Source organism: Streptococcus oralis (genome assembly GCF_016127915.1).
Lineage (GTDB): Bacteria > Bacillota > Bacilli > Lactobacillales > Streptococcaceae > Streptococcus > Streptococcus oralis_BO.
Genome location: NZ_CP066059.1, coordinates 692,058 through 807,400 on the forward strand (window position 1 = coordinate 692,058; position 115,343 = coordinate 807,400).

98 protein-coding genes, 1 other RNA gene, 1 pseudogene and 1 riboswitch (2 of these 101 cut by a window edge) are annotated in these 115,343 nt (G+C 42.3%); of the genes and pseudogenes, 18 read left to right on the forward strand and 82 right to left on the reverse strand.

What is annotated here, in order from left to right; translation table 11 throughout:
- The 11 genes from I6H78_RS03320 to I6H78_RS03370 form a co-directional block, all read right to left on the reverse strand.
- Window positions 1-541, reverse strand: the start of a protein-coding gene (locus tag I6H78_RS03320) for a nucleotidyltransferase (RefSeq protein ID WP_198460031.1). Its footprint begins 557 nt before the window's first position; 541 of the gene's 1,098 nt are visible here — the first part of the coding sequence; the start codon lies at window positions 539-541; its stop codon lies off the left edge, out of view.
- Between the two features lie 9 nt (window positions 542-550).
- The gene (locus tag I6H78_RS03325; RefSeq protein ID WP_185757902.1) at window positions 551-1,291 is read right to left on the reverse strand and encodes a class I SAM-dependent DNA methyltransferase; all 741 of its coding nucleotides are present in this window, start codon (window positions 1,289-1,291) and stop codon (window positions 551-553) included.
- 205 nt (window positions 1,292-1,496) lie between these two features.
- A complete protein-coding gene (gene rsfS / locus I6H78_RS03330) occupies window positions 1,497-1,850 on the reverse strand; it encodes a ribosome silencing factor (protein WP_198460038.1) in 354 nt (117 codons plus the stop codon).
- A gap of 12 nt (window positions 1,851-1,862) precedes the next feature.
- The gene (locus I6H78_RS03335) at window positions 1,863-2,363 is read right to left on the reverse strand and encodes a cysteine hydrolase family protein (protein ID WP_198460040.1); all 501 of its coding nucleotides are present in this window, start codon (window positions 2,361-2,363) and stop codon (window positions 1,863-1,865) included.
- Window positions 2,364-2,957, reverse strand: a complete 594-nt coding sequence (gene yqeK, locus I6H78_RS03340) for a bis(5'-nucleosyl)-tetraphosphatase (symmetrical) YqeK (RefSeq protein ID WP_198460042.1) — start codon at window positions 2,955-2,957, stop codon at window positions 2,364-2,366. It lies immediately after the preceding gene.
- Window positions 2,957-3,586, reverse strand: a complete 630-nt coding sequence (locus tag I6H78_RS03345) for a nicotinate-nucleotide adenylyltransferase (RefSeq protein ID WP_198460044.1) — start codon at window positions 3,584-3,586, stop codon at window positions 2,957-2,959. Before I6H78_RS03345 ends, yqeK begins: the two co-directional genes overlap by 1 nt.
- Window positions 3,587-3,637: 51 nt before the next feature.
- Window positions 3,638-3,949, reverse strand: coding sequence for a ribosome assembly RNA-binding protein YhbY (gene yhbY, locus I6H78_RS03350; RefSeq protein WP_198460046.1), 312 nt, complete (start codon window positions 3,947-3,949; stop codon window positions 3,638-3,640).
- Window positions 3,950-4,162: 213 nt separating this feature from the next.
- Window positions 4,163-5,269 (reverse strand): ribosome biogenesis GTPase YqeH, encoded by a 1,107-nt coding sequence (gene yqeH, locus I6H78_RS03355; RefSeq protein WP_198460048.1) that lies wholly within the window; start codon window positions 5,267-5,269, stop codon window positions 4,163-4,165.
- Window positions 5,270-5,271: 2 nt separating this feature from the next.
- Window positions 5,272-5,799 carry a YqeG family HAD IIIA-type phosphatase gene (locus tag I6H78_RS03360; protein WP_198460050.1) on the reverse strand — a complete coding sequence of 176 codons (528 nt, stop codon included), beginning with the start codon at window positions 5,797-5,799 and terminating at the stop codon, window positions 5,272-5,274.
- 17 nt (window positions 5,800-5,816) lie between these two features.
- Entirely contained in the window at window positions 5,817-6,725 is a 909-nt protein-coding gene (locus I6H78_RS03365) for a magnesium transporter CorA family protein (RefSeq protein WP_198460052.1), read from the reverse strand.
- A 57-nt stretch (window positions 6,726-6,782) separates the two neighbouring features.
- Entirely contained in the window at window positions 6,783-7,343 is a 561-nt protein-coding gene (locus tag I6H78_RS03370; protein WP_001150569.1) for a mechanosensitive ion channel family protein, read from the reverse strand.
- A gap of 149 nt (window positions 7,344-7,492) precedes the next feature.
- On the opposite strand from I6H78_RS03370, the gene sstT reads away from it, so the two are divergent.
- Together sstT and I6H78_RS03380 are read left to right on the forward strand one after the other, a co-directional pair.
- The gene (sstT, locus tag I6H78_RS03375) at window positions 7,493-8,704 is read left to right on the forward strand and encodes a serine/threonine transporter SstT (protein WP_198460053.1); all 1,212 of its coding nucleotides are present in this window, start codon (window positions 7,493-7,495) and stop codon (window positions 8,702-8,704) included.
- A 49-nt stretch (window positions 8,705-8,753) separates the two neighbouring features.
- Entirely contained in the window at window positions 8,754-9,707 is a 954-nt protein-coding gene (locus tag I6H78_RS03380) for an aromatic acid exporter family protein (protein WP_198460055.1), read from the forward strand.
- A gap of 101 nt (window positions 9,708-9,808) precedes the next feature.
- Here the strand turns inward: I6H78_RS03380 and I6H78_RS03385 are convergent, their stop codons facing one another.
- The 17 genes and pseudogenes from I6H78_RS03385 to I6H78_RS03465 form a co-directional block, all read right to left on the reverse strand.
- Window positions 9,809-10,351: a T6SS immunity protein Tdi1 domain-containing protein gene (locus tag I6H78_RS03385; protein ID WP_198460056.1), complete on the reverse strand. Its 543-nt coding sequence runs from the start codon at window positions 10,349-10,351 to the stop codon at window positions 9,809-9,811.
- 3 nt (window positions 10,352-10,354) lie between these two features.
- A complete protein-coding gene (locus I6H78_RS03390; protein WP_198460058.1) occupies window positions 10,355-10,831 on the reverse strand; it encodes a hypothetical protein in 477 nt (158 codons plus the stop codon).
- A 181-nt stretch (window positions 10,832-11,012) separates the two neighbouring features.
- Window positions 11,013-11,498 carry an immunity protein YezG family protein gene (locus I6H78_RS03395; RefSeq protein ID WP_198460060.1) on the reverse strand — a complete coding sequence of 162 codons (486 nt, stop codon included), beginning with the start codon at window positions 11,496-11,498 and terminating at the stop codon, window positions 11,013-11,015.
- Between the two features lie 68 nt (window positions 11,499-11,566).
- A complete protein-coding gene (gene asp5, locus I6H78_RS03400) occupies window positions 11,567-11,788 on the reverse strand; it encodes an accessory Sec system protein Asp5 (protein ID WP_198460062.1) in 222 nt (73 codons plus the stop codon).
- 5 nt (window positions 11,789-11,793) lie between these two features.
- The gene (asp4, locus tag I6H78_RS03405) at window positions 11,794-11,973 is read right to left on the reverse strand and encodes an accessory Sec system protein Asp4 (RefSeq protein WP_198460064.1); all 180 of its coding nucleotides are present in this window, start codon (window positions 11,971-11,973) and stop codon (window positions 11,794-11,796) included.
- Window positions 11,966-13,312 (reverse strand): accessory Sec system glycosylation chaperone GtfB, encoded by a 1,347-nt coding sequence (gene gtfB, locus I6H78_RS03410; protein ID WP_198460066.1) that lies wholly within the window; start codon window positions 13,310-13,312, stop codon window positions 11,966-11,968. Before gtfB ends, asp4 begins: the two co-directional genes overlap by 8 nt.
- Window positions 13,296-14,816 carry an accessory Sec system glycosyltransferase GtfA gene (gene gtfA, locus I6H78_RS03415; RefSeq protein WP_198460068.1) on the reverse strand — a complete coding sequence of 507 codons (1,521 nt, stop codon included), beginning with the start codon at window positions 14,814-14,816 and terminating at the stop codon, window positions 13,296-13,298. Before gtfA ends, gtfB begins: the two co-directional genes overlap by 17 nt.
- Before the next feature lie 12 nt (window positions 14,817-14,828).
- Window positions 14,829-17,201 (reverse strand): accessory Sec system translocase SecA2, encoded by a 2,373-nt coding sequence (gene secA2 / locus I6H78_RS03420; RefSeq protein WP_198460069.1) that lies wholly within the window; start codon window positions 17,199-17,201, stop codon window positions 14,829-14,831.
- Entirely contained in the window at window positions 17,194-17,634 is a 441-nt protein-coding gene (asp3, locus tag I6H78_RS03425) for an accessory Sec system protein Asp3 (protein ID WP_198460071.1), read from the reverse strand. The genes secA2 and asp3 overlap by 8 nt, the downstream gene beginning before the upstream one ends.
- Window positions 17,631-19,160: an accessory Sec system protein Asp2 gene (gene asp2 / locus I6H78_RS03430; RefSeq protein WP_198460073.1), complete on the reverse strand. Its 1,530-nt coding sequence runs from the start codon at window positions 19,158-19,160 to the stop codon at window positions 17,631-17,633. The genes asp3 and asp2 overlap by 4 nt, the downstream gene beginning before the upstream one ends.
- A complete protein-coding gene (gene asp1, locus I6H78_RS03435; protein ID WP_198460075.1) occupies window positions 19,144-20,724 on the reverse strand; it encodes an accessory Sec system protein Asp1 in 1,581 nt (526 codons plus the stop codon). Before asp1 ends, asp2 begins: the two co-directional genes overlap by 17 nt.
- A gap of 9 nt (window positions 20,725-20,733) precedes the next feature.
- Window positions 20,734-21,949: pseudogene (secY2, locus tag I6H78_RS03440) on the reverse strand (accessory Sec system protein translocase subunit SecY2).
- A gap of 85 nt (window positions 21,950-22,034) precedes the next feature.
- The gene (locus I6H78_RS03445) at window positions 22,035-23,264 is read right to left on the reverse strand and encodes a glycosyltransferase (protein WP_198460076.1); all 1,230 of its coding nucleotides are present in this window, start codon (window positions 23,262-23,264) and stop codon (window positions 22,035-22,037) included.
- A 15-nt stretch (window positions 23,265-23,279) separates the two neighbouring features.
- Window positions 23,280-24,506 (reverse strand): glycosyltransferase, encoded by a 1,227-nt coding sequence (locus tag I6H78_RS03450; protein ID WP_198460077.1) that lies wholly within the window; start codon window positions 24,504-24,506, stop codon window positions 23,280-23,282.
- Window positions 24,507-24,725: 219 nt separating this feature from the next.
- Window positions 24,726-29,774, reverse strand: a complete 5,049-nt coding sequence (locus I6H78_RS09435) for an accessory Sec-dependent serine-rich glycoprotein adhesin (protein ID WP_198460078.1) — start codon at window positions 29,772-29,774, stop codon at window positions 24,726-24,728.
- A gap of 748 nt (window positions 29,775-30,522) precedes the next feature.
- Entirely contained in the window at window positions 30,523-32,067 is a 1,545-nt protein-coding gene (locus I6H78_RS03460; RefSeq protein WP_198460079.1) for a peptide chain release factor 3, read from the reverse strand.
- A 145-nt stretch (window positions 32,068-32,212) separates the two neighbouring features.
- Window positions 32,213-32,905 (reverse strand): YwaF family protein, encoded by a 693-nt coding sequence (locus I6H78_RS03465; RefSeq protein WP_198460080.1) that lies wholly within the window; start codon window positions 32,903-32,905, stop codon window positions 32,213-32,215.
- 164 nt (window positions 32,906-33,069) lie between these two features.
- Between I6H78_RS03465 and gatC the strand changes: the two genes are divergently transcribed.
- From gatC to nusB, 8 genes are all read left to right on the forward strand, one after another.
- Entirely contained in the window at window positions 33,070-33,372 is a 303-nt protein-coding gene (gene gatC, locus I6H78_RS03470; RefSeq protein ID WP_198460081.1) for an Asp-tRNA(Asn)/Glu-tRNA(Gln) amidotransferase subunit GatC, read from the forward strand.
- On the forward strand, window positions 33,372-34,838 hold the full coding sequence (gatA, locus tag I6H78_RS03475) for an Asp-tRNA(Asn)/Glu-tRNA(Gln) amidotransferase subunit GatA (protein ID WP_198460082.1): 1,467 nt from the start codon (window positions 33,372-33,374) through the stop codon (window positions 34,836-34,838). The genes gatC and gatA overlap by 1 nt, the downstream gene beginning before the upstream one ends.
- The gene (gene gatB / locus I6H78_RS03480) at window positions 34,838-36,283 is read left to right on the forward strand and encodes an Asp-tRNA(Asn)/Glu-tRNA(Gln) amidotransferase subunit GatB (protein WP_139658908.1); all 1,446 of its coding nucleotides are present in this window, start codon (window positions 34,838-34,840) and stop codon (window positions 36,281-36,283) included. Before gatA ends, gatB begins: the two co-directional genes overlap by 1 nt.
- A 62-nt stretch (window positions 36,284-36,345) precedes the next feature.
- Window positions 36,346-37,302 (forward strand): zinc-ribbon domain-containing transport protein, encoded by a 957-nt coding sequence (locus I6H78_RS03485; RefSeq protein ID WP_198460083.1) that lies wholly within the window; start codon window positions 36,346-36,348, stop codon window positions 37,300-37,302.
- A gap of 8 nt (window positions 37,303-37,310) precedes the next feature.
- The gene (locus I6H78_RS03490) at window positions 37,311-38,438 is read left to right on the forward strand and encodes an SPFH domain-containing protein (RefSeq protein ID WP_198460084.1); all 1,128 of its coding nucleotides are present in this window, start codon (window positions 37,311-37,313) and stop codon (window positions 38,436-38,438) included.
- An 80-nt stretch (window positions 38,439-38,518) separates the two neighbouring features.
- The gene (gene efp / locus I6H78_RS03495; RefSeq protein ID WP_198460085.1) at window positions 38,519-39,079 is read left to right on the forward strand and encodes an elongation factor P; all 561 of its coding nucleotides are present in this window, start codon (window positions 38,519-38,521) and stop codon (window positions 39,077-39,079) included.
- A 21-nt stretch (window positions 39,080-39,100) separates the two neighbouring features.
- Entirely contained in the window at window positions 39,101-39,490 is a 390-nt protein-coding gene (locus tag I6H78_RS03500) for an Asp23/Gls24 family envelope stress response protein (protein ID WP_198460086.1), read from the forward strand.
- Window positions 39,483-39,905, forward strand: a complete 423-nt coding sequence (gene nusB / locus I6H78_RS03505; RefSeq protein WP_000203659.1) for a transcription antitermination factor NusB — start codon at window positions 39,483-39,485, stop codon at window positions 39,903-39,905. Before I6H78_RS03500 ends, nusB begins: the two co-directional genes overlap by 8 nt.
- A gap of 48 nt (window positions 39,906-39,953) precedes the next feature.
- Here nusB and I6H78_RS03510 read toward each other — a convergent pair whose 3' ends face one another.
- The 15 genes from I6H78_RS03510 to I6H78_RS03580 all read right to left on the reverse strand — a co-directional run bounded on the left by I6H78_RS03510 (window position 39,954) and on the right by I6H78_RS03580 (window position 51,614).
- Window positions 39,954-40,679, reverse strand: a complete 726-nt coding sequence (locus I6H78_RS03510) for a CPBP family intramembrane glutamic endopeptidase (protein ID WP_198460087.1) — start codon at window positions 40,677-40,679, stop codon at window positions 39,954-39,956.
- Window positions 40,680-40,705: 26 nt separating this feature from the next.
- On the reverse strand, window positions 40,706-40,888 hold the full coding sequence (locus I6H78_RS03515; RefSeq protein WP_198460088.1) for a hypothetical protein: 183 nt from the start codon (window positions 40,886-40,888) through the stop codon (window positions 40,706-40,708).
- A 157-nt stretch (window positions 40,889-41,045) separates the two neighbouring features.
- The gene (locus I6H78_RS03520; protein WP_125440836.1) at window positions 41,046-41,813 is read right to left on the reverse strand and encodes an acetyl-CoA carboxylase carboxyl transferase subunit alpha; all 768 of its coding nucleotides are present in this window, start codon (window positions 41,811-41,813) and stop codon (window positions 41,046-41,048) included.
- A complete protein-coding gene (accD, locus tag I6H78_RS03525; protein WP_198460089.1) occupies window positions 41,810-42,676 on the reverse strand; it encodes an acetyl-CoA carboxylase, carboxyltransferase subunit beta in 867 nt (288 codons plus the stop codon). Before accD ends, I6H78_RS03520 begins: the two co-directional genes overlap by 4 nt.
- A gap of 35 nt (window positions 42,677-42,711) precedes the next feature.
- Window positions 42,712-44,079, reverse strand: coding sequence for an acetyl-CoA carboxylase biotin carboxylase subunit (accC, locus tag I6H78_RS03530; RefSeq protein ID WP_198460090.1), 1,368 nt, complete (start codon window positions 44,077-44,079; stop codon window positions 42,712-42,714).
- 11 nt (window positions 44,080-44,090) lie between these two features.
- A complete protein-coding gene (fabZ, locus tag I6H78_RS03535) occupies window positions 44,091-44,513 on the reverse strand; it encodes a 3-hydroxyacyl-ACP dehydratase FabZ (RefSeq protein WP_000565515.1) in 423 nt (140 codons plus the stop codon).
- Window positions 44,510-44,998, reverse strand: a complete 489-nt coding sequence (accB, locus tag I6H78_RS03540; protein ID WP_198460091.1) for an acetyl-CoA carboxylase biotin carboxyl carrier protein — start codon at window positions 44,996-44,998, stop codon at window positions 44,510-44,512. Before accB ends, fabZ begins: the two co-directional genes overlap by 4 nt.
- 2 nt (window positions 44,999-45,000) lie before the next feature.
- Window positions 45,001-46,236, reverse strand: coding sequence for a beta-ketoacyl-ACP synthase II (fabF, locus tag I6H78_RS03545; protein WP_000774051.1), 1,236 nt, complete (start codon window positions 46,234-46,236; stop codon window positions 45,001-45,003).
- Window positions 46,237-46,264: 28 nt separating this feature from the next.
- On the reverse strand, window positions 46,265-46,996 hold the full coding sequence (fabG, locus tag I6H78_RS03550) for a 3-oxoacyl-[acyl-carrier-protein] reductase (protein WP_198460092.1): 732 nt from the start codon (window positions 46,994-46,996) through the stop codon (window positions 46,265-46,267).
- A 45-nt stretch (window positions 46,997-47,041) separates the two neighbouring features.
- Complete coding sequence (fabD, locus tag I6H78_RS03555) at window positions 47,042-47,962, reverse strand: ACP S-malonyltransferase (protein ID WP_198460093.1); 921 nt, start codon at window positions 47,960-47,962, stop codon at window positions 47,042-47,044.
- Entirely contained in the window at window positions 47,955-48,929 is a 975-nt protein-coding gene (fabK, locus tag I6H78_RS03560) for an enoyl-[acyl-carrier-protein] reductase FabK (RefSeq protein ID WP_198460094.1), read from the reverse strand. Before fabK ends, fabD begins: the two co-directional genes overlap by 8 nt.
- 117 nt (window positions 48,930-49,046) lie before the next feature.
- Window positions 49,047-49,271, reverse strand: a complete 225-nt coding sequence (locus tag I6H78_RS03565; RefSeq protein WP_000257840.1) for an acyl carrier protein — start codon at window positions 49,269-49,271, stop codon at window positions 49,047-49,049.
- Window positions 49,272-49,328: 57 nt separating this feature from the next.
- Window positions 49,329-50,303, reverse strand: coding sequence for a beta-ketoacyl-ACP synthase III (locus I6H78_RS03570; RefSeq protein WP_198460095.1), 975 nt, complete (start codon window positions 50,301-50,303; stop codon window positions 49,329-49,331).
- Entirely contained in the window at window positions 50,303-50,737 is a 435-nt protein-coding gene (gene fabT / locus I6H78_RS03575) for a fatty acid biosynthesis transcriptional regulator FabT (protein WP_000386338.1), read from the reverse strand. Before fabT ends, I6H78_RS03570 begins: the two co-directional genes overlap by 1 nt.
- 91 nt (window positions 50,738-50,828) lie before the next feature.
- Window positions 50,829-51,614: an enoyl-CoA hydratase gene (locus I6H78_RS03580; protein ID WP_084944338.1), complete on the reverse strand. Its 786-nt coding sequence runs from the start codon at window positions 51,612-51,614 to the stop codon at window positions 50,829-50,831.
- Window positions 51,615-51,896: 282 nt separating this feature from the next.
- Between I6H78_RS03580 and I6H78_RS03585 the strand changes: the two genes are divergently transcribed.
- The 3 genes from I6H78_RS03585 (at window position 51,897) to serS (ending at window position 55,123) form a co-directional block, all read left to right on the forward strand.
- Window positions 51,897-53,261, forward strand: coding sequence for an aspartate kinase (locus tag I6H78_RS03585; protein ID WP_000869633.1), 1,365 nt, complete (start codon window positions 51,897-51,899; stop codon window positions 53,259-53,261).
- 2 nt (window positions 53,262-53,263) lie between these two features.
- Window positions 53,264-53,635, forward strand: coding sequence for a DUF956 family protein (locus I6H78_RS03590; RefSeq protein ID WP_000079382.1), 372 nt, complete (start codon window positions 53,264-53,266; stop codon window positions 53,633-53,635).
- Window positions 53,636-53,848: 213 nt separating this feature from the next.
- Window positions 53,849-55,123: a serine--tRNA ligase gene (gene serS / locus I6H78_RS03595; protein WP_198460096.1), complete on the forward strand. Its 1,275-nt coding sequence runs from the start codon at window positions 53,849-53,851 to the stop codon at window positions 55,121-55,123.
- Between the two features lie 23 nt (window positions 55,124-55,146).
- On the opposite strand, the gene I6H78_RS03600 is transcribed toward serS, so the two are convergent.
- The 7 genes from I6H78_RS03600 to zapA all read right to left on the reverse strand — a co-directional run bounded on the left by I6H78_RS03600 (window position 55,147) and on the right by zapA (window position 62,866).
- The gene (locus I6H78_RS03600) at window positions 55,147-56,046 is read right to left on the reverse strand and encodes a TDT family transporter (protein WP_198460097.1); all 900 of its coding nucleotides are present in this window, start codon (window positions 56,044-56,046) and stop codon (window positions 55,147-55,149) included.
- 107 nt (window positions 56,047-56,153) lie between these two features.
- On the reverse strand, window positions 56,154-57,218 hold the full coding sequence (locus I6H78_RS03605) for an acyl-CoA dehydrogenase family protein (protein WP_198460098.1): 1,065 nt from the start codon (window positions 57,216-57,218) through the stop codon (window positions 56,154-56,156).
- A 14-nt stretch (window positions 57,219-57,232) separates the two neighbouring features.
- Entirely contained in the window at window positions 57,233-57,781 is a 549-nt protein-coding gene (locus I6H78_RS03610) for a carboxymuconolactone decarboxylase family protein (protein ID WP_198460099.1), read from the reverse strand.
- 131 nt (window positions 57,782-57,912) lie between these two features.
- The gene (locus tag I6H78_RS03615; RefSeq protein ID WP_198460100.1) at window positions 57,913-59,235 is read right to left on the reverse strand and encodes an alanine/glycine:cation symporter family protein; all 1,323 of its coding nucleotides are present in this window, start codon (window positions 59,233-59,235) and stop codon (window positions 57,913-57,915) included.
- Window positions 59,236-59,324: 89 nt separating this feature from the next.
- Window positions 59,325-59,413, reverse strand: a riboswitch (glycine riboswitch).
- Window positions 59,414-59,581: 168 nt separating this feature from the next.
- Window positions 59,582-61,918, reverse strand: coding sequence for an endonuclease MutS2 (locus tag I6H78_RS03620; RefSeq protein ID WP_198460101.1), 2,337 nt, complete (start codon window positions 61,916-61,918; stop codon window positions 59,582-59,584).
- A gap of 100 nt (window positions 61,919-62,018) precedes the next feature.
- Window positions 62,019-62,567, reverse strand: coding sequence for a CvpA family protein (locus I6H78_RS03625; RefSeq protein WP_049484262.1), 549 nt, complete (start codon window positions 62,565-62,567; stop codon window positions 62,019-62,021).
- The gene (zapA, locus tag I6H78_RS03630) at window positions 62,564-62,866 is read right to left on the reverse strand and encodes a cell division protein ZapA (RefSeq protein WP_000002028.1); all 303 of its coding nucleotides are present in this window, start codon (window positions 62,864-62,866) and stop codon (window positions 62,564-62,566) included. The genes I6H78_RS03625 and zapA overlap by 4 nt, the downstream gene beginning before the upstream one ends.
- Before the next feature lie 86 nt (window positions 62,867-62,952).
- Between zapA and rnhC the strand changes: the two genes are divergently transcribed.
- The 3 genes from rnhC (at window position 62,953) to recD2 (ending at window position 66,951) form a co-directional block, all read left to right on the forward strand.
- Window positions 62,953-63,834 carry a ribonuclease HIII gene (gene rnhC / locus I6H78_RS03635; protein ID WP_198460102.1) on the forward strand — a complete coding sequence of 294 codons (882 nt, stop codon included), beginning with the start codon at window positions 62,953-62,955 and terminating at the stop codon, window positions 63,832-63,834.
- A 3-nt stretch (window positions 63,835-63,837) separates the two neighbouring features.
- Window positions 63,838-64,452 carry a signal peptidase I gene (lepB, locus tag I6H78_RS03640; RefSeq protein WP_001083992.1) on the forward strand — a complete coding sequence of 205 codons (615 nt, stop codon included), beginning with the start codon at window positions 63,838-63,840 and terminating at the stop codon, window positions 64,450-64,452.
- A 129-nt stretch (window positions 64,453-64,581) separates the two neighbouring features.
- Window positions 64,582-66,951, forward strand: a complete 2,370-nt coding sequence (gene recD2 / locus I6H78_RS03645) for an SF1B family DNA helicase RecD2 (RefSeq protein ID WP_198460103.1) — start codon at window positions 64,582-64,584, stop codon at window positions 66,949-66,951.
- A gap of 47 nt (window positions 66,952-66,998) precedes the next feature.
- Here the strand turns inward: recD2 and tig are convergent, their stop codons facing one another.
- The 17 genes from tig to I6H78_RS03730 form a co-directional block, all read right to left on the reverse strand.
- Window positions 66,999-68,282 (reverse strand): trigger factor, encoded by a 1,284-nt coding sequence (gene tig / locus I6H78_RS03650; RefSeq protein ID WP_000116504.1) that lies wholly within the window; start codon window positions 68,280-68,282, stop codon window positions 66,999-67,001.
- Window positions 68,283-68,372: 90 nt separating this feature from the next.
- On the reverse strand, window positions 68,373-69,029 hold the full coding sequence (locus tag I6H78_RS03655) for a DNA alkylation repair protein (protein WP_198460104.1): 657 nt from the start codon (window positions 69,027-69,029) through the stop codon (window positions 68,373-68,375).
- Window positions 69,030-69,662 carry a response regulator transcription factor gene (locus tag I6H78_RS03660; protein WP_198460105.1) on the reverse strand — a complete coding sequence of 211 codons (633 nt, stop codon included), beginning with the start codon at window positions 69,660-69,662 and terminating at the stop codon, window positions 69,030-69,032.
- 10 nt (window positions 69,663-69,672) lie between these two features.
- The gene (locus tag I6H78_RS03665; protein WP_198460106.1) at window positions 69,673-70,671 is read right to left on the reverse strand and encodes an envelope stress sensor histidine kinase LiaS; all 999 of its coding nucleotides are present in this window, start codon (window positions 70,669-70,671) and stop codon (window positions 69,673-69,675) included.
- The gene (gene liaF / locus I6H78_RS03670; RefSeq protein ID WP_198460107.1) at window positions 70,668-71,366 is read right to left on the reverse strand and encodes a cell wall-active antibiotics response protein LiaF; all 699 of its coding nucleotides are present in this window, start codon (window positions 71,364-71,366) and stop codon (window positions 70,668-70,670) included. Before liaF ends, I6H78_RS03665 begins: the two co-directional genes overlap by 4 nt.
- 166 nt (window positions 71,367-71,532) lie before the next feature.
- Entirely contained in the window at window positions 71,533-72,534 is a 1,002-nt protein-coding gene (fni, locus tag I6H78_RS03675; protein ID WP_198460108.1) for a type 2 isopentenyl-diphosphate Delta-isomerase, read from the reverse strand.
- Window positions 72,518-73,525 (reverse strand): phosphomevalonate kinase, encoded by a 1,008-nt coding sequence (locus tag I6H78_RS03680; RefSeq protein WP_198460109.1) that lies wholly within the window; start codon window positions 73,523-73,525, stop codon window positions 72,518-72,520. Before I6H78_RS03680 ends, fni begins: the two co-directional genes overlap by 17 nt.
- Entirely contained in the window at window positions 73,512-74,465 is a 954-nt protein-coding gene (mvaD, locus tag I6H78_RS03685) for a diphosphomevalonate decarboxylase (RefSeq protein ID WP_198460110.1), read from the reverse strand. The genes I6H78_RS03680 and mvaD overlap by 14 nt, the downstream gene beginning before the upstream one ends.
- Entirely contained in the window at window positions 74,447-75,325 is an 879-nt protein-coding gene (gene mvk, locus I6H78_RS03690; protein WP_198460111.1) for a mevalonate kinase, read from the reverse strand. Before mvk ends, mvaD begins: the two co-directional genes overlap by 19 nt.
- 118 nt (window positions 75,326-75,443) lie before the next feature.
- A complete protein-coding gene (gene cbpF, locus I6H78_RS03695) occupies window positions 75,444-76,436 on the reverse strand; it encodes a choline-binding protein CbpF (RefSeq protein ID WP_198460112.1) in 993 nt (330 codons plus the stop codon).
- A 99-nt stretch (window positions 76,437-76,535) separates the two neighbouring features.
- On the reverse strand, window positions 76,536-77,225 hold the full coding sequence (locus I6H78_RS03700; RefSeq protein WP_198460113.1) for a response regulator transcription factor: 690 nt from the start codon (window positions 77,223-77,225) through the stop codon (window positions 76,536-76,538).
- Window positions 77,226-77,236: 11 nt separating this feature from the next.
- Complete coding sequence (gene gndA / locus I6H78_RS03705; protein WP_198460114.1) at window positions 77,237-78,661, reverse strand: NADP-dependent phosphogluconate dehydrogenase; 1,425 nt, start codon at window positions 78,659-78,661, stop codon at window positions 77,237-77,239.
- A gap of 75 nt (window positions 78,662-78,736) precedes the next feature.
- Complete coding sequence (gene mapZ, locus I6H78_RS03710) at window positions 78,737-80,179, reverse strand: cell division site-positioning protein MapZ (RefSeq protein WP_198460115.1); 1,443 nt, start codon at window positions 80,177-80,179, stop codon at window positions 78,737-78,739.
- 12 nt (window positions 80,180-80,191) lie between these two features.
- Window positions 80,192-81,349: a THUMP domain-containing class I SAM-dependent RNA methyltransferase gene (locus tag I6H78_RS03715; RefSeq protein ID WP_198460116.1), complete on the reverse strand. Its 1,158-nt coding sequence runs from the start codon at window positions 81,347-81,349 to the stop codon at window positions 80,192-80,194.
- An 83-nt stretch (window positions 81,350-81,432) separates the two neighbouring features.
- An RNA gene (gene rnpB / locus I6H78_RS03720) (RNase P RNA component class B) lies at window positions 81,433-81,814 on the reverse strand.
- A gap of 20 nt (window positions 81,815-81,834) precedes the next feature.
- Window positions 81,835-82,164 carry a cell division regulator GpsB gene (gene gpsB, locus I6H78_RS03725; protein WP_007518509.1) on the reverse strand — a complete coding sequence of 110 codons (330 nt, stop codon included), beginning with the start codon at window positions 82,162-82,164 and terminating at the stop codon, window positions 81,835-81,837.
- Window positions 82,165-82,233: 69 nt separating this feature from the next.
- Window positions 82,234-82,761 carry an SLOG family protein gene (locus I6H78_RS03730; RefSeq protein ID WP_000199581.1) on the reverse strand — a complete coding sequence of 176 codons (528 nt, stop codon included), beginning with the start codon at window positions 82,759-82,761 and terminating at the stop codon, window positions 82,234-82,236.
- A 66-nt stretch (window positions 82,762-82,827) separates the two neighbouring features.
- Here I6H78_RS03730 and recU point away from each other — a divergent pair, with 66 nt between their 5' ends.
- On the forward strand, window positions 82,828-83,424 hold the full coding sequence (recU, locus tag I6H78_RS03735) for a Holliday junction resolvase RecU (protein ID WP_198460117.1): 597 nt from the start codon (window positions 82,828-82,830) through the stop codon (window positions 83,422-83,424).
- Window positions 83,421-85,589 (forward strand): penicillin-binding protein PBP1A, encoded by a 2,169-nt coding sequence (pbp1a, locus tag I6H78_RS03740; protein WP_198460118.1) that lies wholly within the window; start codon window positions 83,421-83,423, stop codon window positions 85,587-85,589. The genes recU and pbp1a overlap by 4 nt, the downstream gene beginning before the upstream one ends.
- 167 nt (window positions 85,590-85,756) lie before the next feature.
- On the opposite strand, the gene I6H78_RS03745 is transcribed toward pbp1a, so the two are convergent.
- The 15 genes from I6H78_RS03745 to I6H78_RS03815 form a co-directional block, all read right to left on the reverse strand.
- The gene (locus I6H78_RS03745) at window positions 85,757-93,901 is read right to left on the reverse strand and encodes an SIALI-17 repeat-containing surface protein (protein ID WP_198460119.1); all 8,145 of its coding nucleotides are present in this window, start codon (window positions 93,899-93,901) and stop codon (window positions 85,757-85,759) included.
- A 140-nt stretch (window positions 93,902-94,041) separates the two neighbouring features.
- Window positions 94,042-100,407, reverse strand: coding sequence for a SpGH101 family endo-alpha-N-acetylgalactosaminidase (locus I6H78_RS03750; protein WP_198460120.1), 6,366 nt, complete (start codon window positions 100,405-100,407; stop codon window positions 94,042-94,044).
- Between the two features lie 278 nt (window positions 100,408-100,685).
- The gene (locus tag I6H78_RS03755; protein WP_198460121.1) at window positions 100,686-102,668 is read right to left on the reverse strand and encodes a peptide ABC transporter substrate-binding protein; all 1,983 of its coding nucleotides are present in this window, start codon (window positions 102,666-102,668) and stop codon (window positions 100,686-100,688) included.
- A 206-nt stretch (window positions 102,669-102,874) separates the two neighbouring features.
- Window positions 102,875-103,903 carry an acyltransferase family protein gene (locus tag I6H78_RS03760; protein WP_232619946.1) on the reverse strand — a complete coding sequence of 343 codons (1,029 nt, stop codon included), beginning with the start codon at window positions 103,901-103,903 and terminating at the stop codon, window positions 102,875-102,877.
- A 25-nt stretch (window positions 103,904-103,928) separates the two neighbouring features.
- The gene (locus I6H78_RS03765; RefSeq protein WP_198460123.1) at window positions 103,929-104,933 is read right to left on the reverse strand and encodes a glycosyltransferase family 2 protein; all 1,005 of its coding nucleotides are present in this window, start codon (window positions 104,931-104,933) and stop codon (window positions 103,929-103,931) included.
- Between the two features lies 1 nt (window position 104,934).
- Entirely contained in the window at window positions 104,935-105,972 is a 1,038-nt protein-coding gene (locus tag I6H78_RS03770) for a galactofuranosyltransferase (RefSeq protein ID WP_232619947.1), read from the reverse strand.
- 15 nt (window positions 105,973-105,987) lie between these two features.
- Entirely contained in the window at window positions 105,988-106,779 is a 792-nt protein-coding gene (locus I6H78_RS03775; protein ID WP_000789629.1) for a DUF4422 domain-containing protein, read from the reverse strand.
- A 15-nt stretch (window positions 106,780-106,794) separates the two neighbouring features.
- Window positions 106,795-107,940, reverse strand: a complete 1,146-nt coding sequence (locus tag I6H78_RS03780; RefSeq protein ID WP_198460125.1) for an FAD synthase family protein — start codon at window positions 107,938-107,940, stop codon at window positions 106,795-106,797.
- A gap of 14 nt (window positions 107,941-107,954) precedes the next feature.
- Window positions 107,955-109,004, reverse strand: coding sequence for a galactofuranosyltransferase (locus tag I6H78_RS03785; protein ID WP_198460126.1), 1,050 nt, complete (start codon window positions 109,002-109,004; stop codon window positions 107,955-107,957).
- A gap of 4 nt (window positions 109,005-109,008) precedes the next feature.
- Window positions 109,009-109,938 carry a LicD family protein gene (locus I6H78_RS03790; RefSeq protein WP_198460127.1) on the reverse strand — a complete coding sequence of 310 codons (930 nt, stop codon included), beginning with the start codon at window positions 109,936-109,938 and terminating at the stop codon, window positions 109,009-109,011.
- Window positions 109,939-109,951: 13 nt separating this feature from the next.
- Window positions 109,952-111,370 (reverse strand): oligosaccharide flippase family protein, encoded by a 1,419-nt coding sequence (locus I6H78_RS03795; RefSeq protein WP_232619948.1) that lies wholly within the window; start codon window positions 111,368-111,370, stop codon window positions 109,952-109,954.
- Window positions 111,371-111,374: 4 nt separating this feature from the next.
- Entirely contained in the window at window positions 111,375-112,229 is an 855-nt protein-coding gene (locus tag I6H78_RS03800) for a hypothetical protein (protein ID WP_198460129.1), read from the reverse strand.
- Between the two features lie 331 nt (window positions 112,230-112,560).
- Window positions 112,561-113,670, reverse strand: a complete 1,110-nt coding sequence (gene glf / locus I6H78_RS03805; RefSeq protein WP_198460130.1) for a UDP-galactopyranose mutase — start codon at window positions 113,668-113,670, stop codon at window positions 112,561-112,563.
- 81 nt (window positions 113,671-113,751) lie between these two features.
- The gene (locus I6H78_RS03810) at window positions 113,752-115,119 is read right to left on the reverse strand and encodes a sugar transferase (RefSeq protein ID WP_198460131.1); all 1,368 of its coding nucleotides are present in this window, start codon (window positions 115,117-115,119) and stop codon (window positions 113,752-113,754) included.
- A gap of 22 nt (window positions 115,120-115,141) precedes the next feature.
- Window positions 115,142-115,343: the 3' portion of a tyrosine-protein kinase gene (locus I6H78_RS03815; RefSeq protein WP_049489809.1), read on the reverse strand. It continues 482 nt past the right edge of the window; only the last 202 of its 684 coding nucleotides appear in the window; its start codon lies off the right edge, out of view; its stop codon occupies window positions 115,142-115,144.

The window sequence follows — 115,343 nt, forward strand, 5'->3', positions numbered from 1 at the left end:
GGTAACCAGCTCCCTGACGCTGAATCGGATGCAACTTGATGTTTCGTCCCGCAACTGCCTTTGCATAGGCCAAAGCTAGAACATGATTGGGGGTATTGCCTGAAAAATCAAGACCTCCAAATTCCTTCCACATGGCTTGGGTTTTCTGAGGATAGGAGAGCGAATCAGGCAGATTTTCCACAAAATTCTCCATCTCAGTGCCTTGCTCTGTGTATAAGTCAGCAACTTTCTGATAATCCAGAACTTCCTCTGTCCCGAAAGCGAGGGTATCAATGCCCAAGCGAGCCAAGATATCCACAGCTCCTTGACCGAAGAAATCTGCTGCCTGAACACTGACTAAAAAGGGCAATTCCACTACCAGATCCGCTCCATTTTCCAGCGCCATCTGAGCCCGAGTCCACTTGTCCACGATAGCAGGCTCTCCACGCTGCATGAAATTCCCAGACATGGCAACGATTTTCAGTCCCTCCGCCTGCTCCAGCAGATATTTATGCCCATTATGAAAAGGATTGAACTCCGCGATAATACCTGTAATGGTCATGATGTTCTCCTACTTCTGCGCGACAAAAAACCAACGGGTGCTAGTTTCTGTTGGTTCCTTGTCCTCAAAGTCCGCATAGAGTTTGAAGGACTTGAAACCAGCCTGTTCCAGCAAAATATCATAGGTCAAGACCTCATAAGTCCGCTCCTCATGCACTTCATCGTGGCGACTAAAGGAACCGTCAGTCTCCTTGATAAAAAAAGTCAACTCATGCACGATGGAGTGAGGAGCTTCGTCCTCATAGGTGTCCCAAAGCATGGCAAAATCTTCCGCATTTTCATGGTAAGAATAGCCTGGAAAAACTTCATCTGTCTGGTAGGTCGAATGCACGTCAAAGATGAATACTCCGTCTTCGTTGAGGACATTATACACTTCCTTAAAAACGTCTCCTACCTCGACCTCATCCTGCATGTAGCAGATAGAGTCAGAGTAACACGTGACAAAATCATATTGACCTGCCTTGGACAAATCCAGCATATTACCTTCAATAAAATCAATCTTTTGCTTGGCTGAAGTAGCTCTCTTCTCAGCAATCTTCAGCATATCCGCGCTCAAGTCAAGTCCTGTCACATCAAAACCAGCCTGAGAAAAGCGCACAGACTGGATGCCTGTCCCACAAGCAAGTTCCAAAAGCTTCTTTCTCTCCTTGGTCTTAGGCAAATGACGTAGTGAAAAATCCGTCCATTTATCGTATAAACTATCATCCATGACTGCATCGTAAACAGCCGCAAAGGTTTCATAAGTTGCCATAATTAAGATACAAAGAGCGTTAAAAGCAAGGAGAAAATAGAAAACTTTCTGCTGTATCGTCAGATACAAAGGAAGTTTATCTTTTTCTCGCAGCTTTTAGCTCGTGTTCAGTTTCGAGATGAACTAAACACGACGCCCTCACCTTCCTATCCATTTTTCTAAACTAAGCAAATAAAACCCAGTTGACTACAACTGAGTTCATTTCCTATGCTAAGGCTTCTGAAATGTCTACTGACTCTGCCTCATGCCATAGTTTTTCTAGGTTATAGTGGGCACGCATTTCTTCTGAGAAGATATGCACAACGACGCCACCAAGGTCCAGCAAGACCCAGCCTCCAGCTGCATCTCCTTCGACATGGCTACCTTTAAAGCCAGCTTCAGCTACTTTTTCACGGATATTGTCAGCGATAGCGTCCAACTGACGGCTATTCATTGAGCTAGTGATGACAAAGTAGTCCGTCACGCTGGTCAATTCTTGTACGTCAAGTGCGAGGATATCCTCCGCACGTTTCTCATCAGCCGCTTTCACGACTAGTTCTAATAATTCTTTTTCGTTCATTTAGTCCTCTTTCTAGAAAATATGTTTGTAATCTAGGACATCTGCAAAGCGCCCCTCCCAAATGCCCTCATAAAATTCATTTATCGTTTCTGCTGGAATGTCTTTCCCATCAAATGTTGTGCAAGTTCCTTCTGGAATAATAAGCTGATAGCCATATTCAAAGGCGACCTTGACAGAGGTATCCACACAATATTCTGTCTGCATACCACATAAAACTAATTTTTCAATCCCCTGTTTATCCAAGTATTCTTTTAAACCAGTTTCTTTGAAAATACTGTTATACTTCTTCTGAAAGACCTTTTCATTAGGTTTTCGATTTAAAAACTCAGATAACTGCCAATCTTCTGATGTTTGAGCTTCAGAGTCCTCAATATGTTGAACATAGATAATTTCGATATTCTTGCTTCTAGCCTGGTTTTGTAAATAAGAAATTTTTTCCAATAGACTATTTGTCTGAAAACCGGTTTCCACTAAAATATTCTGAACATCAATGATTATAAAAGCCGTCCTCATTTAGTCCTCTTTCAAATAGCGCACAAAGGCGTTATAGGTTTCCAGGGTTTGGGGATAGATGGGGAATCCCTGATGAGCTAAATGCTCCACAGTTCGTGCCGTTTCGTAGGCCACTGCCTTATTAAGTGACAAACTTGCAATTTCACGTGCCATATCCACACCTGGAAAGGCGCGGTTATGCTCGATATAATCTGCAACGTAGATTACCTTATCAAGATTGGTCATCTGATCAGCTCCGACTGTATGGATTTCAATAGCTCGCAGGATTTCAGAATCATGCAAATCCAAATCTTCCTGAATCTTGTAGATGCCAACCATTCCATGCCAGACATTATTGCCCCAGTTTTTGAGGTCAGGGTCTAGCTGGTAACGGTCAATCAAGTCTAGAAATTCCTGATCTGACAGCTTTTTAGCATAGTCATGAAGAAGTCCTGCAAGACCGGCTTTCTCGGCATCAACTCCGAATCGCTTCGCTAGCTCTATGGCTGCGCGCTCCACACCCAAACAATGGGTTAAACGTTTTTCAGGTAGAAGCTCTGCCATTTTTTCCAATAAAGCCTCGCGAGAGCAATTGATATAGTTTTGATAGGCCATCAGTAGAGCCCCTCCTTCTCAATGTAGTCTAGCACTGGCTGAGGTAGGAGAAAGTTGGGTTTCCGACCTTGGGCAAGGAAGTCACGCACCATGCTGGACGAGATATCCATGAGGGGCACATCCACCCAGATAACGGGATAGGAAGTCCCTGCCTTGTAGCGTGGGCGCTGAACTCCAACAAACTGAACCATGTCGACCAGCTCATCAATTCGGTACCACTTAGGCAGATAATCCACCATATCAGCCCCGATAATGAAGTAATAATCCGTATCTGGATGTTGCTCTGTCAAAATCTTCATGGTGTCGTAGGTGTAGGAAATGCCCTTGCGCTCTAACTCAATGGTTTCAATGGCTAGTCCTTCAATCCCCTCAATCGCCAACTCAAGCATCTTGAGACGATGGTGCTCGGGGATGGTTTCCTTTTTATCTACATGAGGAGGTTGGTATTCGGGCATGAGCAGGACCTGGTCCAGTCCCAACTGTTGTCGTACTTGGTCTGCCACAACAAGATGGGCATGGTGAACAGGGTTAAAATTCCCCCCTAAAATCCCGACTTGTTTGCGTTCTTTCTCCTTGATTTCTGGCTCCAACTCTACCTTGGTAAAGGGAGTCAATAATTCGATTGCCATAGGCTCGTCTTCCTTTAATTCTCTGTAAAAACAGTTGTTTGGAGTAGGGTTTTAGATTTCTTTGACTTTTTTAGAAATCTTGCGATTTTCTTTTTTGCTGGATTGTTTAAACAAGATCAAGATGCGTCCGATTTTTTGGACAGTATCCACACCGATTTCTTCTTCCAAGATTTCAGCTACTTCATGGATGTTTTCATCTGTGTTTTGTAAGAGCGTTACCTTGATCAATTCGCGGGTGTCAAGAGCCTGACGAACGCTGGTCTTGATTTGGTCGTTGAGACCATTTTTCCCGATTTGGATGATGGGTTTGAGGGTGTGTGCCTGGCTGTTGAGGAAGGCACGTTGTTTTGATGTTAATGACATAATTTCTTAAAAAGAGTTTCTTTTTATACTTTTCTGAAGTGGTGGCGGGCGTCAGCAAAGTCCTTCGGACTTTCATGACTAAAATCTGAGCCTAAGGTCTCAGATTTTCCGTTGTTGGTACAATTCCTTGTACCAACTGACACCACGGCGAAAAGTATTCGTTATGGGCTCGCAGAGCTCGCCTTTATAAAGATAACTCTTTCCTTTCTGTGTTTAAATAATGGCTTTGCGTGTGACGACGGCGACGCCTTCTGGTGCCCAGACGGCGACTTTGGCGTTGCCTGTTACGCGGATCCAGCCTAGGCCTGAGATGACCAGGTCTGTCTTGTCCTTAATGGTAAATACATGCTGGACTAGTTTTGGGAAATCTTCTTTTTCCTTGCTATTTGGTGGTGTGAGAAGAGTTCCCAGATGCTTGTCATAAAAGGCACTAGCGCCTTCAAGCTTAGTACGATGGAGTTTGAGTTCATTGTCAAAGAAAGCTGTAAATCCTTGCTTCTCACCTGCTATAAAGTCAAAGCGTCCAAGACCACCTAAAAACAGGGTTTGTTCAGAATTAAGCTGATAGGTTTTGGGCTTGATTTCCTTTTTAGGGCTGACATACTTGAGGTTTTTAGCCGTCAAGTAATGGGCCATCTGGTGACGGTGGATAATCCCTGGTGTATCGTAGATATAAGACCCGTCATCAAGCGGAATCTCAATCTTGTCCAAGGTTGTTCCTGGGAAACGCGAAGTCGTGATGACATTCTGGTCACCTGTGATTTCTTGGATAATGGCGTTGATAAGGGTTGACTTTCCAACATTGGTCACCCCAACTACGTAGACATCACGGCCTTTACGGTAGTGTTCGATTTTATCAATGACTTCCTTAATGGCATGCTTATTCTGTGCCGAAGTCAGGATGACATCAACAGGACGAAGTCCTTCTTCATGGGCACGCTCCATGAGCCACTGGCTAATCTTGCCCGGTTTAACTGACTTGGGCAGGATATCTTTCTTATTTCCGACCAAGAGAACATCATTGCCCGATACAAAGCGTGGCAAGCCTGGGATGACAGAGCCATTAAAGTCAAAGATATCAATGACATTAACCACCAAGGCATCACTGTCTCCCACCTCGTGCAAGAGCTTGAGGAAATCATCGTCCGTCAACTGGACATCTGTGATTTCATTGTAGTGGCGGAGACGGAAACAACGTCGGCAATAGACTTCGCCAGTCTCCAAGCCTTTTTCAAGTGCTGATTGGGGAGTAAATCCTAGACCAGCCTTGTCTGTCGTCTGAATGGTTGCTCCACAACCAATACAGAGAATTTCTTCCATAGTTAAATTCCTTTTTTATATGTAATCGGTCCGTACTTTTCAGTGATTTGCTTCATGACACGGCGCTCGCGAGCTCGGTTGATCTGCGTCTTGATCGAGTCGTGTTGGACCAAGGGTTTGACTAAGATCGAGCGAATGCCTGCACGGTGGGCTGCTCGTATATCCGTCATGAGTTGGTCGCCGACCATGACCACTTCATTTTTCTCATAGTGGAATTCCTTCATGGCACGGTCAATCCCAAATGTGAAGGGCTTCAAGGCCCAATAAACGTAGTCAATCCCAAATTTCTCAACTGCACGTTGAACCCGTTTTTTGGTGTTATTTGAGACCACGATGATGCGGATACCCGCGTCACGGAGGTCATGTAGCCATTGCTTCATTTCTGGCGTCCCATCAGGGTTGTTCCAAGCAATGAGGGTATTGTCCAAATCAACCAAAACAGCCTTGATCCCCTGCGCTTGCAGGCTTGGGACTGTCAGATCATAAACTGCTTCCACGGCAAAGTCTGGCATGTATTTTTCAATCGCCATTCTGGCTCCTTTTCTTTTTAATTTCTAGCAATATTCTTTAAACATTGGGCTAAGACTACCCATAAAATGAGACTAGCTATCAAAATATAAATCCAAGCATTTGGTTCATCTGCAAACGGTAGGGGAACATTCATTCCGAAGAATCCTGTAATAACCGCAAGGATAGCTAGCAAGACTGAGATAATGGTCAAAGTTGTCAAATTATCATTTAGATTATTATTTAGGATGTTGTTGTAAGAGGCTGAGAGTTGTTGCAAAACTTGAGAAATCAAGTCTGTCATCGAAACCAACTGATGCGCTTCAATCATGGCATCGTCAAACTGCTCTCTTTCTACCTCATTAAAATTGCGATAAAGAGCATGCCCTTGAATGTGTTCCAAGAGGAGACGATTTTGTTTGGCAGCTGCTGTCAGGTAAACCATACCAGTTTCCAAGTCAGAGAGGGCAAAAAGATTCTTTTTAGTTGTTTTTTGACGAAGAAGTGCACTGATTTCATCCTTACTTTTATCCATCTCTTCAATCACTGGATAGTAAGCATTGCTGATAATCTCTAAACTGGCAAAAAGAAATTTGTAGATTGAAACAACTTCATGGCTTTCGAGGTAGGTTGCCATACGTTTAATCACATAACTATTCTTGTGATTGCTGATAGTAATCAGCCGTTGTTTTTCAACGATAAAGGTCATCGGAATCGCTTCATAATATTCTTTGTCTTTTTCTAAGTCAAGAACATTATAAATAAAGGTTACCGTCTCCGTTTCACGGTTATAATCCATGTGGGCACGCTCATTTCTATCCAGGGCATACTCGATGGTTTCCTTGTCCAAGCCATAGACATCCGAAAGGTCTTCCATGTTTTTAATCTTGTCTACATCAAGGTCTATCCAGGTACAATCGTGACCTAATTTTTTCTCTACAAATAGCATACTCTCTCCTTTACCAAACTCCTTCTATTGTACCACAAATCTGCTAAAATAGCCGGCCTATTCAGTACGAGATAGATTGCTAACGACGGTGATATTGCGATTTGGTACAAAGTGAAGGGCTTGATCGTCACCTCGCAGTTGCGTTGTACGGATTCCTACGCTAACGACCTTTCCAGAAACGGTAATCGGTCCATTTGTGAGAACCACTTCATCACCCACATCAAGCTGGCGTTCAAAAAGGATGAAGAAGCCATTAATGACATCGGATAGAAAGCCTTGCGCCCCCATACCAATGGCCACTCCAGCAATCCCTGCACCAGCAAGGAGGCTAGAAACCGGCAAACCTAAAATAGACAGGATACAGTATAGCAGAAAGAAATAAAGAATGTAGTTAAAGACATTCTCCAGCAAACGAGAGATGGTCTTTTGTCTTCCTGCATCTCTATTTGAAAATTTAAGCGAGGGTTTGACAATCTTTCGTACAGTGGCGTGAAGCATCTTTTTAGCTATATAAAATAGTAAAAACAAAATCAAAAGAGAAATCACCTTGGTCAAGAGATTCTCTAAAATAGTTGTTAAGTCAAGTTTATCAAAATAGCGTTGAAAAAAATCTTGCATATAAAACTCCTTTTTCCTATTATACCATAAAATTCCCCTTCTCTTTTCTTTCATAATTATTCAATTATTGTTCCTATTTTCAAAATATCACTTGCCTCTATAGCATATTTATACTATAATTATAAACAATACATTTGAAGGAGACTGCTATGAAACGAATCATTAGAGCCTGGATCAAGGCAAGCCTCATCAAACGAATCCTTATTGGAATGATTTTGGGAGCTACATTAGGGATGCTCTTTCCAAACCTTACAGGAATTGGTCTGCTTGGAGACCTCTTTGTAGGCGGACTGAAAGCCATCGCTCCTATTTTAGTTTTTGCCCTTGTTGCCAATGCCCTGTCCCAACACCAAAAGGGACAAAACACCAATATGAAGACTGTTATTTTCCTATACTTGCTCGGAACCTTTGCTGCTGCATTGGTGGCTGTTCTAGCTAGTTTCTTACTACCTGTGCAAATCACCCTGACCAGCGCAAATACAGAAGTTGCTGCTCCTGACGGTATCGGTCAAGTCCTCAGCAACCTCTTGCTCAAACTGGTGGACAATCCCTTGAATGCCATTGTTGAAGCCAACTATATCGGGATTCTCTCTTGGGCAGTCGTCTTTGGTCTGGCTATGAGAGAGGCAAGTAAACACAGTAAAGAATTGCTGAAAACCATGGCGGATGTCACCTCTAAAATCGTGGAATGGATTATCAATCTAGCACCCTTTGGAATTTTAGGCTTGGTTTTCAAGACCATCTCTGACAAGGGTATTGCCAGTCTGGCTAACTACGGTGTCCTCCTAGGACTCTTGATTGCTACCATGGCTTTTGTAGCTCTCATCGTCAACCCACTCATCGCCTTTCTCTTTATGAGGAAAAATCCCTATCCCCTTGTTTTGAAATGCCTACGTGTCAGTGGTATTACAGCCTTTTTCACTCGTAGCTCTGCTGCCAATATCCCTGTCAATATGAAACTCTGCCAAGATTTAGGACTGAATCCTGACACCTACTCTGTCTCCATCCCGCTTGGTTCGACCATCAACATGGCTGGCGCTGCTGTTACCATTAACATCCTGACCCTAGCTGCCGTCAACACACTCGGAATCTCGGTAGACTTTGGGACAGCATTTGTGCTCAGTGTCGTGGCTGCCATTTCTGCCTGCGGGGCCTCTGGAATCGCTGGGGGATCCCTTCTCCTCATTCCTGTCGCTTGTAGCCTCTTTGGGATTTCCAACGACTTGGCTATGCAGGTTGTCGGAGTCGGTTTTGTGATCGGAGTCGTGCAAGACTCCTGCGAAACAGCCCTGAACTCTTCAACAGATGTCCTCTTTACAGCGGTTGCCGAGTATGCTACAAACCGAAAACTTCGCCCCTAGTCTCCGACTCCTCGTTAAACACTTGATTCTATTAGTTTAGGAAATTTTCATGTCTCTCACTCAACGTACGACCAAACTGATCTTAGCGACCTGTCTCGCTTGTTTTCTCGCTTATTTTTTAGATTTATCATCAGCAGTTTCAGCTGGAATCATCGCTCTCTTAAGCCTCTCCGACACGCGCAGAAGCACGCTGAAATTAGCACGTAACCGCCTCTTTTCCATGCTCCTAGCGCTCGCTATCGGTGTTCTAGCCTTTCAGCTGACGGGCTTTCACATCTGGAGTCTGGGCATCTATCTGGCTCTCTATGTCCCTCTTGCTTACAAAATGGGCTGGGAAATCGGCATCACCCCTAGCAGTGTCTTGGTCAGTCATCTCTTGGTACAGGAGTCTACCTCTCCAGAGCTCTTGCTTAATGAAGTGCTCCTCTTTCTCATCGGGACAAGCTTTGCTCTATTAGTCAACCTTTATATGCCTTCTCGTGAGAAAGCCATTCAAAGCTACCACCTTCAGGTCGAAGAAAAGTTAAAAGACATCCTGCTTCGTTTTAAATACTATCTTTCAAGAGGAGACGGGCGCAATCAAGCCCAACTCGTTGACCAATTAGACAACCTCCTCGATGAAGCTCTCAAACTGGTCTACCTGGATCACTCGGATCACCTCTTTCACCAGACGGACTACCACATCCATTACTTTGAGATGAGGCAGCGACAAAGTCGCATCCTGCGAAATATGGCCCAGCAGATCAATACCTGTCATCTGGCCGCAAGTGAGAGTTTGATCTTGGCCCAGCTCTTTTCTAAGATTGCTACTCAGCTAAGCCAGACCAATCCTGCTCATGACCTACTTGATGACATCGAACGCTATCTGCAAGTCTTCCGCAATCGGAGTCTCCCGAAAACACGTGAGGAGTTTGAAACCCGTGCCACCCTCCTGCAGCTACTACGCGAAGCCGAAACCTTTATCCAGGTTAAGGTCGATTTTTATCAGAAATATGGAAACTAGAACGCAAAGAACCTCAGAGAATTCCTCTGAGGTTCTTGTGTTTTGCATTTGGAAGGGAAGTTCTTCCTCTCGTACTATTCTCAAAAAAGAAATAGCAACTCCTAGTCGTCCATCACACCACCTGTAAGCTGGTACATGAGGTAAATGTGCTCCAAGACTTTTACCTTATCCATATGGTCTACATCTTTAAAGCCACCTAATGCTAGAAGTGGAACGAAACCAAAACATTCATCGTAGGCTAGCAGACCATGTTTGGCAACAGCTTTTTTATAGAGTGGGATATCAAAATAATCATCTTTGAAATCTTCATCATCAACATACTCTATGAAACGATCCATACGCTTAATCATAATATCTAAATCCTGAATATTGTATTGGACAATTCCCACATAGGTATTCTTTTCCCAAGTAATAATATCTCCAAATGCTGTTACGAACATAGGAAAAGCGACATCTCCTCTGAAATAGCTATCTTGGAGAAGCTCTAGATAATCATCTGGATTGATGACTTTTAGATAACCATCTAAAAAGGTTCCCAGACCATCTTCCTGCCAAATTTGAACTAACTCAGCTGGAACTTGATTTTTATATTTTTCAATAACATCTTTGGGCATATCTGCCACTTTGACAAAATCTTTTAACATCTATTAATCCTCTGCCGCAATCTTCATAAAAGCCTGTTTAAAGTCTTCGTACATCTCAAAAGCAACTTTCATGACATTTTCAAAGTCATCATAATTAGCAATCACTGGATCCATGATTCTATAGTCCGGAGAGATGAGTCTCCTAGAAAACTCCATCAGTGGAGTCCCTAGTATAACTTTGTTTTGAGAGTCCCTAACAACCCATATCAATTCTACTAATCCTTTAAAAATACTAATATGGAATCCAAAAGTATAACCATTTTCTTTAATAGGTTCAATATAAAAGAATTTTTCACGCCCATCAAATTTAACTCGATACCCTAAATCTTCGAAAACGTCAAATATCAACTCGCCTGTAATAATATTTAAGCGTTTTTCTTTAGGCGTTCTATCTAAGCTAAATTTATCTGAAAGTTCCTTATATCGCTCCACAAAATCTATAGCTTGCAAAGCCTGTTCAACTCTGCTGTCTAAATTCATCTCTCCACTCCTTTGTAAATCTTAGTTCAACTCCGTATTCTTTGGCAATCTTCTTATATTTTCAATCACTTCTTGGGGCATATCTGCCACTTTAACAAAGTTTTCTAACATTTTATCCTCCATTTCGCGATAACAGCAATGCTCGAAAAATCACATTCTTCAAAATGTAATCAAGCTTACTCTACTTTTGATTATGCTCCTTCTGAAAGGCTTCCATTGCCTTGAACTGTTCTAATTCTTTTTCGTTAGCTGGTTGCTTGCCGAGATATTTGTATTCAAATAAGTCCATTCGGGCACCTGGACCAAAACCACTTTCCAACCATGGCGCGTAGTCATAGTCGACTGATAGCTTATTATTTTCATCCAAATGAATCAAGCCTGCTGACCAATCACTCAATTCGTTATCCATGAATACTTTTTTTAGTTCTTGAGCTTTCTTAAATAGTAAACGATATTCGTCAAAAAATTCCGATTTGGATATGTCAAATTCTTGAGGGATATAAAAGAAATAATGGTACTCTCCATTGTATTTAAAGAAGAAATAAATTTCTCCACTCAGAGTTCTATCCACTTCAAAATTGATATACAAATCATCCCACTCAACTGGAATCATATCATTAACTTGATGCACGATTTCGATAATTTTTTCATTAATCTGTTGTTCCATATATTCCTCCGGTTTAGATGTATTTTCCCCGCCTCTAGTATCCTTCATCTGTATATGAAATCACATCCTTACTGATAGGTCACTATCATAAAAACAAGGAGCAAGACAAACAAGGCTAGGCTAATCAAGAGGGTTACAATTTTTACCAAGCGGTTGTTCTGCCAGTAGCCTGGTTTTCCGATATTGCTAGTCGCATCCATGGAAAAGAGTTGGCTTTGGCGAGGTTGGATGAGAACCAGGACAATCAAGGCGACGGCTAGGATTATTCCTATAATCATCAAAACTTCCATCAATTTCACCTCAAGATTCCTAATAATGTAAAGATCAGGGTAAGAAGGATGAGCAAACCGAGTAAAATGGAGAAGGTTTTACTGGTCTTTTCTCCTCGGGTAGGCTTTTCTTTCTTAAGCGCTCCTTGCTTTAACTCTTCCATGCGTCCTTCGACATCCTTGTAAAATAAATCTTTTTTAGTCATGTCCTTCCCCTATTATCCTTTCCATCCTCTCTTGGTAAGTAGCCAAGTCCACATAGTTAGCATGGCGGCCTTGATGCCCAAGGGCTTGGCCCATCTTGTCAAGACTGCTGAGAGCTTCTTGAATCTTCGCAATCATGTCTCCAACAGCCTGGACATCAAAGAGGTGTTCTGGAGCTGTGTAAGGTCTGTTATGAGCTGTTTGGTCAAAGGCTAGGATGAGCATATTGTGCTCGAAGGCTTGACGGACAGCATCCAAAAGCTCGTTTCCGTAATTGATGTCTAGATAGAGGTCAGACAACTGGTAGAGCTCGCGAATCTTTTGCGGACTGGCGTTTTGGTAGAGAACGACATTGGGATAGGAAAGCAAGGTCAGCAATTTGGATGACATTTCAGTCACTGCCGCGATTCGGAAGGTCACCATTGGCAAGGACTCAATCAGGGTTTCGATATGCTCGATCTGATCTGAGTTGGTAACGATCAAGGCATCTGGTCGAACGAAGTTTTCTCTTTTGAACTGATAATGATAACCTAGATGGACAAACTTGCCATAATAGGCTGGATTAGCCAAGGCCAAGGCTTGTTCATAGGTAGCCTTATCTGGTATGAGGATCTGCTTGGCTCTCAGCTCCCCTTGCTCCAGTAGCAGCTGCATATTTCCAGGAAGACAATCATCTAGTGGTTCTTGCCAGACTAAGATATCCTGTCCAGTCTTATCTGGATAATGGTATGAGACCAAGAAAGAGGTGGCGAGTGTGTTAAAGAGAAGGTAGCGAGTGTCGATTCCCAAGTCCTGCAAAAAGAAGATCGTGAACTCCACTCGATTGTTAAAATGGCGCAGGGCTTGTCCGGGCAAGGTTAGGAGGATATCACCTGTTACATGATTTTCTAGGACAATTTCCTGTCCCTTTGCATCCTGGTACTTGGTCAAGATAGCCTGTCCATCTGCACTATAAGTGGTCTTGGCAAAGCAGGCTCCGCATCGGTTATAGTGGTCTGCTTGGTAGATGCGACCGGATAGGTCCTTCCAGTCGACTTGCTTGACCCAACGGGCCTGAGGAGCCTCCACATAGTGAATCACGCCCCTCTCCCGAGAATCCTCTAGGATATGCGCAGACTGGTTATTGCCCGCAATCTCCCAAAACTCAGGTACAGCTACTTGATTGAAATAAAGAGCTTTTCCCGACTCGTAACCTAGATAGTAGGTAAAGGGAGAAAGAATCCCATCTGGGAGAAAGCCATCTGGCTCGATCACAACTGTGACATGGGACAGACCAGCAACTTCTAGACTTTCATGTAAATCTCGACTTTCCTGGCCATATCGATCAAATAGTTGAATCATGCAGGACCTCCTCTATCGTTTTCTTCCACTTGTCCCTTACCTTGTCTGTTAAAAATCCTCTAGCTAGGTCATAAGATGCTGTTCGCATAGCTGGCAAATGATTTTCCTGATAGAGCTGGCAGATCTTTTCCGCAAAGGCACTTTTAATCGCCGTTTCAACATGGTCATCCGAACTTGGGATTAAGTAGCCATTTTGACCGTTCTTGATAAAGGTTTGATTCCCATAAGGAACATCAAAGCCAATCAAGGGCAAGCCTGAACCAACTGCCTCCATCAAGGTCAGACCAAAGCCTTCACTGGTTGAGGCTGTCAGATAGACCTCATACTGGGGATAGATCTGAGCCAGGTCTGCATGCCCTTTGAGCTGGATATAGTTCTCCGCTTGGTGAGATGTGATGATTTCCCTTAAAAGGGATTCCTCACCCCCACTGCCATAAATGTCAAAGGTAAGCTCTGGAAGGACTTGATGCGCCTGGATAACCGCCTTGACGAGCCAGTCGATGTGTTTTTCCTTGGCCAAACGCGAAGCGGTAATGAGAGAAAAGGGCTTTCGTTCCCTAGCAGGCTCCGTCAACTGATCAATGCTCCCAACTGGAATCGTGACGATTCGTGGACGATGCTGACTGTACTGGGCAAATTGACCTTCGAGAACTTCCTTCTGCCGATCCGTAGACACGATAAAACAATCGACCTTGTCCGCATTTGTAAACTGATACTCATAATAGTTATTCCAGAGGAGATAGTCTTCGTTACTAGCATTTTCACTATAGTGCTCTGCGTGAACGACAACTGCTAGATGGGCCTTTTGTGCTTCTTCAAAAACAGCCTGACCAATCCCTGTTTCCCTATCCAAGATGACCAAATCAGACTTGCTCAAGTTCAAACTTTGCATAAAATAGCGCATAAGGGCTGGCTTTCCGTACAGAATCCGGTCCTTAAATCGATAGACCTCTTCCTGTCCTTCAGTCAGTAAGATATCGTAAGCAGTGCTGCCGTCTTCATTGAAAAAGGTTCGTTGATAGAGCCTAGCCACCTGGTCTTTGGGCGCGAAATATTCTGTACAGTAGCGTGTGTAGGAGAAATAATCCTTGCGAATCAAGTTCCCCCAAAACACATACTCTGCATGCTGTACTAGATTCTTAGCCGAGTCTACCAAGTAGCAGGTTACAAACTTATCCTCATCTGAAAAGTAGACGCGCAAGACCTTGCCATCCTGCTCCCTATGACTCTCAAGGCCACCAAAAGAGGCCAAGACCTCGTCAACTGTAACACTGGTCGGTGCTAGCTTGATATCTGTAAAATGATTGTAAAGCCAGATTACCTGATCATCCGCAAAGCCGATATTGGCCGTTAAATGCTGGATATTGTCTGCTAAAATCAAGTCGGTAAAGATAAACTTAGATGCTAGGTCTAAGCTTCTAAAAATCCCTGCTCGGTAGGCCTGGGCATATTCGACACCACTGCTCGCCCAACCGATTCCTAGATTTATATTGTAAATTGTCATATGATCCTCTTTTTATGGAAAATGGGTGAGAATCTCACCTTTGGGCGTTACTTCCACAATCCCCATGAGAAGATTGCGTACCATATCTGTACGGATTTGTTGCTTCATGGTTTCAAAGCCTGCATAGGCCTCCTGATAGTACTCTACGATAGGGTTCTTTTGAGAAGCAGACTGGCTCCCGATTGCTAGACTGAGCTGTTGGAGGTAGTCGACTTGCTCAACCCAGTTGTCATCAATAGCCTTGAGCATGGATATTCTCAGAAAAGAATCATAGAGCTGGTGAGGTTGGAGAAGTTCCTTTTTAGCTGCGATTCCCTTGGCTATTATTTGCTCTAGTAACTCCCGAATCTGATCTGCATCAGCTAAATCCAAATCAGCTGGTAATTCTCTCATCCCAAAGCTAATATTGGTCACGATGAAATAAAAGAGCTCTTGGGAGCTGCTATAGGCTTTTTCTGAGATTTGTTTGGTATAGTCTGCCAGTATCTCCTCAAGGATATGCTCTAGATCACGGCTTCCATCCAGCAAGCGATCTCTTTCTTTGTAGACCATCTGGCGCTGGATATTGACGCTTTCCGCATACTCTAAGGTTTGTCTGCGTGCTGAGCGACTGGCACTATCACTAGCCTCTTGGGCTTTTCTGACGAGATTGCGGTACTTGCGAGCCTTGAGTAAGATGGGTTTACTAATATCTTCCACTTGGTAGTCTTGATACAGGTCATGAACCCAAGACGGCCCGAACTTTTTGATCACATCATCTTCAAGCGATACGAAAAATTGAGACATGCCTGGATCACCCTGGCGGCCAGAACGACCTCTGATTTGCAGGTCAATCCGTCGGCTCTCCATTCGCTCGGTACCGATCACAATCAAACCGCCCAATTCTGCAACACCTGGACCGAGTTTGATATCTGTCCCGCGACCTGCCATAGAAGTCGCAACGGTCACTGCCCCCATCTGTCCAGACTCTGCAATGATTTGGGCTTCACGTGCCGCATGATTGGCATTGAGGACATTGTGGGAAATCCCCTCTCGCAAGAGCAAGGATGAGTATAGCTGGGACATTTCTACAGATCCGACAAAAATCAGGAGTGGATTGCCTTTGGCGTGGTAGGTCTTGATAGCTTCGAGAGAAGCATAGACTTTCTCAGGGAGGGTCACATAGAGATTGTCCGGATGGTCCATTCGCCTAAGTGGGCGATTGGTTGGGATGCGAATGACAGACATGTTGTAAGTTTCGAAAAATTCTTTCTCTGCCACCTTTCCAGTTCCTGTCATACCTGAGATTTTGCGAAACATCTTAAGGAGACTCTGGTAGGTGATTGAAGCCATGGCTCTGGTTTCAGGAGAAAGTTTCACATGTTCCTTGGCTTCGATGGCTTGATGGAGACCGCCTTGAAGCTTGGTCATTTCCATCAAACGCCCTGTTCCCTTGTCTAACAAGACCATTTCTTGCCCTCGAACCAGATAGTCCTTGTCCTTGGTAAAGAGCGTATGAGCTCTGAGCGCATAGACTAGATGTCGAACATAACTGGCGTACTCTTCCTTGTAGAGATGGTCGATTCCTAGGAATCCTTCAACCGTCTGGGCCCCCTTACGGGTTAACCAAACTTGGTCTTTTTCTTCCTTGTAGATGTAGTCCACTCCCTCAACCAAGGTCGTCACTAGGGTATCAATCATCCCATAATAGTTAGACTGGACACGGGGAGAGCCTGCGATAATCAAGGGAGTTTGGGCACTATCGAGTAGAATGTCATCGATCTCATCGATGATGACATAGTTAAAGGGAGGCAGGAATTTCCCCTCACGAGTGGAGGCAAGATTATCATTGAGATAGTCAAATCCCAAGACACTATTGGTCGTGTAGACGATATCTGAGGTGTAGATCTTTCTTTTCTCTTCCGCAGTCAAGTCCTCTTTTGGATCCTCTGAAAAAGGCAGACCTACAGTTAGACCTAAAAATTGGTAGACTGGACCCATTTCACTTGCGTCCCGTCTAGCCAGATAGTCATTGGTCGTGACCAGCATACTGCCTTTACCCGTTAAAGCATTGAGGTAGAGGGGCATGGTTGCAGTCAAGGTCTTTCCTTCACCCGTATTCATCTCTGCCACATTTCCTTGATGGATTACAATGGCTCCCATGACTTGCACATCATAGGGAAAGAGACCCAAGACACGTTTATCTGCCTCACGTACAAGAGCATAGGCTTCTACTAATAGCTCATCCAAGGTTTCTCCCTGGGCAAGTCGCTGGCGAAACTCCTCTGTCTTTGCAGCCATTTCCTCATCACTGAGAGCTGCCATCTCTTCTTTGAGGGTGTTGATTTGGCTTAGAAGCATCTTGACCATTCTCAGTTGTCTTTCCTGATACAAACGATTAAACACCAGCATCCTCCTCAATAGAAAACGAAACAAAGTCAAGAGCCTCAAAACCTGCACTAATCAAGGAAAGGCGATAGGTGTAGGCCGCTTCAGGATAGGTGAAGCTAAAAGAAAATTGCCTTTCAATCTTCTCCTCGATGATTTCCTCATAACGGTTTAAAAAAGTCAGTTTGAGATAGAGGCCATTGGTCGGTTGAACTCGCATCTTCATGGATAGGCGGTAGGTATAATTTTTCTTAAGAAGAGGGAGGCTGGGCTGGCTCCTAGTAGCCTGGTAATTGACACTAGAAAACCAGGTTTTAAGGGTTTCACCTGAAGCCAGCAAAGGATTTTTCAGGGTAACATGACCGTCTGCATGATAGGTGATCTGGCTCCCGTAAAGATAAGTGGCTCCCATCTCACCCCACCTAATATCCTCTCTCTTGATGATAATCATGTCTCACCTCTTCCGTATTCTTCTAGTATCATCTTGTAAAAATGAATAAACCAGGCAACGTTTGTACCTGTGTCATCATTGTGTCGACCTGCTGTCCCTTTTGACAAGATCTTAGCTCCTGTCTGACAAAGTGTCTCCACTAGCTGGTCATAGGCACCACTATCCATATCCTCGTCCTTCATGTAAGAAAGGCCGAAGGTCGTCTGGGAAAAATCAGCTTGTTCAAATCGGGTCCAAAAACGTTGATCCAATTCCTTCATGTCTTTTTGGCTCACTCCTCCTGTCTGAAGGTGCAAGACATCAAAGCTGGTCGGGAAAACTCCTGGTGCCTCCAGTCGACCCCGCCGTGCGATGGTTCCTAGATTGGTCAAGGGTTTTCCGACTACAATTCCTTTGGGCTCAAAGTGAGAGCCATAATAGAGGGCTGGGAAGGTTCCCATTGACAGCCCAGATAGGATCAAGTCACTTCTATCCAAGCCTAGATAGTCTAGATAGTGTTGGATCGTTGCTTGTATGCTGTCTTCTAATTCCTCAGTTCCTAGGTAAAAGGCTCCTCCTTCTAATCGAGGGTCCGAAAAGAGGAGAAAGGGGCATCTGAGATTCTTCATCATCCAGTAACCCTCAAAACCTTCCGCCGGACGGTAACCTGAGAAATAGACTGCTAGAGGTGGCTTGAAATCCCCTGGGTGAAAGAAATAGTTGATTTCCTCACGTTTTTTGTCATGTAGGATATTGCCTCCGAGAACAAACTTTCCAAACTGTTTCCGGCTCCAGCGTTGGTGGAGATTGCCGATGTTGACCTTTCCCTGACCACGCGCTTCAAGAGAAATGCTCAGATAAGCGTCATAGTCTTGCTCCACAATGATTGCTGAGGCAAAGTCTACTTCCTCAAGGAGAATGTCCTGTTTTATCTCTGAGATAGCCCCTGTTGGAATTTTTCGCAAACGCAGGCGCAAGTCCACTGGTCCACTCTTTTCATATTCGAGCCAGAGTTCGATTGGCGAATGGGCTTGGACAGTCTGATTATAGGCCCAAGAGGCTAGCTGGGTATTGGTCTTGCCAAATTCTCCTTCTAACTCCAGGTGCTCAAATCCTTGATAGGAGATGGAGCCTTGAAAACTCGGGTGAATCCGTATCGTAGCTGGGCTCAGCTTGTCCCCATAACCACCTTCAAAGAGAGAGGTGGAAAGGTCTCGAACAAAGCCCTGTCGGTCTGACAGGTCCATCGCCTGCATGCAGTGCTGTTTGATGAGGTTTTGAAGACCTTCATCCTGACTTGCAAACTGTTCTGGATAGAAAACTGTATAGGGTTCCAAGCTAGATGCAAAAGGCAGCAAATCTACTAGATAAGCCCCATCCGTGAGAATGACAGCATGAAAGTGATCTAAGTCATTCTCATCCATGATTTTCTGGATGGCAGACGGTGTGTTGGGAGGGACATGATACCAGTCTAGTTGGGCTGGTAGGGCAAGTGTATCTCGCCAATCCTCTGGACCGATTTGCAAGATCTTATACTTCTTTTCCATAAGTCACCTCCTCCAACCACTTTTCTAGCTTGATTAGGAATTGCTCCCCGGTATGTTCCTTTATCTTTTCAATCGAATGGATCAGAGCATCATTCCACACCTGCAGGCTATCGAGATAGTAATGGGCCGCCTGAGCAAAATCAGCAGTGTTTTCCAACAGATAGCCATTCTTCTGATGGCTGACATACTCTGTTTTGACCCTGTTGATTTGAGGGATACCGGCACTAATGCCTGCTATCTGGGTATAGAGGAGAGGCTGCCTGTTCAAATCGACAATCAAACGAACAAATTCCAGCTGCTTGATTAACTCCGATTCATCCTTCATATTGACAAACGAATAGCGCTTGCTCTGATGGCGATTGTCCTCAAGCGGATTTTCAGCTCCTTGGTAATCAACTTCCTTCTCCAGTTCCTGGTCTTGAAACTGCTCTGCAATTATCTCAGAAACACGTGTTTCCAGCTGCTTCATTTTTTCTTGACTAGCAGCAAAGGCTCCAAAGACCAGCTCTGTATCTTTGTTTTCAGAAAGAAAATGCAGGACCTGATAGAGCGCTTGGTCGTCTATCCCCTGCTCAAAGTCCAGTTGATAGTAGAGGAGCGACTCCTTCCGAGTCTGGCTCTTTCCTAGCTCCAAGCGGGTATCAAAAGGCGATAAATGGCGAAACTTATCTGCTTGATTTGGAAAGGCAGACTGAGTCAAGTGCAAGGTGTCCTCTCTATCAACCAGAACAAGGTCCACCTTATCCAGCAGACCTGCCAGTTGCGGTAATTGCTCTTGAGGATTTCGTCCGATAAAAAGGCTGAGAACCTTGGTGGTTTGATGAGGCAATCGTTCTAAAAGGAAAGCATTGTGCTGGTCACATGCAGGCAGAAAATAGGTCGCTCCTTCCTCAGGGAGTTGAGCTATTTTCTTCTCAAAAAACTCCGCAATCAATTCTCCCATATCTCGGTAGGCCTCTTTTTGAAAACGAAAAGCAAAGATAGGATTGACCTCGATACGGCCCCCATCTTGCAAATACTCTCTAAACTGCCACAGTCCCTTGGGATTGAGGTAGTCTTGGTAAATCGCCTGACCGTCTTCGTAGTAAATCACACTGGAAACCAGCCCCCGATCATCCATCAGGTAGTTGGCAGACAAAAGCCCATCTTCCTTGAAATACTGAATCGTACTGATAAAACCTTCTATCCCATGCTCTACCTGGGCATAGGGCTTGCCATCCTTCAGCACCAGAATAGTAAAGGGACTGTAAACAAACTCGCAGTCCTCTTCCCACTCAATATCTCTGAGTTGCAAGACCTGCGGTCGAATCTCATGAAAATCCTGCAATTCATCAAATAAGGAATAAACCTGTGCTTCTAAAATACCTTGGCGATGGAGAAAATAGCGCAGATGAGGCTGATAGGACAAAAGGAGGACCTGTGTAGGAATCCCTTGGCGTTGCGTTAAGCGAATCTGATTGAAGGTGTCATCAAATTCTAGCTTAAAATGAGAAAAATACCAAGGTGTCAAATCAGCATGCCAGGGACGTTCCTTGCCATACCAGGCTGGGATAAAGTAATACATCAAAACCTCCTAGAATAGTGGCCGATACCTTTCATTTAGTCTGAGCGCTTGCAGTTCGTCGTGAATCGTAAAGAGCATGCCACTCAAAATTAAAAAGAGTCCGGGAAGCATGCTGACTTTTAACAAACTCTCATCCTTCAAGACAAACAAGATCGGAAGTCCAGCCAAGGTAACGTTAAAGACTGCACCTATCAGTGCAAATCGGAGAACCAAGCGATTGATAAAGCGACTGGTATCCTCACCAGGATAGACCCCGTAGATGTAATCTCCTGATTGCTTCATCCGATCTGCGATCTGTTGACCACTCACATTGACAAAGGCAAAGGCAATGCTAAAGACAAAGAGGATAAGGATATAAGCGTATATCCATAAGGGTTTCCCCATCGCATACTGCTCCAGTAGGGCAGGGTAGAGGGGATTTCCCTTATCCAGATATTGAAGTAAGAGCAAGAGATAAGAAGGCAAGCCCATGAGACTCATCACATACATATAAGGCATGCCACCCGCAGGATTGAGCATGATTTCCAAATAGGAATAGCGTTTAAAGCGAGAATGAAGCCCGATTTTATTGATAGGGATGCGGTATCGCGCTCGGTAAAAGAGAACGACTAGATAGGTAAAGAGAACACCAAGTATCAGCAATAGGAAAAGCAACCAAGGGGATACCTTGTACACTTGGACCGATTGGATGATATCTTGTGGGAGTGATATCACCATACTGGCCAATAAAATAACGATCGGGCCTCCAACTCCGATAGACGCATTGATGTCCGACAGCCAAACTAAGAAAAAGGTCCCCGCAACCAAAAGGCTGGTATTGAGAAGAAAGACCAAGAAGGGATTATAGGGAGCTTGGACAGGAAGGTTTGTTGTCAAGGCCAAGGCCTGAATCAAGGCAATCCCTAGCGTCAAGTACATTTTCCGTCTATCTTGGACTTCCGAAGAAACTGAGTTTAAGCCCAGCTTCTTCGAAAAGGAAAACATCTGCCACAAGATCATAGCTGACATCCAAGGTGAAAGCCCGATGGAAAAGAGAGAGACTGCGAAGATTTCCACCAGTCAGAGCTACTGAAAAGTCCAGATAGGCTCCGCTTCCTCCGAGAAAATCCCGACTATTGAGATCAACAAAAGGAAGAGCCAGACGACTCCCGAGCACATAAATAAAGAGCAAAAATAGGGTGCGCATCCCTTTTTTTACCGCTATCGATGAACGAAATTCTTTCACTAACTCCTCCTTTTCTTTTTATCTTTCCGTCCTATCACACGAGGCCCATCAAGCCTTTTTATCTTAGCCTCTTCAAATCTCTATCTCAGTTTTCGTGAGTTTTTTCGTCCAGATAAGCTGTCAGAGCTGCTACCATTTCTTCTGGTCTTTCTGCTGAGAAAATACCTGCATAGGCACTTTCAGGCAGTTCCCGCGACTGGGTATTGTCAAAAGTCAAGATTGGTTTCTCAAAGCGTGAAATATAGTCATAAACAACACTCAACTTGTCATCGTGGTTAATATCAAGGTAGACATCTGCCTGCTGGATCAGTTTCTCAACCAAGAGGGGAAAGGTGTTGGGATAGAGAGTCACATTTTCAAAACGTGATAAGAGCATGAGTTCCGGTGCCATCGTCGTATAGGCTGCAATGTAGAAATGCACCTCTGGCAATGCTTGAACCAGATAGTCGATTTTCTCAAGATGCCAGGAGTTAGTCAAATTAACACAAGTCATAACTGGCTGATAGACTGTGACTGGATAGTCAATTCCTGCCTGACGCCATTTTTCAGTAATGGCAGACCACTCCATCAGATGATAGTGCCACCAAACCTCACGCAAACGCCCAACCGAATGAGTGTTCCAAGGTTTGTCTTGGGATAGGAAATGCAAGATAGCTGGCAGAGGCTCTAGGGGAATCTGGAAGATAAACTCATGTCCATGTGAGGCAGCCCCGCTGTCGAAACCAATCTGGAAATTATAGTTCTGATCCAGAGGAGCATAGCTGTCATGAAAGAGCATATTGAGGATGGACTGGTCTCCTTCACTCACATGTTGGTGTTCCCGCTCCGTCAACTCAACTAGCTCTTGTCTCACGGCTTCTGTCCGCCATTTTTTGTTATTGATCAAGAGTACACCTGCATTAAAGCCAACCCCAACTCCAAAACAAGATGGTGTGGCAGCTAGGTAGTTTTCCCCTAAATCCATTTCAAAGAGGGGCGTCAAATCAACCGTCACTACCAGATCACTGTCCAAGTAAAGAACCTTGTCCTCTTCGACAAAATCAGGGATAAAATAACGTGCAAAGGTCATGTGATTGATATGGGGCAGTTTGTTGCTCCAGTTCATCTGAAACTGGGCGCCAAGCATCTTGACATCCACTAACTCACCACCGATTTGCTCTACTATCGGTCTGAGAGCACGAAACCACTCCTGGGGAATATCCTGGTTAAAGATATAGACCTTGACATGGCTATTATGGTAGCAGAGAGATTTGAGTGCTGTTTCAATCTGACGAATATAGGCATAATCTCCTGCGAGAACAATTGTTTTTTTCATTTAGTTTCCTTCAGTTCACAACGACTGCTTCTGTGACTCCAAAAGCGTGCGGATAGACTCGATCATTTGATTTACGGCTGCTGGTGAGTAGACATGACTGCAACCACTCAAGTCATGACTAGTGGTCTCAAAAGCAAATATAGGGATTTCTCTTTGCTGCACCTCTTGGATAATGTTTGCAATTTCATCCTCATGATTGATATCCAAGTAAAAGTCAATCTTTTCCAAGACTTTTCTGACATTCATGGGATTAAAGTAAGGATAGAGGCGTACATTTAGATGTGATTGCAAGTTCATGATTTCCGGCGCAAAATTGGTATGAGCTAGGATAGAGAACTCTACATCGGGCAGTTCTTGGATTAGGTGCTCGATTCTCTCTATGTGACACGTATTGGTAAAAATAGCGGTCGCATACTGGGGAGCTTGAACTAAAGATGCCAATCCTTTATGGAAGTCACATTTTTTCATGACGATATCAGACCACTCTAGTCCGTAGTAAAACCACCATTCCTCCCTGAAACGATTGAGGTTGATTTGGTACCAAGGCTTGTCCCCAGTATAATGAATAATCTTGGCTGTCTTCTCAGTAGCAAGAGAGTCCCTATACCAAGAATCCATCTGGTAATTTCGAGCCACTGTATCCATACCAACCATAAAATTATAGGTGGCTAGCAGCGGTTTCCAACGACCTTCAAAAAGGTGATTTAACACGCCCTGATCGCCAAAAACTTGGTCATGCAGTTGGTCTGTCAAACTCAACAAGTGCTCCGTCACCTTTTCCTGGCGCCAGAGAGCCACATTAATCAGCAAGACACCTGCATTAAAAGTGCTAGGAACTAGAGCATCTGCTACAGCAGCTACTGGCCAGTCTGCCATGTCTTCTAAAAAGAGTTCATCTAAGTTTGATCTAACGATGATATCCGAATCCAGGTACAAGGCTAGGTCTTCGCTGACATATTGAGGTATAAAATAACGAAAGAAAGTTGCATAACTTAGGTGGGCTAGTGGCAAACTATACCCTTTCAAACCTTGATGACTAATCTTGACATTGATGATTTTTGAGGCTAGAGGTTCTAAACGTCTCTCCATGAGCTGAAACCATTCGGATGGCAAATCATCATTGAAAACATAAAAAGTCACTGCTCGGTTATGGGCGCAGATTGATTTGATTGTTGTTTCAATCTTGTCCATATAAGCATTATCACCACCGAGTACAATGGCTTTTTGAAGCTCTTTTTTCATTTCGTCCCCTTTTCTTTTCACATTCTTTTGGCTACTTTTCTACTACTATAGTTCTGATTTTTTCGATGATTATCTCACCTTCCTATTATACCTTTTCCCCTAGTTTATTTCAAACTCAAAAGAGGATTTTCCCCTTCTCACATATAGAAAAAACCTTTGAAAAATCATGTTTTCAAAGGTTTTCCATTTTACTATTTATTCATTGATTTTTATATCTTATCAATGACTTTCTTGATCGTCATTCTGACCCTTCTTGGCAAGAAGACCGATACCTGTCACAGCTGCCAATGCTCCCAATAAAGCAGATGCTACCGAAGTCGACGCTCCTGTATTTGGCAAGACTTGTTTTGGCTTGCTTGAAGCGGATTGACCTTGGCTTGCAATGTTTGCCATTGAGAGAGAGGTGCTTGTTAAAGTAGATGCCAGAGCACTTGCAGACGCAGATCTACTAATAGAATCTGAAGTCGAGAGACTAGCGCTAATCGAAGCTGACTCGCTCACAGACATACTTGCTGAAACCGAAGTACTTTCTAGTGTCGATTCACTGGCTAACATGCTAGCTGAGAGTGATGCGCTCGTTGAAATAGATTCACTCACTGATGTACTTGCTGAGATTGAGGCACTTTCCAATGCTAACTCGTCTGCTAGCATACTTGCAGAAGTTGAAGTACTTGTTGAGGCTGATTGGCTAGCACTTACTGAAGCTGATTCACTTGTACTTGCAGATGCTGATTGACTAGCGCTCAATGAAGCGGACTGACTCGAGCTTACTGAGGCTGATTGACTCGAGCTTACAGATGCTGATCGACTAGCACTCGCTGAAGCGGATTCGCTTGAGCTTACCGAAGCGGACTGACTCGAACTGGCTGAGGCGGATTGGCTAGCGCTCGCTGAAGCGGACTGGCTGGCACTGACTGAAGCCGATTCGCTTGAGCTTACTGAGGCGGACTGGCTAGCACTCGCTGAAGCGGATTGACTAGCACTTACTGATGCTGATTCACTTGTGCTTACTGAGGCTGATTGACTCGAACTTGCTGAAGCAGATTCACTTGCGCTGGCTGAAGCGGATTGACTGGCACTTGCTGAGGCTGATTGACTCGAGCTTACTGAAGCGGATTCGCTTGAGCTTGCAGATGCAGACTGGCTGGAGCTTACTGAAGCAGATTCGCTTGAACTTACTGAAGCGGACTGGCTAGCACTCGCTGAAGCTGATTCGCTTGCGCTCGCTGATGCGGACTGGCTTGAGCTCACCGATACAGATTGGCTTGAGCTTACTGAAGCAGATTGACTGGAGCTTACAGATGCAGACTGACTCGAGCTCGCTGAGGCTGATTGACTTGCACTCGCTGAAGCTGACTGACTTGCACTTGCCGATACAGACTCACTTGTGCTTACTGAGGCTGATTGGCTCGCACTCGTTGACGCTGATTGGCTCGAACTTACTGAAACAGATTGACTAGCACTTACTGAGGCGGATTGACTCGAGCTGACTGATGCTGACTCACTCGCACTCGCCGATACAGACTCACTTGCGCTCACTGATGCCGATTCACTCGAACTTACTGAAGCGGATTCGCTGGAGCTTGCAGATGCAGACTGGCTGGAGCTTACTGAAGCAGATTCGCTTGAACTTACTGAAGCGGACTGGCTAGCACTCGCTGAAGCTGATTCGCTTGCGCTCGCTGAGGCAGATTGACTGGCACTCACCGAAGCAGACTGGCTAGCACTCGCTGAAGCAGACTGGCTTGAGCTTACCGATGCAGATTGACTTGAGCTTACTGAAGCCGATTCGCTTGAACTTACGGACGCTGACTCACTCGAACTCACTGAGGCGGATTGACTTGCACTCGCTAAAGCGGACTGGCTGGAGCTCACCGATACAGATTGGCTTGAGCTTGCAGATGCAGACTGACTTGCGCTTATTGAGACTGACTGGCTGGCGCTCGCTGAAGCGGATTGACTGGCACTCAATGATGCTGATTGGCTCGAACTTACTGAGACAGACTGACTTGAGCTTACGGATGCTGATTGACTGGCACTTACTGATGCAGACTGACTAGCGCTCGCTGAGGCGGATTGGCTTGAGCTTGCTGAGGCGGATTGACTCGAACTTACTGAGGCAGACTGACTCGAGCTCACTGAAGCTGATTGGCTCGAGCTGGTTGAGGCGGATTGGCTAGCGCTCACTGAGGCAGATTCGCTTGAACTTACTGAGGCGGACTGGCTGGTGCTTGCTGAAGCTGATTGGCTTGAACTTACAGACGCAGATTGGCTCGAACTCACTGAAGCGGATTGACTTGAGCTCACTGACGCTGATTGACTCGAGCTCGCTGAGGCTGATTCGCTTGAACTTACTGAGGCTGATTGGCTAGCGCTCGCTGAAGCAGATTGGCTCGAACTTACTGAAACAGATTGACTAGCACTTACTGAAGCGGATTCGCTGGCGCTTACTGAGGCGGATTCGCTGGCGCTTACTGAGGCTGATTGGCTAGCACTTACCGATGCTGACTGGCTCGAACTTACCGATGCTGATTGGCTTGAACTTACCGATGCTGATTGGCTAGCACTCGCTGAAGCGGATTGACTAGAGCTCACTGACGCTGATTGGCTCGCACTCGCTGACGCTGACTGACTCGAACTTACCGATGCTGATTGACTCGAGCTCACTGAAGCAGACTGACTCGAGCTTACCGATGCAGACTGACTCGAACTTACTGAAGCGGACTGGCTTGAGCTGACCGATGCGGACTGACTTGCACTTACAGATGCCGATTGGCTTGAACTTACGGAAGCTGACTGGCTGGCGCTGACTGAAGCAGATTGGCTAGCACTTGCTGAAGCCGATTGACTTGAGCTTACCGATGCAGACTGACTTGAACTCACTGACGCTGACTGGCTAGAACTTGCAGATGCTGATTGGCTGGAACTTACTGAAGCAGACTGACTCGAGCTTACCGATGCAGATTCACTCGAACTTGCTGAAGCCGATTGGCTCGAACTCACCGATGCTGATTGACTTGCACTCACTGACACCGATTGACTGGAGCTGGCTGATGCAGACTGGCTAGCGCTGGCTGAAGCGGATTGGCTATTACTTACTGAAATTGACGCTTGATTTGGCGTAATTTGCCCATTAAACACATCTGAAATCAAACCATCTACTGTCGTACTAGCAGTCACTGGTCCACTTGGAAGTCGTCCTCCATTGCGATCATATACTTTCTTCAAGTCAGTTGCAGTAAAGGTTACACTGGTAGAACTCCCTGTTGCCTGTTTGGTAAATACTTCACCTGCAATTGTTAAAGTAACTGTCCCACCTGGAGCAACCCCATCTACCGTAATCGCTTGATTTGAGAGCCCACCTTTTTCGTTAAGATATTGATTCTCTATCCTCGGCGTCTGAGGACGCACAGTAAAGCTCACGTCAATTTCATCCGTACTTCCATCTGGATATGTCACCACGGCTGTTAACTTATGACGACCAGCTGGTAAATCTGTATTGGTTCCAGATTTCCAAGTATAGGTAGTTTTAGTTCCCTTAGTAATTCCTGTAGTAGGTAATTCTGGCGTCCCTGTAGCATTCGTGATGTACTGACTGGCTTCACCAACAGAAACAGTCCCTGAATTGGCCGTTAGAGTAAAGTTTCGACTCACCTCAGCATTGATAGCTGGTTCGTACTTTTCAGACTGAGCATGGACTTCAAATTGAATTGCGGCAGGGTTGGCTGTTAAATCTTTTACAAGACCTACGTCAGTAGTATTTCCGCTAAAATTACCTTCCTGATCATAGGTGAAAACATAACGGGTCCACAAACTATTTATTGCTTGATTTTTTCCAACAGAACCCGTGATTGAAACGGTGAAAGGATTTGATGCTGTAGCATTTCCATCTTTGGCTAGTTTATTTGTCGGAACAATCATTCTGATACTTTGACCATTACTCGTAGTGAATGAGACAACAGTTGAAGTAGCCGGATAGGCCGCGGGAACAGCAGTAGGAACAAATTTTGCATGTTCAATTCGACCACTGTTATCAGTAAACTCAATGGTCGCAGAAAAATTTTCTTCTCGATAAATTTTAAATTTTTGTCCTTCTAGAACTGCGCCACCTGTAACGGTTATTTTCTGAAGTTCTGGCTTCTCAGTATCCCTAGCAGCTCTGAAGCTAGCGGTATTTGAAGCTTTGGTCAGAGCTTGTCCATTTCTGCTGTCACGAAGTCCAGAGTTGGCACGTAACACAGCATTTGCAATGCTATTTCGAGCTTCTGTAGCTTTTTGTAAGATAGCGGCAAGGTCAGAAACCTCCCTTTTCAAGGATTCTACTATCTCATTTTTCGCTAGACTAGCCTTCGTGATTGCCTCATCCGAGTTTGGAAGTCCCTGCGCTTGAGCTAGAAATTGCCCAATCTCGGCTGATAAGGATTCTAATTTCTTCCGTTTTTCTTCATTTTGTTTTTCCGTCATGGCAACGGAAGTCATTGTAAGACCTGATTCAGCCGTCGCACCTTCATTCTTTACAAGACCAGACTGACTTTGAGGCAAGGATTCTGTAGAAAAATCAACTGCTTTTAATTCTTTTGAAGGTTGTGATTCTTTCACTGTCTCCCGAGCTGACTCACTTGCTTGGTACTGACTTTGAACACCAACTGAAGCTCTCTCTGACAGAGCACTATTCGCTTGATTTCGTGTTCCAAGTGATTCACTTGAACTAGCAGTTACACTTTGACTGTTTACCAAGGATTGACTAGTAGCAGCAGATTGGCTCATAGACTGGCTTACGCTAGAAGAGCTTGAGGCACTGATAGACTGACTCGTAGAGGCAGATTGACTGGCACTCTGCGAATTGAATTCTGACAAGGACTGGCTTTGACTAGTAGACAAAGACAGACTCGCAGTATCCTGATGATCCTGTGTCGTCCCCAGTACTACTGAATCTCTCGTCGCCAGAGTATCTTTTGATTCGACAGTCTTTTCAACGGCGACTGCATCATTGGCATAAACACGCGTTTGCGTCGCAGCAAAACCACCTAAGATCGTCCCCGTAGCTGCTATCCCTTTCAAGACATCCAAGCCGGTCAACTTCTGACCTTCTTGCCTTTCGACCATTTCTGTCTTTACTTGGCTCGCATCCGCGCTTCCACGCATCACCTTAAATAAGCCAAAAAGGGAAGTCGAGGCCCGTAGCCAATGCTTCCCTGATTTGATTAATTTAAACCGAGTTACACGGTCTGTTTCTCTATATTCACCCTTCTGGCGTCTAAAAAACATGTTCATCCCCTCAACTTGAAAAAGATCTATTCACCTATAAAATACTATCTTCTTATTATATACCAAATATACCTACAATTCAATATCTATAACTAACTCTAAAGAAAGAAAATGATTTCAAAAATAACTTGATTTCAAATCTATTCTGTTTTTTCAATATAATCTTCATTTTATTAAACTATTAATATATTTTATTTATTTTTTAATCATTTCGAACTGCTTTAAAAATTGAGCAAACAGTTCCAATTACTCAGGGAATTAATTTTTATTCAAAATGTAGAAAAAGTCCATGAATCAATAGCATCCACAGACTTTTAGGAGTAGAGTATTTAAAAGTAGTTTCACAAATGAATCAATGAGGCCGGTAGCCGAGGTAACTTTCTATCCTTTCCAACAAAAAAATCCACGAATCGAAACCATTCGTGGGATTTTTTACGAAGCATTAAAGTAAAATGCCATACTGATTAGTAGACACAAAGAGGCGAAAACGATTATTTTTCGCCGATGAATTAGTGAGGCAGGTTGCTAGCCCTCTCACTACCCGTTACAACGGAAAAATCCACGAATCGATAATATTCGTGGATTTTTCCTAGTGAAGCGTTTAGGTAAGCCGATTTTACACTACGACACGGAGTTTGGCAAATCGGTTCTATTTGCCAAACGTAGTTAGTAAGGCAGTTAGCTAGTTCGCCAAATAGCGACTAGCGTCCAACAATTAGGAACTTTAGTTCCAATTGTTGGTGCTGAGTTACATCTTCTCCTCCAACTCTACGTCTGGATACTTATCCGCAAACCAGCGAAGGGCAAAGTCATTTTCAAAGAGGAAGACTGGTTGGTCAAAACGGTCTTTGGCCAAGATATTGCGGCTTGAGGACATCCGTTCATCCAAGTCCTCAGGCTTGATCCAACGAACGGTCTTTTTACCCATCGGGCTCATGACTACTTCTGCATTGTACTCGCCTTCCATGCGGTGCTTAAAGACTTCAAACTGAAGTTGTCCGACAGCACCCAGCATGTACTCGCCTGTTTGGTAATTCTTATAAAGCTGAATAGCTCCTTCCTGCACCAATTGTTCGATACCCTTGTGGAAGGATTTTTGCTTCATGACGTTCTTAGCAGAAACTTTCATGAAAATCTCAGGGGTAAAGGTTGGCAGTGGTTCAAATTCAAACTTGTTTTTTCCAACCGTCAAGGTGTCCCCAACCTGATAAGTACCTGTATCGTAAACCCCGATGATATCTCCTGCAACAGCGTTTGTCACATTCTCACGACTTTCCGCCATAAACTGGGTAACATTAGAAAGCTTGGCAGTCTTACCAGTACGAGGCAGATTGACACTCATCCCTCGCTCAAACTCACCTGATACGATACGGACAAAGGCAATGCGGTCACGGTGACGAGGGTCCATGTTGGCTTGGATTTTAAAGACAAATCCAGAAAAATCCTTGTCATAAGGATCGACAATTTCGCCGTCTGTTTTCTTGTGTCCATGTGGCTCTGGAGCAAACTTAAGGAAAGTCTCAAGGAAGGTCTGCACACCAAAGTTAGTCAAGGCTGATCCAAAAAATACCGGAGTCAAATCACCTGCAAGAATAGCTTCCTCCGAGAATTCATTTCCAGCTTCATTCAAAAGTTCAATATCCTCTTTGACTTGCTCGTAGAATGGATTGTTGCCAAAGAGCTTGTCCCCATCTTCTAGACTGGCAAAACGCTCATCCCCTTTATAGAGTTCCAAGCGTTGGTTATAGAGGTCATACAAGCCTTCAAAGGCTTTCCCCATCCCGATGGGCCAGTTCATCGGATAGCTGGCAATACCTAGGACTTCTTCCAACTCCTGCAAGAGATCCAGTGGCTCACGACCATCACGGTCCAGCTTGTTCATAAAGGTAAAGACTGGAATGCCACGGTGCTTGACAACCTCAAACAATTTCTTGGTTTGGGCCTCGATACCCTTGGCAGAATCGACGACCATGACCGCAGCATCCACCGCCATTAAGGTACGATAGGTATCCTCTGAGAAATCCTCGTGCCCTGGAGTGTCTAGGATGTTGACGCGTTTGCCGTCGTAGTCAAATTGCATCACAGATGAAGTGACCGAAATCCCACGTTGTTTCTCGATATCCATCCAGTCAGACTTAGCAAAAGTCCCTGTTTTCTTCCCTTTTACAGTACCAGCCTCACGAATCTCGCCCCCAAAGTAGAGCAACTGCTCAGTGATGGTTGTTTTCCCCGCGTCCGGGTGGGAGATGATGGCAAAGGTACGGCGTTTCTTAATTTCTTCTTGAATAGTCATATCTTCTCTTTCTTTTCTTTTAGGATAATAGTGAATGCTATATTTTATTTTATATTTTTACATCGGAATATTCCAATCCTTTCAACTTACCTATTATAGCGAATTTCAGGGAGTTTTTCAATTGCTCATCTGATGAAAAGGTAAGCTAGAGTACTGATTTTACCTGATTTCTCTTTTGCCACCGTTTCTTGAACAAGATATCAAAGAGAACCAGAGCCAGCGAAAGGATGACGGACACAAGAAGATATTTTAACCACAAGGGGGCATCCGGAATAAAAGGTGTCTTGTTTAACAAACCATAATTTCCACCCGTCACCTGATTAACCCCAACTAGAAAGAGGTTGAGAATAAAGGTATAGGCTACAATCATATATTTCTTGAGCAAGGTCTTGTCATAGTGATTCATCAAGTAAATCAAGGAATTCACTAGAAGGGCATAGTGCCCAATCAAAAATGAAAAGCTGGTGATATGGGGAAAATCATAGGGGTCAAAAACGGGGTAAACCAGCGCAAAGACCGCTCCACTTGCTCCTAAGAGGGCGAAATATTGCTTGCTCCGCCATTTATCTGGCAAGAAAACCACCGCAAACATAGCCAAACGGCAATGGTAAAAAGGAAGGCTATTAGAAAAGGGAATTCCAAAACCAACATACCAACTATAAAGGGCTAGTAACTGGAGGATCTGAATCCCCTTAAACAAGCGGACAAATTTCGGATTATTGTGATAAGCAAGTGCTCCATAAATACAAAGCACTAAAGTAAGCATCATAATCCCATACCAAAAGAGTGAAATGGGAGGAGGAACCGTTTGAGATCTGGTGATAAATTGATGGAACATATTCTATCCTAACTCTTATTTTTTCTATTCTCTAGTTTAACCATTATAGCGAATTAAAAGCGATTTTTCAATTTCTATTTCTTTTCAGTTTGGCTCCCTTATTTATAGGAAAATATGGTAAAATAGAACAGACTAAAAATCATCATTTCACGAAAGGATGCAAGATGAAAATTACGCAAGAAGAGGTAACACACGTTGCCAATCTTTCAAAATTAAAATTCTCTGAAGAAGAAACTGCTGCCTTTGCGACAACCTTGTCTAAAATTGTTGACATGGTTGAATTGCTAGGCGAAGTGAACACAACTGGTGTCGCACCTACTACGACCATGGCTGACCGCAAGACTGTACTCCGCCCTGATGTGGCTGAAGAAGGAACAGACCGCGATCGCTTGTTTAAAAACGTACCTGAAAAAGAAAACTACTATATCAAGGTACCAGCTATCCTAGACGATGGAGGAGATGCCTAATGACTTTTAATAACAAAACTATTGAAGACTTGCACAACCTCCTTGTCTCTAAGGAAATTTCAGCAACTGAATTGATCCAAGCAACGCTTGAAGATATTAAATCTCGAGAAACAGCTATCAACGCATTTGTCACTATCGCCGAGGAGCAAGCCCTCGCTCAAGCTAAGGCTATTGATGAAGCTGGAATTGACGTGGACAATGTTCTTTCAGGAATTCCACTGGCTGTTAAGGATAATATCTCTACCGACGGTATCCTCACAACTGCTGCCTCAAAAATGCTCTACAACTACGAGCCTATCTTTGATGCGACAGCCGTTGCCAATGCCAAAGCCAAAGGTATGATTGTTGTTGGGAAAACCAACATGGACGAGTTTGCCATGGGTGGTTCAGGTGAGACTTCCCACTATGGTACCACTAAAAATGCTTGGGACCACAGCAAGGTTCCTGGTGGTTCATCAAGTGGTTCAGCCGCAGCTGTAGCTTCAGGGCAAGTCCGCTTGTCACTTGGTTCTGATACGGGTGGTTCCATCCGCCAACCTGCCGCCTTCAACGGGATTGTTGGTCTCAAACCAACCTACGGAACGGTTTCTCGTTTCGGTCTCATTGCCTTCGGTAGCTCATTAGACCAGATTGGCCCTTTCGCTCCAACTGTTAAAGAAAATGCCCTCTTGCTCAATGCGATTGCCAGCGAAGATGCTAAAGACTCTACTTCTGCTCCTGTCCGCATTGCCGACTTTACTTCAAAAATTGGTCAAGACATCAAGGGAATGAAAATTGCTTTGCCTAAGGAATACCTTGGTGAAGGGATTGACCCAGAGGTTAAGGAAACCATTCTGAATGCAGCCAAACACTTTGAAAAACTTGGTGCCATCGTCGAAGAAGTCAGCCTTCCTCACTCTAAATACGGTGTTGCCGTTTACTACATCATCGCTTCATCAGAAGCCTCATCAAACTTGCAACGCTTTGACGGTATCCGTTATGGCTACCGCGCAGAAGATGCAAGCAACCTTGATGAAATCTATGTAAACAGCCGTAGCCAAGGTTTCGGTGAAGAAGTGAAACGCCGTATCATGCTTGGAACATTTAGCCTTTCATCAGGTTACTATGATGCCTACTACAAGAAAGCTGGTCAGGTCCGTACCCTCATTATCCAAGATTTCGAAAACGTCTTTGCGGATTACGACTTAATTTTGGGACCAACTGCACCAAGCGTTGCCTACGACTTGGATTCTCTCAACCACGACCCAGTTGCCATGTACTTGGCTGATCTTTTGACCATCCCCGTCAACTTGGCAGGTCTTCCAGGAATTTCGATTCCTGCTGGATTTGCTCAAGGTCTCCCAGTCGGTCTCCAATTGATCGGTCCTAAATACTCTGAGGAAACCATTTACCAAGCTGCTGCTGCCTTTGAAGCAACAACAGACTACCACAAACAACAACCCGTGATTTTTGGAGGTGACAACTAATGAACTTTGAAACAGTCATTGGACTTGAAGTCCACGTAGAGCTCAACACCAATTCAAAAATCTTCTCACCTACTTCTGCCCACTTTGGAAATGACCAAAATGCCAACACTAACGTGATTGACTGGTCCTTCCCAGGAGTTCTGCCAGTTCTCAATAAAGGTGTTGTCGATGCTGGTATCAAGGCAGCTCTTGCCCTCAATATGGACATCCACAAGAAGATGCACTTTGACCGCAAGAACTACTTCTATCCTGATAATCCAAAAGCCTACCAAATTTCTCAGTTTGATGAACCAATCGGCTACAACGGCTGGATTGAAGTGGAGCTAGAAGACGGCACGACTAAGAAAATCGGTATCGAACGCGCTCACCTAGAAGAAGATGCTGGTAAAAATACCCACGGTACAGATGGCTACTCTTATGTAGACCTCAACCGCCAAGGGGTGCCTTTGATTGAGATCGTGTCTGAAGCCGACATGCGTTCTCCTGAAGAAGCCTATGCTTATCTAACTGCCCTCAAGGAAGTCATCCAGTACGCTGGCATTTCAGACGTTAAGATGGAAGAAGGTTCTATGCGTGTGGATGCTAACATCTCGCTTCGTCCTTATGGTCAAGAAAAATTCGGTACCAAAACTGAGTTGAAAAACCTCAACTCCTTCTCGAACGTTCGCAAGGGTCTTGAGTACGAAGTCCAACGTCAGGCTGAAATTCTTCGCTCAGGTGGTCAAATCCGCCAAGAAACACGCCGTTACGATGAAGCTAACAAGGCAACCATCCTCATGCGTGTCAAGGAAGGCGCTGCTGACTACCGCTACTTCCCAGAACCAGACCTACCCCTCTTTGAAATCTCAGATGAGTGGATTGAGGAAATGCGCACTGAATTGCCAGAGTTTCCAAAGGAACGCCGTGCACGCTACGTTGCTGACCTTGGCTTGTCAGACTACGATGCTAGTCAGTTGACTGCAAATAAGGTCACTTCTGACTTCTTTGAAAAAGCTGTTGCACTCGGTGGCGATGCCAAACAAGTTTCTAACTGGCTCCAAGGTGAAGTTGCTCAGTTCTTGAACGCCGAAGGTAAAACACTAGAACAAATCGAATTGACACCAGAAAACTTGGTAGAAATGATTGCCATCATCGAAGACGGCACGATCTCTTCTAAGATTGCCAAGAAAGTCTTTGTCCACCTAGCTAAAAATGGCGGTGGCGCGCGTGAATACGTGGAAAAAGCAGGCTTGGTGCAAATCTCAGATCCAGATGTTCTGATTCCAATCATCCACCAAGTCTTTGCGGATAACGAAGCTGCCGTTGCCGACTTCAAGTCAGGCAAACGCAACGCAGACAAGGCCTTCACAGGATTCCTTATGAAGGCAACCAAAGGCCAAGCCAACCCACAAGTTGCCCTTAAACTCCTTGCACAAGAATTGGCGAAGTTGAAAGAAAGTGAGTAATTCGCTAGTAGCCACCCAGTAGTCTAGCCAACTACCTTTCCAATCATATAGTTAGGAGACACATGAAGAAGTTTTATGCTCTTTTAATGACCTGTTTATTACTTGTTTTTCTATCCGTGCCTCAACTCGTTGATGCGGGTGTCGGACATTCCAGAAGTGGAGGGAGTAGCCGCAGTAGCTCCAGAAGTAGCAGCCGCTCAAGTGGAGGTGGAAGTCGTTCTGGTGGCTCATCCTACCACTACTACCGCTCTGGATATGGATCATCCTCTGACAGTTCTGCTAGCTCTCCCTACCTAGGATTTATGTTCATATTAGTCGGAGGAATCATACTAGTTGTTATCGTCAAATCCTTGCAGAATAAATCTGGAGATTCGAGTTCAACCTATACTAGTAATGATTATCAAACGCTCCACCATCGAGTTGAGCACAACACACTGGCCATTAGTCGTGTGACATACGGGGATCCAAACTTTGACGCGGAAGCCTTCACATCTTGGGTTAAGGAAGTCTACCTTAAATTGCAGGTTGCCTGGACTGAAAAAAATTGGAACTCTGTCCGCGCTTTGGAAAGCACCAGTCTCTACTCTCAACATAGCACCCAACTCGAAGACCATATTCGAGCTAAAACAACCAATGTTTTAGAGAAAGTTTGTATCGAAAATGTTCGCATCAAGGAATTTATTGAAAATCCTGATGGAAACGACACCTTAGTGGTGATCCTGTCATCTACCTTGCGTGACTATGTCATTGATGATGAGACTCGCCGTGTCCTTGAAGGAGACCCTAAAAAAGATCTCTTCACCGTGTATCAATTGAACTTTATCCGTCAACACGGTAGCCAAACGCAAGCAGTCAATCCAGACGAAGTTGTGAGCGACCACTGTCCAAACTGTGGCGCCCCTTTGAAAATCTCTGCAGTTAGCGAGTGCGACTACTGTGGTGCCAATCTCTCTCGCAGTCCAAACCAATGGGTACTCGATACCTATGATGTTGTGGATGAAGACGAGCTTTATAATTAGGAGGAATTATGGGATTTATACGTGCAGCCTTATCAGCAGGCTTAAATAGTTTTAATGATAGTAAATTCAAGGAAGCCATTGTCCTTCCAGATAATGTCTCTGGCGACGCCTTGGCCGTCAAGGGACAATTGCTCACTAAAGATCCAGATGGACGTTCTCGTCACAGCAATCAAAATACTGGACTTTTGTCAGATGGCAGTGTGGTTATCGTTCCTCAAGGTTATACTGCTGTTTTGGTAAACAACGGTACCTTCCTTGGTGAAGTCCTCGAAGCTGGTAGCCACGAATGGCAAGCCGGTGATAACGCCTGGCTCCTTGAAAAAGGTGGTTTAAAAGGCACTTGGGAAAACTTTAAAAACCGTTTCTCTTTTGGTGGACAAGTCATCACCCAACAGGAAATCATCTTTATCCGCATGCAACCCATCGCGGGCAATAAGTTCGGCACACAAAATGCGGTAGAATACTTCAGCGAACGTTACCAACAACTGCTCAACATCCGTTTCTACGGCTTGTTTGATGTAAAAATAGCAGACCCAGTCCTCTTCTACGTGAGTTCTGTTAGCCGTCAAATTACTGACGGACAGCCATTCACTCTCCAGGATGTAGCTCAAGGAACGCTCCGTCAAAGTATTGCACCGAAAATTGCGATTGCCATTGCCAAATATACCAACGAAAACAAGGTTGATATTTATAGCCTCAATGCCAATCAAGACATCTTTAACGAACTCGCTAAACAAGAGGTCAACAAGGTTTGGACAGGTCTCTACGGGATTGAAGCAACTAACATCTTGCTTGAAGACCTCAGCTACGACCAAGAAAGTCTTGATATCGTTCGTAAACTTGATAGTGAACTCGTGGCAATGAAGTACAACACGATTGAAATCGAAGAACGCCGTGCTCGCAACGAAGCGCTCATTGCTGCAGCTTCCAACGAAGGAAATGGCAATGGGATGAACATGTTTATGGGCATGAATCTTGGCCAAACTCTCGGTGGTCAACTAAGCCAACAAGTTCAAAATCAAGCACCGGCTCAAAACACTGGACAAACTGCCAGCAAGAATTTTTACATCGAAGTCGATGGAAAATACGTCCTCGTTACTAAAGACGAAGATGGTAATATCGTACCAGTCAACTAATTAAGCTCCTTCTGATATTTGAGTAATGTTGTCTTTTATGGTACAATAAAGAGTAAATTATTTATTAAAGAGGTAAAAACATGATTGAAGCAAGTAAATTAAAGGCTGGTATGACCTTTGAAACAGCTGACGGAAAATTGATCCGCGTTTTGGAAGCTAGCCACCACAAACCAGGTAAAGGAAACACAATCATGCGTATGAAATTGCGCGATGTCCGTACTGGTTCTACATTTGACACAAGCTATCGTCCAGAGGAAAAATTTGAACAAGCTATCATCGAGACTGTCCCAGCTCAATACTTGTACAAAATGGATGACACAGCCTACTTCATGAACACAGAAACTTACGACCAATACGAAATTCCTGTAGTCAACGTTGAAAACGAGTTGCTTTACATCCTTGAAAACTCTGATGTGAAGATCCAATTCTACGGAACTGAAGTGATTGGTGTCACCGTTCCTACTACTGTTGAATTGACAGTTACAGAAACTCAACCATCTATCAAAGGTGCTACTGTTACAGGTTCTGGTAAACCAGCAACGATGGAAACTGGACTTGTCGTAAACGTTCCAGACTTCATCGAAGCAGGACAAAAACTCGTTATCAACACTGCAGAAGGAACTTACGTTTCTCGTGCCTAATCTCTAGAAAGAGGTCATTCTATGGGAATTGAAGAACAACTTGGCGAAATCGTTATCGCCCCACGTGTACTTGAAAAAATTATTGCTATCGCTACTGCGAAGGTAGAGGGGGTACACTCTTTTTCAAACAAATCAGTATCTGACACCCTTTCAAAACTTTCTCTCGGCCGTGGTGTTTATCTTAAAAACGTGGACGAAGAACTCACAGCAGATATCTATCTCTACCTTGAGTACGGAGTAAAAGTTCCTAAGGTAGCTGTTGCGATCCAGAAAGCTGTTAAAGATGCGGTCCGCAATATGGCTGATGTAGAACTCGCTGCTATCAATGTTCACGTTGCAGGTATCGTTCCAGATAAAACACCAAAACCAGAATTGAAAGATCTATTTGACGAGGACTTCCTCAATGACTAGTCCACTATTAGAATCTAGACGCCAACTCCGTAAATGCGCTTTTCAAGCTCTCATGAGCCTTGAATTCGGTACGGATGTCGAAACTGCTTGTCGTTTCGCTTATACTCATGATCGTGAAGATACGGATGTGCAACTTCCAGCCTTTTTGACAGAGCTAGTTTCTGGTGTTCAGGCTAAAAAGGAAGAACTAGACAAGCAAATCACACAGCATTTAAAAGCAGGTTGGACCATCGAGCGATTAACGCTCGTGGAGAGAAACCTCCTTCGCTTGGGAGTCTTTGAAATCACTTCATTTGACACTCCACAGTTGGTTGCTGTTAATGAAGCTATCGAGCTTGCAAAGGACTTCTCAGATCAAAAATCTGCCCGCTTTATCAACGGACTGCTCAGCCAGTTTGTAACAGAAGAACAGTAAATAGAAAAAGTGTTTGACAAATATCAAACACTTTTTCTTTGACTCCTACTATCTAAAAAAATGATAATAGACATAATTGTAAACAAAAATCCAGATGGGTTTTGCATAAATGAGAAAGTTGAAAAAACTATGGCACAGGATGGTGATTTTTAGGTTCTTTGTCCAACGGTAGACAAAGGCATAGAAGAAACCACCTAAACTATAAATAATCAAACTGATAGGATCGCGGTGAGTTAGGATCAAATGACTAAGTCCAAAGATAAGAGCAGATAAGATAACGTCCAGATAGTACTTGGACTGGGGGAAAAAGGTATTCATAAAATACCCTCTATGAATCAGTTCCTCTAATATAGGTGCGACGACTACTGTTAAACTAAAACTGAGAGCAGTTGATAGAAAAGTTGGTTGCCCATTGGAGTATAGAATCGAAAGAAGGTCTTGAAAGATATACTTGTTATCAATTAGGTGATGAAACTGTAACTGAAAAGCATCCACCAATTGACGATCAAAATAAGTAGCCACTAGACCAACTACAAGGTAAAAAAATCTTGACTTCTTTGAACCCTTTTTTTCAAAAATATAGAGCATCTCTTTCTTTTTGAGCCAGTAGATAAATAATAGCAAAAGAGCTATTACTTCAACTGTTAAAAAGATAGAATAGCCATCTATCCCCCACCCTAAAAACTTAGTTAGATGCATAATCCCTAACTCTGGTAGATAAACCGATAGGAATACCAGTGATGTATAGACTCCCAAATGACCTAGGTTTTTCATACTTACCCCTTTAAATTATTAGACTATTAAGGTATAATTCCGTAACCATAACCAGTCATTCTATTACGTATTGTACTCGAATCAGTTGCAATGCTGTAAGCATAAGGCCAACTCCAATTTATATCATCAACCAACCAAATCATACCACCGCCTGAGGCTTGTTCTAAGTCCTCAGTTAAAAGAACTGTGAATGTTTCTGTACCTGTCATATCAAGTACCTCCTTAAAATAAATTTTTGTAAGCTAACATCTACAGTATACATCTTTTTTGTCTATTTTATAGTCTATCTCCTCAACTGTCAATTTTTCATCCTGAATTGCATTTTTCCATAAAAAATGAGACCTTTCTAGTCTCATTTAGTCATTCTTAGTATTTTCTAAAGCGTTGGTAACGTTCTTCAATAAGTTGGTCGAGTGGTAGTTCTTGCAACCTATCTAGTTCTGCACACAATTCATTTTTAACGCAACCTAGCAGTTCTTTACTTGACAGTCCTGCCTCTGAGATTACCTTGTCTACGATTCCCATTTCTAGAAGTTCGTGTGAAGTGATTTTCATCAATTCCGCTGCTTCCATAGCACGACTTCCATCCTTCCAAAGGATAGAGGCAAAGCCTTCAGGGCTAAGTACGGCGTAGATTGAGTTTTCTAACATCCAGACACGATTAGCTACGGCTAGAGCTAGGGCCCCACCAGATCCACCTTCACCGATAATAATCGCGATGATTGGAACCTTGAGGTCACTCATTTCCATCAGGTTTCGGGCGATTGCTTCACCTTGTCCACGTTCCTCGGCTCCAACACCTGGGTAAGCACCCGCCGTATTGATAAAGGTCACAACTGGACGGCCAAACTTTTCTGCCTGTTTCATCAGGCGAAGAGCCTTACGATAGCCTTCCGGATGTGGTTGCCCAAAATTTCGTTTGAGGTTGTCATGAAGACTTTTTCCCTTTTGGATACCAACGACAGTTACCGCTTGGTCACCTAACCAGCCAATTCCACCGATAACCGCACCATCATCACGAAAAGAGCGGTCTCCATGCAATTCGATAAATTCATCAAAGATTCCATTGGCAAAATCAAGTGCAGTCAAGCGACTCTGCTCGCGTGCCTCTCTGACTATTTTTGCAATATTCATCCGCGACTTCCTCCATGCAATCTTACTAATTTATCAATTGTTTCAGGCAATTCTCTCCGTTTGACAATTGCATCAACAAATCCATGTTCAAGCAAAAATTCTGCCTTTTGGAAGTCATCCGGCAAGGTCTCACGAACTGTATTTTCGATAACACGACGTCCAGCAAAACCAACCAAACTCTGTGGCTCCGCTAGGATAATATCCCCTTCCATAGCAAAAGAAGCGGTCACCCCACCTGTTGTCGGATCGGTTAAAATAGTTAGGTAAAAAAGTCCTGCCTTGGAATGACGTTGAACTGCCGCAGAAATTTTAGCCATCTGCATCAAGCTCATGATTCCTTCTTGCATACGGGCTCCACCAGAAGCTGTGAAGAGAACGACTGGCAAGTTTTCTACCGTTGCATATTCAAACAAGCGCGTGATTTTTTCACCCACAACGGTTCCCATAGAAGCCATGATAAAGTTTGAATCCATGATCCCAAGGGCAACTTTTTGTCCCTTGATGCTAGCTGTACCAGTTAGTACTGCTTCATCCAAACCTGTCTTTTCACGCATTGTTGCAAGTTTTTTCTGGTAGCCAGGAAAGTTTAATGGATCTTGAGTTTCAATACCTGTAAACATCTCCACAAAGCTACCAGAATCAATCGTCAAATCCAAGCGTTCCTGAGCTGAAATACGGAAAGTATAGCTACAATGGGGACAAATTCGTTCGCTCCCAAGATCCTTTTGGTAAATGGTGTGTTTACAACCAGGACACTGGGAGAAGAGTTCATCCGGAACCTCAGGCTTGGCTTGTGGTTTCTGCCTTACGGAACGGTTAGGATTGATCCGAATATACTTATCCTTTTTACTAAATAGAGCCATAACTCCCCCTTTTAGTTCTCATACTATTTGAAAGTCTATTCTTTTTCTTGGTATTTTGGCAAGAAAGTTTCCATCAAGAAGGAAGTATCGTAGTCACCAGCGATAACTCGGCGGTCTGAAATCAGATCCAACTGGAAGTCTGCATTGGTTTGCACTCCTTCAATATCAAGTTCATAAAGTGCCCGTTGCATCTTCATAAGAGCATCAAAACGATTCTCCCCATGAACAATGATTTTGGCAATCATACTATCATAGTAAGGGGGAATGGTATAACCTGGATAAACTGCTGAGTCCACGCGCAAGCCAACTCCACCACTTGGTAGATAGAGATTGGTAATTTTCCCTGGGCTTGGGGCAAAGTTAAATGCTGGATTTTCTGCATTGATCCGGCACTCGATAGCATGACCTCGTAGGACGATATCTTCTTGTTTGAAAGGTAAAGGTTGACCGGCAGCAATGCGAATCTGTTCCTTCACGATATCAACACCTGAAACAAACTCTGTGACTGGGTGCTCCACTTGCACACGAGTATTCATTTCCATGAAGTAGAAATTGCCACTCGCTTCATCGAGAAGAAATTCAATCGTCCCTGCATTTTCATAGCCAACAGACTCTGCTGCACGAACGGCTGCAGCACCAATTTCATTACGAAGGGTTTTGCCAATCGCAATGGATGGGCTTTCTTCTAAGACCTTTTGGTTATTCCGTTGGAGTGAACAATCCCGTTCACCAAGATGGACAACATGACCCTCTTGGTCCGCAAGAATCTGAACTTCGATATGGCGAGCTGGATAAATCACACGCTCAAGATACATAGCGCCATTTCCAAAGTTGGCCTTGGCTTCACTGGATGCTGTTTCAAAGGCTGCGATCAAGTCTTCTGCCTTTTCAACCTTACGAATCCCTTTTCCACCACCACCTGCCGATGCCTTAAGCATGACTGGATAGCCAATTTTTTCTGCAACTGCAAGCGCCTCTTCAGCTGTGTGAACTTCACCATCAGATCCTGGGATAACTGGAACCCCAGCCTTGATCATTTGCTCACGTGCATTGATCTTATCTCCCATGGTGTCCATCACAGCACCAGAAGGACCGATGAACTTAATTCCCACTTCATCACACATCGTGGCAAACTTGGAGTTTTCGCTAAGAAAACCAAAACCTGGGTGGATGGCTTCTGCTTCTGTCAAGACTGCAGCAGATAAAATAGCGTTGATATTGAGATAAGATTCTGTCGCCTTACCAGGTCCGATACAGATAGCTTCATCCGCTAGGAGTGTGTGAAGAGCTTCCTTATCAGCAGTTGAATAGACTGCTACGGTTGCAATGCCCAATTCACGCGCAGCTCGAATAATGCGAACCGCAATCTCACCACGGTTGGCAATCAAAATTTTACGAAACATGGAGAACCTCCTTAGTTTCCAATTGCAAAGGTAAGAGTACCACTCGCTGCAAGCTTACCATCTACTTCAGCCTTTGCTTCAACCACAGCAATCGTACCACGACGTTTAACAAAAGTAGCCGTCATGACTAATTGGTCACCTGGTACAACTTGCTTCTTGAACTTAACCTTGTCCATGCCAGCGTAGAAGACCAGTTTCCCTTTATTTTCAGGTTTGGACAATTCCAAGACACCAGCAGTCTGAGCCAAGGCTTCCATGATAAGAACACCTGGCATGACTGGGTATTGTGGAAAATGACCATTGAAGAAAGGTTCGTTGATGGTCACATTTTTAATGGCAACAATGGTATCCTCGCTCACTTCCAAGACACGATCCACTAGGAGCATGGGGTAGCGATGGGGTAGAGCTTCTTTAATTCCTTGAATATCGATCATTTGATACGTACCAATCCTTTACCGAACTCAACCATTTCTTCATTTGAAACGAGAATTTCTGTCACCACACCATCCTTAGGTGCAGGAATTTCATTCATGACCTTCATGGCTTCGATGATCACCAAAGTCTGACCTTTTTTAACACTGTCTCCAACTGTGACAAAGGCAGGTTTATCTGGTCCAGCAGCCAAGTAAGCCACCCCTACAAGTAGACTTTCAACGACATCACCCTCTGGAGCAATAGTCGTATCAGCTGGTGCTGGTGCTTCTTCTACTGCACTCTCTACTGGAGTTGAAGGGGCAGAAACTACTGGACTTGCAGCTACTGCTGCTGGCGCTGGAACAACTTGAGCTGGTGCTTCAGAAGCCATTCTTGCTTCATTCTTACTGAACTGCAATTCGTCCGTTCCATTTTTATAAGAAAATTCTCTCAAACTTGATTGGTCAAATTGAGCCATCAAGTCCTTGATCTCATTTAAATTCATAATTATTTATTCTCCCAACGTTTGAAAGCAAGAACCGCATTGTGTCCACCAAAACCAAAAGTGTTTGAAATAGCATAAGGGATTTCTTGCTCCAAGCCTTGTCCATAAACGACGTTTGCTTCGATATAGTCTGATAACTCACTTGTTCCAGCCGTCATTGGTACAAAGTTATGACGCATAGCTTCGATGGTAGCGATGGCTTCTACTGCTCCTGCAGCACCAAGTAAGTGTCCTGTAAAGGACTTGGTTGAAGATACAGGTACTTCTTTACCAAGAACAGCTACGATCGCACCACTTTCTCCTTTTTCATTAGCAGGAGTTGAAGTTCCGTGGGCATTGACGTAAGCTACTTGCTCTGGAGAAATTTCTGCTTCTTCCAAAGCCAACTTCATAGCCTTGATTGCACCTTGACCTTCTGGATGAGGTGAAGTCATATGGTAAGCATCACAGGTATTTCCATAACCAACTACTTCAGCCAAGATAGTTGCACCACGTTTTTCAGCATGTTCAAGGCTTTCAAGAACCAACATCCCTGAACCTTCTCCCATCACAAAACCATTACGGTCTTTGTCAAATGGAATAGAAGCACGAGTTGGATCTTCCGTAGTTGATAGGGCAGTCAATGCTTGGAAACCAGCGATAGCAAAAGGAGTGATAGATGATTCTGATCCACCAACTAACATGACATCTTGGAAACCAAACTTGATAGAGCGGAAGGCATCCCCAATGGCATCGTTTGATGAAGCACAGGCTGTATTGATTGATTTACAGATACCGTTTGCTCCGAAGCGCATAGCAACATTTCCTGAAGCCATATTTGGCAAGGCTTTTGGAAGTGTCATTGGTTTAACGCGTTTTGGACCTTTTTCATGAAGACGGATAACCTGATCTTCGATTTCTTTAATTCCCCCAATACCAGAAGCAACGATGACACCAAAGCGATCTTTATCGATTGCTTCTACATCAAGATTTGCATTTGTCACCGCTTCTTGAGCCGCATACAAGGCATACAAAGAATAGTTGTCAAAACGGTTGGTATCTTTTTTGACAAAGTATTTATCAAATGGGAAATCTTGAACTTCTGCCGCATTGTGCACAGCAAATTCGCTGTGATCAAATTTAGTGATTTCTCCAATTCCAATCTTACCAGTTTGCAAACTGTTCCAAAATTCTTCTGGAGTATTTCCGATAGGAGAGGTCAATCCGTAACCTGTTACTACAACTCGATTTAGTTTCATCTGTCTTACCTATATCTTTCCTTATTTTTTACATGCTAAGTCCGCCATCAACAGCGAGAACTTGTCCAGTCAAATAATCCTGTCCAGCTAGGAACACTGTAGCATCTGCGATATGTTCTGCTTGACCGAAATGTTTCATTGGGATTTGGGCCAATGTCGCTTCCTTGACCTTATCAGACAAAACAGCAGTCATATCTGACTCGATCATTCCTGGTGCAAGAGCATTTACGCGCACATTGCGATTGGCAACTTCACGTGCAACTGACTTGGTAAAACCAATCAAGCCTGCTTTAGAAGCTGCATAGTTGGCTTGTCCGATATTTCCCATCAAACCGACCACACTAGACATGTTGATAATCGCACCTTCACGTGCCTTGATCATCTGTTTCAAGACTGCTTGCGTCATGTTGAAAGCACCTGTCAAGTTGATCTTAATCACTTTTTCAAAGTCTTCTTCGGTCATCTTGAGCATAAGCGTATCTTGAGTGATCCCAGCATTGTTGACCAATACATCGACAGAACCGAGTTCTGCAATCGCTTGATCTACCATACGCTTGGCATCTGCAAAGTCTGAAACATCACCTGAAATCGGTACTATTTTGACACCATAGTTTGAAAACTCAGCCAGCAATTCTTCTGAGATTGCTCCGCGACTATTCAAAACTACATTAGCGCCTAGTTGGGCAAATTTGTGAGCAATGGCAAGTCCGATACCACGACTTGAACCTGTTACAAAAACATTTTTGTTTGTAAGTTGCATTCTATTTCTCCTATTTCCTGTTGTATTTTGTGGGAGAAGGGATCACTAGTTTCCTAACAGAGCATCCAAGCTTGCTTGGTCTTCAACGTTAGCTAGCTGAGCTGATTTATCGATTTTTTTGACAAAACCTGATAGGACCTTGCCAGGACCAATTTCAATAAAGTTGGTTACCCCAGCATCCTGCATCACAGCAATACTTTCATAAAAACGAACAGGTTCTTTCACCTGACGCGTCAAAAGCTCTTGGATTCGACCTTTTTTCATAACAGCAGCTTCCGTATTGTCGACTAGTGGGCAAGTGAAATCAGCGAAACTCACTCCCTCAAGAGCTCCAGCTAGTTGCTGACTGGCTGGCTCAAGAAGGGCTGTATGGAAAGGACCCGATACATTTAAAGGAATCAATCGTTTTGCTCCTGCTTCCTGCAAGAGTTCAACTGCGCGGTCAACTGCAGCCACCTCACCACCGATGACGATTTGGCTTGGGGTGTTGTAGTTAGCTGGAGTGACTACTCCAACTTTAGAGGCTGTTTCACAAGCTTCCTCAATCACTTCAACTGGAGTATTAAGAACGGCAACCATCTTCCCAGAGCCTGCAGGTGCAGCCTCTTCCATATAAGCACCACGTTTAGCAACCAAGGCAACTGCATCCTCAAAGTCCAAGGCACCACTTGCTACAAGAGCAGAATATTCCCCAAGAGACAATCCTGCTACCATATCTGGCTGATAACCCTTTTCTTTCAATAGTCGGTAAATAGCAACCGAAGTCGCTAAAATAGCTGGCTGCGTATAGCGAGTCTGGTTTAACTTGGTTTCTTCCTTATCGATCAAGTCACGAAGGTCATAACCCAAAACCTGACTGGCTTGGTCAATTGTTTCCTTGACGATAGGGTAGCGATCATAGAGATCACGCCCCATTCCTAGATACTGAGCACCTTGACCCGCAAATAGAAAGGCTGTTTTAGTCATTTCTTACAACTCCTGCCCAACGAGAGGCTTCTTCTTGAATTTTTTTGGCTGCGCCATAGTATAAATCTTTTAGGATTTCTTCGACAGTTTCCTCTTTAGATACCAAACCAGCAATCTGACCTGCCATGACAGATCCACCTTCTACATCTCCATGAACAACGGCTTTAGCAAGAGCACCAGCTCCCATTTGTTCAAAGATTTCTAAATCCGGATTTTCTTGTTTAAAGGCATCTTTTTCAGCCTGCTCAAAGTCACGTGTCAACTGATTTTTAATGGCACGAACAGCATGACCAAAGTGTTGAGCTGAAATAGTCGTATCGATGTCACGCGCTTTTAAGATTTTTTCCTTGTATTTTGGATGGGCGTTAGATTCCTTAGCTACTACGAAACGCGTACCAACTTGAACGGCCTCAGCACCAAGCATAAAGCCTGCAGCGACACCTTCACCGTCCGCAATTCCTCCAGCTGCGATAACCGGGATTGAAACAGCTGCAGCAACTTGGCGAACCAAGGTCATCGTTGTTAATTTACCAATATGCCCACCGGCTTCCATTCCTTCTGCAATAACTGCATCTGCACCAATTTTTTCCATGCGTTTTGCCAAAGCAACACTTGGAACAACAGGAATAACTGTAATTCCTGCATCATGGAAACGAGTCATGTATTTACTTGGATTTCCGGCACCAGTTGTAACCGCCTTAACCCCTTCTTCAATCACGAGATCAACGATGTCTTCTACAAAAGGTGACAAGAGCATGATGTTAACACCAAAAGGTTTGTCCGTAAGTGATTTGATTTTATCGATATTAGCCTTTACGACCTCTTTAGGTGCATTCCCACCACCGATGATTCCTAGACCACCAGCTTTTGATACTGCACCAGCCAAGTCACCGTCTGCAACCCAGGCCATTCCTCCTTGAAAAATAGGATAATCAATGTTCAATAATTCTGTAATACGTGTTTTCATAGTGCCTCCATCATTCCTTGCTTACGTAATAGTTCGACGAGTTTATCATTTGAGTTTCAAACTATTACCTAAACAAGAGGGAGTGGGTTTCCCCTACTCCTTCTAGTAATATGTTAATTATTTTGTTTGCTCTTCAACGTAGGCAACCAAGTCACCAACTGTTTTCAAGTTATCTTCTGCTTCGATTTGGATATCGAAAGCATCTTCGATTTCAGAGATTACTTGGAACAAGTCCAATGAATCTGCATCCAAATCATCAAAAGTAGATTCAAGTGTTACTTCTGATGCGTCTTTCCCAAGTTCTTCAACGATAATTTCTTGTACTTTTTCAAATACTGCCATGATAGGACTCCTTTAAAATATAAAAAATTTATAACTATGTGTTTACCACATGATTACCTAGATTGTAAGAATGAGTGTGCCCCATGTCAAACCTCCACCGAAGCCTGATAGGAGAATCGTCTGGCTATCATCTAAACGAATCATACCATTCTCCACACACTCTGAGAGCAAAATCGGGATACTTGCTGCACTGGTATTCCCATACTCCATCATATTGGCTGGAAGTTTGTCTCGGTCAACACCGATCTTCTTAGCCATCTTATCCAAAATGCGGATATTTGCCTGATGAAGCAAGAGATAATCCAATTCCGATGCTGCGATCGGACCATTTTCAATGGTTTCTTTGATCGATCTAGCAACATCACGATTTGCAAAATCAAAAACTGCTCGTCCATCCATTTTCAAAAAAGCAGGAACTGCTTCTTGATCCGAGAAAGGAGAAGCCAAAGCCGTTTGACCATAGGTCAAACACTCGCTCCGAGAGCCATCCGTATAGAGACTTTCCACAAGGAAGTGACGTGTTTCGCTCGCTTCCAAGAGAACCCCACCAGCACCATCCCCAAAGAGAACAGCTGTCGAACGATCTGACCAATCAACTGCCTTGGATAAGGTCTCAGCCCCGATAACAATCCCTTTTTTGAACTGTCCAGAACTTAAAAACTTTTCTGCAGTTGAGAGAGCGAATACAAAGCCACTGCAAGCTGCTATCAGATCAAAGGCGAAAGCTCTATGCGCTCCGATATTTGCCTGAACTCGAGCTGCTGTGGAAGGCATCATCGAGTCTGGGGTAATCGTCGCTACAATGATAAAATCAATCTGATCCGCTGTTAAGCTCCCTTTAGCCAACAAGCTCTTAGCTACTTCTGTCGCTAAATCACTTGTAGACTCTGTTTTTGAAATATGTCTCTGTTTAATTCCTGTCCGACTTGAAATCCACTCATCGTTTGTGTCCATGATTTGGGCTAAGTCATGATTAGTGACCACTTGCTCTGGAACATAATGAGCAACCTGGCTTATCTTTGCAAAAGCCATTATTTCAAATCCTCCAAAAATTGATAAAGGTTCGTTAAACCTCTGCCCATGACTTCTTTTTCCTCAGGGCTCATGCCATCGATGATTTTTTCAACCATAGCCTTGTGGAATCGTTTATGAAGGCGGTGAACCAAACGACCTTGCTTTGTCAAATGCAGATAGACCACGCGACGGTCTTGGTCAGAACGAATACGCTCAATATAACCTTTTCTCTCCAGGTTATTCAAACTCGTCGTCACTGTCCCAAGAGTTACCATCAGTTCTTTTGAAACCTTACTTGGCGTTGCCTCCGGGAACTTCCCAATCACATCAATCGTGTGCATTTCTTTGATGGAGATGTCTTTGAATCGACTACCTCGTAAGCTAACCTCCTCGATCACAAGGACGTTATTAAAAATAGATGTTAGATAATCATTTACTTGTTGGTAGTCCAAACTTTTTCCCTCCTCCTCAAAAAAACTTTTACAATCAAAACATTTGATAAAAGAAGTATAACAAACTTCAAAAAATTGTGCAAGTATTTTTTTACATTCCTGTAAATTTTGGTCTTCTTCTTTCAGAATGCGCTCGAACCCCTTCTTTAAAGTCTTCAGTTAAAGATAACGATTCTTGTAATTCCAATTCTAATTCAGCGTAATTCTGCCAATCCTTAAATTGACTTTCCCAAACTAGCTTTTTAATCGCTGCGTATGAGTTTGCTGAACCTCTTCTTAATTTTTTTAGAACTTGTTCTCTTGTTTTTTCTAATTTGTCAACTTCACAAACACGGTATACCACGCCCCATTCTAGCGCTTTTTCAGCAGTCAAGGCTTCACCTGTCATGGCAAGTTGTGCAGCTCGTGTTACCCCGATACTACGACTCAAGAGATGAATCCCACCAGCGTCTGGTGCCAAGCCAACTCCAACAAAGGCTTGAATGAATTTTGCCTTGTCAGTCGCCAAACAAAAATCAACTGCTACTGCCATATTTGCTGCAGCACCAGCAACCGCTCCATCTACCTCCATCAAAACAGGTTTAGGAATTTGCTTGATTTTAAAAGAAATTGTATTGACTAACTCTGCAATCTTATTCAAAGAAGGGATATCATCTTCGTCCACTGCGCGTTTCATCTCAACCAAGTCTCCCCCAACTGAAAAGACCTTCCCATTAGCATTAATCAAGATGAACTGCACAGCTTGATCCTGCTCCGCTAGAGTCAAAGCTTCTAAAATTTCCTCACACATTGGGATATGGAAACCATTTGCCACTTCGGGACGATTCAAAGTAATGATAGCCAGATCATCTACGATCTGATATAAGATATGATTCATAGCTTCTCCTTTTCTTTTATAAGGCAATAAAATTTTTTTATCATCAAAGTATACCTTTTTTTGGATAAAGAGGCAAGGAAAAACTAAAGGAAAGTGTCTCAGCTGATTATTTTCCCATTCATTATGAATGTGAGAGAAATTTTACACACTTACTTTTAAACTGTTATTGCTTTTCAGAATAAGTTAATGTTTTCTTCTATTATAATAGGAAGTTATTTTCTTCATTGAAAAATACCCCTCTTTCTGCTATAATCGTATAAAATACTTACTTGAGGAGTCCTTATGAAGGTTGTAAAATTTGGCGGAAGCTCGCTTGCCTCTGCTGGTCAGTTAGAAAAAGTCTTAAACATCGTTAAAAGTGATAAAGAACGCCGTTTTGTAGTCGTTTCTGCACCCGGCAAACGCAATGCTGAAGATACCAAGGTAACTGATGCTTTGATTAAATACTATCGCGACTATGTGGCTGGAAATGACATCAGTGCTAGCCAAAGCTGGATCATTGACCGTTATGCCGCTATGGTTAGTGAACTAGGGTTAAAACCTGCTGTTTTAGAAAAAATCTCTAAAAGTATTCGGGCCTTGGCAACTCTTCCTATAGAGGACAATGAATTTCTCTATGACACCTTCCTAGCGGCTGGAGAAAATAACAATGCCAAATTGATTGCAGCCTACTTTAACCAAAACGGTATCGATGCACGCTATGTTCACCCAAGAGAAGCTGGAATTGTTGTCACAAGTGAACCAGGAAACGCACGTATCATTCCATCTAGTTATGACAAGATTGAAGGCTTGGCTGATAGCAACGAAGTCCTTGTCATCCCTGGTTTCTTTGGTGTGACTAAGGAAAATCAAATCTGTACTTTTTCACGTGGTGGTTCAGATATCACAGGTTCTATCATTGCAGCAGGTGTTAAGGCTGATCTCTATGAAAACTTTACGGACGTAGATGGTATCTTTGCTGCCCACCCTGGTATTATCCACCAACCACACTCCATTCCTGAATTAACCTACCGTGAAATGCGTGAGTTGGCTTACGCTGGATTTTCAGTTCTTCATGACGAAGCTCTTCTTCCTGCCTACCGCGGAAAAATTCCTCTTGTCATCAAGAATACCAACAACCCTGATCACCCAGGTACGCGCATTGTTTTAGAACACAGTAGTGATAAATTCCCAGTAGTAGGGATTGCAGGTGACTCAGGATTCGTCAGCATCAACATGTCAAAATACCTCATGAACCGCGAAGTCGGGTTTGGTCGCAAGGTTCTGCAAATCCTTGAGGACCTCAACATCGGTTGGGAACACATGCCTACAGGTATCGACGATCTTTCAATCATCCTCCGCTCCCGTGAATTGACTCCTATCAAAGAAGAAGAAATTCTACGTCAACTCGTTCAAAAAGCTGAAGTGGACCATGCTGAAATCGAACACGACCTTTCCATCATTATGATTGTCGGAGAAAAGATGAAGAGCCATATCGGGGTAACTGCTACTGCAACACGCGCTCTATCTGAAAACAAGATCAACATCCAGATGATGTCCCAAGGCTCAAGTGAAGTTTCCATCATGTTTGTTGTCAATAAAGAGCAAGAAAAGGCAGCTATCAAGGCTCTCTATCATGCCTTTTTCGATGAAAGTAAGGAAGATTAATCATGGCCCAATCACTCAATCAAGTCATTGACCTCCAAACTACTGGGACATCTTACCTCTCTATCTCTGGAAAAGTTGGAAAATTTTTAGTTGGGGATCAAGCCTTAGAGTTTTATCCTGATGTCAATGTCGAACAATATATCCAAATCCCCTGGTCCAGCGTCAATCAAATCGGAGCTAACGTAAGTGGTCGCAAGATCAGCCGCCACTTTGAAGTCTTTACCGATCAAGGAAAATTCCTCTTTGCTTCAAAAGACTCCGGAGCTATCCTCAAAATCGCTCGGGAAAAATTAGGAAACGACAAGGTCGTGAAACTTCCAACTCTACTCCAGACCATTGGACAAAAACTTAAAAATCTATTTGCAAAAAAGTAGAAACTTTAGTATAATCATAGCAACGGATAAGTAGGTTATCTCCTTCTTTCAGAAAGTCTGCGGGTGCTGCGAGCAGATAGAAGGGATAGGTGAAATTCTACCGTTAGTAACAATTACATATACAATCAAGTGCACACCTGTGAAGTTGGATGGAACCGTGGCCCTGCCACTCCAACACTTTATCAGATGTGCTTTTTTCATAAAGGAGTTCTTATGTTAGATATTAAACGTATTCGTACAGATTTTGATGCTGTCGCTGAAAAATTAGCTACACGTGGTGTAGATTCTACTATCTTAAATGAGATGAAAGAAATCGATGCTAAACGTCGTGACATCTTGGTTAAGGTTGAGACTCTCAAGGCTGAACGTAACACAGTTTCTGCTGAGATTGCCCAAGCTAAGCGTAACAAGGAAAACGCCGATGACAAGATTGCTGCGATGCAAACCCTATCTGCTGAAGTCAAAGCCTTGGATGCTGAATTGGCAGACATCGATGCTAAATTAACAGAATTCACCACTACTCTTCCAAACATCCCAGCTGACAGTGTTCCTGTTGGGGCTGATGAAGATGACAATGTGGAAGTTCGCCGTTGGGGTAGTCCGCGCGAATTTGACTTCGAGCCAAAAGCTCACTGGGATCTTGGTGAAAACCTTGGTATCCTTGACTGGGAACGCGGGGGTAAAGTAACGGGCGCTCGCTTCCTCTTCTACAAAGGTCTTGGCGCTCGTTTGGAACGTGCTATCTACAACTTTATGTTGGACGAGCATGGAAAAGAGGGCTATACTGAAGTCATCACACCATACATGGTCAACCATGATTCTATGTTTGGTACTGGTCAATATCCAAAATTCAAGGAAGACACTTTTGAATTGAAAGATACTAATTATGTCCTCATTCCTACAGCTGAAGTGCCTTTGACAAACTACTACCGTGATGAAATCCTTGACGGTAAAGATCTACCAATCTACTTTACCGCTATGAGTCCATCTTTCCGTTCTGAGGCTGGTTCAGCTGGTCGTGATACACGTGGCTTGATTCGTCTGCACCAATTCCACAAAGTTGAAATGGTCAAATTTGCCAAACCAGAAGAATCTTATGAAGAATTAGAAAAAATGACAGCTAACGCTGAAAATATTCTTCAAAAACTCAACCTTCCATACCGTGTCGTTGCCCTCTCTACTGGGGACATGGGCTTCTCAGCTGCTAAGACATACGACTTGGAAGTTTGGATTCCAGCCCAAAATACCTATCGTGAAATCTCAAGCTGTTCAAATACAGAAGATTTCCAAGCCCGTCGTGCCCAAATCCGTTACCGTGATGAAGCAGATGGCAAGGTGAAACTCCTTCACACTTTGAATGGTTCTGGACTTGCAGTTGGACGTACAGTGGCTGCCATTCTTGAAAACTATCAAAACGCAGATGGTTCTGTAACCATTCCAGAAGCTCTTCGTCCATATATGGGTGGGGCTGAAGTTATCAAACCATAAAAATAAGGCCTAGCTATTTCTAGCTAGACCTTTTTTCGTAACCAAATCAGATAAGCACCCAAGACAAAGAATAAAATAGTTAGGCAAATAACGGTTTCAGCCAATACCAGATAATCCAGAAATGGAAGTTTCAAAATTCCCTGAGCCATCTTGAGCGAAGTAGCTGTGATAATGGTTGGGAAAGTTAGGGCTGAGAAGGCTGGTTGAAAGCCTCGCTTTAAAATATGGGGCAGGCGAGTTAAAACAAAGAAAAAGAAGGATTGAGATGCCAAAATCATGATAATCAAGAGCCAAGTCGGTAGGCTTGCTCCTCCAACTCGAACTAGAGAAGCCAAGAGTAGGGAAAAGGGAGCACAGTATATTCCTTCCTGTCCAAGCAAGGCCACTGGGAGTGGATCTTTCTTTAAGTCACTATAAATAAGGGGATAGAGATAGAAGGTCAAGACAAAACCAAAACTCAAGGTCGCATAGGCAATTTCAATGATACCGACAAGAGGATAGGTCAAGGCTGCTACTGCTATCCCCACATAGAGTACCGTCCAGCTAGGAGTCGCATTGACCCTCCGACCTGGACAGGCAAATTTGATGGTAAAAGTAGCAATCAAAGCCAAATCCAAGAGAAATGAAAACCACCAGGTCCCTTGTGCTACTATAGGAAGAGCAGGGAATACGCGAAAGACATAGGTCGATAAAATCATCCCAGCCATAGGAAAAGTGGCCATCCCAGATAAAAGAGGGGGCCTGGTCAATTCTTTCTTGGTTTCTTCCCAATTAAAAAGATGAACAACAAGAAAGAAAATCCACAACACTAGACCAGTCAGACTCAATAAATGCGACAGAACTGGCCAAGTATCTGCAATCAGATTTCCTGCACCTGCTAGACCTAATAAACAGCCAGAAAATACCAAGGGGAGCTTTTTCATCCGAGCCTCCAATAATCATGTTATTATTAGTATAGCATAAAAGCGCTTAAATGAGGACTTAAAAAACGAAGTTGGATATTCAAACTTCGTTTTTATTCTACTATTTTTTAACTCGTTGCTAAGATGTGGCGCAACTGAACAGCGCTTGGAGAAACAATCGGAAGAAATGCTCCTTCATTCCAACGACGAATAAAACCAGATGTTGATTTGCTAAAGTAGCCTCTACCTCCACCAGCTTGTAACTCTAATAGAAGACTTTGAGCAACCACATCCACAATGTCTATTCTTAACTGAAAGAGTTCACGCGGATTGGGAACGAAATAAGACCGGTCAGACAATCCCTGATAAAGAGCTTGCCGAATAGCCTCTAACTGCTCTACCTGATATTGCCATTCATCTGTTAATACACTTCGTTTCCCCAATTCTTTTTCTACTTCTGATAGAGAACGTTCAGCTAAACCAAAGGCTAAACCAAATTGGTAACCTAAAAAAGCGGGACGATTTTGAGTTAAAAATTCTTTAGCATTCTTGGATAGAATCCACTCTTCTTTTAAATGAACCCGATTAAAGGTCAAAGCAGCCGTGTTTCCTCCCTGAAGAGAAACAAATTCTAAGTCTTCCGAGCGACTAAAATTCTCTGCGTCCGATGGCACAGTCACCACATAGCTTTTACTTGGATCATCAGCAGAGCCTGCCACAAAAATAGTTAAGAAACGATTTCTACGGGCATTGGTTACCCATGGCAGTCGCCCTTTTAGATAAAATTGCCCATTTTCTTCGATGATATAAACATTCAGCTCTTCTAAATCAGATAAATACTTGACAGCATTAGACAGGGCGGTCGCGCCTGCATATTCACCGGACAAGAGCTTTTCCAGATAGTTTTCTTTCAAATAGGAATTCTCTGAATGGAGAATATTGTCAATTAGGGTACGTTGTCCCCAGGAAATGAAGGAGGCCGTCAAAGAATGTTGAGCAAGTTCTGCTAGGATATCAATGACATCATGATCACTTCCGCCTGAACCGCCGAGAGATTCTGGAACACCTACACGAAAAGCTCCTTCTGCTGCAATCCTTTCAATCAGTTGCTCTCCAGCCTCACAAGACTGTTTATCAATTTCATCAGCATGCTGGTCCAACCAGCTCAAAAACTCTTCGGAAAAAAATCCCATACTCTTTCCTCCTTTTATGCATAAGGTTGCAATTCTGGGTTAATAGGGGTATTGGCTAGGTTGTTAGCATAGTTGCAAAGGCTAGCAAGACTAACACCGAGAACCACATCCAAGGCATTTTGTTGTGTGTAGCCAGCTTCCAAAAATTCAGCCAAGGCTTCATCACCTACACGCCCTTTGGTATTGATGACCGCCAAGGTAAACTTAGCTAGAGTATCTAGTTTTGGATCTGTCTCGATTGGGGTACGGTTACGGAGGGCTTGGAGAAGATCATCATTCACCTGGATTTGTTTGATCGAAAAGGCAGTATGACCAGCGACACAAAAAGCACAACCATTGGTTACGGCAGCTGTGATTTGCACCACTTCACGTTCTACTGGTGTCAAGCTATTGCGACGGTTGATGGCTCCGACAGTTCGGTAGGCTTCAAGCGCGGTTGGGGCATTGGCCAAGAGACCGATTAGGTTGGGAATATAGCCATTGTTATCTTTTTGTACTGTTTCAAGAACTTCTTTCACTTCTGCTGGTGCTGATTCTACTGTGTGGATGGTAAATGTTGTCATAAGAAACCTCTTTTCATTTTATTGTCATTTAGTCTATCATAGAATTTTCCACCTGGATAATATATATTTTCAATCGCCTTGATAGGAAATGTCTATGAAATGAAAAAAATCACACTAAAAGTGTGATTGGGTTAGTGTTTAAAATACTTTTTAGTCTCAGCAATGACGACTGGTGATAAAACTAAGAGGGCAATCAAATTTGGCAAAGCCATCAAGGCATTGACGATATCAGCGATAATCCAGACCCTGTCCAGCTCGATAAACCCACCCAACAAGACCATGCTGACAAACACAATCCGATAAATCCAAATATAACGTACTCCAAAGAGAAACTCAAAACAGCGTTCTCCGTAGTAGTTCCATCCGAGAATCGTCGTAAAGGCAAAGAGTACAAGAAAGATGGTCAAAAGAGCAGGTCCAAAATGTGAAAAAACTGTTGAGAAGGCTGACTGAGTCAAGGCAACCCCATTTAAATCACCACTCCAAACACCAGTTACTAAGATTGTCATACCTGTAAGAGTACAGATTATCAAAGTATCAATAAAGGTTCCTGTCATGGAAATCAAGCCTTGCTCGACAGGCTCATTTGTCTTAGCCGCAGCAGCTGCAATGGGAGCTGAACCAAGACCAGATTCGTTAGAAAAGACTCCTCTCGCCACACCATTTTGGATAGCCATCCGAATGCTGGCACCGGCAAAGCCACCTACTGCAGCAGCTGGACTAAAGGCTGAAGTAAAGATGAGGGCAAGTGTAGCTGGGACCTTCTCGATATTAAAGAGAATAACTGTAAGAGTTCCCAGAATATAGACAATAGCCATAAAAGGAACCACTGCTGTCGAAACTTTTGATATGGATTTGAGGCCACCAAAGACGGCAATCCCTACAAAAATGGATAAAATCAGAGCCGTGATAGCTGGATCAACTTGGGCTGTATTTTGAATGGATTCTGTAATCGAATTGACTTGGGTAAAGGTACCAATCCCTAGAAGGGCTACCAATACACCCGCTAGGGCAAAGAAGATAGCAAGTGGACGCCACTTTTCTCCCATCCCCAAAAGGATGTAATGCATGGGTCCTCCAGCTACAGCTCCATTTGCATCCTTAGTGCGATATTTGATGGCCAGCAATCCTTCGGCATATTTGGTCGCCATCCCAAAGAAGGCTGCCATCCACATCCAAAAGAGGGCCCCTGGTCCTCCAACCTTAATGGCTGTTGCGACCCCGATGATATTTCCCGTACCAACAGTGGCGGCTAGAGCCGTACAGAGAGCAGCAAAGCTCGACACGTCACCATGTCCCTTGTCCTTGGTAAAGATCAACTGAAAGGCCTTAGGGAGACGAGCCACCTGCAAAAGGCCTAGTCGGATGGTCAAATAGATACCTGTTCCGACCAATAAGATCAAGAGGGGAGGCCCCCAAACGAAAGCATCAAGCGCTTTAAGCAATTCTAACATTTCCTACTCCTATCTTTCAACCCCAAAAGAAAGAGCACATGCAAGATACATGTACTCTGGAATGCTTAGATAAATGCCAAAAAGCGGTCTATCCTAGCTCTGTCCTTTTACCTGAGAGTTTGAGCAGTTACCTGCCTTGCCCCTTCGGTGCCTTTACGGTCTCTCCAGAGTTCCGTCCATTTACAGTCATGGAAAACAAACCTTTCTCCACTTCTATTAAACTTCATTCGGTGTTGGTATTTTATTTTTTATTATTCTACAAGAAAAGTTAGCCTTTGTCAATATATTCTATGAAAATTTTTGACTTTTCATTTCTTTTTTCAGAAAGGTTGACTCCTTCTTCTCTCTATCCTTTAAAGGTTACAATGGTGGCGCCACTGCCTCCAGCATTTTGTGGGGCATAGCCGAAACTCTTGACATGCTTATTTCTTTGCAGGTATTTAGTGACGCCCTCCCGGATGACTCCCGTACCGATACCGTGGATAATGTCTACCTGCGCCATGTTATTAAGCAGGGCTTGGTCGATAAAGGCGTCCAGCTCATTCATGGCCTCTTCGTACCGTTTGCCTCGGAGATCCAGTCTGGCTTGCGGACCACGACCAGAAGCACGTTTGACGACATTGACTTGTTTTTTCTTGACTGGAGCTTCTTGTTGGGCCTGAACAAGGTCAAATTCTTTCTCTTCCAAGGTCATCTTGATCAAGCCAACTTGGGCTTCCCAGCGGCCGTCCTTAAGCCGATTGGTCAAAGTTCCACGTTGGCCATAACTGAGGACCACGATATCATCTCCCACCTTTGGAGCTCGTTTTTTCTTGGCCTTTTGAAGAACCTTGTTTTTAGACAAGTCGACTTTTTCAGGAGCTAGTTTTTTCAGTTCTGCCTTGGCTTCAATGATTTCGTGGGGCTTGAGTTGAGACTTGCTGTGAAGATTCTTGAGAATCTGGTCACTCTCACTTAGAGCGAGTTCCACAATCTCGGCAGCTTGTTCACGCGCCTTGTTGAGCTCAGTTTCCTTTTCACGATTGAGTTCGTTGTAGAGTTTTTTGAGCGCCCGGTTCATCTTGAGGTTTTCTTGCTCCACCTCACGGATATTGTCCAAGCGTTTACGGCTTTCAAGCGTTTGCTCTTCCAATTGTTCAATGATGCGGTTGACATCATTATCTTGATTGACCTGCTGGCTGGCATCTCCTACGATGACATCTGACAAGCCCAGACGTTTGGCAATTTCAAAGGCATTACTTCGACCAGGAACTCCCTGCATAAAGCGATAGGTCGGACGCAAGCTGGCTGTATCAAACTCCATGCTGGCATTTTGCACAAAGGCTGTTTCGATACCGTAGGCCTTGAGCTCTGGATAGTGGGTCGTCGCCATGGTCTTGACCTGACGGAGACGAAGATCCTCCAAAATAGCCATAGCAAGCGCTGCTCCTTCCTGCGGATCGGTCCCTGCCCCAAGCTCATCTAGCAATAAGAGCGAGTGCTGATTGACCTTGCCAAGAATATCTACGATATTGGTCATGTGACTGGAGAAGGTAGACAAGCTTTGCTCGATAGACTGCTCATCCCCAATATCCGCGAAGATTTCCTCGAAAACACCGACACGGCTCCCCTTATCAGCTAAGATTGGCAAGCCAGATTGGGCCATAAGTTGAGTCAAGCCCAGGGTTTTGAGCATGATGGTCTTCCCACCAGTATTGGGACCTGTAATGACAATGGCCGTTAATTCCTTACCAAAGTGTACATCGTTTGCAACAGCATTTTTGACCAAAGGATGGCGCACATGAAGGAGTTGAATCACTTGATTCTCTGAAAGTTGAGGAACAACTGCTTGTCTTTCTTGGATGAAACGCACCTTGGCACGAATCAAGTCTAAATGGCCGATAATCCAAGCGTCATTAGCAATCTCTGCAGCATGAGGGCGGATCCGTTCTGAGAGCTCCTGCAGGATACGAATCATCTCATATCGTTCGTCAGCTCGCAGACTAGCGATTTCTTCGCTCAGTTTCACGACCTCACGTGGCTCGATGTAGACCGTGTTTCCACTGGCAGAGATGTCATGGACAACACCTGCAATCTTATTGCGATAGGTGTTCTTGACTGGTAAGACTTGACGGCCATTTCGGCTAGCGATTATGCCTTCCGTCAACATCTGCGCTTTTTGCTTGAGTAAGTCTTGCAAGACATCTCGAACTTGACTCTCGCTATCATGGATTTTCCGACGGATACGTGCTAGCTCTTCACTGGCGAAATTTTCGATAAATCCTGCATCATTTAGGGCTTGGAGACTCCCTTGCAAGTGTGGGAAATCATGTAGTTTTTCAAACCATCTCGCCAACTGCTCCAAGCGTACGTTTTCGAGATTGGTATAAAAGCCTTGCAACTCTCTGCTAGCCAGCAAGACTCGTTTGAGGAGCAGGAACTCCTCAATATTGAGGTCCGCTCCCATCTCCAGACGCTTACAGACAGCTGAAATCTCACGTGTCGCTAGGATGGTAAAGTGGGGTTGCTCCACAAAAAGGGCTTGCATTTCCTCCATCTCTGTAAAGGCTTGCTTGATCTTGTCCACCTTGGCAGTTGGAGCCAAGCCTTTTAGCTCCTCTAGTCCTTGTTCTGTCAAGAGATGCGGTTCAAACAAGGCTTTGATTTTATTAAATTCTAAGGTTTCTAGTATTTTTGTATTCATATTCTTTCCTTGTATGCTTGTTTATAAGATTATAGCAACTAGAGGTTTTGACCTAGTCCCCCAATCTGTAAACAAAGGGCTAGGAAAAATCCCGCCCTTTTTATCCGATTAAATTTGTCACCCAAAGTTGTTTGATAAGGTTTGTCGTAAAAGGGACACTTTGGATGATGTGTTTGGCTACTATACTTTTTTCGAGTGAATTTTGAATGACTGCCAGAGGTACTGTTGCAAGGATGGTCAGAGCCATTTGCAAGACAAATAAGGTTACCAATAGAGACAAAACGCCTGATCCGATACGCAACCATTTGACATCAAGCTTTTTAGTTGGAATCAAGTGCAGGAACAAACCGATAAAACGTCCGATAGTGTAGCAAATCCCAAAAACTAGAAGATAGGCTAGACCCGCATAAAAGACCTTGTCTAGATGAAACAGCTGGTCTGAAGGGAAGAAAAAGGTTCCCTGTCCTTCCTGAGGATTGGCATAAGGGACAAGCAAGTGGAAGTGGTCGCCCAGTGATTTATAAAACTGTCCCGCAACAAAGGCTGAAATCACTGCCACGAGGAAATAATAAACTTGCAGGACCAAACCTCTACGGTAGCCGATATAAAAGCCCCAAGCCAGAACCAATAAGAGTAGGATTGAAATCATAGGGAGTCCTCAATCTTGCTCTGTTCTTGTTTGACAGCAATCAACTTGTGGCGGAGTTCTAACAACTCTTGCTCCTTGTCATCAAATTCAATCTCACGGTTGAGTTGTGTAGACAGACAATTAACCGCCAAAAGAAGCGCAATGGTTTCATCATCCGCCCCAGGCATTTGTTCTTTAATTGCTTGGTATTTTTCAGTCGCAACCTTGGCAATTTCCTCCATAAAGAGGTTGTCATGCTCGGTTGTCAAGGTTAATGTCTTTTTTCCGAATGTAAACTTATATCGATTTAGATTTGCCATAAAATTCACCTCACGATATTATACCAAATTTCGCTAACTTTGTCAGTTTTTACCAATTCTCCTGCTTTTGTGGTACAATAGAGACTATGGCAAGTATCACACTCACACCAAGTGAACAGGAAATTCAGAGCTTTTTAAGTCAGTATCAGAAGGCTCTCAGTCCTAGTAAAAATCCTTATATTCGCTATTTTTTGCGACTGCCTCAGGCAACGGTTTCCATCTATACTTCTGGAAAAGTCCTCCTGCAAGGCGAAGCTGCTGAGCACTACGCCAATTTCTTTGGCTATCAGGTTCGACAAGAAAACAGTGGACAAGATTTTCCTATAATCGGTACCGATGAGGTGGGAAATGGTTCCTACTTTGGGGGGCTAGCTGTTGTGGCTTCCTTTGTGACACCTGATCAGCACGACTTCTTGCGAAAATTCGGCGTAGGGGATTCAAAAACCTTGACTGACCAAAAGATTCGTCAGATTGCCCCTATCCTCAAGGAAAAAATCCAGCACCAAGCGCTCCTCCTTTCACCGAGCAAGTACAACGAAGTTATCGGAGAGCGTTACAATGCTGTTTCTGTAAAGGTTGCCCTTCACAATCAGGCTATCTTTCTCCTGCTTCAAAAAGGAATCCAGCCAGAAAAAATCGTGATTGACGCTTTTACAAGTCCTAAAAACTATAACAAGTACTTGGCACAAGAAGCCAACCGTTTTCCAAACAAAATTAGCTTAGAAGAAAAAGCCGAGGGCAAATACCTGGCTGTTGCAGTTAGCTCCATCATCGCGCGTGATCTCTTCCTCGAAAACTTGGAAAATCTCGGACGAGAACTAGGCTATCAACTGCCAAGTGGCGCTGGAACTGCATCTGATAAGGTTGCTAGCAAAATCCTTCAAGCCTATGGTATGAAGGGACTTCATTTCTGTGCCAAACTGCATTTTAAAAACACTGAAAAAGCCAAAACACTTCTAGAAAGGTGAATCATGAATTCGTTTAAAACATTTCTAAAAGAATGGGGAGTTTTCTTCCTGATTATCGCACTGGTCGGTCTTAGCCGTATCTTTCTTTGGAGCAATGTTCGTGTGGAAGGACACTCTATGGACCCTACCCTAGCCGACGGAGAAGTTCTCTTCGTTGTCAAACACCTCCCAATTGACCGCTTCGACATCGTGGTTGCGCACGAGGAAGACGGAAATAAAGACATTGTCAAAAGGGTTATCGGCATGCCTGGTGATACCATCCGCTACGAAAATGACAAACTCTTTATCAACGGTGAAGAAACGAATGAACCTTACCTAGCTGAATATCTCAACTTGTTCAAAACAGAAAAGTTACAAAACACCTATACTGGCAAAGGATTTGAAGGCAATAAGGGAGTTTACTTTAGAGAACTTGCTCAAAAGGCACAGGCTTTTACAGTTGATGTCAATTCCAATACCAGCTTCAGCTTTACTGTCCCTCAAGGCGAATACCTTCTCCTTGGTGACGATCGTCTAGTCTCTAGCGACAGCCGCCATGTCGGTACCTTCAAGGCAAGCGATATAAAAGGTGAAGCAAAATTCCGTTTCTGGCCACTTAACCGTATCGGAACTTTTTAAGATAAGGAAGAGGCCGAGAATGCTAAGTCTTAGCCTCTTTTTCTATTGCGAGAAGAAGACCTTTTAGTCTCCTAGCTTGTTGAAAGAAGCTAAGGGTACAACTCTCACGAACTCATGTAAAGGAAACCTATGGAAGTTTATTTTTCAGGCACCATTGAACGGATTATTTTTGAAAATCCCAGTAATTTTTATCGCATTCTCCTCCTAGATATTGAAGATACGGACGCAGAGGACTTTGACGATTTTGAAATCATCGTTACAGGAACCATGGCGGACGTGATTGAAGGGGAAGACTACACTTTTTGGGGGCAAATCGTTCAGCACTCCAAGTATGGGGAACAGCTTCAGATCAGCCGTTATGAACGCGCAAAACCAACTAGCAAGGGCCTCGTCAAGTACTTTTCCAGCAGCCATTTCAAAGGAATTGGTCTCAAAACGGCCCAAAAAATCGTTGATAGCTATGGTGACAATACCATTGATGAAATTCTGGAACATCCTGAAAAGCTAGAAGGCATCTCAGGACTCTCTGCCAAAAACCGTGAGGCTTTTGTTTCCACTCTTCGTCTTAACTACGGAACCGAGATGGTCTTAGCTAAACTAGCTAACTACGGCATTCCCAATAAACTGGCCTTTCAGATTCAAGACTTTTACAAGGAAAAAACGCTGGATATTGTCGAAAACTATCCCTACCAACTGGTTGAAGATATCAAAGGATTGGGTTTTACCATTGCTGACCAATTAGCTGCCGAACTAGGTATCGAAAGCCAAGCTCCTGAACGCTTCCGTGCTGGCCTTGTCCACAGTCTTTTTCAGGGATGTATGGATACGGGCGATACCTATATGGAGGCCCGAGATTTGCTGGAACAAACCCTGACTCTCCTCGAGTCTTCCCGTCCCGTGGAACTCGATCCCAGCCAAGTAGCTCAGGAATTATCTCATTTGATTGAAGAAGACAAGGTTCAGCAGATTGATACCAAAATCTTTGATAATAGCCTCTTTTTCGCTGAAGAAGGCATCCGCAGTCACTTGGTTCGTATCCTTGAAAAAGGAAAACAAAAGAGTCATGATTTGGAAACCATTCAAAAGCATATCGATACTGTCGAGCAAGAACTGGGGATTCAGTACGATAGCATTCAAAAACAGGCTATCTGCGACGCTATCCAGAACAAGGTCTTTATCCTGACAGGTGGACCTGGTACTGGTAAGACGACTGTTATCAATGGGATTATCGCTGTCTATGCCCTGCTTGAAGGACTCGATCTCAAGAAAAAGAGCAACTTACCTATTCTTCTCGCTGCCCCAACTGGTCGAGCAGCTCGGCGCATGAATGAATTGACAGGTTTGCCTAGCGCGACCATACACCGCCATTTGGGAATGACGGGGGACGATGATACCAGCCATCTGGAAGATTATCTAGATGCCGACTTTATCATTGTAGATGAGTTTTCCATGGTGGATACTTGGCTAGCCAACCAACTCTTCTCCAACATCTCTTCTAACAGTAAAATTCTCATCGTGGGTGATAGCGACCAGCTACCTTCTGTCAGTCCTGGACAAGTCCTGGCTGACCTGCTCCAGATACCCCTGATTCCGCAGACTCGCTTGGAACGGATTTACCGTCAGAGCGAAGAATCAACTATCGTTACCTTGGCTAGTCAAATTCGAAAGGGAATCTTGCCAGCTGACTTTACCCAGAAAAAAGCTGACCGTTCCTACTTTGAAATTGCTAGTGGCCATATCCCAGCTACCATTGAGAAAATTCTTAGTGCTGCCCTCAGAAGTGGTATTTTGGCTCGCGATATTCAAGTGCTAGCGCCTATGTATCGAGGAACTGCTGGCATTGACGCCATCAACCAGCTTATGCAAGACCTGCTCAATCCTCAGCAAAAAGGACAAGTTAGCTTTGAAGCAACTCAGTGTCACTATCGAACAGGAGACAAGGTCATTCACCTAGTCAACGATGCCGAAGTCAATGTCTTTAATGGAGACATAGGCTACATCACAGACCTGATTCCTGGAAAATACACTGAGTCCAAACAAGACGAGATTGTCATTGATTTTGATGGCAATGAAGTCGTCTACCCACGTAACGAATGGTACAAGATTCGACTAGCCTACGCCATGAGTATCCATAAGTCTCAGGGAAGTGAGTTTCCCGTTGTCATCCTGCCCATCACCAGTGCTAGCAAGCGCATGCTAGAGCGAAATCTCATCTACACAGCCATTACACGGGCCAAGAGCAAGCTCATCCTTCTTGGCGAGTTACAGGCCTTTGACTATGCAGTCAAGCATATCGGGACTGCTCGCAAGACCTATCTGATTGAACGCTTCAGTGATTTAATTGAAAATAATATTGAAGAAAGTAAACAAGCCTTCTCTGAAACTGCCACAGCAAGTGACTCTGAACACTCCTACATCCTCACCGAGGAAAACTGGTCTAGCATCCCAGCCATGATCGGGATTACAGATGCAGACTTAAAAGAGATTTTTGGAAAATAGTGCAACAGAAAACCCACCTAGACAGGTGGGCTTTTTCTCTTTTAAAATTATTTTACTGTTGCTGTGCTTGTGATCAATTCAACAGCTTTTTTAATAGTGATATCGTGTTTCAACATGTCAGCTGAAAGCAAGTTTTGTACTTGTGCAACTTCCATGTTGTAGTCTGCTGCCAATTGCTCGATTTCTTTTTGGATTTCTTCTTCTGAAGCGTCAAATCCTTCAGCTTTCGCAACTGCTTCGATAACAAGGTTAGTCTTAGTGCGTGACTCAGCTTCTGCTTCATATTGTTTGTGAAGGTCTTCTTGAGTAGTTCCAGTGATTTGGAAGTACATGTCAGGGTTGATACCTTGACGTTGCAAGTTTCCAAGGAACTCATTTACTGAGCGGTGAACTTCTTCGTGGATCATTTCTTCTGGAAGTTCTACGATTTCAGCGTTTTCTACAGCTTTATCGATTGCTGCACCTTCAACGGCATCTTTGTAAGCTTCTTCTTTCGCAGCAGTCAATTCTTTGCGGTATTTTTCTTTCAATTCGTCAAGAGTTTCCACTTCTTCGTCGATATCTTTTGCAAGTTCATCGTCAAGAGCTGGAACTTCTTTAGCTTTTACTTCGTGAATAGTTGTCACGAATTTAGCTTCTTTACCTGCAAGATCTTCTGCTTGGTAGTCTTCTGGGAATGTTACGATAACATCAACAGTTTCGCCAGCTGAGTGTCCAACCAATTGGTCTTCAAAACCAGGGATGAATTGACCTGATCCAAGTCCAAGTGAGAAGTTTTCACCTTTTCCACCGTCAAATTCAACACCGTCGATAGAACCAACGAAGTCGATGACAACAGTGTCGCCATTTTCAGCAGCACCTTCTTTGATAACCAATTCAGCCAAGTTGTTGCGTTCGCGTTCGATACGCTCTTCAACGTCAGCGTCTGTTACTTCTTTTTCTACATCTACTGATACTTCAAGGTTTTTGTAGTCACCCAATTTAACTTCAGGTTTTGTCACGACTTCAGCAGTGATAACCCAGTCTTGACCTTTTTCCATTGAAGTCACGTCAATTTTTGGTTGTGCAACTACTTCAAGACCAGCTTCTTTTACAGCTGCTTCATAAGCGTTTGGCAAAAGTGCGTTCATTGCATCTTGATAAAGAGCTTCTTCACCAAATTTTTGGTCGAAGATAGGGCGTGGAAGGTGACCTTTACGGAAACCAGGAACGTTAAGAGTTTTCTTTACTGAGTTAAATACACGGTCCAATTCTGGTTTGATTTGGTCTTGAGAGATAGTGAAAGTCAAAACACCACGGTTTGTTTCTTTGTTTTCAAATGATACAGACATTCTGTCATTTCTCCTTAAAATTTTTAATACAGTCCATTATACCATATAATAGCGACTTTTTTCAAGTAATGAATGCGCTTTTCAATAGTGCTAGAGGTACTTGCTCGCTTCCTTGATACTAAGTTCAGCCATTCTTTTCTTATTTTTTTCAATAAAACGTGCTACCCATTCGGGATTGGTTTTAGAGTAGTCTCTTAGAGTCCAGCCGATGGCTTTGTTGATGAAAAATTCTGTCTGGTCCAGATTGTTGAGCAGGATCTTTTCCATCAGTTGGACATTCGTTTTCTCTTTTCTTAACAACTGGTGGTCAATAGCGACTCGTCTCAGCCAGATATTGTCTGAGAGGCTCCATTTTAAAAGCACTTCTTCAAGTTCCGGATGGTCGGCTACCAAACTTCCTACTACTCGGTCTAGGATATCTACCGTGTCCCACCAAGACTTGGTCACGACCAGGTACTCAAGCTTAGGCAAATCATCCTTCGCTAGATAAGATTGCATAGCTTTCAAATAGTTGGCAGCTACATATTGGTATTCTCTAGGCTCCTTTTCCCAGCAGATATCTACAAAATCCCAGTCAATAACTCTTGTTTTTTTCGCGCTTGGAAAGTACTTTTTATAGAGAGCATTTCTTTCAGGACCTGCAATGCCTAGAAAGGGAAATTGATGGCGCATATAGGCTTCCATGGGGCCTGCTTTTTTCGGATTTTTTGCTGCTTCTAGCTCCTCAAGTAAATCTGCAAGACTCATCTAAAATTCCTCCTGCCCGACCAAGTGGTGCTGGAAGGCATAGACCGCTGCCTGAGTCCGATCACTGACCTCAAGTTTGGCTAGGATGTTGGACACATGGGTCTTGACCGTCTTGAGAGAGATAAAGAGTTCATCTGCAATCCGCTGATTTTCGTAGCCCTTGGCGATGAGTTGAAGTACGTCTCGTTCACGCGCAGTCAGCTCCTCATGAAGCTCCATATGATTACGGTGGTATTCGACTTTCTTGCTGACCTCTTGTTCAATGGCCAGCTCGCCAGCAGCCACCTTACGGACAGCATGGAGCAATTCATCTGCACTTGAAGTCTTAAGCATATAGCCTTTGGCACCAGCATTCAAGACTGGCATGATTTTTTCATTGTCCAAGTAAGAGGTCACAATCAAGATTTTGGCTTCAGGCCATTCTTTGAGGATGGCCAAGGTAGCATCAATCCCATTCATCTCAGGCATGACAATATCCATGACAATGACATCTGGGCGCAGTTCCAAGGCCAAGTCAATACCTTGAGCCCCATTGGCAGCCTCGCCCACAACTTCCACATCGTCTTGGAGATCAAAATAGCTTTTCAAGCCCAATCGAACCATTTCATGGTCGTCTACCAGTAAAATTTTCATCTCTACTCCTTTATGATTCCTTGTCTAGCAGGGGAATACGGATATCAACTGCCAGTCCTTGCTTAGGTGCTGTCAAGAGTTGAACAGTCCCTGCCATATCCTCGACCCGCTCCTTAATATTTCGCAGCCCATAACTCAAGTCATCTAAACTCCCTAACTGGAAACCAATCCCATTGTCCACCACCTTCAGCTGCAATTCAACATCCGTCTGATAGAGGTAGACATCTAGACAAGAGGCCTGAGCATGGCGAAGGGTATTGCTGATCAACTCCTGCAAAATGCGGAAGATATGTTCTTCAATCTTCTTGGGCAATTTAGACACATTTTGCTTGAGACTGACCTTGAGATCGCTCTTGTCCTCAAGCTCTTTTAAGAGGATTTGAATCCCCTCAACCAAACTCTTTTCTTCCAACTCTACAGGTCGCAAATGTAGTAGCAAGACCCGCAGATCTTTCTGGGCTGTCTCTAGGATGGCCGCGACACTTTGCAACTGGGTCTGCATCTTTTCTCTATCCAGCTTCAAAGCCTGCTGACTGACACCTGATAAAATCATGTGAGCCGCAAATAACTCCTGACTAACCGTATCGTGCAAGTCACGTGCAATCCGCTTTCTTTCTTTCTCTATGATTTCTTCTTCCTTGACGAGGCCTTGATTTTCAACCTTTTGAACAGCCTCAGTCAAGAGATTGAGCTTGCCAGACAAGGACTTGAAGCTGGCATCCAAGTCTGGATCTGCAAAGGAAACTACCTCTTTTCCTGCTAGTAGTCGCTTGAGATTAACCTGCATTTTTCTGCGAGAGACTTCTTCTATCACACGCCAAAAGAGGACAAAAAAGAAGGTCATGGAAAGGCTAAAGACCAAGATCAAGAAGATGAGTTTCTCTGTTTTCTCGATATCCTGTAGCAAATAGGACCAATCAAGATTTAAAATATCAAGCAGACTATTGGTTAAAAAGAGGATAAAAAGGAGAGAAGTCAGGCCGATTATCAGATAGGATTGCTTTTTCATCCTCTGACCACCTCCACATCGCCAACCATAGTAGTTAGGAAAATTTTGACGCTCTTGTTACTCTTGAGATAGTCTCTGGTCTCCTGATGATAGTGTTCATTGCGAAGGGATTTCTTAGGTTGATGAAGGAAGGTAAGATCTCCATAGAGGCAGTTGACACTGAGGCTGATTTCCACATCTACAGGTACGATAATCCTAGTCGTTCCGACCATCTTTCTAAGGATAATGACATTGTCATGATTGGTTAGGATAACTCTTTCTAGATGAATGGTGTCCTTGCCCATGAGGCGAAAGAGGTTGATATCGTCAAATTGGCAGGTCTGGTGACTAGAGAAATGATGGAGATTGCCAAACCAAGGATTGTGTTCATTTTTAACTGTTACCACCTCTTCAAAGACCAAATCCGTATCCTCTCTTTCTTGATTCATCATTGGATAGAGAAGAAAGAGACTATAGATAACTGCCACAAAGATAGCTAAAATCACAAAGGGATTGAGCATGACGATGAAAAAGAAAAGAATAGTCGCCACAAGGAGGAACACATTGTTGTCCTCTTTACCTGTATAATAGCGGAGCAAGAGCAAAAAGAGGAATAGAATCAGCAGAAAACGCGAAAAATGCTCTGATACCATCAAAATCAGAGCTCCCGTCAATAGACAGGCTTCAATAAATAAAAAGATTTGAAATTTTTTCATAGATGCATCCTCTCCCTTCTATTTTATCACAATTCAGAAAAGTCACCTCGGTCTGAGGATGGAAAAAGGAGATTGGACAGAAATCACTCCTACAAGCTAGGTTTCATCAACTCACCACAGTTGGCAAAAGGCTACAAAAAAGGGCGGGATTCTTGTCCCGACCTCTCTACATCTGATCTTTTGCTTCTTTTAGTTTACCGTAAAGAATATAGTCTACGTTTTGCAGATCTGCTATGGTTGCACAATTAAGGGCACACATGATCAAGCGCAGATCTTCTTTCCAGCCTTGGACAATGCCAATCACCTCTTCGACGGAGTAGGTTTCAATCAACTCTAGAACGATACGCGACAGTCCTACAGCCTTAGCTCCAAAGACCAGGCACTTAATCATATCAAGAGGATTTCGAACCCCTCCGCTAACCAAAAGTTCGACCTTGTCTTTCCAGTCTTGGGCATTGAGAAGGGCTTGCATAGTAGACTGGCCCCATTGATTGAGGTAATCACGCTGGCCACTGCGACGGTTTTCGATATAGGCAAAGCTGGTGCCACCACGACCTGACAGGTCCACTGTACGAACACCAAGTTCATAGGCTCTTTCGATGGTCTTCACATCCATCCCAAATCCCACTTCCTTTAAAATGATTGGAACGGGGATTTGGTTGCTATAGTCTGCTAGATGCGATTGCCAAGTTCGAAACTTTCTTTCTCCCTCGGGCATGAGTAATTCCTGCATGACATTAACATGCACTTGCAGGAGAAGAGGATTCATCGCTTCTACAGTCTGAAGTCCTAACTCAACAGGCTTGTCCAATCCAATATTGGTTCCAAGGAGGAGCTTTGGATGGCTAGACTTGACAGAAAAAGAGTCATCTGTTGGATCTTTGAGGGCTGCGCTATATGATCCCGTCACAAACAAAATCCCACAGGCTTCTGCCACCTGAGCCAGCTTTTGATTGATTTCTCTCCCCTTATCGCTTCCACCTGTCATGGCATTAATATAAAAAGGAAAGTCCCACTTTCGACCTGCAAATTCTGTAGACAAATCAATCTCAGCCAGGTCATAAAGAGGCAGGGAAGAATGAATCAACTCTACCTCATCAAAGCTGTTATAGTAACTTTTTTGCTCAAGGGCATAGCGGATGTGCTCGTCCTTACGATTTGTCGTCATGTCCAATCCTTTCTTGGTATAAGAGCTCAATCCCCAGATTGGCCCAGCGATTTTTTATGGTTTCAGTCGATTGCGCATCAAAACTCAAGGCAATGCCACAGTCACCACCACCAGCGCCACTACTCTTGGCAACAGCCTGCAAATCTTGACTGGCTTCTTTCAACTGTCTCAGCGAAGGCGTGTAAATATCTGGGCTCAAACCTTCTAAAAGTTGACTGGCTACTTCTACTTGCTCGATAACTTTTTCGGCTTTCCCCAACTCCAAGGCTTCTACCAAAGCAGACACCGTTGCTTTTGAGGAAGTTAAAAAATTCTGATTGATATTTTGCTTGATTTGCTGGACCATGTTACTAGACACAGCTACTTGCTTGGTCCATCCCACTAAGAAATCACATTCTAAGGTTGGTTTCACTTGTGAGATAGAAAAGCCCCAATCACGCTCCAAAACTGTCGCCAAGCTTTCTTCTTCCAACCACGTAGCTATCTTCTTTCGATCAAAAGACTGGTAGAGAACCAAATCCTCTGCCACAATACAGGCAAGGTCTCCCATGGAACCATTGTCGCCTCGCTTGAGCAAGACAGCACTGGTCAGCTTGAATAAGAGATCCTGATCAACCGTAATATCATATAGAGCTAACAGGGCCTTGATGACCAAAACAACGACGCTACCACTAGAACCCAGACCAAACTTTTTGCCTTCTCGTTCCATTTTCCCACGGATTTCCAAGGAAAAAGGTCGCAAGGTCTTGCCATGGTAAGTAAGAAAATCTTCCACTAGAGCAATCGTTTCTTGAATCAAGCTATAGGCAGGATTTGGCGTCAAGTCCACTGCAAAGTCAAACATGTCTGAATAGATACGGTAGCTATCAGAAAAAGCAATCTCAGCCTTCATATAGATGGGGATGGCCTTTATCAAGGCTAACTGTCCTGGCTCTAAAATAGCATATTCACCTGCCCAGTATAGTTTTCCGCAAGTTTTAACAGCAATCATCTTGACTCAAATCCTTTGTTTTTGACACAATCAAGCGGTAACGTTGACCGAAGATTTCTGATAAATGCTCCAAGTCTTTCTCCTGACAGAGGACCTTGACATTGGGACCAGCATCCATAGTAAAGTAGCAGGCTTCTCCTTGCTCACGAAGCTGGCGGACAAAGTCCATCGCTTCATAGGACGCATCCGTCAGATATGAAAAGGCTGACGATGCTGTTTTGGTCGTAGCATGCATAGCAAGAGCATTTTTCTCCGTTAGTTCCCCAACCTTGGCAAAGTCATTCTCTTTGAGATAAACCAGCATATCCTGATAATCTTTCTCAGACTGGCGCACCCAATCACCAAAGGTCGTCGAGGTTTCCACACAGAGTTTCATCCCATCACGGCTAGAGATTGGTTTTTTCTTGTCCTCCAGCACCAACATAATCATAGCTAGTTTCAAGTCTGTCTCTACAGGGTAGATTTCCCCACTATCCTTATCCCAGGCACCTAGTGGTCCATAAAAACTCCGAGAGGAAGAACCTGAGGCAAACTTAGCCTCCTGCGCTAACTGACTCCGATTCAAACCAAGCTGGAAATAAGCATTGCAAGCCTTGACCAAGGCGGATAAACCACTCGAACTTGAGGACAAGCCCGCTGCTGTAGGCATATTGTTTTGAGTGTCAATACGGACAAAACCTTCCCCAGCCGGGCGGTAGCGGTCAATGATTTTGCTCATTTTGGCATGCTCAGCCTCATTTTGGAGCTGACCATTGATATAAAAGGTATCAGCCATCGCATCCGTCGGTAGAGGCGATAAGGTCGTCTCTGTGTACATATTTTCCAAGGTCAAAGAAATACTGCTAGTAGCAGGAACCATCTCTTTTTCTTTTTTCTTTCCCCAATATTTGATAATGGCAATATTTGCGTAGGAACGTACTGTTACAGGCTCTCGATCCATGTCTGAACAGCTCCTTTCTCTTCTAATCGTTTTGTTAGTTCTTGAGCGTGTGTCAAATTGGTTGCCAAGGCTATGATACAGCCTCCTAGCCCACCACCACTCATCTTGGCACCTAGAGCACCATGGCTAAGAGCCGTTTCAACGAGGGAGTCTCCCTCAGGGCTGCTGACACCAATTTCTTTTAAATGTAAATGCGCTTGACTGAGGATTTGTCCCAGTTTTTCAGCATCTTTTCGTCTAATCGCATCTTCTGCCTGCTGGGTCAATTCTCCCAAGGCATGCAAAAACGGCAGAGCATCCTTACCCTTAGTTTGAACCACTTGGATAGCTTCACGAGTGTGACCATACACGCCCGTGTCAGCAATCACCAAATAGGCAGATAGATCCATCTCAAGCTCTGTAAATCCAACGTTTTTAATAAAGCGAATAGGTCGATCACTGAGACAGGTCTTGGCATCCAAACCACTTGGATTCATATGGGCAATCATTTCAGCCCGATTGACCAAGATTTCTAGTACATCATGAGGCAGATCGGCTTGATAGTAGTCAAATACCGCACGTATGGCCGCTATGCTGATAGCCGCTGACGAACCCATTCCCCGTTTTTCAGGGATAGCCGAGTCAATCACACATCGAATACAAGCTTCTTTGATATCCAAATACTCCAGCGAGGCATACACTGCCATGGACAAGGTATCCTCCTCATACAGACGCCAAGGACTAGCTGCAGGGACAACCTTACATGTCACCTCCACCTCCAAAAGAGGCAGAGAAATAGCTGGATAGCCGTAGACTACCGCATGCTCTCCTATTAAAATAATCTTACTATGTGCCTGACCGACACCAACTTTTTTTGTCATGTTTTCCTTTAACCAGACGAAAAGACCGTCTCATTTCATACAGTAGTATTTTCTCCTATCTATTTTATTATATTTTCACAAAAAAAGCGATTGTTTCCATTCACAATCGCCTCTTTCATTATTGAACCCATTCGCCATTATAGTTGACAGAATAGCCTTCTACGGTCGTATTCACTGCTAAAGCACCTGAACTATAAGCATAGTACCATTTACCATTGGCTTGGAACCAACCCGTCTTCATATCACCATTATTTGCGTTTAGATAATACCAAGTCGAACCTTCCTGATACCAACCAGTTGCCATAGCTCCTGATGAACGGAGGTAGTACCACTTGTTCCCAAGGTATTGCCAGCCCGTTTTCATATCGCCATTTGGTTCATCTAAATAATACCAAGTTGAGCCTTCTTGATACCAGCCAGTTGCCATGGCTCCTGATGAACGGAGGTAGTACCACTTGTTGCCAAGTTGTTGCCAACCAGTTTGCATAATAGCAGTTGTTGGATCTAGATAGTACCAAGTTGAGTTATCATTGGCCCAGCCACGCACTAGCTCCCCAACCGTTAAACTGTCGATACGAGCATCGAAGCTACCATCCTCCTGTAAATAATACCAATGCCCTTCGTCAGAAATCCAACCAGTTTTTAAGGTATGATAACTACGTTGATCTTCAAAATAATAGACTCGTTTCTCTGCTGGACTATCATATTGTTCCCCATGATGTTTGTTGATATTTGTAGCAGTTTTTGCCTCTAAAACTTGCTTGCCAACAAACTCTTGTAATACCCCATCTTGACCAAAGTAAAACCAATCTGGTCTAAAAGCAATATCTTGCCTTAGAGAAGAACCAATCGTAACCCCTTTGTGTGGAGCAGGTATATATTGCCAGCCGACAACCATCTCTCCAGATAAAGGATCAAAATAATAGTACTTCCCATCAATCACTCGCCAGTAGGTTTCTTTGAGGTCCCCCTTCTTGTAGTAGGTTCTACCATTTTCTTGGACAAATTGCCAGCCTTCTGAATCATCATCCGCCAATACGGTGCTTGTCGCTAGCAAAGCAAAGAAAAAGACTGCGAGTAAAACTTGCATCATTATTTTAATTTTTTTCATTAGATTTTTCCTCCATAACTGATTGTAGCAAAGACTTTACTGTATGTCAATATATAGAAAGTCCTCAAAAAAAGCAGTTACACAACTGCAACTGCTTTTCTATTCTTGCATGGTGTACCCAACACCACGCACGGTTTTAATGTAGCTTTTTTGACCTTTTACATCAAGCTTGCTACGTAGATAACGGATATAAACATCCACAATATTGGTTTCTGTCGCACTTTCGTACTTCCAAACACTTTCCAATAACTGCTCACGAGTCAAGACCTTCTTGCTTCCCATGAGAGTGGCCAAAAGGTCATACTCACGGCGCGTCAGAGCAATCATCTCCTCGCCACGATAAACGGTATGATGTTCTACATCCATACGTAAATTGCGGTAAGACGTTGGGACCTTCATCTGGCTACAGTGTTGGTCGATAAAGTCCCGACCTCGGAAAATCGCTGAAATACGAGCCACCAGCTGATCAATAATCACTGGCTTATAGATGTAAGAAACGGCGAAGCGCTGGATTGTCTCAATCTGGTCTTGCAATTCTTCGAGATGGTCCAAGACCATGATCACTGAGGCTGGTTTTGTCCGACTCAGCCTCTCTGCAAAATCCTGGGCCGTCATATCCCCCAGACGAGCATTCAGTAAAATCAAGTCATAATCTGTCTGGAGAGCCATGGAGAGGGCTTTTTGCCCCTCCTCGACCAGATCAACACGGTATTGCTCTTTTTGGAGTTCCAGACTGAGAAAATGAGCGAGATTTCGTTCTTTCTCAAGTAATAAAATCCGTTTCCCCATGGCAGACCTACTTATTTTTCGTCATACCAAGAGTAGTGGAAGATTCCTTCTTTGTCTTTACGTTGGTAAGTGTGGGCACCAAAGTAGTCACGTTGCGCTTGAATCAAGTTAGCTGGAAGGTTAGCTGAACGGTAGCTGTCAAAGTAAGTGATGGCAGCTGAGAAGGTTGGCACTGGTACACCAGCTTGAACAGCAAGAGCTACGATATCACGCACTGCTTGTTGGTACTTGGCAGTGACATCCAAGAAGTACTCATCCAAGAGAAGGTTTGCAAGGTCTGCATCACGGTTATAGGCATCTGTAATCTTTTGCAAGAAACGAGAACGGATGATACAGCCATCACGCCAGATAGATGCGATATCCGCAAATGGCAAGTTCCAGTTATTTTCTTTAGAAGCCACACGCAATTGGGCAAAACCTTGTGCGTATGAAATGATTTTTGAGAAGTAAAGGGCTTGACGGATCTTTTCAATCAACTCAGCCTTGTCACCTTCAAATTTGAAGGCAGCTGGCTTTGGAAGGACCTTGCTAGCATGCACACGCTCTTCTTTGTATGTAGAGATGTAGCGAGCAAATACTGACTCAGTGATGAGTGACAATGGCACACCAAGGTCAAGAGCTGATTGGCTAGTCCATTTACCCGTTCCTTTGTTTCCTGCAGCATCGAGGATGTAATCTACGATTGGTCCATCTTGACCTTCATCATCTTTACGGCTCAAGATATCAGCTGTGATTTCGATCAAGTAGCTGTCCAATTCACCCTTGTTCCACTCAGTAAAGATTTCAGCCATGTCTTCTGCAGAAAGGCCAAGCAAGTGTTGCATCAAGTCATAGCTTTCTGCGATTAATTGCATATCACCATACTCGATACCGTTGTGGACCATTTTTACATAGTGACCAGCTCCATCAGGACCGATGTAAGTCACACATGGTTTGCCATCTTCTGGTGCTTTAGCTGAGATTTCTTCGAGAACATCAGCAACCAATTCGTAGGCTTCTTTTTGTCCACCAGGCATGATAGAAGGACCTTCAAGGGCACCTTTTTCACCACCGGAAACCCCTGTACCGATAAAGTTGATCCCTGAGTTTGCCAATTCTTCATTACGACGGATGGTATCTTTGTAGAAAGTGTTTCCTCCGTCAATCAAGATATCACCCTTATCAAGGTGTGGAAGAAGGGCTTGGATAGTTGCGTCTGTACCAGGTCCAGCTTGAACCATGAGCATGATACGACGAGGTTTTTCGATTGAGTTTACAAAGCTTTCCACGTCATAGCTTGGCACAAAGTTCTTTTCAGGATGGCAGGCAATTACGTCTTCTGTTTTTTCTTTACTACGGTTGTAAATGGCAACTGTATAACCACGAGATTCGATATTTAGGGCAAGGTTACGACCCATTACGGCCATACCAACGACACCAAAGTTAGCTTTTGTCATGTGACACTCCTCTTGTTTGATATGTTTTATTTTATCATTTTTACCTATGAAAGGAAAGAATTTTGTAACGGTCTCCTAGTAGTCCAAGTCATCAGCGTGACCAGAACCATTCCCTACAAAGTAACCAGTCTTACAGTTGAGGGTGAATAGGTAAGTTCCATCTGGTTTGTAGAGGTTGTAATAGCCGTTTCCGTTTACAATATTGACACGTTCGAGAATGTATTGGTTGCCAGTTATATAGCCACGAGCACGTGAGGTTGCTAGGATTTGTTCCAATACACCATCTGCAAACGTCCAGGCAGGATTGTTGCTATCGTCTACAGCTGATTGGTTGTAGGGTACACGACTAGCACTTCTTTGAAGATTAACCCCATCGCCAGACAAACCACCATTTGTATCTCTAGCCGGTGTCGTAGTGCTTGTTGAAGGTGTCGTACTGCTTGCATTGCTTTCTGTAGCTGAACTTGAGCTTGCTTGACTCGTGCTAGAACTTGAGCTGGAAGCACTGGTTTGTTGACTCTTACCAAGACTAATCGCCTGATCTAACAGTTTATCAAGCTCTGTATTTCCCGTTTTAATTTCCGTGAACTTAGCATCTGATTTGGCCTTAGCATTGGTATCCAAGACACCATCAGTAATAGCTGGACTTTCAAAGAGGGCATTGACATCTTGAATGGCCTTGATTTGAGTTGCTAGGCTATCGTATTTTGACTTAGCAAGTGTATAATCACGGCTACCTTCTAACTTATCTAGCAAGGTTTTCAGTTGGCTCAATTTATCAAACTGGCTGTTTTTCAGAGCTGTCTTATTAGCATCCGTATAGAAAGTATCATAGAGATCATTGAAGTCCTTCAAAGCGGTTGGTGTTCCTTGATCATCCGAAGAGGCTGCTTGAGAAGACTGGATCTCTTGGTTTGAACGAGATACTTGACGGTAGACATAATATGTTCCAGCAAGCACAAGGATTGCAGCGACCACTGAAGCAATGATGATGATGACAGCTTTCTTCTTAGATCCTGTTTCAGGTTCTGTTTGAGTCGAACGTGATAGAGGTGTATAGGCCTCCTCTTCTTGTTCCTCATTTATTTGCTTGGGCTCTGTTTCTGTTAAAACGAGAGGCTCTATTTCAGCACTTTCTTCATCTTGAAGTGGTGGAACAAACTGAGTAGTCTCTTCATTATCTACCTCTTCAATAGATCCCTCAGCAACCAGGTCTGAATCGTCTACCTGATCAGAAGGTTCACTTGATTCACGAACTTCTTGGATCATTTCCTCGAGGTTTTGAGTAGAAGCTAGCTCTTCTTTTTTAAACTGACGAGTTTCAAACTTGTCAGCTTCGATTTCCTCACGGTGCTGTTTGATGTATTTGTCTAAGATATTGTCCTCAGGCAATACTCCTGCTTCAACCTCTTCATTCTTACGAATGACTTGACCAACAGTCAAGTCTTTTGCTTCGTCAAAGTCGAATTGTGGTTCTTGATGTCCTTTTTTATGACGATCACGTCTTTTCTTACTCATGAGTTCACCTTTCTATTTTACCTCTTGGCGTTTGACACGCTGACCAAAGTATTGATACAAATCCACTTTTAAGGTCCCATTATAGAGTTTTCGCTTTTTATCAGCTGGACTTCCGTACTTGCTTTCAAAAGCTTCGTCACTCGTCAGGATAAACTTACTCCACGTTTTCAGTGGTGCAAAAACCTGTCCCATCTCAGCATAGAGCTTGGTAACTCCTGCATCATCAGACAAGCGTTCCCCATATGGTGGATTGGAAATGATAACGCCATTAATCTTGTCTGTGCGCAAGTCCTGTACCCGCATTTGCTTAAAGGTGATATCACCTGCGACACCTGCTGCTTGAGCATTTGCCTTGGCAATTTCCACCATGCGAGCATCTATATCACAGCCCATGATGTCCAGCTCAAGTTCACGATCCATTTTCTTAGCCGCCTCTGTGCGAACTTCCTGGATTATCCGATCACTGACCCAGTTCCATCCCTCAAAAGCAAAGGAACGGCGAAGGCCTGGAGCCATTTTTCTGGCAATCATAGCCGCCTCGATACAGAAAGTTCCTGAACCACAGGTCGGATCAATTAAGGGCTTGTCTGGATACCAGTTAGATAGTTGTAAAATGGCCGCTGCCATATTTTCCTTGATCGGCGCTCCACCCTTTTCCGTACGATAACCACGTTTAAAGAGACTGGAGCCTGTCGTGTCAATCATGACCGTTGCCACATCTTTCAGGATAGATACCTCAATCTTAAACTCGGGACCAGTTTCCATCAAGGGAACTCCTTCTGGACGGGCATAGTGTTTTTGTAATTTCTTTACAACAGCCTTCTTAGAAATAGCCTGAACACTGGGTTCGTTGTGGAGTTTAGACTTCACACATTTTGCCTTTGATATCGGGAAACGTGCTCCTAGCGGGAGATAGTTTTCCCAATCTAGAGCAAAAACTCCTTGAAAGAGCTCTTCAAAGGTCTTAGCTGGAAAGCTTCCGACTACAATCTTGATGCGATCCGCTGCTCGAAGCCAAAGATTGGTCTCGATGATTGCCTTCACATCTCCTTGGAAGCGGACACGCCCATTTTCAACCTGGCAATCATAACCCAGGTCTCGCACCTCTCGTCCAACGACAGCCTCAAGACCCGCCGCAGCAGTTGCGATTAAATTAAATTGTTCTTTCATTTCTAGTCTTGCAAGACCTTTCTCTTGTTCACTTTAAAAAATGAGGTTGAGAAAGATTTCTCAGCCCCAACCTATATGCAATTTTCTATAAGCCATGTTTTGTTCCAGAAGTGACTAGGACCACTTCCTTCGATAATCATCTGTCTACCGCTAACAGCATAAATCTGCTAGCAGTCAGAGTACTACGTTCGTTTCCGTGCACTCCATGCCCCGACCAAAATTTGGGTTGCTAGCTTGAGGGGTTTACCGCGTTCCACTCTCTCTGTTTCCAGAAAGACTCCGTCACTGTGGCACTTTCAAGCCTATTCTGACCTATCCGAAGACTTAGCCATTTCGACTGCCGTAACGATTTCTCGTCCCTAGGCTTATGGATTCGCCTAGCACAAACACTACAGGCATCACAGCCTGTGCTAGCATGGACTTTCCTCATGAAAAGAGAACCTCTTCACGCGATTATCCAAAAATTGCACTCATTCCTTAGTCAATTATAAATCTTGGTTGTCTAAGATTTGCTTACCAAATACTTCTTTTTCGAGACGATTTAAGCGTTTCAAAATATCAAAGTTTGTCATTGAAGTAGAAGCTGTTACTTCAATAGAGTCTGGTTGAGTTGGAGCCACCTGTGGTTTACGAGATAATTCTTCCTTCAAATCAGCAATCTCTTGACGAAGGGATTTGACCAAAGCTGCGTAGGTTTCATAGTCCTTAATCACATCGTCTAGGAATTCATCGACCTCTGCTTTGCTGTATCCACGTACTTCACGTCCAAATTCTTGTTCAAAAATATCTTTCGCTGAAAATATAATACTTGCCATGTCTCTCTCCATTCTGGGTTACTAGTATTATTATATAAAAAAAGACAAGTAAAAATCAAGGTCAAAGGCTTACTTTTCAGAAAAATTTTCTACTATTTCATTCAAGTCCTCAAATGTTAATCTTCTTGTAACATAGTCCGCTTGATTTTTCATCATTTGGTAAAAATATCGTAACTTGGTTTCGTTTTCTTCGTCGTAAAAAAGGTAACAAGTATCTGTATTTTCCAGCAGAAATTTCTGATAATCGCGTAATTGTCCCTTGTGCTCATATTGTGGATAGGCGTATTTGACAAAATCAACCTGCTTGAACTCACTCAATTTCGCTTGATTTGCTTCATTCCAATTACTGCCATGGGTTTCAAAATCAAAAATGGTCGCCAGTTGAAATCCATAGTCTGCTTTCATGTCTTTTGCCACCTGAAGCGCCCAGTACTCAAAGCCCAAGGTCCCTGTAAAGACAAGCCAGGTCACCCCATCCTCTGCTAGACGTTCCAAGTCTCTCCGAATAGCTGTTTTGATAATATCAACGCGAATATCCTTGTCATTAAAGAGACCAAGGTCGAAGGCTGAATAGCCTAAAATCAAGGCTGATGTCATTTTTAACCCTTTCTTTGTAAATTTATGATATAATAGAGTGATGTTATTGTACCAATAAGGAGAATTATGGTCAACTATCCACATAAAATTTCATCTCAAAAGAGGCAAGCACCCCTGACACAAACTAAAAATTTCGCAAATCGGGGAATGTCTTTTGAAAAGATGATCAATGCTACGAACGACTACTATTTGTCGCATGGGTTAGCTGTTATTCACAAGAAACCGACTCCCATCCAAATCGTACGTGTCGACTATCCCCAACGAAGTCGTGCCAAGATTGTTGAAGCCTACTTTAGACAAGCTTCAACTACTGACTATTCAGGGGTTTATGATGGATACTACATCGACTTTGAAGCAAAGGAAACCAGGCAAAAACATGCGATTCCGATGAAGAATTTTCATCTCCATCAGATCCAGCATATGGAACAAGTCCTTGCCCAGCAAGGAATCTGCTTTGTACTTCTTCACTTTTCTTCTCAGCAAGAAACCTACTTATTGCCGGCTATTGACCTCATCCGTTTCTATCATCAAGATAAGGGACAGAAGTCAATGCCACTTGGATATATTCGAGAAAATGGATATCGGATTGAGCCTGGTGCCTTTCCTCAAATTCCCTACCTCGACATTATCAAAGAACATTTACTAGGTGGTAAAACAAGATGAACAAACAAACTTTTCTGCGAATAGCTAAATATGTCAGTATCAGTCTCTTAACTGTATTTATCGCAGCTGTAATGCTTGGTGGAGGTCTCTTCCTCTACTATGTTAGCAAGGCTCCAGAACTTTCTGAAAGTAAACTAGTCGCTACAACGTCAAGTAAGATCTATGATAGCAATGACGAGCTTATCGCTGATCTTGGATCGGAACGTCGGGTCAATGCTCAAGCAAACGAAATACCGACCGATTTGGTCAACGCTATTGTTTCAATTGAGGACCATCGCTTCTTTAATCACCGAGGAATCGACACGATCCGTATCCTAGGTGCTACCCTACGAAACCTTCGTGGGGGGGGAGGTCTGCAAGGAGCTTCAACCTTGACGCAGCAGTTGATTAAATTAACTTACTTCTCTACGTCAACTTCTGACCAAAACCTTTCTCGTAAGGCTCAGGAGGCATGGCTCGCCGTTCAGCTAGAACAAAAAGCGACTAAACAAGAGATCTTGACCTACTACATCAACAAGGTTTACATGTCAAACGGTAACTACGGAATGCAGACAGCTGCCCAAAGTTACTATGGCAAGGATCTCAAAGATTTAAGTATTCCTCAACTGGCTCTCCTTGCCGGTATGCCTCAGGCTCCAAACCAGTATGATCCATACTCGCATCCAGAAGCTGCTCAAGAACGTCGTAATCTCGTCCTCTCTGAGATGAAGGGGCAAGGTTACATTACAGCTGAGCAATATGAAAAAGCAATTAATACTCCGATTACAGATGGACTTCAAAGTCTAAAATCGGCTAATAGCTATCCTCCATACATGGACAACTATCTCAAAGAGGTAATCGATCAAGTCGAACAAGAAACAGGCTACAACCTCTTAACGACTGGTATGGATGTCTACACCAACGTTGATCCTAAAGTTCAACAACATCTCTGGGATATCTACAATACTGACGAGTATGTCAACTATCCAGATGATGAAATGCAAGTAGCTTCAACAATCGTGGATGTGACAAACGGGAAAGTCATTGCTCAGTTAGGTTCTCGTCACCAATCAAGCAATGTTTCCTTCGGAATCAACCAAGCTGTTGAAACCAACCGTGACTGGGGTTCTACCATGAAGCCAATCACAGACTATGCTCCTGCCTTGGAGTATGACATCTACGATTCAACTGCTTCGATTGTACACGATGTTCCTTATAACTATCCTGGAACAGATACCCCTGTTTACAACTGGGATAGAAGTTATTTTGGAAATATCACCATCCAATATGCGCTCCAACAATCACGAAACGTTACAGCTGTAGAAACCTTGAACAAAGTCGGTTTGGATAGAGCCAAGACCTTCCTAAATGGAATCGGTATTGACTATCCAGATATGCACTATGCCAACGCGATTTCAAGTAACACGACTGAGTCGGACAAAAAGTATGGAGCAAGTAGCGAGAAAATGGCTGCTGCTTACGCTTCTTTTGCTAACGGTGGTATCTACCGTAAACCTATGTATATCAACAAGATTGTCTTTAGTGATGGCAGTTCAAAAGAATTCTCTGATTCTGGTACACGTGCTATGAAAGAAACGACAGCCTATATGATGACAGATATGATGAAAACCGTCTTGGCATACGGAACTGGTCGAGGAGCCTACCTCCCTTGGCTACCACAAGCTGGTAAAACTGGTACGTCAAACTATACAGATGATGAGATTGAAAACTACATTAAAAATACGGGTTATGTAGCTCCGGACGAAATGTTCGTTGGCTATACTCGTAAATATTCAATGGCAGTTTGGACAGGTTACTCAAATCGTCTTACTCCTATCGTTGGTGATGGCTTCTATGTTGCAGCTAAGGTCTACCGTTCAATGATGACTTATCTCTCCGAAGATGATCATCCTGGTGACTGGACTATGCCTGAGGGTCTCTACAGAAGTGGGGAATTCGTATTTAAAAATGGTGCTCGTTCTACATGGACTACACCTGCTCCACAGCAAGCCCCATCAACTGAAAGTTCAAGCTCATCATCAGAAAGCTCAACTTCACAGTCTAGTACAACTACTCCAAGCACGAATAATAGTGCAAACAATAATACCAATAACCAGCAACCAAATACAACGCCTGGTCAACAAAACCAGAACCAAAATCAGAATCCTCAACCAGCACAACCATAACATTTATCACCCGGATTTTTCTGGGTGATTTTTTCATAGCACTATTGCATTTATGTGCTTGACAAAAGCCTGAGAAGACATCTTCTCAGGCTTTTTCTGTACTATAAACCTCATTGGGAAAGATAGGAAACGGATTTCGTAATCTTGTTAAGAGGTTTTACTAAATACTAGTCTTTCTTTGTTTTTGCTACAAAGAGAGCAGATAGGGCTAGGCTAACACCTGCTAGGAAGAGGGCCGTGTCAGATTGGCTCTCACCTGTTGCTGGCAAGCTTTGTTCAGTAGTTTCTTGCTTCGTCACTTCTTGTTTTAGATCCGGTGCCGGTGTCTTACCTTCATCTGAAGCAAGTGAGCTAAGTTTAAACTCAGGTTTCTCTACCGTTGGAGCAGCTTGCTCACCTACTGCCGCTACTGGGCCTGTGTACTCTGGTACTTCATTGACTAAGGCTTCAACTGCATTGACACCACCCTTGAACTCAGGTTTCTCTACTGTTGGAGCAGCTTGGTCACCTACTGTCGCTACTGGGCCTGTGTACTCTGGAAGGTCATGCACTAGGGCTTCAACTGCATTGACACCACCAGTAAATTCAGGAACTTCAAGCACTGGTGCTGGTTCTTCACCCTTGCTTGATTGAACAGCTTCCTCTGTTAATTCTTGATAGAAGCTTGCCAATTCATAAAACTCGGCCTTGCCACTTTCCCAGGCTAATTTGACATCTAGAAGAGTGCCACCATTTCGGATAGCGAAGGTTTGGAGACTGGATGTAATGGCACCGAGGTCTAGCCAACTGTCCTGACCATCCTTCAGTGTTCTCGCAAGAACACGTGCCTTAGCTCCTTCAGGAAGACTGGAAATGAGACGAAGGTGATTGGCATTGGTTGGCTCAGATAAGTGATACACCAATTCGCCCTTGTCTTTTTCAGACTTGTAGCTGGTCAAGACTTTGCCATCTACAAGATTATTATAAAGATTGCCTTGGCTTTCTCCACTACTTCCTTCTACTGTTGGATCATTGATTGGTTTGACAAATTCACCATCGTTGATGACCAATTCTGTAAAGCCTACAAAACGGGCATCATAGTCTGCTGTATAGAGGACACGGAGATAGTTAGCTTTGACTGGTGTTGTCAATTCACCCTCGATATAGCGATTTCCTGGCATCTTAGAATCATGTGTCCAACCATCTGTCAATGAATCATCGTGTTGGCTATTGGCCACACCATCTCCTACTGTCACGACATCTGTCCAAGTTTTACCGTCTTGGCTGACTTGAATCTTACCATCACGAAGGTAGTTTTGAGTTCCGTCTTGGATGTAGGCTCTGATCTTCTTGATAGTGCGTTCGCTACCAAGTTTCAAGGTTACGTGGCCATCTTTATGGGCGTAGTCTGAAAACTCAACGAAGTTGTTGTAAACACCGTCAAATAGTTGATCTAGGTTGTTCAGCTTACGAACATCATTGCTTCCGTATGTTGGATGAATGCCCATTGTTGTGGATTCTAGTTTGGTTGGTTGCACTTCTTTGGTCGTCACAAGTAGAGAAGTGGCTGTCACAGCTTGTTCCTGATCTGTTTTATTGACCAGACGCACATAACGTACCAAGTGACTCACTACAGATCTGTCTGTCAACTGGCTAGCTGGCGTCCACTCTTGCGCATTTGCAGAGTACTCTAGACTAAGAGCAGGGTTTGCCTGACCTTGGAGCTGGATGCTCTTAATCTGATGGATACGGTCAAGCTTCATTCCTAGATACCTATGAGCAGGGAGTTTGGTTCCAGCTGGAATTTGAAGTTCGTAACTGCCCAAGCTATCCACTACTGGTGTTTCCTTCAAGGCGTCGACGTTGGTGTCTGTTAACTCACTGTTTCCAGAGCGTGTCTCAACAGAGAAGTCCTGGATACGCCACCAGAGGTCGAGGGCCTTGGTATTGCGGACTCGGATGTAACGAGCGTTGATCGCTCTGGTCACTTCCTTGGTTTGTTCTCCTGATAGGCGATCCAACTCTTGCCATGCAGTTCCATCTGTAGAGTACTCAAGTACACCTGCAGCAAGCTTATCACCCGTTCCTTGGCGAAGCCGTACTTTAGTGACTGACTTGACTTCACCGAGGTCAAGTTGTGCCCAGGCATCTACTGGAGTTGTATTGCTACCATCAGCATTTGCCATCATGGCTTCTGTATTGTCCTTGCCATCAGTGATTTGATGAGCTGAGGTATTTAGTTTGTAAACTAAGTTTGAGCTTAGACTAACTGTCGTTGCTTGTTGGCTACGAGCTTTTTCAACTGGACGGTTGACTGCAATTTCCTGAACTGCAAACCAAGTGTTCTCGCGGTCTGCTGTCGCAATCATGCGAACTGCCTTGGCCTTGATAGTGAGATTTTCAAACTTAAGTAGGGATTCATTTCCGACATAGCTTGGCTCTTTCAAGGTTATCCAGTTATCGTTTTCATCTTGATACTGCACTTCTGCCTTACTAAAGGTATCACGTGGATTTGCCTGCGTTCCCATTGCAAAGGTCAAGGTTTGGATCGCTACCGGCTTGTTGAACTTCATACCAATATAATCACCTGTCTTGATGCTGTTTGGTGATTTAATAATCGCATGAGTTGCCAAGTCGCCATCCGTTACTTCTGCCAAACCACCTTCTACACCTGTTCGATTGGTGATAAAGGTGCTGATGATTTGGTCTGGATGCAAGACTTTTTGAACTTCAGACGCTAGAACTTCTTTCAAGGATAGGATAAATGGACGAATATGTTGAACACCCAATTCAGCTTTTTCCATATGGTCTACATAATGGAAGGTGTGAGTTTGAGACTGTTCGTACAATTTCAAACCTTTATAGTAGCTATCCCAAAGTTTGGCTGCATCGTTTGTAGCCATGGCTTCAGTTCCTGTAAGGAAGGCATCGAGGGCATTCATTTGGTCGATTGCATTATCCAACCAATAGTGGATTTGCGCAACCATTTTTTTATCACCTGATGCTTTATAGAGTTCGGCTGCTTCTTTAATCTTGGCAAATTCTGCACGCAAGGCTGCACGTTCTGCAGTCACATCCTGACCTGCTTTGAGCTTGGTCATGAAGTCTGTTAATTTTGGAGCCAAGTCTACAGATTCTTCTAGTTTGACGACACGATTATCCATGTTTTGGTTGATCATGTGCTTACCAAGTTCGCGGAAGGCTGCTGATACCTTGCTATCTTCAAAATGACCATTTTCTACAAAGTTGAAGGCAATGTCATTGATTTTCTTAGCTTCTTCTTCTGATTTCCACTGTTTCCATGAGTATTGAGCTCCTGAAAAGAGGGCAATCTTAGATGGTTCAGACTGTTGCATTGGGTTCAACATGATACCAGACAGCAAGCTTGGATCCACATTTGGATGAAGGAATTTCTCACCACCACCTAGAATCAAGTGTTGTTTCGAGTTATCTGTTACAGGCCAGTTAATCCAAAGTGAAACTGGGCGATAGGTCTTGCCACCTGCGGATAGATTGTTTTTGAGAGTTGAAAGGAAGCTTTCAGATACTTCACCCCAAATCTTACCACCCGTCAAGGTCATGGTTGTTGATCTTGGGAGATTTTCATTGAGGGATTTCAACTCATCCTCACGTCCATTACCCCAATACTGGCCAGGAACAAAGATCATTTCTTTGCGAAGACCGCTGTAAGTTCCCTGCATTTCAGTCAACCACTTGGTCATATCTTGCATCAAGCGGTTGTAGCTATTGTAGCCTCCGACTGGGCTTGGAGCATCATCTGCAAGGATACCAAATTCGCGGACACCCACTTTCATCAACTGAGTAAATTTAGCCTTGATGGTTGCCAAATCTTCTTGGTAATGTGCTTCATTGCCAAAGCGGATACGGTTGTTCATGAATGGATGGATGGTCCAGACATAGCGGGTTTTACTTTGATTTCCAACACGAGCAAGTTCACGGATTTCAGCTAGTTTTTCTTCTGGATAGAGTTCACGCCATTTCTTGTTGTGGTATGGATCATCTTTTGGTGCAAAGAAGTATTGGTTCAATTTCAAATCGCCACCAAAACGCATGAGCTCTGCACGATCTGCGTTAGACCATGGGTTTCCATAGTAACCTTCGATGAAACCACGGTTCTTGAGCTCTGCGTAATCTTCTACTGTCACATTGCGAAGGACTGGCACTTGGCTTTCCTTGAGCATGTGTTTCAAGGTTGTCAAACCATAGAAAACTGCATCAGTGTCTTTTCCGACGATGGAAATCGAATTATCCTTGATGCTCAAGACATAGGCGTCAATCTTGTCAAAGAGACCTGCTGAAACATTGGACAAGTTTTGCTCTGCTTGTGAACCTTGTCCATGCACTCCAAGATAGATATTGGTTGCGCCAGCGATTGCCGCCTTACCAGTTGTATAAGATACTTGATTGTCCTGCAAAACACTCTTCAAGCGATTACGAGTATAGATATCGAGCTGATCGCCCATGACCAGATTGACTTGCTTGCGAAGAGCTGTGACACCTTCGCCATAAGTCACTTTTTGTGGCGTTGGGAAGACCTTGTACTCTTTCTTGAGATAGTCTGCGCTCTTGCTAGCAGCTGCAATGCTGTCTTCGCTAGCTGGTTTGCTTGCAGTAAATTGATCAGCCAATTCAACTGTTCCATCACCAGTTTGCTCTACTTTTGGTTTTTCAGGTGTAGTTGGTTTTTCTGGTTGACTTGGTGCAGGCGTTTCTTGCTCTTCTTTGACAGGTTTCAATAGATGAACTTCAGCTGCACTTGCAAAACCACCAACGCCTTCCAATACTTTCAACTCAATCTTGTTTGTATGTACCGCCGTAAAGTTGACTGTTTTTTCTTGGGCGTTGTTGTCCCAGCTTCCTTCTGAAACCTTGACCATTTGGCCATCTTTTTGTGCGTAGATTTCGTAGCGCGTCACAACACCATTTCCACCACCTGGGCGTGGGAGATAAGTCAAGCCATTGACTTTTTCTGCTTCTTTCAAGGTCATAGTAAGGGTGTATGGAGCAGTGTCACCAGTCCATTTAGTATGCCAGAAGGTATTTGGATCATTGTCAAAGGCCTTTTCAACAGCGCCTTCAGTCGCGTTCCCTGGAAGTTGCTGACTGCTTGCGGTTGCCGTAATCTTATCATTTGAAATCAAGCGAGGATTTACAAATGGTTTGTCTGACAACTCTGCGCTATGCAAGATTCCTTTGAAACCACCGATGCTTTCAAGCGGTAATACCAAGCTATTGTGGGCAAAGCGAGGGTGAGCTGGATTTGCAATACGCTCAATCTTTTCACCATCCACATAGACTTCTGTAGATTGTGGTTTGGTCACGATGGAGATTTGATAACGTTTGTTCTTTTCAAGTTTTTTATTGAATTGGATATGGAACTGTTCAAACTGGTAAGCAAGGTAGCCGTCTTTATCAGCTAGATAGATACGGTTGTCACCACTTGTTGAGAAGGTTTGTTCCCCGTCTCCAGTGACAGTTACATCAAACTTCAAGACATGACTTGGACCAACATCACCAGCCAATCCTTCGATACTGCTGTCTTTCTCAAAAGCCAATCCCTGTTCGCTTGCCTTCACTTTCTTGCTTGCATAGTTCTTGACTGTTTCAGGATTGATGGTAAACAAGTCGCTTTGATCAACCTCTTTATCAGGATTTGACTGTGGCGCATAAGGGCTCGTTGGTAGGGTACGTTCTGCAAAGGTCGCAGCTGCACGATCAGATCCCCAAGTGCGCTCCGCAGTAGTTTGCATGCTCTTGAAGAAGCGTTTAAAGATATCATAAGAGGTCAAACCTGTCTCATGAAGGTCAATATTGTCATTCCAAACTGCGTGACCACCACCAAGGATACTTGGATGAGAAGCTGGTAGAAGCGGACCTCCACCTGTTCTAAAATCATTTGGTGTCCAGCTATTGTACTGACGTTCGTAGTTAGCATAGTCCCCGTAGGCTGCTTGACTATTGCTTCCACTTGGCACACTATAGGTCGGTACATCCGTGATGTTGATAATCTTAGCTCCCTGAGCAATGGCTTCATTTGGTCGTTGCCATCCGATACTCCAGATATCAACTTCTACTCCGTTCCAATCAACAGGGGTGTTCCCTCGTTTCGCACTGAGTGAGCCCCAGATACGAGGAGTGTAACCCTTTCCTTTAATGTATTTGATAAGGTCATTGACATAGCGGCGATAGCTTTCTCTGCTGCCATAGTATTCATCCGTTCCGATATGAACAGTGGATACCCCATGAAGTGGTGCATCTGGACCATCGAGGAGTTTGTCATAAACTGATTTGACAAAAGCTAGCGTTTCATCGTATTTATTATCTAGGTCGAGCATGGCAACACGTTCAACATTGTGTTTGCCAGCATAATCACTCAAACTACCTTGATACATGAGGTCTGGGCGGACTTTGACAAAGGACAAGGCGTGACCTGGTGTGTCAATTTCTGGCACTAGGTTGATATGCAAGGCCTTGGCCAGTTTAATCAGATTTTGCATTTCTTCCTTGGTATAATGCTCATCTGATGTCAATTTTTGACCATTCTTACCAACAATGTCTGTCTCCACACGGAAACCAGTCTTGGCATGTTCAAGAACATACTTGAGTTGTTCTTCTGGACTTAAATTCTTACCTGCCAAGTGTTCCTTTAGGAAGATATAGTTATCGTTGAGGTGCAACTGCAAGTCGTTCATCTTGTAGTAAGCCATGTTGAGCATGATGTCTACAAGAGTGTCATAAGGGATAAATTTACGACCTGTATCTAGCATAAAGCCACGGTGGCTGAAACTTGGGAAATCACGAATTTCGCCATTTTGTAGGTCTGTTTCTCCCATTTGAAGAAGAGTACGAGTGGCGTAGAAGGCTCCTGTGTTTGTGGCAGCTTCGATGGTAATCACATCATTTTGGATAGTGATGCCGTACCCTTCTTTACCATAACCCTTGTTTTCAACCTTTTTAAACTCGATTCGTTTTTGAGCCTGCTTGTCACCTGTTGCTAGTTCCAATCCACGGCTGGCAAGGTCTGACTGATAGAAGGTTGCAGCCTGATCAAAGCCAGAATCACCCGTCGCAAGGACTGTATCTGAAGTGATAGAAGATTGGCCTTCTTTCCCATACCATTGTTGAACAGCTGGTGCTACTTTTGGTTTCACACCCACACCTTCGTCCTGATGTAGGCCCTTGATGACTACTTCAAATTCCTTAGTGAAAGTTTGACTGTCTCTGATTTGCTGGACCATGACCTTGATACGTTGATCAGTCAGAGGTTTATAGATACGATTTTGAAGGTCAATTACACCTTGTTTATTGCTTCCGATGAGACTGACTTTTCCTGGTAAAGTTGGTAAGACAAGAGACTGTCCATCTTCTGCTACTGTTAGTTCGGTTACTTGGCGGATATCCGTTACCTTACTATGGTCCGGAACGTTAGAATAAGCTCGAATTTCTTGGATTCCAACGTTTCTCCAGTTCATTGTGCCCGCTTGATAGTCATTGATCTCTAACTTGAGATATTTAGCTTGAATACTATTGGCTAAGTCAACTTTCTCATCTAAAACAGGATCTCCAGTCTTGGTATGAGCAAGTTTCCATTGTTTTTCTCCGTTAGCGCCCACGTCTTCTTGGCCTGCGTAGTAGAGACTCCAAGATTTGATATTGGGGTCATTTTGCCCATTACGAAGACGACGATCCCAGTCAATTTCTACATGCTTGATGAGGGTAGTTTTTGGAAGAGTTAATTCGAAGGTTGGTTTTACTGCATCTCTATCTGTAGCCCAACGGGTATTGTCATCTCCATCGATAGCCTTATCTGCAGTAAAGTTGGTCCCAGTCTCATGGTTGCTCGCCTGAGCAGTAGCACCCTCAAGATGGTTGACATCTTCTCTATCTTCAATTTGCTTTTCAGCTGGTTTTACTGCTGGTGTAGTGGTTTCCGCAGGTTGTTTGTCTGCCTTTGGTGTTTCAACCGGTTTCGGCGTTTCTGCTGGCTTGGGACTTGTAGGACTTGTCTCTGGTTTTGCCTCTTCACTTGATGTAGGATTGGTTCCCTCATCAGTCGCTGGAGTTTCTTCATGACTTGCTTCTGTTGCAGCTTCTGCATCTGCTTTTTCAAGCGCAGCGGCTAAATCCTCTGGTAACTTATCCAAGGCTTGAACATGAGTGATACTTCCCTCTGTCTCTGAAGGTGTAGCTGTTTCTGCCGCCTGAACCATATTGGCGCCAAAGATACTAGCACCAATCATAACGGAGGCTGCACCAATTGCAAATTTTCTTATACTATAGTGACAGCGTTTCTCAAAAAAATGTCTATCCATCTTTCTCCTATTCCTTTCATCCGCATACATGAGTAAGCGGTATCATTTCTCCTTTGAAAAAGGAGAGAACCAAGAGGTCCTCTCCGGCTGTTTGTTCCTTTTTGATTCGAGTTGCTTTGAACTTCAAAAATCAAATCTCATTAATCTTCTTTACGTTTTGTCGCAAGAACCGCAGCAGATAAAGCGATGCTCACACTTGCTAAGAAGAGGGCAGCTTCTGAACCATGTTCTCCTGTAGCAGGAAGCTTCTCTTCTTTATCTTCCAGAGTTTTGGCATCAGCTACTGGGCTTGGAGTGAGCGGGTACTCAGGTTTTTCAACTGTTGGAGCTGCTTGATCTCCAGCAGTAGCCAATACACCTGTGTAGGCTGGTTTCTCGTTTACCAAGGCTTGGACCGCATTGACGCCACCCTTAAACTCAGGGACTTCATTTGCAGCTGCTAGAACCGCATTGGCTCCGCCCTTGTATTCTGGTAATTCGTGAACCAAGGCTTCAACCGCATTAACGCCGCCCTTGAACTCAGGAACCTCATGTACAGCTGTTTCTGTTGCATTGACGCCGCCTTTGAACTCAGGTACATCAAGAACTGGTGGTTGTTCTTCTCCCTTGCTACTTGTTGGAGCATTTGGTTTGGTAGCAGAATCTTTTAATTGGTTGAGATAGTCTGCGAAGTAGGCCACCATTCTTTCCGTCAAGAGATGGTTATCCGTCGCATATTTCATGCTTGCCTGAACGCTAGCTACTTCCTCTTGATTGTCTTTGTCTGTTAATTTCTGCGCCTTAGCCAAAGCTGCTTCATAACCAGACATGTCAAGAGGTGTTTCTGCTACCTGTGGACGGGTAAAGATGAGTTCCGCTGCAGATTGGTATTTATCGCCACCATCTCCGTAAGTCTTGGTACCAGTAAGGACAATTTTCTTAGCCTTGATTGTCTTGCCGAAATCAATGTCTTTTGGCTTGTTGTTATTTGGCCAATCTGTTACGGTAAAGGTATGTTCCTTGCCAGACTCATCTGTGACAACCAGTTTCACATCTCGCAAGTTTCCATTTGAATCAGATGCACGTGGAACATAGCGAAGTCCTGTGATTTCAGTAGGTTCTTTCAAGACCATTGTTGCTGGTTTACCAACATCTCCACCACTCCAAGATGTATGCCATAGACTAGACACATTGCCATCAAAGGCATTCTCTAGACCTTCACCTGGTTGAGATGGCGCATCCAAACTTTCAAAGTCTTCTGCTACTAAGGCTGTTTTCTTCTGAACCAAAGCATTCTTCAAGGCTTCAATCTTGGCAATCTCTGCACGCGCCTCTTCCACACTAATGTCATCATCTGCCTGACTGAGGTTAAAGACAGCCTCCTTCAAAGCATCCATAGACTCTTTCGTATAGTTGGTCATGGCAACCGTTGGCAAGTAGTTCTTCAGAGCATTTTCTGTCAACATCTTACCTGTTAGGGTAATTTCCTCGATGTGAAGATTGTCCATCATGAAGTCGTTGTAACCACGGAAGTTGGCATTTCCACCAGAATCACCACGAGTATTGCTTGCGTTTCCAGTTGAGTAGATACCTACCCAAGTATCGCCTGTTTCTGCACCTGTCACGAGGAAGGTTACCTTCTTAGCTTTCTTAGAATCTGTCCAAGTATTTGGCAATTCATGCATTTCCAAGTTGCTTGCTTGAGTACCACGACGACCTGACTGGAATTCTCCCTTACCAACTACAAAGGCATAGGTATTGTCTGATCCTGCTTCGTATTCAAAGGTTACGCGATAAGTCTTACCAGCTTCAAAGCGGAAGTTTTGCGGAATAGTTTGGTAAACCAAGTTACGACGGCTCACTAGCCCATTTGTCTTGAGTGACCAATTCCCTTCGATAACATCATCGACTTTCTTACCGTTCCAACCACGCTGTGTATATGGATCGTGTTTTTCAGACAAGTGAGTGCGGTTATCTTCAACACCTTCGACACCACCTACTACAAATGGGAAGATTCCTTGAGCTACATTTTCAAAGTCTTGTTTGAAGGTTCCTTGACCTGTATCATGCTTGTCTCCGTACATGCTTGAATTATTTTCAAAGGTACGAATTTCATCAAAGTAAGTTGCTTCATCACCAGCTTCACGACTCAATGTCAGAGTGACATTTGATACGTCAGATCCAGTTGTAAAGAAGGCGTACATATTTTGGAAGTAACTTGTATCGTTAACTGTAGCATTTTCACGACGATTGTTATGAGCATAAGCTTTGATATAGTTGAGAGCGAGTGACTTATTGGTATAAGTAGTCACTTCTTTTTCGCCAGTATTCACTGTGATACTTGCCTTAGCATTACTACGGTTATCGACACCAACATAAACCGCATACTTGGTATTTGGTTTCAAGCCAGTCAGTTTCTGAGTAAGGCTGACCTTGCTCTTATTGCCTTGGATACGAAGCATTTCATTTGCACCCTGTGATTTGACAATTTCTGCCTTGGAAGCATCACCTGAAATGGTCCAGTGTTTCAAGGTTCCACTGTTAAATCCTTGGTCATAGATGTGCATGCCTTCGCTCCATGACATTTCAGGATTGGTTTGTTTCGAACGGTAGAGAACGTATGGTTGATTTGCTAGAAGGTCTAGGGTAATCTTACCATTTGTTACAGTTAGTTCTTGCTCTTCTGTTTTACCTTGGTCAGTTAGCTTGTAAAGGTAAACCTTGCTATTTGCCCAATCGCTCGGAAGTGTCCAAGTTGTTGCACCGGCCTGCGTATTGAAGTAGTACATTTTTTCCTTATCAGTAGGAAGTTTCTTACCATTCGCATCCCAGTTCCAAGGAGTCAAGTAAGCTGAACCATCTTGGATGACACGTCCATTGAGAGTTACTGTACGTTCGCGGTATTGCGGGTTATTGACATCGTTTGACTTACGAGTCACAACCACTTTGTTACCTGCAGCATCGACTAGCTCAACCTTCATTTCTGGAGTCCATTTATAGGTGCTACCATTATCAGACATGGTAACTGGTGTACCATTTTCCCATTTACTTACAGTGAAGTGTTGGAAGTACTTAGTCATGACGTCATGAGCAAATAAGTTGGTTACATAGCCATTGTAGTCGCTTCTTCCTTGCCAACCTTCAAAGTCTTTCATGCTGTAGCCACCTAGAAGTGGGTAGTTGGCTGCACCACCGTAACTTCTATAGTCCCCAACCCAAGAATCTTTTTGGTGGTTACGGATAAAGCGCGTGATGGCGCTGTTGATACCTTTATTAGTGTAGCCACCATAGGTCAAGTCAGCTGCCCAGTGTTGGAAGGTAGAGTCGTATTCACCACCATGACCCCACTCAATCGCAAAACGCCAGCCTTGTTTGTTGATTTCTTTAGCAAGAACGTGGGTAGCCCAGGCACCGTTATCACCTGATTGACCATTGCCCCATACGTCCACATAGATAAAGTCGAGACCATCACCAAGTTTTTTCTTCAAGTCTTCCCAGCGAGCCAAGCGTCCATGTGCTAGGTCATAAGCAGCATCAATGTTGATACCTTGGTCTAGCCAGTTCCAGCCGTAGCTGTAGCTGCCATCTGGATTCTTACGAAGAATATTTTCATTAAAGTATTTAGACTCAGGATAAGTCTCAGAAGCGTTAACGTGGATGCCAAGATGAGCTCCATATTTCTTCGCTTTTTCGATCAAGGTCTTGAAGTCTTCGACACCACCAATACGTTTACCAATATCAGCATAGTTCAAGTGTCCAGAGTCATGACCTTCACTACCATAACCTTTAAGGAGAACACCTTGCCCAAGACCATCTGTGTGGAGATTGATTTTCTTGATACCATCCAAGGTCATAAGGAATGGGTTTTGTGCTTGAGAACCAAAGTTCATCGCGATACGGTAAGCAGTGATATCCTTGACTTTTTCCCAACCTTGAGGGTTGTTCATGATGCTACGATAAGCAATGGCACCATCTTGCCAATCGACTTTGTTGTCTGCATTGGCATCTTCGGTGATAACAACCTTGGCACTTGGAAGTTCCTTGGTGTATTCTGGGAAGACAATGCCCTTATAAGCCTTTTCCCATTGCCATTCAGAGCTGTGAATTCCGACATAGTTGGCATTTCCAACTGTTTCTTTATAGGCTGTCAAACGAGTCCAGTCATTCGAACCACCACCGTAGCTGTTTTGAGAGTTACTCCAAACACCTGCAGCAAGCTTATCTGTAGAAACAAATCCATACATGTAACCCTTAGCCAAATCCTTCATTGGATTGGTTACATCGATATGATCATCTCCGCTGACATGGGTATTGTTTGACATGGTTGCCCCATCAAACTTAGCACCAGCTTGATCACTAGAAACAGAGACTAAAGCATTGCCAAGGAAACTAATCGTAGAAAGCAATTTTCTTTCGTCATCAATCTTTTGACCTGGAGTGACTTGATTGTGGTTGACAATCTTGGTCACATCAAAGTGCAATTGATTGTCCACGACTTGCAAGCGTACTGTCATTTCCGCATTGATTAAGTGAGCATCATCGCGAAGCTTCATCACGTACTCTGCTGTTGTCTCATTGATTTTCTTATAAGTGACTTCAGGAGTGATTCGGTGGTTATTGATAAAGACTTGGTTGAACTGTTGCACCTGTCCTGGCAAAGTATGTCCATTCAAGGTGTATTCCTTGACACGAGGGAAGGCTTGGTCAATTACCGCTTTGAGAACCTTAGACTGGATCGTATCATAAGTCACCTTGCTATCGTCAACGGCAGGACCTGTTTCTTTCTGGGCAGGAGTATCATCCGCTTTTACACCTTCTTGATTGTCTGTTTTAACGCTGACAACTGTACGCTCATTGCCATAGGAACCAGCTTTTAGGACGATTTTCTTCTCATTTTTGAGAGTTTCATTAACAGCTGCTGGCAAAGTGACCGTATCAAAGAGTTTCTCATCATTATTCGTTGCATTGAGTTGTCCATCTGACTTGAGAGTGATAGAAAGACGGTTTACAGAACCTGGTTCTGGTGCTGCAACACGACCGCCCTGATACCATGTGCTGTTACCTGGAGTTTTGTATTCCCAGAACCAGCCACCTTGGTCATATCCAACAAAAACATTGTTCTTGGTATCTTTAAATTTCAAGAAGACACCAAAGCGTGATTTGCCCTTTTCAGAATCATCTTTGAAGTTTAAATCAACTGTCGCATTTCCATTAGCATCGACAGTCAATCCTTGTTTTTCAAACAAGGCTGGTTTGCCATCATTGTCATTTTGGGCCGTTGAAGACAATTGATTGTAGCGAACACCCTTTTCTTCACGAATAGTGACTGTTCCTTGTTGCTCTTTATTCGCTACTGTTTGCCATTCAGGAGTCACTGTCTTAGGTGTTTCAGGTTTAGCAGCTGCAGGTTTATCCTCTTTTGGTTTTTCTTCAGCCGGTTTTTCTTTCTCTTCCAAGTCTGCTGGTTTCACACTTGAAATTCCCTGTATGTGGTCTTGGATCCATTTTAGTTGAGCTGGTGAGAAGAGAATTCCTCCGCTCCGTTTTCCAACTACACCATTTTGGTGTACACCGACCAGTTTTCCTTCTGTATCAAAGATACCACCGCCACTAGCACCCGGTTTTCCTCCTTGGTAACCAATCCCTTGGACACCTTCTCCGTATGGTTCCGCAAAATCAACTGTAGTATTGACAATCGGATTCAATTTCCCTTCTGGATAACCAAAGACATGGAGCTTATCTCCGATTTTCTTAACTACTGGCTTTTTAGTTACTTCAACAGGCGTATTTTCTAGAACTGTACGCAATCTCACTAGGGCCAAATCATTTTTGAAGCCCTTTAGGTAGCCTTCACGATCCCAATGAATGATATCTTTCTTGCTAAACTTGACATCTGGCAATCCTGGATAAGAGATACTATAGATATCTCCATCCCCTTGGTCATTATCCACAACCTTACGGATATTGCCGTCTTGGCTGTCCTTGATAAAGTTATGAGAAACCGTCAAAACAAGGTCTTTAGCAACGACAATACCGCTACCTTCTCCTGATGGCGTCTTGATCTTAACAGTCGCGCCGTAGTTTAATTCCCCATTGGCAGTCTTAGCCACATCTTCTGGAACAAGCTTCCCAGTATCTTGGGCCAATTGATCCTTGTCAACTTCGCGCCCATTATCTTCAGCTTTCTCCAACTTATCTTCTAATTCTTTTGGCAGATTGCTTGGCTTTTCAGACTTTTCTTTTTCTTGAGCTAACAATTCCTCTTCAGTCTTAGGTCCATCAGTTATTTCATCAGAACCAGGATTCTGAGCGGCAGCTTCCTTGTCAAAATCGTGCCCCTCATCACTAGCCTTCTTATCCAAATCAGCCAATTCACTCGGCAAATTATCTGTTGAACCAACCCTTGCTTGATCAGCCAATACTGGGCTAGCTGCGAAGAAAGTCGCTCCAATCATCACCGAAGCTACTCCAAGCGTAAACTTACGAATACTGAACTTACAGCGTTTTTCAAAAAATCGTTTATCCATGAACTCCTAAATCCTTTCATTTTCCAGTAAGCGTTTACATTTCTTTTTTAAAAAATACTCCTTTCTCTGAAAGTGCTAAGCTTAACTGTTATAAATAAAAAATAATTGTACTTTTAATATAACAAATAAAAAGACAGAAAGCAATAGGAAATAGGTAAAATTCACTAAAATTTTCTCTTTTCTGAAAAATCCTACCTCTAATCATTCAGGACCTTATACCACAGATAAAAAAGGACTTAACCATCATGTCGATGGCTAAATCCTTTACTTTTTTAAAGTTATTTCACATGGTTTGCGAGATCTTCTTGAGCCTTTTTATTTGACTCTTCTTTTTCTTTCAACCATTTTTCTTGAGCCTTTTGGTATTCTTCTGTTGTCACTGCCTTATCTTGTACTTCTAGATATTTGTACAAAAGGGCTTCGCTCATACCCTTGTTACCAGAGTATGCAAATGGAAGTGTAAATGGTACCATCTTAGACAACATTGGACGACCAGTTTGAGAAGTTGTTGGGATGAGCAAGGCACTGTCTGTCAACCAAGCTTGGGCAGCAGCATATTTTTCATAACGTTTTGAAACGTCAGTAGTTTCTTCCCCAGCTTCCACAACCATTTTTTCGTAATCTTCTAAACCAACTTGCTTAGCCGCAGCGTTGTTTGTTCCTGAGTCAAATCCTAGGTAAGTCTTTGTATTTTCCCCTACAGATGGTTTGATAATATCAAGATAAGTAGATGGATCGATATAGTCTGGAGACCAACCCACGTTATCTGAAATATCCCAGTCTTCTCCAGCCGCAGTTTCAGCGAAGTAGGTAATGTTTTGAACATCATCTTTTTGGAGCTGTTGGATGTCGATAACCACATTATCTGATCCTAGATTTTCTTCAACTGACTGTTTAAAAGATTGAACACGTTGAACTTTTGTTGTATTGGTTTGGTCTACAGGCATATCCAAATGGATTGGGAATTTCACACCTTCCGCTTGAAGGGCCGCCTTAGCTTTAGCGAATTCTGCTTTGGCTTTGTCAGGACTGTAGAGTCCATCTTGGGCATCATCCAAGTTTACGTTACTCCACTCATCTCCATAGGTCACCAATTTTTCTTTAACTAATTCCCCAAAGTTTTTCCCATCTGTCTGTACAAATGTAGGAGGAACAAATAAGTTACGAAGCAGTTTAGTAGCCCCGCTTGCACCATTTACTTGAGAAGCGTAGGCTGTTCTGTCAAAACCAAATGCAATAGCTTGACGGAAGTCCTTATTCAAAAGTGCCTTCTTGGTTGATGCTTTTTCCTCATCTGTTGTCTTAGAAGTGTACTTATAAGACTGGCGATCGATATTTGTACCTACTAAATAAGTAGTAGAATCTTGTTGGGTATAAACGATATTGTCTTTGAATGCTTTTTCAGTCTCTGAGTAACTAGCACTTGTTGGGAAGAGGCGAGCCATTGTAAAGCTACCGTCTTTGAAAGCTTCAGTTGGCTTATTGGTATCTTGACCATCCCAGAAGGATAATTTCACTTTATCAAGATGAACATTGTCTTTGTCCCAATAGTTTGGATTCTTTTCGAACTCGACTGATGATTTGGCTACGATTGATTTGAGTAAGAATGGTCCATTATAGAGAATGCTGCTTGGGTCCGTACCCTTAGCAAAGTCATCCCCTTTAGAGTTCAAAAATTCTTCATTAACAGGAGCCAGAACACCCATTGTTGTCTTAGAATTCCAGAAACTTTCTGGCTTGTTCAATGTGTATTGAACGGTATAATCATCAAGAGCTTTGATTCCTACTTGAGAAAAATCTGTAATTTCTCCTTTGACGTAAGCATCCAATCCCTTGATAGATTCCTGAACCAGGTAAAGACCATCTGATTTCTTATCAGCAGCATACTTAAGACCAGTTACAAAGTCTTGAGCTTTAACTTCTGCATACTCCTCACCTTCAGATGTATACCATTTTGCATCCTTTCGGAGTGTATACGTGTAAGTCAATCCATCCTTAGATACAGACCAATCCTCAGCCATAGATGGTACAAAGTTACCGTAGCGGTCATTTTCAAGCAAGCCATCGATAACGTTGCTCGTAATATTCGCTGTAGCTGCCTTACCAGTTGTCAAATAGTTTAGGTTATCAGGATCCGTTTCGTAAATGTATGAGAATGTTTTCTCACCTTTAGCATTTGAACTTGATCCAGAGCAGGCTGCAAGAGTCGCAGCTGCCAATAACGTCACACCCGCAAGGGCAAGTAGTTTTGAACTTTTCATTGTTTTCTCCTTTAAAACTTTCACCCCATTATAGTCCCTTTTCAGAAACATGTCAATAAAATTTTCAGAATTTTTGAATTAATTTGGTAAATTCTGAAAAAAGGTTAATAAAAAATTCTATAATATCTTCGTGGTTAATAATTGAATCCACTGAAGATATTATAGAACTTCTTCTTCCTTTAAATTACATCATAAGTTCAAAATTACTATTCAGTTTTTTTCTTTAAATACTTCATAGGGTAGAAAACAAAATCAACGTAAGAAACTTTCTTGATAAGGTAAAGAATAAATAGTGAACCATACCAGCCTAATAATAATCCTAGTATTAAATGAACATAAATGTTACTAATATTTAATTTTAATAAAGTAATGCGGGTTACAGAAACAATTGGTGCATGTAATAAGTATATAACTAAACTATTCCTCCCTATCTTAGAAAAATACATCCCGAATCTTTTGAAGTTATTTAAAATCGGATAGCAAGTAAAAGCTAAAACGACCGACACGGAAAAGATTAACCCCCATAGACCAGGAGTGTCGTAAGAAATATAAAAACTAGGAGATGATTGTTGCCAAAATATCAAAAACATTATAATAACTCCTATACTTAAAGAAGTTATCCATTTCCACTGCTCCTGCAAGAACATCGTCAATCCAGATTTTTTCAGCCAATAACCAAAGATAAAGAAGAAGGACCAGAGAAGTACTTTTTGGATAATATAAATATTAACTGGAAAAAGTAAAGATAAAATATAGGCAAATAAACTAATTAGAAATAATTGATTATAAGATTTAACCCTAATAGAAATCAAACCAACAACTAAATAAATCCACCAAAGAACATAAAGGTACCAAGAAACGCCTAAAGGTGTTTTATAAATCTGTAGCAGATCAGCAAGAGATGCTGCATTTCGAACACTTTCTCCACCTATTGTTTGCAAAATAAATTGAAGAACTGAGTAAAAGAGATATGGCACACCTAGAATTATTGTTTTTTGCTTAAAATAGTTCCAAAACTTTTTTAAATCTACCACTGGTTTGAAGAAAAAACCTGACAATGCGTAAAAAACAGGAATATGGAATAAGTAAAAAACTTGTGTTAGAAATAGAAGCACAGTATTACTATTTTCGAATTTCCTAGATTCAAAAAGACCTAAAACAACATGTCCTAAAATGACCATTAGAATGGTGAAACCTTTACCAAAATCTATCCATTCAATACGTTTGCTTTTCATTTTCACCTCTTAAATTTCCTTGTAATCAGAGTAAAGATAGACAGTAGTTTTTAAAACGAACTATGAAATGAATTACAGATGCTATCCATGTATAGTGACTACAAAACAATATAATAAGTATTTTCCTATTCAAAGATATCTTTTCTACGAGTAGGCTTTTTTTGTTTTTCTTCAAACGAATAAGCATCTCTTTAATTTGATTAGCATACTTTCTCTTTAAACTATAAAAATTTTTGTCTATTGCGAGCATCATCAGCAAAGATAAATCAATTCGTTTAATATTTATATCAATCCACTTATCATATATTGGATTGGTATTAATTTTTTCAACAATTGCCCAAGCTTTATAGACATCAAATTTTTTATCTGTAAAAGTTGCCGTTACACTTTTGGGATTGTTATAATAGTTGTACGTTATTTTATCAGATATCGCAATTATTTTTGAATATAATATGTATTCAAAAACAAATGGAACATCCTCTGCTATTCGTAATTCAGCTACAAAGCGAATCGATTTTAATATACTAGCTTTATATAACTTATTCCAAGGATAATATTCTATAGATTGAGACTCAATTTTTAAAAATTTTTTAACATATTCGTCTTGTTCAAGTAGCTGTTCCTTCACATTTTTTGATGTTGATACCTTTGAGGATAATTTACTTGTCCGATGATAAGAAGCTACAACTAGATCAGCAGAGGTTCGTTCCTGCAAATTAATCATATACTGAAGCGCATCTTCTTCTAGCCAATCATCTGCATCTAAAAAAGTGATGAACTCTCCTAAAGCTAAATCTAAAGCATCATTCCTTGCTGAGCTAACTCCTTTATTTTCTTTGTAGTGAATTTTAATACGATTATCTTTATTTGCGTAAGAACTTATTATCTGTCTACTAGAATCATCACTACCGTCATCAATAACTAAAACCTCAAAATTAGGGTAGGTTTGAGCTAATAAAGAATCTAAACATCTTGTCAAAGTTTTCTCGCTATTAAAAACAGGGAGAATTACACTAATTTTTCTTTTCATATTATTTTAAAGCATCCAATGCCGTATTAAAGTAATAACCTTGGCGAATCTTTTTACCTATCATTCTCACATTCTGCTGCATTTCTTGATAATCTTTCTCTGAAACTCCCTTTAGGCATTCCGAAAGATGATGGAGATCATCAATTACGATACCAATATTATTTCGTTTAACAAAATCAGCCATAGCTGCTTGTGACCAAATAATAACAGGAAGATTCGCTGCCAAATACAATGATGTTTTATGTGGATTATTATATTTAAGATAGGCACCTGTATTGCCAGTACATTTCTCTACTGAAGTTCCATCCCAAACTAATCCGAAGTTTCCCTCTAAATGTTGAATCAATTCATCTGGTGAAAACGCTCCCTTATAAATATCATCAGGAATATCCCCTTCATAATTGACACCATACAAACACATATCTACATTCAGTTCCTTTAACTTATATACATAACCACTTTTTTCTCTCGTAAGATTTCCTGCAACAATCACCTTCTTTCCATTATTACGGATTATTTCAGGAACTGGTTCATTATATAAATAATCAAAAATTTCAAGATTTACAATTTTTTCTGAAGATATTCCAATTGAATGGAGATATTCTGACATAAATTTATTATGACTAATAACATAATCAAATCGAGGTAATAATTTTAAATCCGCTATGATTGCAGTAGATTTTCTTTGTTGCCCAATACCATCACGCAGTGTCTCCAAATCGTGAATTAACGCAATGAACTCTACTTTCTTTCTTTTTTTTATCCAGGGAATAAATCTATTCGCATATCGTACTCCAGGAGCAGGATGTTGCCAGATAACACGGTCTCCATTCTTTACAGTCTTAGCAATATGAATCCAGACTTTAATACTCTCAATTAAAAGAACGAATTGACGATAAAATAAATTTTTATCAAAAGGCATTGGTGGAATTACAAACGATTTCATTCCCCTTCGACGACAAATTTCAGCAATATCGTCGGGCGCCTTTGCTCCTGCATGTGCTTCTCCTTTATTACGAACCTCAATAATATAGTCCATTTTTTCTCCCTTCACCTAGAAACTTTTTCCATACTTTTGGTTGAAGAATTTAGCAAATAAGAACGATTTTAACTTCCTAATAAAATCAACTTTATCCATATAGATGAATGGCATTTCTTTCACAGTCAGCTCATTTTCTACTATCCAAACATTAAACAATAATTCACTTATACGACCAAACAAACGCGCTTCAAATGGTGTATATTCTGAAACATCTATTCTTTCATATAACTCTTTAATGATAGGAAATAACCAACTACAATATCTATCTGTCAATTCTTTGCTCATAATAAACATATTAAACATATAGCCACTATTTTGCTTCATAACCTTATCATAGCTAGTTAAGTAATCAGGAGTCAATTCACTTATAACCTTACGAGTTTCATCCAAATGACTTGAATCATGGGTGTTTGAATAATGAGAATATAGAGTTTCTATATAGTAACGTCTTTTTTTAGGAACAATCACATCTGCTTGCTCCAATTGTTTCTCAACATCTTCTTGATTTAAAATCACCTGATTTATATCGATATTTTCTTTATAGAATATTGTTTTTCTAGCAAAATACCTTCTATAATGTACCAAACCTAGATAGTCAACATCAAGATTCTTCCATGCCCAATATAGTCCTGTTAATTCACAATAATATGGATTTAAGTTTGAAATATTTTCTCCAGTATTATCTCCTTGATAACCCAAATCATTTTTCCCTTCTCTACCAACATGGATTGGTAAATAAAGTTGTCGATCCTTAGGCATTTGAAATTGTTTATGTGTTGCAATAATTAGTTTGATATTTTTCACTAACTTTTCTATCCCCTAATCTACATTTTTCTCTGAAATTAGTGCCCTTAGTTGACTACTACTTGTTCCATCTGTATAAGGGAAATAGATTATCTCAACTCCCTTTTCCCCTAACTCTCTCTCATAATTTTTAAAACGTTCTGTTCCCTTATAATCACTACCAACAAATAGTTTATCATAATGATAAATATTCCAAGCATCACTGTCTTCTGGAAATGATTCAACTGCTTTATCTACATAAGAAATAGAAGCGATAATATCTAAACGTTCTTGAAAAGATATAAATGTCTTCTTTCCTTTATGTGAAGCATTAGGATGTACTCCGACAATTAAATAATCGCATTGCTCCTTGGCACGTCTTAACAAATTCAAATGTCCAACATGAAATAAATCAAATGTTCCAGACAAGTAGCCTACCTTATCTTTGTGGTAAATGGCATCATCATGGTTACTATTTTCTTTACACTGGTTGTGCATCAAATCAAATTTACGAAATTCTAATAGATGACTTTCCAATAATTCCCTTACAGATTTATCACAATATGAAATATATAATTCTGCTTGTTTATATAATTCTTCAATGATTGATACTGATAATCTTTCAGTTTCCTCATCAATATGAAGAAATTCAATCGAATCTAAAATGACACTTAAGATTCGATTATTAATTTTACTGCGCCCAAGTTCCATATTGATATCCTTAATCATTTTAATCAATGCAACTTGAGAACCAGAATATATGGAAGAGGATGCAGAAGAAAACATTCCTAAATCTGGAATCACTACACCTGTATAAAAATTTTGTTTTGATAGAATTTTATCATAAAGATAGTGTATGATCTTCATAACAGAAGTTACATTAACAGTGATAATTCTCTGTATTTCAGTAATACTCACAGAATCAAATGGCGTAGTCTCACTAAATTCCGTAATAACTAATAAAATTTCAAACAGTGGATCTTCTTTTATAATTTCAATTTTAGTAATATCGACAGCTTGTAAATCAATCGAATTATACTGAATTCTATCTTCTTTTAAAATAACACCTTTTGGAGGCGCAACTAAATCAAAGACATGCACAAAATAACCTTTTTTAATCAACTGATTAACTAAAGCCACACCTGTTTTTGTACTTCCTCCGAAAACTGCAGCTTTTTTCATAATTGCCTCCAAATTCAGTGTTTAGTTTGATCCATAGCAACACTAAAATAATGTCCTGCTTTTACTTTTTTTGAAATTTTTTCAATATTATCTAACATTTTTGTATATTGATCATCGGTTACTTTAGCCAATGTTACTTCCAGATGATTTAAATCATCAATAACAATACCTACACCATTCTCCTCTACAAAATCAGCAAGCGCCGCCTGTGACCAAATAATAACAGGTAACTGTGCCGCCAAATAAAGTGAAGTTTTATGAGGATTATTATACTTCAGATATTGTCCTGTATTCCCTGCACATTCTTCTAATGAATTACCATCCCAGACTAACCCAAAAGCACCTTCTAGATGCTCAATTAACTGATCTGGACGAAATGTTCCTTTATATGCAGAGTCATTTTCATCACCCTCAAAAAACATCCCATACAATCTTAAATCTACATTTAAATTTTTCAAATCATAGATATAGGCACTTTTTTCACGTGATAAATTGCCAGCAATAATAACTGATTTATCGTTTATACGAGATATCAGATTTGGAGTTCCTTCATCTAAGTAATCAAAAACTCCTAAATTAATTAACTTATTAGATTCAAAGCCTTGCTCCAACAAATAGGCTGTCATTTTTTTATTATGACTTATTACATAATCAAATTTAGAGAGTAACGAATTATCTGCAATCTTTGCTCTAGATTGATCCTTTGAATCATAAGAACCAATCCCCTCTCTCAATGATTCTAAATCGTGAATTAGAGCTACAAAGGTTACTTTTTTGCGCTTTTTAATCCATGGGATAAAATAATTTGCATATCGAATACCATAAGCTGGATGTTGCCAGACTACAACGTCTCCATTTTTTACAGTGAGAAACACACGAACCCACAATTTAGTACAAGTAATAAACAACCAAATTAAAATGTAAATTCTTGATGTTTTGTTTGGTAATACTGGGATTGTAAAAACTCCCATACCTCGTTTTCGGGCAATTGATACAATATCATCTGGTGCTTTTGCACCGGCATGCGCCTCACCAACATTCCTAGTTTCTATAATATATTCCATTTACCTACCTACTTTTATTAAATTTTTCTAAATAATCCGTATATGGTCTATCAACATCAAAAATAATTTTCCCATGCATAGAACCTCCTTTTACAGGCTTCATATAATCTCCATAGCGATCAGTAAGAATATGATCATATCCTTTTGGTACAGGCATCTGCATAAATTCAAATGGCATATAGACAATATCATCATAGTCTGCACGCGATTGAAAATGAATCGGATCAAATTGAAAACTCAAAAGAGAAATTTGGGGTGTCTGAATATTATTGTATCGCGCACATTCCCTTTCAAAAAGTCTATAGGGTTTTTCGCAATTCTTATTTTTCCATCTATAATATGTACTTCTTAACGGCGCTAATATATTTTTAGGAAATTTGTACTGCTTCTTTTTATAATTGTATATCACGTCTCGAAGATACAGACAATGTCTACGATATGATTCAGCTCTTTCTTTTTGCTCCTCAAACAACTTTTTATCATCTATAACAGAATCAAAAGGGAAAATATCAATAAAAATCCCCTGATTAAATTTCTGAAGACCTTTTTCAAACTCAAGGATTGCAGTTGTGGAACTATTTCTTAGTTGAGCATGTCCACGAAGACTACCCGGATCCGTATACTCTGTTTGCCAAAAATAATTTCCTGTAAATTCCTTTGGTGCAATTTGACAAAGTTTTTCATAATTTTCTCGACTTAACTTCACATCTATATCATCATCCCACGGAATAAACCCCTTATGCCGAACGGCTCCCAACATTGTTCCCGCATCTGCATAGTATGTAATATCATATTTTCTGCATACACGATCAAATTCAGCAAATAAATCAAGCTCTACTGCCCATACTTTTTTCATGTCGGAGGTAACTAGGTACCCTTCACGTATCTCTTCATCTAAAAAACCATCTGGAAGATCAATTTTTAGTTTTTGCATTTTTATCCCCTCTTTACCTTTCTGATAATTTCGCCTTTAATATTTGAAGAATATTATCCTTTTGTAAATAAGTTATCATAAAATAGGTCATACCTCCAATAAGCACTTGAATTAGCAGTCCTAGCAAATCATTTGGTAAATATTGTTTTATAAACAAAACAATTAAATACATAATGAAACCCGCTATAAACCTAGGATTGAAATAAGAAGCTAATTGTTTAAAATCTACATAACCATTTGAATTTTTCACATATAGAAATGTGATCAATAATTCGGCTAGTACTGAAGAGATAACCGCTCCTTTACTTCTAAATACTGGAATAAATACTAAATTGAGTAGAAGATTCAAAACTGATCCAATTATTATATATTTAGCACTCTGACTACGAAGTCCGGCAGGTGTATAATATTGTGAACCCAAACAATTACTTACACCTATAATAACTACAATCGGAGAAAATACATAGAGCAAATAAATAACTTGATCATAACCTTGCCCGAAAAATATAGGAACAAAAGTTTCTGAAACAGATAGAAGTCCAAAGAAAAATGCCATTCCTATGAAAAAAATAAAGTCCAGAGACAATGCTATTCGTGACTTAATTTCATCATACTTTTTCTCAGAAAACAGATAAGCGATACGAGCCCCTAGCACAGAGTTCAATGCAGTAAAGGTTATTGATTTCAATATATTAATTATTTTAGTCGCTTGTTCGTAATAACCATTCTCATTAGCATTTTGAGTTATCACACCAATCATTGTCTTGTCTAATACAGTATAGATAGAGGTGGCTATAGTTGGTACAAAATATATCAATGTTTGTTTTAAGTGCCCTTTTAAACTTAAAGTATCCAAAGATACTTTTACCAATATTTTAGGAAGATAAATCCATAAAGAAACGCTTGATAGCAAACTAGTAGATGCAATAATAAAAATATAAGCATTCAAATCCGATGGTGCTTTTATAAAAGTAAAAATTGCAATAGTACCAAATATTTTAAATAAGGCATTTAATCCAATTGTATACACGAATTGTTCCAAACCTGTATAAAACCATGATATATCAAATAGAACAGCAAATAAATTCAAAGTCAAAATCAAATAAATTAATTGAAACTCTTTCGAAAAGACAGCCCATAAAAGCCACAAAATAATTGCAACAGAACTTGTCAAAACCGTAAGTAATTCAATTTCCCAAAATAGGGTGGAATACTGTTTTTTATTATTTCTATTACGAGCTATCTCTCGAACACCATATACTCCTGTACCCAAGGCGGCAAATATTGTAAAATATGCTTGAATAGATGAGGTATAACTAAAAATTCCTGTCCCCTCAGCTCCTAAAACCCGTGAAACATAAGGAGCCGTAACTAATGGTAAGAATAAGGTTAGTAGCTGATGTATTGAGCTCAAAATAATATTAAATTTCAAACTATTATTTCTCATATCTTACATTTGAAGCCAACAAGCTCCCTCCCAACATGAAAAGTAATGGGTTATATGTTATGTTTACCCAAGTGTTATTTATAAATGAAAAGAACAATATTACCATACACCATATATATATTGCCTTATCATTATTTTTATAAGCCTTATAAAAAATTGATGTATATAATATTATTAATAGTGTTGTAAATAAAATGCCATATCCTAGCCAAGAATATAAAAAACCAGAATCTAAGTAGAAACTATTTTCTGTAACAATTCGATTCAAAATTTCAATCTCATAATTTCCAACCATTTGAATATCATTTCCAAATAACTGAGGTTGATATAAAGCAAATGCAAGTTTTTGAAAACCTAAACGATTACTCAGTAAATGATTTAAGTTTCTCCAAATTACCTCACCCGGATTATAATTATTTGCTATATAAATAGAGAGCAAAAGTCCAACTGAGTAGGAACATAATGAAAAAATTTTAAAAAAATATGATTTAAATTTAATCCAGTTTAATTTAATTGCTAATACAAACATTAGCAAAACAAAAATTCCGAGATAATGACTTAATCTGTTAGTTGTAGTTGAATATACAAGATAGTCGATAGCAAATAATCCTATAATTTCATAATAAGTAATATTTTTACCTCTTAAAAATAAATAATTAAGAAATAAGTACAATACTAAAAATGATAGATGAGAAAAATATGAAAAACCAAAGCTATGTGATATACGTCCTCCCGTAATATAAACAAGGTCGCTTAATATTCCCATTTTTGATGCCACAACTACTGTAAGTGTAGCAATCAAAGTCCCCCAGAATGAACTATTAACAATTTTTCTAAAATCCACAGTCATTCCACTAATTATAAAAAGTGCATAATTTATTAAATATAATCTTTTTGTAACAACTGCTGAAATAAGAAATAGTGTCAATATGAGAACAGATATCGTAAAATATTTTATATTTTTTAAATAGCTTAAATTCTTCCCAAAGAATATTATCATTAAAAATACGAATAATATCATTTGCACAACATTATTTAATTGAAAAGTATTAAATAACGATAGATCTATAACATAGAAAAATGAATACAAGAAAAATAGTAATAATAACAAAAAATTCAGATTAAATTTTATATAAAATTTCAAGTTCAAACCTACATTTTCTTTTTACTAATTATCACTTAATCTCACTACGAACGCACTGTAAAGCCGCTGCTATAACTTGATGCATATCATAATATCGATAATGTCCTAAACGACCGCCAAAAATAACATTTTTATGTGCTTCTGCAAGTTTCTTATACGATTGGTATAAACGATTGTTACGATCATTATTAACCGGATAGTATGGTTCATCTCCCTTTTTCCATGTTTTAGAATGTTCTTTAGTAATAATAGTTTTTTCTTGATTCCCAAACTCAAAATGTTTGTGTTCAATAATGCGAGTATATGGGGTATCAGCATCTGTATAGTTCACAACTGCATTTCCTTGGTAATTCTCCATATCCAATGTCTCGTTTTCAAAACGAAGACTACGGTACTCTAGTTCGCCCAACTTATAGTCGAAGAATTCATCAATCATACCCGTAAAGACAATCTTAGGAAACTCTTTTAGATATTGCTCTTTATTCGCAAAGAAATCAACATTTATTTCTACATCAATATTTTCATGATCCAACATTTTTTCAACTATTTGAGTGTAACCACCAATTGGAATTCCCTGATAGGTATCGTTAAAATAGTTGTTATCGTAGGTCAGGCGTACTGGCAAACGGCGAATGATAAATGCTGGAAGTTCTGTAGTTGGCTTGCCCCACTGTTTCTCTGTATAGTCTTTGATTAATTTTTCATAGATGTCTGTACCTACAAGAGAGATTGCCTGTTCTTCCAAATTTTCAGGAGTTTTCCCATTTAAAACTGCACGTTGTTCATCAATCTTAGCTCGTGCTTCTGCTGGCGTTACAACTCCCCAAAGTTTATTGAATGTATTCATATTAAAAGGAAGGTTATAAATCTCTCCCTTATAGTTTGCAACAGGAGAATTTGTGTAACGGTTAAACTCTGCAAATTGATTTACATAGTCCCAAATTTCTTTATCAGAAGTATGAAAGATATGTGCACCATACTGATGTACTTGGATACCTTCCTCTTCACGAGTATAAATATTTCCCGCGATATGATCGCGTTTCTCAATCACTTTTACTTTTTTCCCTTTAAGCGCAGCCTCATGTGCAAATACTGCACCAAAAAGTCCTGCACCTACAATAAGATAATCATAATTTCCCATTTTTTCTTCCTCTTTCACTTTCCTTATCACACTTACAAAAGACGCATTATAAATATGAGTAGTAGTTGAATTTAAACTCTACTACTTCGCCCCTTCCCTCATAAAGACCACTTTAACAGTCTTTAACAATATTTCGATATCTTTCCAGATTGTCCAGTCATCAATGTAGGCTACATCTAATTTGACAACTTCATTGAAATCCGTGATTTTACTACGACCACTTACCTGCCATAGGCCAGTAATTCCAGGTTTAAAACTGAGACGGCGTTTCTGTTCAGGAGTATATTTCTCGTACTCATCCACTGTTGGAGGACGGGTACCCACCAGACTCATATCTCCCATTAAAACATTCCAAAACTGTGGCAACTCATCTAGGCTAGTCTTACGGATAAAGCGCCCAATTGGAGTGACACGTGGATCATCATCGACTTTAAACATACCACCTTGCATGGTATTTTGTATCAAGAGTTCTTGCTTTCTCTCCTCAGCATCTACACGCATAGAGCGAAATTTATAAAAAGTGAAATGTCGACCATTTTTTCCAATACGCGTTTGAGAAAAAATCGCCGGCCCACCATCTTGTCGAATCATCGGAACCAAAACAATGCTCACCAAACCACAAATAATCAATCCGACAATCGAACCGACAATATCAATGAACCGTTTGGCAATGACATGACTGGTCTTATAAAATTTTGTAGAAAACGTGATAACATTCAGCCCTGCCATCCCACGAATCTTTTTATCACTACCTAGATAGTTATTAAAAGCATTCAGATTAACTGTCACGTCAATTCCCATTGTCTCAAAAAGTGAGATAAACTCCCCGATGTCGTACTCTTCACTTGGTAGATTGATAAAGACTTCATCAACAACTTCATGAGTAGCAAAGTCTAAGATGTTCTCAGCAGGTACAGCCGTTAAGGATTGATGCTGAAAATCAGGCTGGTCTAAAACACTGACCGCCACCAAGTTCCAAAAAATTTCTCCCGACTCTATCAGCCTATCAATGACCTTTTCAACCCTAGAGGTCGCTGTTATCAAGAATATCTTCTTACTCCCCTTGAGATTTGGAAAGATGCGTTTTCTATAGTGTTTAATGCACAGATTCAACAAATACAACAGAATAGAGTGTATTATCAAAAAGTAAAGCATTCCTCGTCTAGAGATACTAAAACGATCTTCTAAGAAAAAATTCGAAATACTGATAGCTAAAGCAAAGAACACGATATACTTTGTCGTGTTGATAAACTCTGCTAAATAACCCCTTTTAAAAAAATCATGCCCATAATCACTGATATAAAAAATAAAAAAATGAAGAATGAACAATATAATAACAGAAGTATTTACAATCTCTGTTTCCTTAACAAAACTAAGTAAATAAGCTAATAAAATGACAAGAAAACTCTGGATTGCCGCCAAAGTAATCTTCAATCCCTTTTCTTCCATAATCTATTCCCTAAGCTAACTCTTACTTTTTCCCATAGGAGCCATAAGCCCCATATGATCCATACTTCTCAACTGAAGTATTGAGTTTATTAAGCACAATTCCTAAGAATGGTTTGCTTGTTTGTTCGAGTTGTTCTTTAGCTTTTTGGACATCACGACGATTTGTTTCACCAGCAGCAGTTACCAAAACAGAAGCGTCACATTGCTGCGTGATAATCGCCGCA

What these genes read in the sequence shown, in the direction of transcription:
- I6H78_RS03325 (WP_185757902.1), bottom strand. Translation starts at nt 1,291, where the DNA reads ATGGCAACTTATGAAACCTTTGCGGCTGTTTACGATGCAGTCATGGAT.
- rsfS (WP_198460038.1), bottom strand. Translation starts at nt 1,850, where the DNA reads ATGAACGAAAAAGAATTATTAGAACTAGTCGTGAAAGCGGCTGATGAG.
- I6H78_RS03335 (WP_198460040.1), bottom strand. Translation starts at nt 2,363, where the DNA reads ATGAGGACGGCTTTTATAATCATTGATGTTCAGAATATTTTAGTGGAA.
- yqeK (WP_198460042.1), bottom strand. Translation starts at nt 2,957, where the DNA reads ATGGCCTATCAAAACTATATCAATTGCTCTCGCGAGGCTTTATTGGAA.
- I6H78_RS03345 (WP_198460044.1), bottom strand. Translation starts at nt 3,586, where the DNA reads ATGGCAATCGAATTATTGACTCCCTTTACCAAGGTAGAGTTGGAGCCA.
- yhbY (WP_198460046.1), bottom strand. Translation starts at nt 3,949, where the DNA reads ATGTCATTAACATCAAAACAACGTGCCTTCCTCAACAGCCAGGCACAC.
- yqeH (WP_198460048.1), bottom strand. Translation starts at nt 5,269, where the DNA reads ATGGAAGAAATTCTCTGTATTGGTTGTGGAGCAACCATTCAGACGACA.
- I6H78_RS03360 (WP_198460050.1), bottom strand. Translation starts at nt 5,799, where the DNA reads ATGGCGATTGAAAAATACATGCCAGACTTTGCCGTGGAAGCAGTTTAT.
- I6H78_RS03365 (WP_198460052.1), bottom strand. Translation starts at nt 6,725, where the DNA reads ATGCTATTTGTAGAGAAAAAATTAGGTCACGATTGTACCTGGATAGAC.
- I6H78_RS03370 (WP_001150569.1), bottom strand. Translation starts at nt 7,343, where the DNA reads ATGCAAGATTTTTTTCAACGCTATTTTGATAAACTTGACTTAACAACT.
- sstT (WP_198460053.1), top strand. Translation starts at nt 7,493, where the DNA reads ATGAAACGAATCATTAGAGCCTGGATCAAGGCAAGCCTCATCAAACGA.
- I6H78_RS03380 (WP_198460055.1), top strand. Translation starts at nt 8,754, where the DNA reads ATGTCTCTCACTCAACGTACGACCAAACTGATCTTAGCGACCTGTCTC.
- I6H78_RS03385 (WP_198460056.1), bottom strand. Translation starts at nt 10,351, where the DNA reads ATGTTAAAAGATTTTGTCAAAGTGGCAGATATGCCCAAAGATGTTATT.
- I6H78_RS03390 (WP_198460058.1), bottom strand. Translation starts at nt 10,831, where the DNA reads ATGAATTTAGACAGCAGAGTTGAACAGGCTTTGCAAGCTATAGATTTT.
- I6H78_RS03395 (WP_198460060.1), bottom strand. Translation starts at nt 11,498, where the DNA reads ATGGAACAACAGATTAATGAAAAAATTATCGAAATCGTGCATCAAGTT.
- asp5 (WP_198460062.1), bottom strand. Translation starts at nt 11,788, where the DNA reads ATGGAAGTTTTGATGATTATAGGAATAATCCTAGCCGTCGCCTTGATT.
- asp4 (WP_198460064.1), bottom strand. Translation starts at nt 11,973, where the DNA reads ATGACTAAAAAAGATTTATTTTACAAGGATGTCGAAGGACGCATGGAA.
- gtfB (WP_198460066.1), bottom strand. Translation starts at nt 13,312, where the DNA reads ATGATTCAACTATTTGATCGATATGGCCAGGAAAGTCGAGATTTACAT.
- gtfA (WP_198460068.1), bottom strand. Translation starts at nt 14,816, where the DNA reads ATGACAATTTACAATATAAATCTAGGAATCGGTTGGGCGAGCAGTGGT.
- asp3 (WP_198460071.1), bottom strand. Translation starts at nt 17,634, where the DNA reads ATGATTATCATCAAGAGAGAGGATATTAGGTGGGGTGAGATGGGAGCC.
- asp2 (WP_198460073.1), bottom strand. Translation starts at nt 19,160, where the DNA reads ATGGAAAAGAAGTATAAGATCTTGCAAATCGGTCCAGAGGATTGGCGA.
- asp1 (WP_198460075.1), bottom strand. Translation starts at nt 20,724, where the DNA reads ATGTATTACTTTATCCCAGCCTGGTATGGCAAGGAACGTCCCTGGCAT.
- I6H78_RS03445 (WP_198460076.1), bottom strand. Translation starts at nt 23,264, where the DNA reads ATGAAAAAAACAATTGTTCTCGCAGGAGATTATGCCTATATTCGTCAG.
- I6H78_RS03450 (WP_198460077.1), bottom strand. Translation starts at nt 24,506, where the DNA reads ATGAAAAAAGAGCTTCAAAAAGCCATTGTACTCGGTGGTGATAATGCT.
- I6H78_RS09435 (WP_198460078.1), bottom strand. Translation starts at nt 29,774, where the DNA reads ATGTTTTTTAGACGCCAGAAGGGTGAATATAGAGAAACAGACCGTGTA.
- I6H78_RS03460 (WP_198460079.1), bottom strand. Translation starts at nt 32,067, where the DNA reads ATGACTATTCAAGAAGAAATTAAGAAACGCCGTACCTTTGCCATCATC.
- I6H78_RS03465 (WP_198460080.1), bottom strand. Translation starts at nt 32,905, where the DNA reads ATGTTCCATCAATTTATCACCAGATCTCAAACGGTTCCTCCTCCCATT.
- gatC (WP_198460081.1), top strand. Translation starts at nt 33,070, where the DNA reads ATGAAAATTACGCAAGAAGAGGTAACACACGTTGCCAATCTTTCAAAA.
- gatA (WP_198460082.1), top strand. Translation starts at nt 33,372, where the DNA reads ATGACTTTTAATAACAAAACTATTGAAGACTTGCACAACCTCCTTGTC.
- gatB (WP_139658908.1), top strand. Translation starts at nt 34,838, where the DNA reads ATGAACTTTGAAACAGTCATTGGACTTGAAGTCCACGTAGAGCTCAAC.
- I6H78_RS03485 (WP_198460083.1), top strand. Translation starts at nt 36,346, where the DNA reads ATGAAGAAGTTTTATGCTCTTTTAATGACCTGTTTATTACTTGTTTTT.
- I6H78_RS03490 (WP_198460084.1), top strand. Translation starts at nt 37,311, where the DNA reads ATGGGATTTATACGTGCAGCCTTATCAGCAGGCTTAAATAGTTTTAAT.
- efp (WP_198460085.1), top strand. Translation starts at nt 38,519, where the DNA reads ATGATTGAAGCAAGTAAATTAAAGGCTGGTATGACCTTTGAAACAGCT.
- I6H78_RS03500 (WP_198460086.1), top strand. Translation starts at nt 39,101, where the DNA reads ATGGGAATTGAAGAACAACTTGGCGAAATCGTTATCGCCCCACGTGTA.
- nusB (WP_000203659.1), top strand. Translation starts at nt 39,483, where the DNA reads ATGACTAGTCCACTATTAGAATCTAGACGCCAACTCCGTAAATGCGCT.
- I6H78_RS03510 (WP_198460087.1), bottom strand. Translation starts at nt 40,679, where the DNA reads ATGAAAAACCTAGGTCATTTGGGAGTCTATACATCACTGGTATTCCTA.
- I6H78_RS03515 (WP_198460088.1), bottom strand. Translation starts at nt 40,888, where the DNA reads ATGACAGGTACAGAAACATTCACAGTTCTTTTAACTGAGGACTTAGAA.
- I6H78_RS03520 (WP_125440836.1), bottom strand. Translation starts at nt 41,813, where the DNA reads ATGAATATTGCAAAAATAGTCAGAGAGGCACGCGAGCAGAGTCGCTTG.
- accD (WP_198460089.1), bottom strand. Translation starts at nt 42,676, where the DNA reads ATGGCTCTATTTAGTAAAAAGGATAAGTATATTCGGATCAATCCTAAC.
- accC (WP_198460090.1), bottom strand. Translation starts at nt 44,079, where the DNA reads ATGTTTCGTAAAATTTTGATTGCCAACCGTGGTGAGATTGCGGTTCGC.
- fabZ (WP_000565515.1), bottom strand. Translation starts at nt 44,513, where the DNA reads ATGATCGATATTCAAGGAATTAAAGAAGCTCTACCCCATCGCTACCCC.
- accB (WP_198460091.1), bottom strand. Translation starts at nt 44,998, where the DNA reads ATGAATTTAAATGAGATCAAGGACTTGATGGCTCAATTTGACCAATCA.
- fabF (WP_000774051.1), bottom strand. Translation starts at nt 46,236, where the DNA reads ATGAAACTAAATCGAGTTGTAGTAACAGGTTACGGATTGACCTCTCCT.
- fabG (WP_198460092.1), bottom strand. Translation starts at nt 46,996, where the DNA reads ATGCAACTTACAAACAAAAATGTTTTTGTAACAGGTTCAAGTCGTGGT.
- fabD (WP_198460093.1), bottom strand. Translation starts at nt 47,962, where the DNA reads ATGACTAAAACAGCCTTTCTATTTGCGGGTCAAGGTGCTCAGTATCTA.
- fabK (WP_198460094.1), bottom strand. Translation starts at nt 48,929, where the DNA reads ATGAAAACACGTATTACAGAATTATTGAACATTGATTATCCTATTTTT.
- I6H78_RS03565 (WP_000257840.1), bottom strand. Translation starts at nt 49,271, where the DNA reads ATGGCAGTATTTGAAAAAGTACAAGAAATTATCGTTGAAGAACTTGGG.
- I6H78_RS03570 (WP_198460095.1), bottom strand. Translation starts at nt 50,303, where the DNA reads ATGGCTTTTGCAAAGATAAGCCAGGTTGCTCATTATGTTCCAGAGCAA.
- I6H78_RS03580 (WP_084944338.1), bottom strand. Translation starts at nt 51,614, where the DNA reads ATGAATCATATCTTATATCAGATCGTAGATGATCTGGCTATCATTACT.
- I6H78_RS03585 (WP_000869633.1), top strand. Translation starts at nt 51,897, where the DNA reads ATGAAGGTTGTAAAATTTGGCGGAAGCTCGCTTGCCTCTGCTGGTCAG.
- I6H78_RS03590 (WP_000079382.1), top strand. Translation starts at nt 53,264, where the DNA reads ATGGCCCAATCACTCAATCAAGTCATTGACCTCCAAACTACTGGGACA.
- serS (WP_198460096.1), top strand. Translation starts at nt 53,849, where the DNA reads ATGTTAGATATTAAACGTATTCGTACAGATTTTGATGCTGTCGCTGAA.
- I6H78_RS03600 (WP_198460097.1), bottom strand. Translation starts at nt 56,046, where the DNA reads ATGAAAAAGCTCCCCTTGGTATTTTCTGGCTGTTTATTAGGTCTAGCA.
- I6H78_RS03605 (WP_198460098.1), bottom strand. Translation starts at nt 57,218, where the DNA reads ATGGGATTTTTTTCCGAAGAGTTTTTGAGCTGGTTGGACCAGCATGCT.
- I6H78_RS03610 (WP_198460099.1), bottom strand. Translation starts at nt 57,781, where the DNA reads ATGACAACATTTACCATCCACACAGTAGAATCAGCACCAGCAGAAGTG.
- I6H78_RS03615 (WP_198460100.1), bottom strand. Translation starts at nt 59,235, where the DNA reads ATGTTAGAATTGCTTAAAGCGCTTGATGCTTTCGTTTGGGGGCCTCCC.
- I6H78_RS03620 (WP_198460101.1), bottom strand. Translation starts at nt 61,918, where the DNA reads ATGAATACAAAAATACTAGAAACCTTAGAATTTAATAAAATCAAAGCC.
- I6H78_RS03625 (WP_049484262.1), bottom strand. Translation starts at nt 62,567, where the DNA reads ATGATTTCAATCCTACTCTTATTGGTTCTGGCTTGGGGCTTTTATATC.
- zapA (WP_000002028.1), bottom strand. Translation starts at nt 62,866, where the DNA reads ATGGCAAATCTAAATCGATATAAGTTTACATTCGGAAAAAAGACATTA.
- rnhC (WP_198460102.1), top strand. Translation starts at nt 62,953, where the DNA reads ATGGCAAGTATCACACTCACACCAAGTGAACAGGAAATTCAGAGCTTT.
- lepB (WP_001083992.1), top strand. Translation starts at nt 63,838, where the DNA reads ATGAATTCGTTTAAAACATTTCTAAAAGAATGGGGAGTTTTCTTCCTG.
- recD2 (WP_198460103.1), top strand. Translation starts at nt 64,582, where the DNA reads ATGGAAGTTTATTTTTCAGGCACCATTGAACGGATTATTTTTGAAAAT.
- tig (WP_000116504.1), bottom strand. Translation starts at nt 68,282, where the DNA reads ATGTCTGTATCATTTGAAAACAAAGAAACAAACCGTGGTGTTTTGACT.
- I6H78_RS03655 (WP_198460104.1), bottom strand. Translation starts at nt 69,029, where the DNA reads ATGAGTCTTGCAGATTTACTTGAGGAGCTAGAAGCAGCAAAAAATCCG.
- I6H78_RS03660 (WP_198460105.1), bottom strand. Translation starts at nt 69,662, where the DNA reads ATGAAAATTTTACTGGTAGACGACCATGAAATGGTTCGATTGGGCTTG.
- I6H78_RS03665 (WP_198460106.1), bottom strand. Translation starts at nt 70,671, where the DNA reads ATGAAAAAGCAATCCTATCTGATAATCGGCCTGACTTCTCTCCTTTTT.
- liaF (WP_198460107.1), bottom strand. Translation starts at nt 71,366, where the DNA reads ATGAAAAAATTTCAAATCTTTTTATTTATTGAAGCCTGTCTATTGACG.
- fni (WP_198460108.1), bottom strand. Translation starts at nt 72,534, where the DNA reads ATGACGACAAATCGTAAGGACGAGCACATCCGCTATGCCCTTGAGCAA.
- I6H78_RS03680 (WP_198460109.1), bottom strand. Translation starts at nt 73,525, where the DNA reads ATGATTGCTGTTAAAACTTGCGGAAAACTATACTGGGCAGGTGAATAT.
- mvaD (WP_198460110.1), bottom strand. Translation starts at nt 74,465, where the DNA reads ATGGATCGAGAGCCTGTAACAGTACGTTCCTACGCAAATATTGCCATT.
- mvk (WP_198460111.1), bottom strand. Translation starts at nt 75,325, where the DNA reads ATGACAAAAAAAGTTGGTGTCGGTCAGGCACATAGTAAGATTATTTTA.
- cbpF (WP_198460112.1), bottom strand. Translation starts at nt 76,436, where the DNA reads ATGAAAAAAATTAAAATAATGATGCAAGTTTTACTCGCAGTCTTTTTC.
- I6H78_RS03700 (WP_198460113.1), bottom strand. Translation starts at nt 77,225, where the DNA reads ATGGGGAAACGGATTTTATTACTTGAGAAAGAACGAAATCTCGCTCAT.
- gndA (WP_198460114.1), bottom strand. Translation starts at nt 78,661, where the DNA reads ATGACAAAAGCTAACTTTGGTGTCGTTGGTATGGCCGTAATGGGTCGT.
- mapZ (WP_198460115.1), bottom strand. Translation starts at nt 80,179, where the DNA reads ATGAGTAAGAAAAGACGTGATCGTCATAAAAAAGGACATCAAGAACCA.
- I6H78_RS03715 (WP_198460116.1), bottom strand. Translation starts at nt 81,349, where the DNA reads ATGAAAGAACAATTTAATTTAATCGCAACTGCTGCGGCGGGTCTTGAG.
- gpsB (WP_007518509.1), bottom strand. Translation starts at nt 82,164, where the DNA reads ATGGCAAGTATTATATTTTCAGCGAAAGATATTTTTGAACAAGAATTT.
- I6H78_RS03730 (WP_000199581.1), bottom strand. Translation starts at nt 82,761, where the DNA reads ATGACATCAGCCTTGATTTTAGGCTATTCAGCCTTCGACCTTGGTCTC.
- recU (WP_198460117.1), top strand. Translation starts at nt 82,828, where the DNA reads ATGGTCAACTATCCACATAAAATTTCATCTCAAAAGAGGCAAGCACCC.
- pbp1a (WP_198460118.1), top strand. Translation starts at nt 83,421, where the DNA reads ATGAACAAACAAACTTTTCTGCGAATAGCTAAATATGTCAGTATCAGT.
- I6H78_RS03745 (WP_198460119.1), bottom strand. Translation starts at nt 93,901, where the DNA reads ATGGATAGACATTTTTTTGAGAAACGCTGTCACTATAGTATAAGAAAA.
- I6H78_RS03750 (WP_198460120.1), bottom strand. Translation starts at nt 100,407, where the DNA reads ATGGATAAACGATTTTTTGAAAAACGCTGTAAGTTCAGTATTCGTAAG.
- I6H78_RS03755 (WP_198460121.1), bottom strand. Translation starts at nt 102,668, where the DNA reads ATGAAAAGTTCAAAACTACTTGCCCTTGCGGGTGTGACGTTATTGGCA.
- I6H78_RS03760 (WP_232619946.1), bottom strand. Translation starts at nt 103,903, where the DNA reads ATGAAAAGCAAACGTATTGAATGGATAGATTTTGGTAAAGGTTTCACC.
- I6H78_RS03765 (WP_198460123.1), bottom strand. Translation starts at nt 104,933, where the DNA reads ATGAAAAGAAAAATTAGTGTAATTCTCCCTGTTTTTAATAGCGAGAAA.
- I6H78_RS03770 (WP_232619947.1), bottom strand. Translation starts at nt 105,972, where the DNA reads ATGGACTATATTATTGAGGTTCGTAATAAAGGAGAAGCACATGCAGGA.
- I6H78_RS03780 (WP_198460125.1), bottom strand. Translation starts at nt 107,940, where the DNA reads ATGAAAAAAGCTGCAGTTTTCGGAGGAAGTACAAAAACAGGTGTGGCT.
- I6H78_RS03785 (WP_198460126.1), bottom strand. Translation starts at nt 109,004, where the DNA reads ATGGAATATATTATAGAAACTAGGAATGTTGGTGAGGCGCATGCCGGT.
- I6H78_RS03790 (WP_198460127.1), bottom strand. Translation starts at nt 109,938, where the DNA reads ATGCAAAAACTAAAAATTGATCTTCCAGATGGTTTTTTAGATGAAGAG.
- glf (WP_198460130.1), bottom strand. Translation starts at nt 113,670, where the DNA reads ATGGGAAATTATGATTATCTTATTGTAGGTGCAGGACTTTTTGGTGCA.
- I6H78_RS03810 (WP_198460131.1), bottom strand. Translation starts at nt 115,119, where the DNA reads ATGGAAGAAAAGGGATTGAAGATTACTTTGGCGGCAATCCAGAGTTTT.